The 115,343-nt window shown below is 63.4% G+C and carries 102 protein-coding genes (1 of these 102 cut by a window edge); 59 read left to right on the plus strand and 43 right to left on the minus strand.

Annotation, left to right across the window (positions count from 1 at the left end; genetic code table 11):
• Positions 1–74 precede the first annotated feature (74 nt).
• Genes exbB through JQ641_RS08915 form a run of 3 tightly spaced genes read left to right on the plus strand, consistent with a single transcriptional unit; the run spans position 75 to position 1,986 of the window.
• Complete coding sequence (exbB, locus tag JQ641_RS08905; protein ID WP_312014794.1) at positions 75–797, plus strand: tonB-system energizer ExbB; 723 nt, start codon at positions 75–77, stop codon at positions 795–797.
• 5 nt (positions 798–802) lie between these two features.
• Complete coding sequence (gene exbD / locus JQ641_RS08910; RefSeq protein ID WP_211995612.1) at positions 803–1,228, plus strand: TonB system transport protein ExbD; 426 nt, start codon at positions 803–805, stop codon at positions 1,226–1,228.
• Entirely contained in the window at positions 1,225–1,986 is a 762-nt protein-coding gene (locus JQ641_RS08915) for an energy transducer TonB (protein ID WP_211995613.1), read from the plus strand. The genes exbD and JQ641_RS08915 overlap by 4 nt, the downstream gene beginning before the upstream one ends.
• A gap of 310 nt (positions 1,987–2,296) precedes the next feature.
• Here JQ641_RS08915 and JQ641_RS08920 read toward each other — a convergent pair whose 3' ends face one another.
• A complete protein-coding gene (locus JQ641_RS08920; protein WP_211995614.1) occupies positions 2,297–5,602 on the minus strand; it encodes a TonB-dependent receptor domain-containing protein in 3,306 nt (1,101 codons plus the stop codon).
• Between the two features lie 129 nt (positions 5,603–5,731).
• Between JQ641_RS08920 and mntR the strand changes: the two genes are divergently transcribed.
• On the plus strand, positions 5,732–6,208 hold the full coding sequence (gene mntR / locus JQ641_RS08925) for a manganese-binding transcriptional regulator MntR (protein WP_312010846.1): 477 nt from the start codon (positions 5,732–5,734) through the stop codon (positions 6,206–6,208).
• Positions 6,209–6,230: 22 nt separating this feature from the next.
• Here the strand turns inward: mntR and JQ641_RS08930 are convergent, their stop codons facing one another.
• From JQ641_RS08930 to JQ641_RS08950, 5 genes are all read right to left on the minus strand, one after another.
• Positions 6,231–7,652: a hypothetical protein gene (locus tag JQ641_RS08930; RefSeq protein WP_211995616.1), complete on the minus strand. Its 1,422-nt coding sequence runs from the start codon at positions 7,650–7,652 to the stop codon at positions 6,231–6,233.
• A 149-nt stretch (positions 7,653–7,801) separates the two neighbouring features.
• Positions 7,802–9,178, minus strand: a complete 1,377-nt coding sequence (locus tag JQ641_RS08935; protein WP_211995617.1) for an ATP-binding protein — start codon at positions 9,176–9,178, stop codon at positions 7,802–7,804.
• A 105-nt stretch (positions 9,179–9,283) separates the two neighbouring features.
• A complete protein-coding gene (locus JQ641_RS08940; RefSeq protein ID WP_192734300.1) occupies positions 9,284–9,955 on the minus strand; it encodes a response regulator transcription factor in 672 nt (223 codons plus the stop codon).
• Between the two features lie 231 nt (positions 9,956–10,186).
• Positions 10,187–10,855: a metallophosphoesterase gene (locus JQ641_RS08945; protein WP_211995618.1), complete on the minus strand. Its 669-nt coding sequence runs from the start codon at positions 10,853–10,855 to the stop codon at positions 10,187–10,189.
• Between the two features lie 111 nt (positions 10,856–10,966).
• Positions 10,967–11,119, minus strand: coding sequence for a hypothetical protein (locus JQ641_RS08950; RefSeq protein WP_192734298.1), 153 nt, complete (start codon positions 11,117–11,119; stop codon positions 10,967–10,969).
• A 268-nt stretch (positions 11,120–11,387) separates the two neighbouring features.
• On the opposite strand from JQ641_RS08950, the gene ku reads away from it, so the two are divergent.
• Entirely contained in the window at positions 11,388–12,389 is a 1,002-nt protein-coding gene (gene ku, locus JQ641_RS08955; RefSeq protein ID WP_211995619.1) for a non-homologous end joining protein Ku, read from the plus strand.
• Positions 12,390–12,418: 29 nt separating this feature from the next.
• Positions 12,419–12,655, plus strand: a complete 237-nt coding sequence (locus tag JQ641_RS08960) for a hypothetical protein (protein ID WP_211995620.1) — start codon at positions 12,419–12,421, stop codon at positions 12,653–12,655.
• 14 nt (positions 12,656–12,669) lie between these two features.
• On the opposite strand, the gene JQ641_RS08965 is transcribed toward JQ641_RS08960, so the two are convergent.
• Positions 12,670–12,882: a hypothetical protein gene (locus JQ641_RS08965; protein WP_211995621.1), complete on the minus strand. Its 213-nt coding sequence runs from the start codon at positions 12,880–12,882 to the stop codon at positions 12,670–12,672.
• Between the two features lie 21 nt (positions 12,883–12,903).
• Positions 12,904–13,068, minus strand: a complete 165-nt coding sequence (locus JQ641_RS08970) for a Flp family type IVb pilin (protein ID WP_192734294.1) — start codon at positions 13,066–13,068, stop codon at positions 12,904–12,906.
• Positions 13,069–13,286: 218 nt separating this feature from the next.
• Between JQ641_RS08970 and JQ641_RS08975 the strand changes: the two genes are divergently transcribed.
• The 4 genes from JQ641_RS08975 to JQ641_RS08990 all read left to right on the plus strand — a co-directional run bounded on the left by JQ641_RS08975 (position 13,287) and on the right by JQ641_RS08990 (position 22,220).
• A complete protein-coding gene (locus tag JQ641_RS08975; RefSeq protein WP_211995622.1) occupies positions 13,287–13,457 on the plus strand; it encodes a hypothetical protein in 171 nt (56 codons plus the stop codon).
• A 267-nt stretch (positions 13,458–13,724) separates the two neighbouring features.
• Positions 13,725–15,359, plus strand: coding sequence for a thiamine pyrophosphate-requiring protein (locus JQ641_RS08980; protein ID WP_211995623.1), 1,635 nt, complete (start codon positions 13,725–13,727; stop codon positions 15,357–15,359).
• 199 nt (positions 15,360–15,558) lie between these two features.
• The gene (locus JQ641_RS08985; protein WP_211995624.1) at positions 15,559–21,834 is read left to right on the plus strand and encodes a GAF domain-containing protein; all 6,276 of its coding nucleotides are present in this window, start codon (positions 15,559–15,561) and stop codon (positions 21,832–21,834) included.
• Positions 21,831–22,220: a response regulator gene (locus JQ641_RS08990; RefSeq protein ID WP_192734291.1), complete on the plus strand. Its 390-nt coding sequence runs from the start codon at positions 21,831–21,833 to the stop codon at positions 22,218–22,220. The genes JQ641_RS08985 and JQ641_RS08990 overlap by 4 nt, the downstream gene beginning before the upstream one ends.
• A 90-nt stretch (positions 22,221–22,310) precedes the next feature.
• On the opposite strand, the gene JQ641_RS08995 is transcribed toward JQ641_RS08990, so the two are convergent.
• Positions 22,311–23,894 (minus strand): MDR family MFS transporter, encoded by a 1,584-nt coding sequence (locus JQ641_RS08995; protein ID WP_211995625.1) that lies wholly within the window; start codon positions 23,892–23,894, stop codon positions 22,311–22,313.
• Between the two features lie 263 nt (positions 23,895–24,157).
• A complete protein-coding gene (locus JQ641_RS09000; RefSeq protein ID WP_211995626.1) occupies positions 24,158–24,670 on the minus strand; it encodes a YcgN family cysteine cluster protein in 513 nt (170 codons plus the stop codon).
• A 306-nt stretch (positions 24,671–24,976) separates the two neighbouring features.
• Here JQ641_RS09000 and JQ641_RS09005 point away from each other — a divergent pair, with 306 nt between their 5' ends.
• Genes JQ641_RS09005 through JQ641_RS09015 form a run of 3 tightly spaced genes read left to right on the plus strand, consistent with a single transcriptional unit; the run spans position 24,977 to position 28,485 of the window.
• Positions 24,977–27,262, plus strand: coding sequence for a transglycosylase domain-containing protein (locus tag JQ641_RS09005; RefSeq protein ID WP_211995627.1), 2,286 nt, complete (start codon positions 24,977–24,979; stop codon positions 27,260–27,262).
• Between the two features lie 27 nt (positions 27,263–27,289).
• The gene (locus tag JQ641_RS09010) at positions 27,290–27,868 is read left to right on the plus strand and encodes a DUF1214 domain-containing protein (RefSeq protein WP_192734287.1); all 579 of its coding nucleotides are present in this window, start codon (positions 27,290–27,292) and stop codon (positions 27,866–27,868) included.
• The gene (locus JQ641_RS09015) at positions 27,865–28,485 is read left to right on the plus strand and encodes a DUF1254 domain-containing protein (protein ID WP_211995628.1); all 621 of its coding nucleotides are present in this window, start codon (positions 27,865–27,867) and stop codon (positions 28,483–28,485) included. Before JQ641_RS09010 ends, JQ641_RS09015 begins: the two co-directional genes overlap by 4 nt.
• Positions 28,486–28,507: 22 nt before the next feature.
• On the opposite strand, the gene JQ641_RS09020 is transcribed toward JQ641_RS09015, so the two are convergent.
• Positions 28,508–29,335, minus strand: coding sequence for an MBL fold metallo-hydrolase (locus JQ641_RS09020; RefSeq protein WP_211995629.1), 828 nt, complete (start codon positions 29,333–29,335; stop codon positions 28,508–28,510).
• A 94-nt stretch (positions 29,336–29,429) separates the two neighbouring features.
• On the opposite strand from JQ641_RS09020, the gene JQ641_RS09025 reads away from it, so the two are divergent.
• Positions 29,430–30,287 (plus strand): LysR family transcriptional regulator, encoded by an 858-nt coding sequence (locus JQ641_RS09025; RefSeq protein ID WP_211995630.1) that lies wholly within the window; start codon positions 29,430–29,432, stop codon positions 30,285–30,287.
• Between the two features lie 4 nt (positions 30,288–30,291).
• Here JQ641_RS09025 and JQ641_RS09030 read toward each other — a convergent pair whose 3' ends face one another.
• Both JQ641_RS09030 and JQ641_RS37775 read right to left on the minus strand, forming a co-directional pair.
• A complete protein-coding gene (locus JQ641_RS09030; RefSeq protein WP_211995631.1) occupies positions 30,292–31,065 on the minus strand; it encodes a hypothetical protein in 774 nt (257 codons plus the stop codon).
• Positions 31,066–31,080: 15 nt separating this feature from the next.
• Positions 31,081–31,272 carry a hypothetical protein gene (locus tag JQ641_RS37775; RefSeq protein WP_249150290.1) on the minus strand — a complete coding sequence of 64 codons (192 nt, stop codon included), beginning with the start codon at positions 31,270–31,272 and terminating at the stop codon, positions 31,081–31,083.
• A 241-nt stretch (positions 31,273–31,513) separates the two neighbouring features.
• Between JQ641_RS37775 and JQ641_RS09035 the strand changes: the two genes are divergently transcribed.
• Positions 31,514–32,485 (plus strand): DUF2336 domain-containing protein, encoded by a 972-nt coding sequence (locus JQ641_RS09035; protein WP_211995632.1) that lies wholly within the window; start codon positions 31,514–31,516, stop codon positions 32,483–32,485.
• Positions 32,486–32,560: 75 nt separating this feature from the next.
• Here the strand turns inward: JQ641_RS09035 and JQ641_RS09040 are convergent, their stop codons facing one another.
• A complete protein-coding gene (locus JQ641_RS09040) occupies positions 32,561–32,905 on the minus strand; it encodes a DUF1491 family protein (protein WP_192737438.1) in 345 nt (114 codons plus the stop codon).
• Between the two features lie 280 nt (positions 32,906–33,185).
• Here JQ641_RS09040 and JQ641_RS09045 point away from each other — a divergent pair, with 280 nt between their 5' ends.
• The 4 genes from JQ641_RS09045 (at position 33,186) to JQ641_RS09060 (ending at position 38,933) form a co-directional block, all read left to right on the plus strand.
• Positions 33,186–33,809 carry a TetR/AcrR family transcriptional regulator gene (locus JQ641_RS09045; protein WP_210337360.1) on the plus strand — a complete coding sequence of 208 codons (624 nt, stop codon included), beginning with the start codon at positions 33,186–33,188 and terminating at the stop codon, positions 33,807–33,809.
• Positions 33,810–33,818: 9 nt separating this feature from the next.
• Positions 33,819–35,930 (plus strand): alpha/beta hydrolase, encoded by a 2,112-nt coding sequence (locus JQ641_RS09050; protein WP_211995633.1) that lies wholly within the window; start codon positions 33,819–33,821, stop codon positions 35,928–35,930.
• Positions 35,931–35,958: 28 nt separating this feature from the next.
• Positions 35,959–37,041 (plus strand): class I SAM-dependent methyltransferase, encoded by a 1,083-nt coding sequence (locus JQ641_RS09055; RefSeq protein WP_211995634.1) that lies wholly within the window; start codon positions 35,959–35,961, stop codon positions 37,039–37,041.
• Between the two features lie 236 nt (positions 37,042–37,277).
• Positions 37,278–38,933: an ankyrin repeat domain-containing protein gene (locus JQ641_RS09060; protein ID WP_211995635.1), complete on the plus strand. Its 1,656-nt coding sequence runs from the start codon at positions 37,278–37,280 to the stop codon at positions 38,931–38,933.
• Here the strand turns inward: JQ641_RS09060 and JQ641_RS09065 are convergent.
• Together JQ641_RS09065 and JQ641_RS09070 are read right to left on the minus strand one after the other, a co-directional pair.
• Entirely contained in the window at positions 38,923–39,657 is a 735-nt protein-coding gene (locus JQ641_RS09065; protein WP_211995636.1) for a peptidoglycan-binding domain-containing protein, read from the minus strand. The genes JQ641_RS09060 and JQ641_RS09065 overlap by 11 nt on opposite strands.
• Entirely contained in the window at positions 39,650–41,479 is a 1,830-nt protein-coding gene (locus tag JQ641_RS09070; RefSeq protein WP_211995637.1) for a PAS domain-containing sensor histidine kinase, read from the minus strand. Before JQ641_RS09070 ends, JQ641_RS09065 begins: the two co-directional genes overlap by 8 nt.
• 434 nt (positions 41,480–41,913) lie before the next feature.
• On the opposite strand from JQ641_RS09070, the gene JQ641_RS09075 reads away from it, so the two are divergent.
• Together JQ641_RS09075 and JQ641_RS09080 are read left to right on the plus strand one after the other, a co-directional pair.
• Positions 41,914–42,333, plus strand: coding sequence for a DUF5330 domain-containing protein (locus JQ641_RS09075; protein WP_192737432.1), 420 nt, complete (start codon positions 41,914–41,916; stop codon positions 42,331–42,333).
• 195 nt (positions 42,334–42,528) lie between these two features.
• Positions 42,529–42,957, plus strand: coding sequence for a SufE family protein (locus JQ641_RS09080; RefSeq protein WP_192737431.1), 429 nt, complete (start codon positions 42,529–42,531; stop codon positions 42,955–42,957).
• A gap of 21 nt (positions 42,958–42,978) precedes the next feature.
• On the opposite strand, the gene JQ641_RS09085 is transcribed toward JQ641_RS09080, so the two are convergent.
• Positions 42,979–43,392 (minus strand): Ros/MucR family transcriptional regulator, encoded by a 414-nt coding sequence (locus JQ641_RS09085; RefSeq protein WP_211995638.1) that lies wholly within the window; start codon positions 43,390–43,392, stop codon positions 42,979–42,981.
• 200 nt (positions 43,393–43,592) lie between these two features.
• Positions 43,593–44,486, minus strand: a complete 894-nt coding sequence (locus JQ641_RS09090) for a DUF308 domain-containing protein (RefSeq protein WP_211995639.1) — start codon at positions 44,484–44,486, stop codon at positions 43,593–43,595.
• A 376-nt stretch (positions 44,487–44,862) separates the two neighbouring features.
• Here JQ641_RS09090 and JQ641_RS09095 point away from each other — a divergent pair, with 376 nt between their 5' ends.
• From JQ641_RS09095 to JQ641_RS09105, 3 genes are all read left to right on the plus strand, one after another.
• A complete protein-coding gene (locus tag JQ641_RS09095; RefSeq protein WP_211995640.1) occupies positions 44,863–46,512 on the plus strand; it encodes a glycosyltransferase family 39 protein in 1,650 nt (549 codons plus the stop codon).
• A gap of 114 nt (positions 46,513–46,626) precedes the next feature.
• A complete protein-coding gene (locus tag JQ641_RS09100) occupies positions 46,627–47,406 on the plus strand; it encodes a class II aldolase/adducin family protein (protein WP_192737427.1) in 780 nt (259 codons plus the stop codon).
• A 39-nt stretch (positions 47,407–47,445) separates the two neighbouring features.
• Positions 47,446–48,429 (plus strand): NAD-dependent epimerase/dehydratase family protein, encoded by a 984-nt coding sequence (locus JQ641_RS09105; RefSeq protein WP_211995641.1) that lies wholly within the window; start codon positions 47,446–47,448, stop codon positions 48,427–48,429.
• Positions 48,430–48,663: 234 nt separating this feature from the next.
• Here the strand turns inward: JQ641_RS09105 and JQ641_RS09110 are convergent, their stop codons facing one another.
• From JQ641_RS09110 to JQ641_RS09125, 4 genes are all read right to left on the minus strand, one after another.
• Entirely contained in the window at positions 48,664–50,067 is a 1,404-nt protein-coding gene (locus JQ641_RS09110) for a M20/M25/M40 family metallo-hydrolase (RefSeq protein WP_211995642.1), read from the minus strand.
• Positions 50,067–51,431 (minus strand): glycosyltransferase family 87 protein, encoded by a 1,365-nt coding sequence (locus JQ641_RS09115; RefSeq protein WP_502754943.1) that lies wholly within the window; start codon positions 51,429–51,431, stop codon positions 50,067–50,069. The genes JQ641_RS09110 and JQ641_RS09115 overlap by 1 nt, the downstream gene beginning before the upstream one ends.
• 106 nt (positions 51,432–51,537) lie before the next feature.
• Entirely contained in the window at positions 51,538–53,031 is a 1,494-nt protein-coding gene (locus JQ641_RS09120) for an ArnT family glycosyltransferase (protein ID WP_211995643.1), read from the minus strand.
• Positions 53,032–53,124: 93 nt separating this feature from the next.
• Entirely contained in the window at positions 53,125–54,750 is a 1,626-nt protein-coding gene (locus tag JQ641_RS09125) for a helicase HerA-like domain-containing protein (RefSeq protein WP_211995644.1), read from the minus strand.
• Positions 54,751–55,090: 340 nt separating this feature from the next.
• Here JQ641_RS09125 and JQ641_RS09130 point away from each other — a divergent pair, with 340 nt between their 5' ends.
• The 10 genes from JQ641_RS09130 (at position 55,091) to JQ641_RS09175 (ending at position 63,596) form a co-directional block, all read left to right on the plus strand.
• A complete protein-coding gene (locus tag JQ641_RS09130) occupies positions 55,091–55,456 on the plus strand; it encodes a DUF2267 domain-containing protein (protein WP_211995645.1) in 366 nt (121 codons plus the stop codon).
• Positions 55,457–55,498: 42 nt separating this feature from the next.
• Positions 55,499–55,906: a DUF4332 domain-containing protein gene (locus JQ641_RS09135; protein WP_211995646.1), complete on the plus strand. Its 408-nt coding sequence runs from the start codon at positions 55,499–55,501 to the stop codon at positions 55,904–55,906.
• A 74-nt stretch (positions 55,907–55,980) separates the two neighbouring features.
• Positions 55,981–56,841 carry a dihydropteroate synthase gene (folP, locus tag JQ641_RS09140; protein WP_211995647.1) on the plus strand — a complete coding sequence of 287 codons (861 nt, stop codon included), beginning with the start codon at positions 55,981–55,983 and terminating at the stop codon, positions 56,839–56,841.
• Positions 56,838–57,209 (plus strand): dihydroneopterin aldolase, encoded by a 372-nt coding sequence (gene folB / locus JQ641_RS09145; RefSeq protein ID WP_192737419.1) that lies wholly within the window; start codon positions 56,838–56,840, stop codon positions 57,207–57,209. The genes folP and folB overlap by 4 nt, the downstream gene beginning before the upstream one ends.
• 1 nt (position 57,210) lies before the next feature.
• On the plus strand, positions 57,211–57,708 hold the full coding sequence (gene folK, locus JQ641_RS09150) for a 2-amino-4-hydroxy-6-hydroxymethyldihydropteridine diphosphokinase (RefSeq protein ID WP_211995648.1): 498 nt from the start codon (positions 57,211–57,213) through the stop codon (positions 57,706–57,708).
• A gap of 97 nt (positions 57,709–57,805) precedes the next feature.
• Positions 57,806–59,671, plus strand: a complete 1,866-nt coding sequence (locus tag JQ641_RS09155; protein WP_211995649.1) for a methylmalonyl-CoA mutase family protein — start codon at positions 57,806–57,808, stop codon at positions 59,669–59,671.
• 2 nt (positions 59,672–59,673) lie between these two features.
• Complete coding sequence (locus JQ641_RS09160) at positions 59,674–60,138, plus strand: GFA family protein (RefSeq protein ID WP_211995823.1); 465 nt, start codon at positions 59,674–59,676, stop codon at positions 60,136–60,138.
• A gap of 19 nt (positions 60,139–60,157) precedes the next feature.
• On the plus strand, positions 60,158–60,613 hold the full coding sequence (locus JQ641_RS09165; protein WP_211995650.1) for a hypothetical protein: 456 nt from the start codon (positions 60,158–60,160) through the stop codon (positions 60,611–60,613).
• On the plus strand, positions 60,610–62,766 hold the full coding sequence (gene scpA, locus JQ641_RS09170; protein WP_211995651.1) for a methylmalonyl-CoA mutase: 2,157 nt from the start codon (positions 60,610–60,612) through the stop codon (positions 62,764–62,766). The genes JQ641_RS09165 and scpA overlap by 4 nt, the downstream gene beginning before the upstream one ends.
• 44 nt (positions 62,767–62,810) lie before the next feature.
• Positions 62,811–63,596, plus strand: coding sequence for a DUF3298 and DUF4163 domain-containing protein (locus JQ641_RS09175; protein ID WP_211995824.1), 786 nt, complete (start codon positions 62,811–62,813; stop codon positions 63,594–63,596).
• A 12-nt stretch (positions 63,597–63,608) separates the two neighbouring features.
• On the opposite strand, the gene JQ641_RS09180 is transcribed toward JQ641_RS09175, so the two are convergent.
• Positions 63,609–64,079 (minus strand): SRPBCC family protein, encoded by a 471-nt coding sequence (locus JQ641_RS09180; RefSeq protein ID WP_211995652.1) that lies wholly within the window; start codon positions 64,077–64,079, stop codon positions 63,609–63,611.
• Between the two features lie 220 nt (positions 64,080–64,299).
• Between JQ641_RS09180 and JQ641_RS09185 the strand changes: the two genes are divergently transcribed.
• From JQ641_RS09185 to JQ641_RS09210, 6 genes are all read left to right on the plus strand, one after another.
• Positions 64,300–65,292 (plus strand): tripartite tricarboxylate transporter substrate binding protein, encoded by a 993-nt coding sequence (locus JQ641_RS09185; protein ID WP_211995653.1) that lies wholly within the window; start codon positions 64,300–64,302, stop codon positions 65,290–65,292.
• A 46-nt stretch (positions 65,293–65,338) separates the two neighbouring features.
• Positions 65,339–65,824 (plus strand): tripartite tricarboxylate transporter TctB family protein, encoded by a 486-nt coding sequence (locus JQ641_RS09190; protein ID WP_211995654.1) that lies wholly within the window; start codon positions 65,339–65,341, stop codon positions 65,822–65,824.
• Positions 65,825–65,827: 3 nt separating this feature from the next.
• A complete protein-coding gene (locus JQ641_RS09195; RefSeq protein WP_211995655.1) occupies positions 65,828–67,336 on the plus strand; it encodes a tripartite tricarboxylate transporter permease in 1,509 nt (502 codons plus the stop codon).
• Positions 67,337–67,387: 51 nt separating this feature from the next.
• Complete coding sequence (gene meaB / locus JQ641_RS09200; protein ID WP_211995656.1) at positions 67,388–68,377, plus strand: methylmalonyl Co-A mutase-associated GTPase MeaB; 990 nt, start codon at positions 67,388–67,390, stop codon at positions 68,375–68,377.
• The gene (locus tag JQ641_RS09205; RefSeq protein ID WP_211995657.1) at positions 68,374–69,027 is read left to right on the plus strand and encodes a pyroglutamyl-peptidase I; all 654 of its coding nucleotides are present in this window, start codon (positions 68,374–68,376) and stop codon (positions 69,025–69,027) included. Before meaB ends, JQ641_RS09205 begins: the two co-directional genes overlap by 4 nt.
• A gap of 223 nt (positions 69,028–69,250) precedes the next feature.
• On the plus strand, positions 69,251–70,621 hold the full coding sequence (locus JQ641_RS09210; RefSeq protein WP_211995658.1) for a TIGR03808 family TAT-translocated repetitive protein: 1,371 nt from the start codon (positions 69,251–69,253) through the stop codon (positions 70,619–70,621).
• Positions 70,622–70,635: 14 nt separating this feature from the next.
• Here JQ641_RS09210 and JQ641_RS09215 read toward each other — a convergent pair whose 3' ends face one another.
• Together JQ641_RS09215 and JQ641_RS09220 are read right to left on the minus strand one after the other, a co-directional pair.
• A complete protein-coding gene (locus tag JQ641_RS09215) occupies positions 70,636–71,268 on the minus strand; it encodes a hypothetical protein (RefSeq protein ID WP_211995659.1) in 633 nt (210 codons plus the stop codon).
• Between the two features lie 165 nt (positions 71,269–71,433).
• Positions 71,434–71,943, minus strand: a complete 510-nt coding sequence (locus tag JQ641_RS09220) for a TIGR03809 family protein (protein ID WP_192737405.1) — start codon at positions 71,941–71,943, stop codon at positions 71,434–71,436.
• Between the two features lie 140 nt (positions 71,944–72,083).
• Here JQ641_RS09220 and JQ641_RS38445 point away from each other — a divergent pair, with 140 nt between their 5' ends.
• Entirely contained in the window at positions 72,084–72,209 is a 126-nt protein-coding gene (locus JQ641_RS38445) for a hypothetical protein (RefSeq protein WP_283815177.1), read from the plus strand.
• Positions 72,210–72,470: 261 nt separating this feature from the next.
• Here the strand turns inward: JQ641_RS38445 and JQ641_RS09225 are convergent, their stop codons facing one another.
• Genes JQ641_RS09225 through JQ641_RS09235 form a run of 3 tightly spaced genes read right to left on the minus strand, consistent with a single transcriptional unit; the run spans position 72,471 to position 75,659 of the window.
• On the minus strand, positions 72,471–74,354 hold the full coding sequence (locus JQ641_RS09225) for a S8 family serine peptidase (RefSeq protein ID WP_502754941.1): 1,884 nt from the start codon (positions 74,352–74,354) through the stop codon (positions 72,471–72,473).
• A 31-nt stretch (positions 74,355–74,385) separates the two neighbouring features.
• Positions 74,386–75,093, minus strand: a complete 708-nt coding sequence (locus tag JQ641_RS09230) for a hypothetical protein (RefSeq protein WP_211995660.1) — start codon at positions 75,091–75,093, stop codon at positions 74,386–74,388.
• Complete coding sequence (locus JQ641_RS09235; protein WP_192737403.1) at positions 75,090–75,659, minus strand: sigma-70 family RNA polymerase sigma factor; 570 nt, start codon at positions 75,657–75,659, stop codon at positions 75,090–75,092. Before JQ641_RS09235 ends, JQ641_RS09230 begins: the two co-directional genes overlap by 4 nt.
• 417 nt (positions 75,660–76,076) lie before the next feature.
• Between JQ641_RS09235 and JQ641_RS09240 the strand changes: the two genes are divergently transcribed.
• Both JQ641_RS09240 and JQ641_RS09245 read left to right on the plus strand, forming a co-directional pair.
• Positions 76,077–77,219, plus strand: coding sequence for a GGDEF domain-containing protein (locus tag JQ641_RS09240; protein ID WP_211995661.1), 1,143 nt, complete (start codon positions 76,077–76,079; stop codon positions 77,217–77,219).
• A gap of 67 nt (positions 77,220–77,286) precedes the next feature.
• Positions 77,287–78,393: a DUF2336 domain-containing protein gene (locus JQ641_RS09245; protein ID WP_211995662.1), complete on the plus strand. Its 1,107-nt coding sequence runs from the start codon at positions 77,287–77,289 to the stop codon at positions 78,391–78,393.
• 161 nt (positions 78,394–78,554) lie between these two features.
• Here JQ641_RS09245 and JQ641_RS09250 read toward each other — a convergent pair whose 3' ends face one another.
• Entirely contained in the window at positions 78,555–79,193 is a 639-nt protein-coding gene (locus JQ641_RS09250) for an NrsF family protein (RefSeq protein ID WP_211995663.1), read from the minus strand.
• 2 nt (positions 79,194–79,195) lie between these two features.
• Positions 79,196–79,741: a sigma-70 family RNA polymerase sigma factor gene (locus JQ641_RS09255; protein ID WP_211995664.1), complete on the minus strand. Its 546-nt coding sequence runs from the start codon at positions 79,739–79,741 to the stop codon at positions 79,196–79,198.
• A 307-nt stretch (positions 79,742–80,048) separates the two neighbouring features.
• Between JQ641_RS09255 and JQ641_RS09260 the strand changes: the two genes are divergently transcribed.
• Both JQ641_RS09260 and JQ641_RS09265 read left to right on the plus strand, forming a co-directional pair.
• Entirely contained in the window at positions 80,049–80,687 is a 639-nt protein-coding gene (locus tag JQ641_RS09260) for a hypothetical protein (RefSeq protein ID WP_249150293.1), read from the plus strand.
• Positions 80,688–80,862: 175 nt separating this feature from the next.
• The gene (locus JQ641_RS09265) at positions 80,863–81,642 is read left to right on the plus strand and encodes an enoyl-CoA hydratase (RefSeq protein ID WP_211995665.1); all 780 of its coding nucleotides are present in this window, start codon (positions 80,863–80,865) and stop codon (positions 81,640–81,642) included.
• A 147-nt stretch (positions 81,643–81,789) separates the two neighbouring features.
• Here JQ641_RS09265 and JQ641_RS09270 read toward each other — a convergent pair whose 3' ends face one another.
• Positions 81,790–83,646 carry an acetyl-CoA hydrolase/transferase C-terminal domain-containing protein gene (locus tag JQ641_RS09270; protein ID WP_211995666.1) on the minus strand — a complete coding sequence of 619 codons (1,857 nt, stop codon included), beginning with the start codon at positions 83,644–83,646 and terminating at the stop codon, positions 81,790–81,792.
• Positions 83,647–83,884: 238 nt separating this feature from the next.
• Here JQ641_RS09270 and JQ641_RS09275 point away from each other — a divergent pair, with 238 nt between their 5' ends.
• The 5 genes from JQ641_RS09275 (at position 83,885) to JQ641_RS09295 (ending at position 88,295) form a co-directional block, all read left to right on the plus strand.
• A complete protein-coding gene (locus JQ641_RS09275) occupies positions 83,885–85,303 on the plus strand; it encodes a TolC family outer membrane protein (RefSeq protein WP_211995667.1) in 1,419 nt (472 codons plus the stop codon).
• 136 nt (positions 85,304–85,439) lie between these two features.
• Positions 85,440–86,411: an alpha/beta fold hydrolase gene (locus JQ641_RS09280; protein ID WP_211995668.1), complete on the plus strand. Its 972-nt coding sequence runs from the start codon at positions 85,440–85,442 to the stop codon at positions 86,409–86,411.
• Between the two features lie 34 nt (positions 86,412–86,445).
• Complete coding sequence (locus JQ641_RS09285; protein ID WP_192737394.1) at positions 86,446–86,868, plus strand: hypothetical protein; 423 nt, start codon at positions 86,446–86,448, stop codon at positions 86,866–86,868.
• Positions 86,861–87,961, plus strand: coding sequence for a hypothetical protein (locus JQ641_RS09290; protein WP_211995669.1), 1,101 nt, complete (start codon positions 86,861–86,863; stop codon positions 87,959–87,961). Before JQ641_RS09285 ends, JQ641_RS09290 begins: the two co-directional genes overlap by 8 nt.
• Positions 87,951–88,295 carry a hypothetical protein gene (locus JQ641_RS09295; RefSeq protein WP_211995670.1) on the plus strand — a complete coding sequence of 115 codons (345 nt, stop codon included), beginning with the start codon at positions 87,951–87,953 and terminating at the stop codon, positions 88,293–88,295. Before JQ641_RS09290 ends, JQ641_RS09295 begins: the two co-directional genes overlap by 11 nt.
• Positions 88,296–88,437: 142 nt before the next feature.
• On the opposite strand, the gene JQ641_RS09300 is transcribed toward JQ641_RS09295, so the two are convergent.
• Entirely contained in the window at positions 88,438–90,036 is a 1,599-nt protein-coding gene (locus JQ641_RS09300; RefSeq protein WP_211995671.1) for an FAD-binding oxidoreductase, read from the minus strand.
• Positions 90,037–90,151: 115 nt separating this feature from the next.
• On the opposite strand from JQ641_RS09300, the gene JQ641_RS09305 reads away from it, so the two are divergent.
• On the plus strand, positions 90,152–90,712 hold the full coding sequence (locus JQ641_RS09305) for an ATP-binding protein (RefSeq protein ID WP_211995672.1): 561 nt from the start codon (positions 90,152–90,154) through the stop codon (positions 90,710–90,712).
• 165 nt (positions 90,713–90,877) lie between these two features.
• The gene (locus JQ641_RS09310; RefSeq protein ID WP_211995673.1) at positions 90,878–91,843 is read left to right on the plus strand and encodes an amidohydrolase family protein; all 966 of its coding nucleotides are present in this window, start codon (positions 90,878–90,880) and stop codon (positions 91,841–91,843) included.
• Here JQ641_RS09310 and JQ641_RS09315 read toward each other — a convergent pair.
• From JQ641_RS09315 to JQ641_RS09325, 3 genes are all read right to left on the minus strand, one after another.
• A complete protein-coding gene (locus tag JQ641_RS09315) occupies positions 91,840–94,962 on the minus strand; it encodes an efflux RND transporter permease subunit (protein ID WP_211995674.1) in 3,123 nt (1,040 codons plus the stop codon). The genes JQ641_RS09310 and JQ641_RS09315 overlap by 4 nt on opposite strands.
• A 34-nt stretch (positions 94,963–94,996) precedes the next feature.
• Entirely contained in the window at positions 94,997–96,244 is a 1,248-nt protein-coding gene (locus JQ641_RS09320; RefSeq protein ID WP_211995675.1) for an efflux RND transporter periplasmic adaptor subunit, read from the minus strand.
• Positions 96,245–96,380: 136 nt separating this feature from the next.
• Positions 96,381–97,778 (minus strand): CoA transferase, encoded by a 1,398-nt coding sequence (locus JQ641_RS09325; RefSeq protein WP_211995828.1) that lies wholly within the window; start codon positions 97,776–97,778, stop codon positions 96,381–96,383.
• A 152-nt stretch (positions 97,779–97,930) separates the two neighbouring features.
• Between JQ641_RS09325 and JQ641_RS09330 the strand changes: the two genes are divergently transcribed.
• Both JQ641_RS09330 and JQ641_RS09335 read left to right on the plus strand, forming a co-directional pair.
• A complete protein-coding gene (locus tag JQ641_RS09330; protein ID WP_211995676.1) occupies positions 97,931–98,218 on the plus strand; it encodes a hypothetical protein in 288 nt (95 codons plus the stop codon).
• Positions 98,219–99,063: 845 nt separating this feature from the next.
• On the plus strand, positions 99,064–99,723 hold the full coding sequence (locus tag JQ641_RS09335) for a hypothetical protein (protein WP_211995677.1): 660 nt from the start codon (positions 99,064–99,066) through the stop codon (positions 99,721–99,723).
• A 192-nt stretch (positions 99,724–99,915) separates the two neighbouring features.
• Here the strand turns inward: JQ641_RS09335 and JQ641_RS09340 are convergent, their stop codons facing one another.
• Together JQ641_RS09340 and msrA are read right to left on the minus strand one after the other, a co-directional pair.
• On the minus strand, positions 99,916–101,556 hold the full coding sequence (locus tag JQ641_RS09340; protein ID WP_211995678.1) for an acetolactate synthase large subunit: 1,641 nt from the start codon (positions 101,554–101,556) through the stop codon (positions 99,916–99,918).
• Entirely contained in the window at positions 101,553–102,092 is a 540-nt protein-coding gene (msrA, locus tag JQ641_RS09345) for a peptide-methionine (S)-S-oxide reductase MsrA (protein WP_211995679.1), read from the minus strand. The genes JQ641_RS09340 and msrA overlap by 4 nt, the downstream gene beginning before the upstream one ends.
• A 283-nt stretch (positions 102,093–102,375) precedes the next feature.
• On the opposite strand from msrA, the gene JQ641_RS09350 reads away from it, so the two are divergent.
• Both JQ641_RS09350 and JQ641_RS09355 read left to right on the plus strand, forming a co-directional pair.
• Positions 102,376–104,691, plus strand: coding sequence for a tetratricopeptide repeat protein (locus tag JQ641_RS09350; protein WP_211995680.1), 2,316 nt, complete (start codon positions 102,376–102,378; stop codon positions 104,689–104,691).
• 224 nt (positions 104,692–104,915) lie between these two features.
• Complete coding sequence (locus JQ641_RS09355) at positions 104,916–105,260, plus strand: hypothetical protein (RefSeq protein WP_192734795.1); 345 nt, start codon at positions 104,916–104,918, stop codon at positions 105,258–105,260.
• Between the two features lie 25 nt (positions 105,261–105,285).
• On the opposite strand, the gene JQ641_RS09360 is transcribed toward JQ641_RS09355, so the two are convergent.
• The gene (locus JQ641_RS09360) at positions 105,286–105,564 is read right to left on the minus strand and encodes a hypothetical protein (protein ID WP_211995681.1); all 279 of its coding nucleotides are present in this window, start codon (positions 105,562–105,564) and stop codon (positions 105,286–105,288) included.
• 299 nt (positions 105,565–105,863) lie between these two features.
• On the opposite strand from JQ641_RS09360, the gene JQ641_RS09365 reads away from it, so the two are divergent.
• Positions 105,864–106,817 (plus strand): cyclase family protein, encoded by a 954-nt coding sequence (locus JQ641_RS09365; RefSeq protein ID WP_211995682.1) that lies wholly within the window; start codon positions 105,864–105,866, stop codon positions 106,815–106,817.
• A gap of 74 nt (positions 106,818–106,891) precedes the next feature.
• Here JQ641_RS09365 and JQ641_RS09370 read toward each other — a convergent pair whose 3' ends face one another.
• The 3 genes from JQ641_RS09370 to JQ641_RS09380 are packed head-to-tail and all read right to left on the minus strand — an operon-like array spanning position 106,892 to position 110,489.
• Positions 106,892–107,731: a GNAT family N-acetyltransferase gene (locus JQ641_RS09370; protein ID WP_211995683.1), complete on the minus strand. Its 840-nt coding sequence runs from the start codon at positions 107,729–107,731 to the stop codon at positions 106,892–106,894.
• 35 nt (positions 107,732–107,766) lie between these two features.
• Positions 107,767–108,426 carry an endonuclease/exonuclease/phosphatase family protein gene (locus JQ641_RS09375; protein WP_349628523.1) on the minus strand — a complete coding sequence of 220 codons (660 nt, stop codon included), beginning with the start codon at positions 108,424–108,426 and terminating at the stop codon, positions 107,767–107,769.
• A gap of 29 nt (positions 108,427–108,455) precedes the next feature.
• A complete protein-coding gene (locus tag JQ641_RS09380) occupies positions 108,456–110,489 on the minus strand; it encodes a VTT domain-containing protein (RefSeq protein ID WP_211995685.1) in 2,034 nt (677 codons plus the stop codon).
• Between the two features lie 207 nt (positions 110,490–110,696).
• Here JQ641_RS09380 and JQ641_RS09385 point away from each other — a divergent pair, with 207 nt between their 5' ends.
• Together JQ641_RS09385 and JQ641_RS09390 are read left to right on the plus strand one after the other, a co-directional pair.
• Positions 110,697–112,760 carry an ATP-dependent helicase gene (locus tag JQ641_RS09385; protein ID WP_211995686.1) on the plus strand — a complete coding sequence of 688 codons (2,064 nt, stop codon included), beginning with the start codon at positions 110,697–110,699 and terminating at the stop codon, positions 112,758–112,760.
• A 192-nt stretch (positions 112,761–112,952) separates the two neighbouring features.
• Positions 112,953–113,168 carry a hypothetical protein gene (locus tag JQ641_RS09390; protein WP_211995687.1) on the plus strand — a complete coding sequence of 72 codons (216 nt, stop codon included), beginning with the start codon at positions 112,953–112,955 and terminating at the stop codon, positions 113,166–113,168.
• Positions 113,169–113,281: 113 nt separating this feature from the next.
• Here the strand turns inward: JQ641_RS09390 and JQ641_RS09395 are convergent, their stop codons facing one another.
• Together JQ641_RS09395 and JQ641_RS09400 are read right to left on the minus strand one after the other, a co-directional pair.
• Positions 113,282–114,454, minus strand: coding sequence for a fumarylacetoacetate hydrolase family protein (locus JQ641_RS09395; RefSeq protein WP_211995688.1), 1,173 nt, complete (start codon positions 114,452–114,454; stop codon positions 113,282–113,284).
• 59 nt (positions 114,455–114,513) lie between these two features.
• On the minus strand, positions 114,514–115,343 hold the 3' portion of the coding sequence (locus tag JQ641_RS09400; RefSeq protein ID WP_211995689.1) for a hypothetical protein. The gene runs 682 nt beyond the window's last position; only the last 830 of its 1,512 coding nucleotides appear in the window; its start codon lies beyond the right edge, outside the window; it ends in the stop codon at positions 114,514–114,516.

Raw genomic sequence — 115,343 nt, forward strand, 5'->3', positions numbered from 1 at the left:
AGGTTCGCCGCGGCGCCGCGTTGCTTGCGCTGCCGTTCTTGTTTTCAGCGCTTCCGGCGTCGGCACAGGATGGAGTGGACAGAACCGCGATCGCGGCCGCGCTGCTGCCCCGCGATCTCAGTCCCTGGGGCATGTTCATGCAGGCCGACATTGTCGTCAAAGCCGTGATGATCGGTCTGGCTTTTGCGACCCTGGTGACCTGGACGGTATGGCTCTCCAAGACGATCGAGCTGATCAAGGCGCGCCGCAATGCGAAGAACGCCTTGCGCGAACTCGCGAGCGCCAGGAACGTTGAAGACGCCGTGCGGCAGGTGCCCGAGGGGGCGGTTGCGCAATTGCTCGAGGGCGCGATGGCGGAACTGAAACTGAGCACCGATCGAATGGACAAGGAAGGGATCAAGACCCGGGTTGCGTCCCGGCTTCAGCAGATCGAGGCGGCGGCCAGCAGGCGCATCGGGTTCGGCACCGGCGTGCTGGCAACCATCGGATCGACCGGCCCCTTTGTCGGACTGTTCGGGACGGTGTGGGGAATCATGAACAGCTTCATCGGAATCTCGAAGTCGCAAACCACCAATCTCGCGGTGGTCGCGCCGGGGATCGCCGAGGCACTGCTGGCGACGGCGCTCGGGCTGGTGGCGGCGATACCCGCCGTGATGATCTACAATCTGTTCGCGCGCCAGATCAGCTCGTACCGCGCGCTGCTCGGCGACGGGTCGTCGGAGATCACCCGCCTCGTCGGCCGTGACCTCGACGGCGGCGCCATACTCGTCCGGCGACATCTCGCAGCGGCGGAGTAGCGGCGATGGCTGTCAGTGTTAACCAGAGCAACAGCGATCTTGCTGAGGTCCATGAGATCAACGTGACACCGTTCATCGATGTCATTCTCGTGCTGCTCATCATCTTCATGGTCGCCGCGCCGCTCGCAACCGTCGATATCGCGGTCGATCTTCCGGCCTCGAATGCGGAGCCGCAGCCTCGGCCCGACAAGCCGGTCTACCTGACGGTCAAACCGGATCTCTCTTTGTCCGTCGGCAACGAGACCGTGGGGCGCGCCGCGCTGCCCGGCGTGCTCGATGCGAGCACCAACGGCCATAAGGACAGCCGAATTTTCCTGCGCGCCGACAAGCTCGTCCCGTATGGCGAGGTAATGCAGGTGATGAACATGCTGCGCGCCGCCGGCTATCTGAAAGTCGCCCTGGTCGGACTGGAACAAGCCGCGTCGCCATGATGCAGCTCGCGGCCGAAGATCGTTCCGACCTGCAACGCTGGATGTTGAGCGGCCTTGCGGTCGTGTGCGTCTATGCCGGCGTGACGGCCACGCTCGCGACCTGGCGCTATCCGGACGACATCGCGGCCACCGAGCCATCCGGTGCAATCGTGGTCGACCTCGCACCGTTGCCGGCAGCGCCCTCGACGACCCCCTCCGATGTCGCGCCGGGCCCGGAACAGGTGATGTCGGAAGCGCAGCCCGAGGCGAAGCCTGAGGTGACGCCACCCGATGAAACGCCCGAGCTGCCCTCCGCACCCAATCCGGATGCGGCCGTGGCGCTGCAGAGTAAGCCGCAGCCCGAGGTGACGCCGCAGCAGCAGGCGGCCGCCGCCACCACGTCGGCACCGGCAGCGATCACCGAGCGCATTGCGCCGGTAGCCGTAGCACCCACCCAGGGCGTGCCGAATGCGATGGACTCTCCAGCTGTGGTGACATGGCGAACCAAAGTCATCGCCTTGATCGAAAAGAACAAGCGCTATCCGGAAGCCGCACGGCCGCGGCGCGAGCAAGGAACTGCACAGGTGTCGTTTGCGCTCGATCGCAAGGGACTGGTGACCAACGCGCGCGTAATTCAAAGCTCCGGCTCAAGCGCCCTCGACCAGGAAGCCGTCGCGCTGCTCAAGCGCGCGGAGCCATTTCCCGCGCCGCCCGCAGCTTTCCCGGGCGATTCCGTCGTCGTGAAGCGGGTGCCGATCGCCTTCACCATAAAAAAATAGCGCGGTCGGTTAGCGGCGCGTAAGCCAAGCGGCCTCGTCTCGGGTCCGGCTTTCATGCGCGCATCATTTTCTGGCGACTAAACAGCGGCGTCAGGAACCAGGTCGCGGTGAAGCCGAGTGGGCCGCCTGCCTTGCTCTAAAATTCAGGCGGCCCCGCCGACCATATCAATTGTCCTGCCCCACGGCAGAGGCCATAGCCAGCCAAGCCAAATATGAGCAGACGGATTTGAAAGTCTTATGACAGAGGCCGCTAACCAAGCCGCCTCTTTCCATCGCCATTTCCTGCGCGGCTTTGCGCTACAAAACCGGATCAATCCGCAATGATCGCCCCGCCGGCGCCGAACTTGTAGTTCACGCCGACCCTGACGCCGTCGCTTGTCACCCTGGTGTTGGAGTCGAATGCGACCGCTGTGTTGGCGGCGGTGGCCGGCGTGGAACGTACCGAACCGAAATCCATGTGGAGATATTCGAGCTTGCCAGTCCAGTTGCCCGCGAGGCGGGTTTCCAGACCGCCGCCTACCGCCCAACCGAAACGGTAGTTGTCGGTATTCAAAGCTGCCGTCGTCGCGGCACCCGCATTATCGAAACCTGTGACAGACGTCGACGTCGTTATCTTGCCGAACGGAACGCCCGCCGTGACATAGGCAAGCAGACCGGGCGAAACGAGCGCACCGACGCGCCCGCGAACCGAGGCGACCCATCCCAGTTGGTAATCCAGGCTTGCCGTCACGGGTGCGTCGAGCGGAGCCAGCGCCACGTTGCAGACATTGCCGAGACAAGTGATGGCATTGCGTCCGCGCTGATTGCGGTATTCGAAATCGCCTTCGATGCCTGCGACCAGCCGGCCCGATATCCAGTTGTATCCAGCCTGCCCGCCAAAGCTGGCGGTGCCGCGCGTCGAGAACAGGCGGCCGCCGTCAAACGGCAGACCGGTTGCATCCTCGCTGAACACCGCGCTGGTAACAGCCCTGCCGCCGACATACCCGACATTGCCGCCGGCATAGATGCCCGCCCAGTTCCAGGCCGCTTCAAGCATCCGCGCTGATTTGTAATACATGTTGCCGCCCGGCCCCCGCGCCATCGCGAAGGACGAACCGGGCGTCCCGCTCGGCCGGTCGACGCCGTATTTGACGTTGAGGAAGAGTTTGACGCCGCGCCCGGGCTGCAGGATCTCGTCCTTGTGGAATTGAACGGCATTGCGAATGTTGGCGTTGAGCAGATTGTCGCCAACCAGTCCGGTCACGACTTCGACCGCGCCCCACGGCGAATCCTTCCAGAACTGCCGGTTCTCCAGCTGCACCTTGAGCAGATCGTATCCGCCGGTCGTCGTATCGAACTGCGAAACGTCGTTCTGCGCGAAGGCATGCAGCAGGCCGATACGGGCGAACCAGCTGTCGTTCCGCCAATAGGCACCGCCGCCGAGCCGCATCGGCGGGATGCGCGGCACATTGCTGCCGTCGGTGAACGTCGCGCGCACGACATCGAACTGTCCGTCAACACCGAACGTACCGCTCGCGAGCGGTGCGACGTCCCATTGCCAGGCCAACTCGCCGCCGCGAAACGTCGCGTCGCGCTGATCGTAGTTGACCTGGATGTAATCGGTGCCGGCGCCGCAGGTGGCAAACGTTTCCTGGCACAGGATACCGGTGGCGCGCGAGAAGATGAACTTGTCGTACGACGTGTAATAGGCATTGGCGGCGAACCTGAAGTCGCCGGCGATGCGCTTCAGGCCGATTTCCGCCGTCTGCGCGGTCTCGATTCCCAGGTTCGGATTGCCGATCTTGAAGGTCTTCTCCGAACCGTCAGGACCTTGCGCGAACAATTCAAGCGCGCGCGGCGCGCGTTCGATTCGCTGCAGCGTCAGGCTCGCGACCAGGTAGGACGGAAGATCCTTGATGATGCCGAAACTGGCGCTCTTCGGCATGAAGTCGAGCTTAGCTGCAGCCCTGCCCGGTTCATTGGGCGGCGGCAGAAAATTCGACGGGAAGGTGAACGCCGTGCCGGCGATGTCGACGCCCTCGATGCGCCCCGCCAATTGCGTGCGCAGCGTGTCCGTGTGTCTTACTTCATTGAGGAAATACGCCGCCGCGGTTGTGGTCTTGGCAGGAAGGAGGATCGCCTGGCCTGCCGTATCCAGTTGCTGGTAGGCGCCCTGCGCGCCGATAATGCTGGTCAGCGCCCCGATCGGCGTGGCGAACGCTGCAGATTCAAGCTCGATCTTGCCCTCGGTCTGCGTGTTCTTGAAGGTGGCGGTGATCCCCTCGTAACCGGGGCCGGCGAGCACCGTCTCGTCATGCCGGTACTCCGAATATCCGGTCCAGTACCTGACGGCGGCAAGCGCGGCCGCATCCGGGCGATACTCGCCCTTGCTGGTAATCTTGGTCTGCTCGAGATCGTTGTGCTGGCGGGCATCCGCGGTCGCTATACCCGGAACGAAATAGTCGCTGGTGAACCGCGAGACGGCGATGCCGGCATAGCCGCCGTCGAACAAATAAGAACCGCCGACCGCCGCTCCCGCGCTTTGCGAGGCTGAATTCGGTTGCCTGCCGTTGCCGACCGGCGCGGGGTTTGGCGGAACGAGATAGGGATAACTCGGGATGCTGTAATCGCTGGAGGATCGCCCGTAGATGTCGGCGTGAACGGCAGCATTGCGACCGCCGGCGTCCAGCAACAGACCGCTTTCCCATCCTTTGTTGACGCTCGTCACGGCCGATCTCAGTTCCGCGGCCACCCCACCTACTGGAGCGGCGGTCGGAATCCGGTTGTTGTTGACGTCGACGACGCCGCCGACGGCCTGTGAGCCGAACCGGAGCGCGCCCGGTCCGCGAATGACGTCGACCTTCTGGATCGCGAGAGGATCGATCGGTACCGCGTGGTCCTGCGCGATGTCAGACACGTCGACCGCACCGACGCCGTTCTCCTGGATGCGGACCTTGGCATCCGACAAGCCACGCAGAACGGGGCGGGACGATTCCGTGGCCAGGCCTGCGGAAGTCGCGCCGGGCATGTTGGAGAACAGGCTGCCGAACCCGCCATTGCTGCTGCCGGTCTGGATTTGATTGCTGCCGATCGTCGACAATGGCGCAAACGGCGGATTGAAGGGCGAGGCAGGCGCGGCCGCCGGGGCGGGACCCGGCAGCGGTGCCGCGACGGTCCGTGAAGGCCGGCCGGGCTCGGCGCGCCCTGCCCGCCGCGCCGGCTTGGGCTGGCGCCCCTCCACGGTCACTTGCGGCAGGTCGATTTCCGCCGGCGCGGGCTTGTCCTGCGGTCCGGCAGCGGTTGCCGGTTGCGGCGGTGCCGTCTGCGATTGAGCGGGAGCCGCCGGGGCTTGTCCCGTTGCCGGGGCTGTCGGCGCGGATGGTTCGGCAGGCGCCTGAGGCGCGGCCGGCGACGCCGATGGCGCAGGAGACGCCGATAGCGGAGGCATGGCCGTCTGCGAGAGCGCCGCAGCCTGGCTCAAACATACCATTGCAAATGCAGACGTGCCCAACAGGGCCATTCGTGTCGCGCGCATCTCGTCCCCAACCTTCATCGCGCTACAGGAACCGGTCCGGATAAGCTGCGACCTTAAAACGTAGGTAAGGCTACATGTTAATGTTGCCCCGTTAACTGTCAAGACGCCGCGGCCGGTCGTCGCAAGCGCGCGCCGGCCTGTTGCGGAATCGCGACACGTCGCCAACTTGCAATGTGGTCGGCAGCACGCCATGGTCTGCCTCCTCTCGATGGATTCGCCTGGAAAGGTGCCGTGTTGCGCAAGCCCTCGACAGACCGGGCCAAATCGATGCAGCCGCTCCCCACGGAGCAAACGCAGGCGCGCCGCTTTGGAAAAGCGCGGTCGGCGCGGTCGACCGCGGTTCTGGAAGATTATGTCGAACTGATCTCCGATCTGCTCGGCACGACCGGCGAGGCGCGCCCGACCGACATCGCGCGCCGCCTCGGCGTGTCGCACCCGACGGCGATCGACACCATCGCGCGGTTGAAGCGGGAAGATCTTGTGACCGCGCGGCCCTATCGCGGGGTGTTCCTGACCGAGAAGGGCGAGACCCTCGCCAAGCGTGTCCGCGCACGCCACCGGCTTGTGGTGGATGTCCTGCTGGCGCTGGGCGTCCCGCAGGAAGCGGCAGAGGGCGATGCCGAGGGCATCGAGCATCACGTGTCGGATGTGACGCTGAAGGCGTTCGCCGAATTCCTGCGCGCCAACAAGGATCGCCGCAAGGTGTGAGGGCGCGACGGCCCCGGCCGTCCTACCCGTTGCGGCTGGACTTGCGCTCGGCGGATTTACGCTCACCGGTGACGGCGTTTTCCGCCGCCCTGCTCATCAGCGACGCGTAATCATGGCCGAACAGGACTTCGCAGAAGCGGATCGCCGCCTTGGCCTGCATCTGCCGGTAGGCGCGCGCCTTGGTGTCGCCACCGCGCAGCGCCTGCACCAGCGCCTCGGTCGAGTGCTCGACATAATGCTGCAGGTCGGAATAGGTCCGCAACGTGACCTCGTTGATCGCAAGTTCGCTGGCATAGGTGCGGCAAACCGCGACGAAATCGATCAGGGCCGCGGTTTCCTCGACGTCCGTGGCGTCGATCTTGGGAGCCGACGAAATGTCCTTGTCGGCGCGCTGGCGCAGGATGCGCCGGACCCGGCCGGGCACGCTGTCGATTTCCGACTGCAGCGAATTGGAAATGTCGGCGCGGATCGAGGTCAGCTGCTTGCCCCACGTGGAATCGTTGCGCAGGTCGAGTTCGGTGCGCAGGCCGCGTACGCCGTCATGCAGCGTCTTCAGCTGTTCGCTGACATTGTCGAACTGGCCGCGCCTGATGTCGGTGCGCAGGCAGGCCGCGAGAAAGGACAGATCGTGCAGCGCGAGCGTGACGGCGATGCCGTATGGCGTCGCGGCGACACGAATTTCATCGTCGGAAGCCGCCATCTTGATCGCGAGGCGGATGATCTGCCACGGCGCCGCCAGCCGCTGCATGATCAGCGACAGCGCGAACGGCAGCAATTGCGGCGTCTGCAGCGAGGGAACATTGAGCGCCGAGGTCACCGACGCGACCTGGGATTCCGACAACCCCCGCAACTGGCTGGCAAGCCGGCTGCCCAGCGTGTCCATCGCCTCACGGGCGCGCAAAACCGACCCGATCGACAGGAAGTCCTCGACGACGTTGGGCGGGCCGATACGCGCGAGCGAACGCTGCCTGTCGTCGCCCTGCACCGGCGCCGCGACCTTGGCGATCGCATCCGCGGCGGCAAGCTGAAATTTGCGCGTCTCGGATTCCAGTCCCGCGGTCGAACCGCTCTGCCTGATCTCGGCCAGTGCGGCTTCGAAGGCCCGCGCCTGCTCCGGCGCGCCGTCCCGGGCCAGCCATTGCCAGACCGGCAGCAGCGAGGTGCGGCGGATCTGGCCCTGCCGCATCGGAAAATTGCTTTCGACCAGAAACGGCTCGATGGGGCGAAACAGCAGCCGCGCCGGATCGTCGGTCCGCGGCCGCACTTCTTCGTCTTCCTCGGTGCCGCGCACCACCTTGCGCAGTTGCTCGAGCACGAGGGTGGCGACCGCGACTTCCTCACCGCGCTCGATCGCGCGCTCGAACGAGCGCATCAGCAGCGCCTGCGCCTGAGGCGGGAGCTGGGCGAGATAGTCCCTCAGCCGCTCGGTCGATGTCTGGCTCATGCGCCCGGTGTGGATATGCGTGTGTCGTCCGGACGGCAAAGCGCGTCCAACCGCCATCATAAAAGTGTGCGCGTTAAGAAGTCGTTTAGGAATGATGAAATCCAGGGCGGCACGCCGCTCCCCCGACCGGATTCAATCGCTTTTCGCGCTCAAACCCCCGGCAGCACCAGCTCGGCCCGCAACCCGCCGATCGGGGCATCGCCGAGCGCAAGGCTGCCGCCATAGAGGGCGGCCAGATCGACCACGATCGAGAGCCCGAGGCCGGAGCCCGGCTTGGATTCGTCCAGCCGCTGTCCGCGCCGCGAGACCTGCGCGCGCTCGTCGGCCGACAGTCCGCGGCCGTCATCATCGACGATGATCCGCAGCCGCGGCCCGGCGCTGGGCTCCTTCGCCGGCTCCACCAGCACCTCGATCAGGACCTGGGTGGCGGCCCATTTGCAGGCGTTGTCGACCAAATTGCCCGCCATCTCCTCGAGGTCCTGGCGTTCGCCGCGAAACTTCGCGTTGGAATCGGCCTTCAGCTCGATCGCGATGGCGCGATCGCGGTGGATCTTTTCCATGGTCCGCCGCAACGCCTCGATCGCGGGCGCGACCTCGGTAACGGTGCCGACCACGGTAACGCGCGCGGCGATGCGTGCGCGCTCCAGATGATGCGCCACCTGATCGCGCATCACGTCGGCCTGCTCCAGCACCTTGCTGGCAAAGGCATCGACAGGGTGCGCGGCGGCCTCGTTGACGATCACGGAGAGCGGCGTCTTGATGGCGTGGGCGAGATTGCCGACATGGGTGCGGGCGCGCTCGACGATTTCCCGGTTGGCGTCGATCAGCGCATTGGTCTCGCGCGCCAGCGGCGCGATCTCGACCGGAAACTCGCCCTCCAGCCGTTCGGCACGGCCGGAGCGGATATCGGCGATCGATTCGGAAATGCGCTTGAGCGGCGCAAGCCCGAAGCGGACCTGGAAGATCGTGGTCAGCAGCAGCACGATGCCGAGCGCCGCGAAGGTGCCGCCGAGGTAATAGTCGAAGCTGCGCGTCTCGTCGAAGATCTCGCCGGCATCGCCGGCGACGCCGATCAGGAACTTGCCGTCCGCGCCGAGGTCGACCGGCCGCTCCACCATCCGCAGAGTCTGTCCCTCGGGGCCGTCGACATAGCCGAGACGGATGCCGGCCGCGGTCAGTTCGGCGCCGTGCTCCTCGAGTTTCGGCAGCTTCTTGTCCCACAGCGAACGCGACACCCGCGCTTCGGGCTTGTCACCGTCGGTGCGCACGACTTGCCAGTACCAGCCCGACAGCGGCAGCTCGAACAACGGCTCGCCAAGCGACTGGAACGGGTGGTCGGGCGGCTCGTCCGGGGTTGCGACCTCGGCGATCAGGGTGCGCAGATAAAGATTGAGGCGGCGGTCGAAAGCGCGCTCGGTGGCATCGCGATAGACCGACGACAGCACGAACCCGGTGATGACAAGGATCACCACCACCCACGCGGTCGCCGACAGGAACAACCGTGTGGCGAGCGAGGAGCCGCGCATCAGGACGCGATCCGGAAAAGTGGCGGCCGGTTTTCAGACAAAAACATGCTCAAACAAAGAAGTAAGCGTGTTGCTTCGTCAACGCCTTTAATCAGGGGCCGGCAGTCACGCGCCCGGGGCCGGCGGCGTCAGGAGATAGCCGAGCCCGCGCACGGTCTGGATGATATCGACGTCGAGCTTCTTGCGGATACGGCCGACGAACACTTCGATGGTGTTGGAATCGCGGTCAAAATCCTGGTCATAGAGATGTTCGACCAGTTCGGTGCGCGACACCACGCGCCCGGTATGATGCATGAGATAGGCGAGCAAGCGGTATTCATGCGACGTCATCTTGATCGGATTGCCGGATACGCTGACCCGGCCGGTGCGGGTGTCCAGCGAAACCGGGCCGCAGGTCAGTTCCGACTGGGCGTGACCGGTCGAACGGCGCAGCAGCGCGCGGATCCGCGCTAGGACTTCTTCGAGGTGAAAGGGCTTTGCGACATAGTCGTCGGCGCCGGCGTCGAAGCCCTGCACCTTGTCGCTCCAGCGGTCGCGGGCGGTGAGGATCAACACCGGCATCGCCCGTCCGTTGCGGCGCCAGGACTCCAGCACCGAGATGCCGTCCATCTTCGGCAGGCCGATGTCGAGAACGACGGCGTCATAGGGTTCGCTGTCACCGAGGTAATGCCCCTCCTCGCCGTCGAACGCGCGATCGACCACATATCCGGCATCCGTCAGCGCCGTCGTCAGCTGACGGTTGAGATCGGGGTCATCCTCGACGACAAGCAGGCGCACGCTGGCCTCCAATGGTGTGCTTCACAAAACCTGCCACAAGATGAGGCTCACCGGCGTGAACGGCCAATGAACGGGGCACTTGGCGCCAGGTTACTTTTTTGTCATGGGGGCCCGCTACGGCGCGGCGGTCCGTCGCAGGCGCACGCGTTCGCTTCACGCGCACCGGTGTCCACTTCGCTTGAAAACGCTCTAGCATGCCGAATCGGCCGCCCAAAGCGCCCAAAAGCGCGGCTAACGACCATCTGCCCCGCGGACCACGATCAAATCGACCGGGCCGCCCGGCCGGCCATCGTCGAACACGCCAACCGTCAGCCGCCCGGTTTTCCAGGCGGCGGTGTCGAGATTGGTGCGGCCCTCGAATAACAGTGGGCCTTCTGGATCATTGTCGTGGCCGTGCACGACGTGGAGCTCGCCGAACCCGCTCGGATCGTCCTTCGGGTAGCGTTTCCATAACAGGGTTTTTTCGCTCTGTTCCTCCAGCGGCGTCCCTGCCTCGACGCCCGCGTGCACATAGAGGCGGTGCGCATCGACATACACCAGCCGCAATTGATCGAGCCACGCGATATGGGCCTGCGGTACCGCGGCGGGATCGCCGCCATAGGACGCCAGCGCCGTGTCGCCGCCCCGCTCCAGCCAAAAAGCCCGCTTCGCCGGATCGCGCAGCCCTTCGACCATCATCGCGTCGTGATTGCCCTTCAGCGCAACAAAACGCCAGCCGCCGCCAAAGCCTGGCAGCAGCCGCTCGATCACCTGCCTCGTCTGCGGGCCCTTGTTGACGTAGTCGCCGATGGTGACAATGACGCCGGTTTTGCCGGACGCATGTGCGTCGATCTCCAGGAGCGCGCGGCTCAGCAGATCATCACGGCCGTGAATATCCGGAATGACGTAGGTGAAGCTCATCCGCGTGCGCATTCCGGCTAGGGACGCCACGGTGCTATTGCAACCGCACGCCACCGGCAACCGGCGTGCATTGTCCGACCGGGCTGCCGGCGACTGTCATTTGTACCGTCCCTACGTCCGGAAAAACACGAACCAGACCACGCCCAGGATCAGGATCGCCAGTCCAGTCGAGACGGTCAGGAGCGCCAGCACCGACGGGCCGGGTTCGGCCTGACGCGCCTCGGTCGGGGTTTCGATAATCTGGCCATGTCGACGCGTTGCCATGGGGGACCTCATTTGCGTAAGTGCCTGTAATGCCAGCTATTGCTTCGACACCACCTGTCAAAAGCAACGCATGATGACAAATGATGTTCCGGGGTCCTGCACCCGGCATTTCTGCGGGCAGGTCGTCCAAAAGGTCGCAGCCGAACGCCGGAACATATCGCTCGGTCTCGGTTAACGCCGTTGGCAGATTCCCTTCCCCGCCGTGTTTGAAACCGGGTCTGCCGATGGTATTCTTGACGGTCGTCTGTTGCGTCCTCGGAGTTTTCCCATGGCCCCCCGCGCCAACTGGAAAGGCTTTTTGCGCCTTTCGCTCGTGACCTGCCCGGTCGCCCTGTATCCGGCGACCTCGGATACCGAGAAGGTCTCGTTCAACCAGATCAACCGCAAGACCGGCCATCGCATCAAATATGCCAAGGTCGATGCCGACACCGGCGAGGAAGTCGCCAACGAAGACATCATGAAGGGCTACAAGGTCGACACCGACACCTACATCGAGGTGACGAAGGACGAGCTTGACGATCTCGCGCTGGAATCGACCCGCACCATCGAGATCGACGAGTTCGTGCCGCGAGCGGATATCGACAGCCGCTACGTGATCCGTCCCTATTATCTCGTGCCGGACGGCAAGGTCGGTCACGACGCGTTTGCGGTGATCCGCGAAACCATCCGCAGCATGGACAAGGTCGCGATCGGCCGCGTGGTGCTGACCAACCGTGAACACATCATCGCACTGGAGCCGCTCGACAACGGCCTGATGGGAACCCTGCTGCGCTACCCCTATGAGGTCCGCAGCGAGAAGGAATATTTCGACGACATCCAGGACGTGAAGATCACCAAGGACATGCTGGATCTGGCCAAGCATATCGTGGAGCAGAAATCCGGCTCGTTCGAACCCGAGCAGTTCGAGGATCGCTACGAAACTGCGCTGATCGACCTGATCAATCAGAAGCGCAATGGCGTGAAGACCACGGCGAAGGCGCCTGCGAAATCCGGCGGCAACGTCATCAACCTGATGGACGCGCTGAAACGCAGCCTCGCCAACGAGAAGCAAGCCGCCCCCGCCGCCGGCAAGGAAGCAGCCAAGGAAACGGCCAAGGAAACGGCCAAGGCCAAGGGCAAGAAGCCGCGCAAGGCAGCCGCCGGCCAGCGCGAAATGCTGCTGCCGATCTCAGGCAGCGGCAAGCGCGCAGCCAAGGAGGCGGTCAAGGAAGCGCCGAAGAAAGCCGAGAAGCCGGCGCGCACCTCCGCGCGCACCAGGAAGGCCGGCTGATCGCGCAGACATTCGGCCGATAGCGCGCGATGCCATGGTCGACGCCGTTCGATGAGCCGATCGCCCTGCGCAGCGGCAGCAAGCTCACGACGCTGCAGCACGCCGCCGACTACGTCATGAAACTGCCAAAGGCCGAACAAGACGAAGTGCGCTGGCAAACCGCGGTCGAGAATTTGATCAGGGCTGCGGAGACCGGCGGCGGCTGGCTGATGTTCGCGCGGATCGCAATGATGCAGGCGCTATATACGGATGAAAACAACCGGTAACGCGGTCTGTGGCGTTAGTCCCCGCCGCCGTCACCATCTCCTCCGCCAAAATCAAATCCGTCGATGCCGTCGCCGGCTGGTCGATTGCGGAACATCAGATCCGTGAGCAGGGCTAGAACCAGCATGGCGGCGAATACGCGCCATGGGTGTTGCAGGCTGTAGGCGATGACCTGCCGGCCGAAGCTGGCGATCGGTGGACCCCAGGTCCCGAACAGCAGCTCTTGCATAGCGCCCGCTGCCGGTCGGTCCTATTTGAGCGATGTGCTGACGGTGCCAAACTTGGTGCTGAGTGCACCGCCGACGCCGTTGACGGCACCGACGATCACGATGCTGATTCCCATCGCAATGAGGCAATACTCGATCGCGGTCGCGCCGGACTGATCCTGGAAAAAACTCTTCAACAATCGACGCATGAAAAACTCCTGTCGACGCCGCCGGAATTCTTCCCGCGCCACGGTCCCAAATGGAACCCTAGATTGGAATGATTGACGGCGTTTTGACGAACAGGATGAACGACTTATTAAGCCGGAGCCACGACTACACCGGTATTCCTACGGTACCAAAAATTTACTCTGAATTGTCCAACGCCCAACCATGGTCGGCGGATCGGCGTATCCCGGAGCGAGCGCACATGTCCACGCAGAAGCGTGAACCAGGAAAAAACTACATCGGCCTCTTGAACGATGAGTTGGAAGAGCAGCGCACCGCCGAGGTGCGATCCGGCAACGATCGCCGTCTGACGGCGTATGTCCTCGGCCTGATGGCGGCGATGTTCAACCATCGCCGCAACGAGGCGAGATAGTTGCCCTCCGCTAGCCCGTAGGGCGCGGCCGGCTTCGAGGCCGCCGCGGCGAACATCGCCCGATACGTTTCTGATCGAGTGGGAACCGCTGGACTTCGAACTCATCGGTTTGACGCGGTATTGGTCCGCAGCAACCGCTCCGGCGGCAAACGCATATCAGCACTTCCCGGAGCAGGCGCCGCCCGCGCTTTACGGTGAGGAAAATTCCTGTTCCAACTGTGAGAAATCGGCCGAACGAACCGGCCTGCACACAAGGGGAAAACCGTCATGAAGCTCGGCGCCGCGATTGCAGAAATCATGAAGCGCGAGGGGATCGAGATCCTCTGCGGCTATCCCGTCAATCATCTGATCGAATATGCCGCCAATGCCGATATCCGTCCCGTGATGGTGCGCCAGGAACGCATCGGCGTCCACATGGCGGATGCGATCTCCCGCGTCACCTCGGGCCATTCGATCGGTGCGTTTTGCATGCAGCACGGCCCCGGCGCCGAAAACGCCATGGGCGGCGTGGCGCAATGCTACGGCGAATCCGTCCCGGTGCTAGTGCTGCCGATGGGCTACGCGCGGCGGCTCGCCAATATCGACCCGAACTTCAACTCCAGCCAGGCGATGCGGGCGTTCTCAAAATCCTCCGAGCCGATCAATATCGCGGCTGAAGTCTGCAACATCTTTCGGCGGGCGTTCACAAAACTGAAGAACGGCCGCGGTGGGCCGGTCATCGTCGAAATCCCGGCCGACATGTGGAACGAAGACGTGCCGGAGCCGCTGAACTACACGCCGGTGCTGCGCACCCGCTACGGCGCCGATCCCGTCCACATCAAGGAAGCGGCCGCGCTATTGGTGGGCGCCAAGCGGCCGGTGATCTACGCCGGCCAGGGCGTGCACTACGCCAGGGCCTGGCCGCAACTGAAGCGGCTGGCCGAGCGTCTCGCCATCCCCGTCACCACGAGCCTTGGCGGCAAATCGTCGTTTCCGGAGACGCATCCGCTTTCGCTGGGTTCGGGCGGCCTTGCCGTGCCCCGCGCGGTACCAAAATTCCTCGGCGAGGCCGACGTGATCTTTGGCATCGGCTGCTCCTTCACCGAAACCTCGTTCGGCATCGCGATGCCGAAGGGCAAGACCATCATTCATTCGACGCTGGACCCCAACCATCTCAACAAGGATGTCGAGGCCAGGATCGGCCTGGTCGGCGATGCGGGCCTGGTGCTCGATGCGCTGCTGGAAGAGATCGGCAGAAGCGTCACCAGTGATCGTGACGCATCGTCTGTCGCCGCAGAGATCGCCGCCTCGCACAAGGAATGGCTGGCGAAGTGGATGCCGAAACTCACCCACAACGACGCCCCGCTCAATCCCTATCGCGTATTGTGGGACCTGCAGCACACGGTCGACATCAAGAACACCATCATCACCCATGATGCCGGCAGTCCGCGCGACCAGCTCTCGCCGTTCTGGAAATCGGTCGAGCCGTTGTCCTATATCGGCTGGGGCAAGACCACCCAGCTCGGCTACGGGCTTGGGCTCGCCATGGGCGCCAAGCTGGCAAAACCCGACAAGCTCTGCATCAACGTATGGGGCGATGCCGCGATCGGCTTCACCGGCATGGATTTCGAGACCGCAGTGCGCGAGCGAATTCCGATCATGTCGATCCTCTTGAACAATTTTTCCATGGCGATCGAGCTGAAGGTGATGCCGATCTCGACCGAGAAATACCGCTCGACCGACATTTCCGGCGACTACGCCGCGATGGCGCGCGCCTTCGGCGGCTATGGCGAACGGGTGACCAAGCCGGAAGACATCATTCCCGCGATCCAGCGCGGCATCGCCAAGACCAAGGAAGGCATTCCGGTGCTGCTGGAATTCATCACCAGCAAGGAGACCGAGGTCTCCCGGCCCGGAACCTGATCACCGACCCGGCCGATAACCGCTTAATCCTGCTTCACATTTTGACGCCCCGGCCTTAAGAAAAGGCCGGGATGGCGCTGGCTTGGCCACGCCTGGAATGAAATTATCTGCCACATTGGTGCGAGCGCTGATGGCTTTGACGCCATCATCCTGCAAAACCTTGCTGTGAAATGGCTTGCCGTGAAATGGATTTGAGTGAATGACCGCGCTCCCCCCGGACGCCGTGGCCGATCTCTACAAGCTCGTTGCCGAGCTCGAGCAGAGACTCGAATCCAGCTTCGCCGCCCACGACGCTGATATCGCCCGTCATGCCGCGACGGACGCGGAAAACGGCCGGCTCATTCGTGAACTGAGCATCGCCCGGGAGCGCCAGAACGCCAGCGCCGATATCCTGCGAACCATTGCCAGCGTATCGGGCGATGCTGATCGTGCGCTGCACCAGATCGCCGAAACCAGCGCCCGACTGTTCGATGCGTCCAGCGCCACCATCCATATTGCCGAGGGCGACGGCTGGGCCAAGACCATCCGTTTCGGGGAAAGCTCGAAGCGCGTCGGCGCCGGCGTTCCGGAAACGCAGCTCAAGATCGGCGGCCGTAATATGCCCGGAACCATCGTGGGCGAGAATCGCCAGGTTCACGTGCCCGATGTCGACAATGTCGATTCCGAAATCGCCGATTGGCCGGGATTGCCGTATGTTCGCGAGGCCGGTACGCGCTCGATGTCCGGGTCACCGCTGCGGTGCGAAGGCAAAGCGATCGGCGCGCTGATCGTTTACCGCGATCAGCTTGCGCCGTTCACCGAGGATGAACTCGCGCTTCAACAAAGTTTTGCCGACCAGGCCGCCATCGCCATCGAGAATTCGCGGTTGTTCAACGAACGGCGCCAGCGCACCAACGATCTCAGCGAATCCCTTCGTCAGCAGACCGCGACCGCCGACGTGCTCAGGGTGATCGCATCCTCGCCGGCCGATGTCGAACCGGCGCTCAAGGCAATTGTCGAAAGCGCCTGCGCACTTTGTGACGCCTATGATGCCAACGTCCTGCTCAGGATTGGCGACCATCTGCATTTCAGCGCCCATCACGGGCCGATACCGACAGGTCAACACAGCCGTCCGATCAACAGGGAGTGGGTCACGGGTCGCTCGGTTGTCGACAAGGTGCCTGTGCAAGTGTCTGACTTCTGGGCCCCCGAGGCTGCCGATTTTCCCGAGGGGCAACGGCAATCGCGCGAACAGGGACACCGCTGCACCCTCAGCATACCTCTCCTGCGGGAGGGAGAAGCCATTGGTGCGATCGTCCTCCGTCGCCTTGAACCGGTGGCCTTCACAGCCAGACAGACAGCGCTGCTGCAGACCTTTGCGGACCAGGCGGTGATCGCCATCGAAAACACGCGGCTGTTTCGCGAGACAAGGGACGCGCTGGAGCGACAGACCGCCACCGCCGAAATCCTGAAGGTCATTGCCGCCTCTCCGTCCGACGCGCAGCCGGTGTTCGAAGCCATCGCTGCCAGCGCCAAGCGACTGCTCGGCGGGTTCTCCGCCACCGTGCTCCGCTTCCTCGGCGACGAGCTCCACCTGGTGGCATTCACGCCGACCAGCCCCGCCGCCGACGAGGGCTTGCAGGCTTCGTTTCCGAGATCGATCTCGGAATTCCCGACCTTCGCGCTGGTGCGCAATGGCGAGACCGTTCAGTTTCCCGACAGCGAAGCCGAGCACGTCCCGAAGTTGAACAAGGAACTGGCGCGGCTGCGCGGCTTCCGCAGTGTATTGTTCACACCCCTGATGAACCAGGGCGTGCCGGTCGGCATGATCAGCGTCACCCGCGCGGAGCCGGGCGCCTTTGCCGCCGACCACGTGCAATTGCTGCAGACATTCGCCGACCAGGCGGTGATCGCGATCGAGAACGCGCGCCTGTTCAACGAAACCATGCAGGCCCTGGAGCGACAGACCGCGACGGCTGATGTCCTCAAGGTGATCGCCGGCTCGCCGTCGGACGTGCAGCCGGTGTTCGAGGCCATCGTGGCCAGCGCGAACCGGCTGATCGGCGGATTTTCCACCGCGATATTTCGCTACGCTGGCGACCAGATCCATCTGTCCGCGTTCACGCCGACGGACCCCGCGGGCGATGCGGTGCTGCAATCCTCGTTCCCGATGCCGCTTGACCGGTTTCCGCCCTACCAGTTGGTCCGCGACGGCGCGCCGGCGGAACTCGTCGATACCGAGCTCGAGCCGGCCGCACGCGACATCGCGCGTGCACGGGGATATCGCAGCATGCTGTTCGCGCCGCTCATGAACGAGGGCAAGGCTGTCGGCATCATCACGGTCACGCGCCGGGCAGCCGGTTCGTTCGACGAGCCGCACGTCCGGCTGCTGCAGATGTTCGCCGCGCAGTCGGTGATCGCGATGGAAAATGTGCGGCTGTTCAACGAGACGAAGGAGGCGCTGGAACAGCAAAAGGCGTCGGCGGACATCCTCCGGGTCGTCAGCAGCTCGGTCGCCGATGCCCAGCCCGTATTCGACGCGATCCTGCGCAGCATCGAGCATCTGTTTGGCGGCGATGACCGGTTCATCTACCTGGCAGGCGAAGATGGATTGCTCCACATCGGAGCGGCGCACGGCGCCAACGCCGAGCGCGTGCGCGCGCTGTATCCGGTGCCGCTGGAGGGAACCGCAAGCGAGGTGGCCTTCCGCGAGCGCCGCCTGATCCATTACGCCGACGTATTCAACGATCCCGACGTGCCTTCGCCGCTGCGAGAGATCGCCCGCCGTATCGGCAAGAACTATTCGATGGCGCTCGCGCCAATGCTGTGGGAGGACCGTGCCATCGGCTCGATCTTCGTCGGCCGCACCTCGATGAAGCCGTTCAGCGAAAAGGAGTGCAGCCTGCTGCGCACCTTCGCCGACCAGGCTGTCATCGCGATCCAGAACGCGCGGCTGTTCAACGAGACGCGGGAAGCGCTGGAGCGGCAAACCGCGACGGCGGATATCCTGAAGGTGATCGCCAGTTCGCCATCGGACGTGCAACCGGTGTTCAAGGCCATCGCCACAAGCTCCAACAGGCTGCTCGGCGGCTTTTCGACCGCTGTGTTTCGCTTCCTTGACGACACTGCCTACCTCGCGGCCTTCACACCGACCACCCCGGCCGCAGACGAAGTGCTGCAGGCGGCGTTTCCGATGCCGCTCGCCAATTTCGACCAGTTCGAACTGGCCAAGAGCGGTCAGCCGGTCCAGACCGCCGACATCGAACAGATGGCAAACAGTCAGATCAGGGATATCGCGCGGCTGCGCGGGTTCCGCAGCATGCTGTTCACGCCGCTGATGAACGGAGGGGTCCCGATCGGCATGATTAGCGTTACCCGGAAGGATCCCGGTTCGTTTGTCTCACACCATGTGCAGTTGCTGCAGACCTTCGCCGATCAGGCCGTGATCGCCGTCGAGAATGTCCGCCTGTTCAACGAAGTCCAGCAGCGCACCGACGACCTGAGTGAATCCCTGCAGCAGCAGACCGCGGTTGGCGACGTTCTCAAGACCATCAGTCGGTCGACCTTCGACCTGCAACCAGTGCTCGATACGCTGGTGAACACTGCTGCTCTGCTTTGCGACGCCGAGATGGCCTTTATCATGCGGCGCGAAGGCGATGAGTATCGGGCCGGCGCCGCCGTCGGTTACAGCCGTGAGTACATCGAATTCCTCGAAACCCACCCCCTCAAGGCCGACAGAGGCACCATCACCGGGCGCGCCGTACTCGAAAGGCGCACGATTCAAATTCTCGATGTCGCTACCGATCCCGAATACACCTTGCGCGAAGCTACCACGATCGGCGGTCAGCACACCAGTTTATGCGTGCCGTTGCTGCGCGAGAATGAGCCGATCGGAACCATCGTGCTGGCGCGACAACGGGTGGCCGCGTTCACGCAGAAGCAGATCGACCTCGTTACCACTTTTGCCGACCAGGCTGTCATTGCGATCGAAAACGTCCGCCTGTTCGATGAAGTTCGCCAGCGCACGGAAGATTTGAGCGAATCCCTGCAGCAGCAGACTGCGACCGCCGACGTGCTCAAGGTTATCAGCCGTTCCGCGTTCGATCTGCAGAAGGTCCTCGACACGCTTTCGGAGTCGGCAGCTAGCCTGTGCGAGGCGGATTTTGTCGTCATCCATCGCAGGGTCGGCGAGGGATTTCGAGGCGCAGCGAGTTTTGGCTTGCACGAAGAGCATCACCGCACGGTCATGGAGATCGACCACAAGCCTGGACGCGGCTCGCTTGGCGCGCGCGTCCTGCTCGAAAATGCACCGGTACTCATCGAGGACGCCGAAAACGACCCGGAATACGACTTCGCCTTGCAGCAACGGGTCGGCATACGAAGCATGATGGGCGTTCCGTTGCTGCGCGAGGGCGTCGCGATCGGCCTGCTGCTCTTGTTCCGCAAGAAGGTGCACCCTTTCACCGAGCGACATGTCGATCTTGCCATGACCTTCGCCGACCAGGCCGTGATCGCGATCGAGAATGTTCGCTTGTTCGACGAGGTTCAGGCTCGCACGCGCGATCTTACCGAAGCGCTGACCTACCAGACCGGAAGCGCGAATATCCTGAAGGTCATCGCCTCCTCGCCGACCGACATCAACCCAGTGCTCCAGGCGATCGTCGAAAGCGCCTGCGAGGTTTGCGATGCGTATGACGCCATAGTGCGCCTCAAACAAGGCGACAACCTTCGCTTCAGTGCGCACCATGGCCCGCTATCGGTCACCTTGAACGACCGGCCCATCAGCCGGAACTGGACGGCCGGCCGAGCTGTTATTGAGGGAAAGCCGGTTCAGGTAAAAGACCTCCTGTCTCCCGAGGGCGACGAATTTCCCGAAGCCAAGAAGTTGGGACAGAAAAATGGCCAGCGCACCGTTCTGAGCGTGCCGCTGCTCCGCGACGGCAAAAGCCTTGGCGTGATCACGCTCCGCCGCCTCGAAGTAAACCCCTTCGAAGAGAAGCAGATTGCCTTGCTGCAGACCTTCGCGGACCAGGCCGTGATCGCGATCGGCAATGTCCGTCTGTTCGAGGAAGTGCAACAGCGCACCCGCGAGCTTTCGGAATCACTGGAGCAGCAGACCGCGACGTCGGAAGTGCTGAGCGTGATCAGCCGGTCCGCCGGTGATCTGGAGCCGGTGTTCAAGAGCATGCTCGAGAACGCCACGCGCATTTGCGGCGCGCAGTTCGGCCTCATGAACCTGTACGACGGCGACAGCTTTCATACCGTCGGCTTTCACAACGTGCCTTCGGCATTCGAGGCCGCCAGGCAGCGGAGTTTTCGGGCGCATCCCGACGGCGACCTCGGACAAATGGTCCTGACAAAAAAGGTTGCACACATTCATGACCTCCGCACGCGGCCGCTTTACATCCAGGGCGACCCGGCGACCGTACAGCTTGCCGAGCTGGCGGGCGCGCGCACGATCCTCATTGTTCCGATGATCAAGGACGACGAGTTCGTCGGCACCATTGGAATTTACCGTCTCGAAGTCTCGCCGTTCAACGAAAAGCAGATTGCGCTGTTGAGCAGCTTTGCCAGCCAGGCCGTTATCGCGATCGAGAACACGCGGCTGCTCAAGGAGCTTCGGGAGCGTACCCACGATCTCACGCGGTCGCTCGACGATCTCCGTACCGCGCAGGACCGGCTGGTGCAGACCGAGAAGCTCGCTTCGCTCGGCCAGCTCACCGCGGGCATCGCGCATGAGATCAAGAATCCGCTCAACTTCGTCAATAATTTCGCCGCCCTTTCGGCGGAACTGACCGATGAACTGAACGACGTGCTCAAGCCTGCCGAGATCAGCGAGAAGATCCGCGAAGAGGTTGACGAACTGACCGGTCTGCTCAAGGACAATTTGCAAAGGGTGGTCCAGCACGGCCAGCGCGCCGATTCCATCGTCAAGAACATGCTGTTGCACTCGCGCGAGGGAGGCGGCGATCACCGGCCCGCCGACATCAACGCCCTCATCGACGAGAGCCTCAACCTCGCCTATCACGGCGCCCGCGCCGAACGAGCCGACTTCAACGTCACCCTGCAGCGCGACTTCGACGCCAATGCCGGCATGGTCGAGGTATTTCCGCAGGAAATCAGCCGCGTGTTCCTGAACCTGATCTCGAACGGCTTCTATGCCGTGAACCGGCGCAGGGTCGAGGCCGGCCAGCCCGGCTTCGATCCCGTGCTGATCGCCGCCACCCGCGACCTCGGCGACGCCGTCGAGATTCGTATCCGCGACAACGGTACCGGCATCCCGTCCGAGGTGAAGGACAAGATGTTCAACCCGTTCTTCACCACAAAACCCGCGGGCGAAGGCACCGGCCTCGGTCTGTCGATGAGCCACGACATCATCGTGAAACAGCATGGTGGCACCATCGACGTCGATACCGAGCACGGTCAGTTCACCGAGTTTCGCATTGTTCTGCCGAGGACCAGCAATCCTCTCAACAAGACCCGGGGTTCCACATGAGTGTTCTGGTGCTTGTGGTTGATGACGAGCCCGACGTCGAGGCGCTGTTTCGCCAGCAATTCCGCAAGGATCTGCGCGCGCAACGCTTTGTGATGGATTTCGCCGGCTCGGCGGCCGATGCGCTCGCCCGCATCGGCTCCACCATCGAGCATTCGCTGATCCTGATCCTGTCTGACATCAACATGCCCGGGATGACCGGGATCGAGATGCTGCCCAGGGTCAAGGAGATCCGGCCCGACGTTCCCGTCATCATGATCACCGCCTATGGCGATGCGGAGACCAGGCGCAAGGCGATCGCCGGCGGCGCGATAGGACTGCTCACCAAGCCGATCGACTTCGCCCTGCTCCGGGACGAAATCGATACGCGGCTGGCACAGGCGAGCTAGAGCGTTTTCCAGCGAAGTGGATACCGCGTCGCGTCCAGAAATCCAGAGCCCGGCTCCGATTCAATCGGAACGGAAAAAGGCTCTAGCGCCCTACTCCGCCATCTCGACGGGCGGCGGCGTCCCCGGTCCGGCCAGCGGGCGCTCTTCCATCAGGATCATGCAGAGCGTGGCGCCGGCCATCAGCGCGGCCGCGGCGCCGAATACGTAGCGGAATGCCGTGATCATGTCGGCGACGGGGATCGAATTCAGCGGACCATGGTGTTCGCCGACCAGCGAAATGTCCGACCCCAGCACCATCAGCAGGATCGCGGTAAAGGCTGCGACCGTAAACGACGACATCAGCGCGCGGAAGAAGTTCATTGCGCCGGTGACGGTGCCGATCTGCGGGCGCGCCACCGAATTCTGCAGCGAGACCACGCTGACCGGAAAAGTCGTACCGAGCCCGAGCGCGAACACCGACAACAGCACCAGCAATCCCCACAGCGGCAGCGTGGTGAGCGCCAGCGCGCATCCGGAGATCGCGGCGATCGACGTTCCGATAATCGCGACGCGCTTGTAGTGTTTGGCGCGCGCCATGGTGCGTCCGGCGATCGCGGCGCCACAGGTCGAGATCGCGGCGAGCGGAATCAGCGCGAGGCCCGCCTCGCTGGCGGTGAGGTGATAGACCACCTCGTAATAGAGCGGCAGATTGACCGTCAGTCCGGTGATGGCACCGAGCGCACAGCCGCCGGCGGCCATCGCATAGGGCACCACCGTTCCGCCCATCAGCGGCAGCGGCAGGAACGGCTCGTCGGCCTTGCGCGCGTGCCAGACGAAGCTGAACGCCAGCGCAGCCGACGCGCCGATCATCGCGATGATGGTTGGCGACAGCCACAGATAACGGTTGCCGCCCCAGGTCAGCACCAGCATGAACACCACGGCTGCCGCCATCAGCAAGACGCCGCCGAGCCAGTCGACCTTGCGCCGGCGGTGGAACACCGGGATCTTGCCCATCTTCGGCAGCAGTAGCGCCAGCGCGCCGAGCGCGAGCGGCACGTTGATCCAGAAGATCATCGACCAGTGCAGATGTTCGGCGAACACCCCGCCGACGACCGGCCCGCCGATTCCGGCTGCGACCCACACGCCGCTGAAATAGGCCTGGTACTGGCCGCGTTCGCGTGGGCTCACCACGTCGGAAATCACGGTCTGCACGACAGGCATGATGCCGCCGCCGCCGAGGCCCTGCAGGCCGCGCGCGAGGATCAGGATCGGCATGTTCGGCGCCAATGCGCACAGGATCGAGCCCGCGATGAACAGGCTGAGGGCGACAATGATCATGACGCGGCGGCCGTAGATGTCGCTCAGCGTGCCGAACACCGGCGCCACCGCGGTCGATGCCAGGAGGTAGGCCGTGATCACCCAGGAGAGATTGGAAACGTCGCCGAACTGGCGGCCAATGGTCGGCAGCGCGGTTGCGACGATGGTCTGGTCGAGCGCGGCCAGAAACATCGTCAGCATCAGGCTGATCAGGATGGTGCGGACCTCGTCCTGGGTCAGCGGCGCGCGCGGCGCAATCGGCGGCGCATCGCTGACATCGATGACCTCGGTCATGATGTGCGAGATTTCAGCCGAAATTTCGTCGGTTAACGTATCATGGTCGGCAGGTTGACCGCGCTGCCGTTCGAACTTGTTCATTTGAGGCGTAATATTTTTCTTCGCAGCTCAAAGCCGCCGAGATGGAATCGCTATATCGGCTGCACTCTAGAGCGCAAACTTCCCTAGCGGCAGGCACCTGCGCGCATGGGAGCATCCCGCGAGCGCAGCGTCGCAATCACGTGATCGATAGCTTGCGCAAACGCCACGATTTCGGCCGCTTTTTGAACCCGCACGCCTCATGCAGCGCAGCTTCGCAAAGGGCGCTGGGGTTTTCGCGATTTGCTCTGGGCCGCGCTGCGCGTTCACACCGGCCGCTTTTTGAGCCGCGCCCGCTTCGGCAACAGCGCCGGCCATTGCACGATGTGATCTTCGAGATCCTCGTCGGCAATCTCGTTCTCCGTTCCCTGCACCCGCCCGCGCACGGAAACGCCGGCCTCATGCACGGTATTGGGATCACCTGACAGCAGCGGGTGCCACCAGTAGAGGTCACGGCCCTCGGCGACCAGCTTGTAGCCGCAGCTCGGCGGCAGCCAGTTCAGGGTGCGGACGTTTTCCGGGGTCAGCCGGACGCAGTCGGGAACCTTGGCGGAGCGGTTCGGGTAGTCCTTGCAGGCGCAGGAGCCCGAATCGAGCAGCTTGCAGGAGACGTGGGTGAAATAGATCTTGCCGGTATCCTCGTCTTCGAGCTTTTCCAGGCAGCAGCGCGCGCAGCCGTCGCACAGGCTTTCCCATTCGGCGCTGGACATCTCTTCCAACGTCTTGGTTTTCCAGAAGAATCCCTCCTGGCCGGAAGCTCGCTTGGGCGGTGCGGTCATGAATTCAGGGTTTTCCGGATCCGATCGGGCCTGCGCCCTTCTAGGAGGTGCGGTGGCAGCCTTGCAAGCGAGACCGCTCCGGCCGGTAGAAAAAGCCGGGGGCAGCGTTAGTCCTGACCATCAAAATGGTGAGCCAGACCATTGGTTTATGGCCCCCGCTCGGATAGAACAACCGCGAGTCCCCAACGTGCTTTGAGGTCGCCTGGCGAGCCGTAAAAGCGCCTTGGGTTTGCCGCAACATCGAAGCAAGACGTCTCGATAGCGCCAAGCGTGCGCAGAGCGCCTACGAACCGACCAAGGGCCCCGGTGCGCCAGTTCATTCCAGCGCGATGGAAGACAAAGATCCAGCACGTGATGCTGGACATCGACGCGCGCATCGACTCGACGCTGTTCTCATCCGGCAAGGGCGCGCGCGAACTCTATGAGCGCTTCTCGACCTTCATGGACCGCTTCTATGTCGGCGGCTGGAAGCGCTGGGTGTTCATCGAGCCGGCTTCGGAAGCCGCCACCATCGGTCTCGGCGGCCTGATCCTGATGCTGGCGCTCGCGGTGCCCGCGTTTCGCGAAACCGCCGACGACGACTGGCTGAAAAAATCCGACCTCGCGGTGTCGTTCCTCGACCGCTACGGCAATCCGATCGGCAACCGCGGTATCAAGCACAACGACTCGATCCCGCTGGAGGACTTCCCGGACAATCTGATCAAGGCGACGCTCGCCACCGAGGACCGCCGCTTCTACGACCATTTCGGCATCGACATCGCCGGCACCGCGCGCGCCCTCGTCACCAACGCGCAGGCCGGCGGCGTGCGCCAGGGCGGTTCGTCGATCTCCCAGCAGCTGGCGAAGAACCTGTTCCTGAACAACGAGCGCACCATCGAACGCAAGGTGAAGGAAGCCTTCCTTGCGATATGGCTGGAGACGCGGCTCACCAAGAACGAGATCCTGAAACTCTATCTCGACCGCGCCTATATGGGCGGCGGCACCTTCGGCGTCGACGGTGCGGCTCATTTCTATTTCAACAAGTCGGCGCGCGACGTCACGCTTGCCGAATCCGCGATGCTGGCCGGCCTGTTCAAGGCGCCGACCAAATACGCGCCGCACATCAACCTGCCGGCCGCGCGCGCCCGCGCCAACGTCGTGCTGGACAACCTCGTCGATGCCGGCTTCATGACTGAAGGCCAGGTGTTCGGTGCGCGCCGCAACCCGGCCGTCGCCGTCGACCGCCGCGACGAGAATTCGCCGAACTATTACCTCGACTGGGCGTTCGACGAGATGCGCAAGCTGGTCGATACGTTCCCGAAATCCTACACCGAGCGCGTCTTCGTGGTCCGCACCGCCATCGACATGACCGTGCAGCGCGCCGCGGAAGCAACCGTCGAGAACCAGCTTCGGCAGTTCGGCCGCGATTATCATGCGACCCAGGCAGCCCTTGCCGTCGCCGATCTCGATGGCGGCGTGCGCGCCATGGTCGGCGGACGCGACTATGGCGCCAGCCAGTTCAATCGCGCGACCGACGCGATGCGCCAACCCGGTTCGTCGTTCAAGCCCTATGTCTACGCCACCGCGCTGATGAACGGCTACAAGCCGTCCTCGATCGTGGTCGACGGCCCGGTCTGCATCGGCAACTGGTGTCCGCAGAACTACAGCCACTCCTATTCGGGACCGATGACGCTGACGCAGGCGATCACACGTTCGATCAACGTCATTCCGGTGAAGCTCTCGATTGCGCTCGGCGGCAAGTCGCCGAACCCGGCCAAGGCCGGCCGCGTCAAGATTACCGAAGTGGCGCGCAGGTTCGGCATCAAGGCGCCGCTGCCCGATACGCCGTCGATGCCGATCGGCTCCGATGAAGTCAACGTGCTCGAACATGCGGTGGCCTATGCGACCTTCCCGAACAAGGGCAAGGCGCCGATCCCGCACGCGGTGCTGGAAGTGCGCACCGGCGCCGGCGATCTGGTCTGGCGATTCGATCGCGACGGCAAGAAGCAGATCCAGGCCATTCCCGTCAACGTCGCCGCCGAGATGTCGGAAATGATGAGCCACGTCGTGAGCGAAGGCACCGCACGGCGCGCGATCATCGACGGCATTCCGACCGCCGGCAAGACCGGCACCACCAACGCGTATCGCGACGCCTGGTTCGTCGGCTTCACCGGAAACTTCACCTGCGCGGTCTGGTACGGCAATGACGACTATTCCCCGACCAACCGCATGACCGGCGGTTCGCTGCCGGCGCAGACCTGGCGCGAGGTCATGGTGGTCGCTCACCAGGGCGTCGAGATCAAGGAAGTGCCTGGTATCGGCATGGGCACGAAACTGCCTCAGGCCGCCCAGCCCGCCAACGTCGCCGCCAATGGCGCGCCGAAGATCCTCGACACCAAGCCGGGCCCGCCGCCGGTGCTCACCAAGCGCGGCGCCGACATTCTGGTGCGCGTCGAGAAGCTGCTCGACGAGGCCGGCAAGACCGCGGGCAAGACGTCGGCCAGCGAACCGGCCAAGCCGGGCAAGTCGACATCGTCGAGCGCGCTGGCCTTCCCCGACAATTACGTCGCAGCCGCCGGCGACCAGGCTCCGCCGGCGCAGCGGAAGAACTAGTGCGGTGATTTTGCGGAGCACTGGCCTGTGCGGCTGATCTTCATCACGTTGCTCGCGTTGGCGCTCGCCACCGTCGTCGGTCTGGGCTCGACCTATATGACCGCGACGCGCGGCACCGATCTCGGCACGCTCACGATCGGTTCGTGGACGGCGCGGCCCAAGAGCGGCACCGCCGAAGTCGATCCCTATTCGCGCGCCTCGATCGCACGCAGCGGCGAATTGCCGATCGGCACCGGCGACGGCATCGCCTTCTCGGCCACCACAGACGACAAGAAGAAGCCGCTCGACGGACGCTGCGACGTGGTGGTCAGCGGCGTGACGCCGGCGGCGCGGTTCTGGACGCTGACGCTGTTCGACCGCAAGGGACATCTGGTGGCGAATTCATTGCAGCGCTACGGCTTCACCAGCCAGGAAATCATCCGCGGCTCCGACGGCGCGTTCGAGATCCGCATCGCCTCGCGCTCGCGCGCCGGAAACTGGCTGCCGACCGGCGGGATCGAGCGTTACGCGCTGATGCTGCGGTTGTACGATACGCCGGTCGGGGTCGCGACGCGGACGCAGCGCGATGCGCCGATGCCCTCCATCACCACGGTGGGCTGCCCATGATCCGGCTCTTGTTCACGATCATCGCGGGCGTGCTGCTCGGCGGCGTGGTGCATCTCGTCAGCGTGCTGGCGCTGCCGCGCATCGCAACCCAGGACGCCTATTCGCGGCTGACGCCGATGACCAGGACCAACGCCGTGACGCCGCTCGCGCTCGCCGATCCCAACAACGCGCCGATGCCGTTCATGGACCCGGCATTCGCGGTCGCGATCTGCCGCTACGATTTGTCGACTGGCCCGCTCAAGCTCACGGTGCCGGTCAGCCAAGCCTATACGTCGGTGTCGTTCTACACCCGCAACGAGGTTGCTTACTACGCCATCAATGACCGCTCCGCCGGCCGCAAGGTGATCGAACTCGACCTGATGACCGAGGAGCAACACGGCCAGTTGCCGGAGGACGAGGAAGTCACCGCCGCCGACCGGCTAATCATCGACTCCCCGACCATCACCGGATTGATCGTGCTGAAGGCGTTGGCGCCGGAGCCCGGCCTGATGCCGCAGGCCCAGGCTTCGCTGGCGGCATCGCGCTGCACGCTGCAAACCGAAATCCCGCCGCCCAAGCAGCCCGAACCGCCGCCACCCGCACCGGCGCCCGCGCCGGCGCCGAAGAGCAAGCGATAGCCGCCGCGCACCATTCGAGCAGTTAGTGCTGCCCGCAGCGGCAGTGCTCGTAGTCAACGGGATCGTGGCTGTTGAAGATCGTCACGGCATCACTGTGTGCAGCCTTCAGCGTCCGCAAGCGCTCCTGATTTTCGATGCGCAGCGCGCGGTCCATGTCGGTGCGGCGCTGAAACATGCTGAGCACCAGCGGCATTTTCGGTTTTGCCTGGATCTGGCCGTGGAAGAAATAGGCATCGCCGGCGTGCAGCAGCCATTTGTCCTTGGTGCGCACGGCGATGCCGCAATGGCCGAGGGTATGGCCGGGCAACGGGATCATCAGGATGTCAGGCTCGCGATCGCCAAGCGCGCGCACGCCCTTGAAGCCGAACCAGTCCTCGCCGCCCTCGCCATACAGCACCCATTCCGGACCGTGCTTCCATTGATCCCTGACGTAGCGGCCCTTCGGTGCCGGGATGCGATGGAGCACCGCCATGTCGAGTTCGCGGCGATGGACATGCACCCTGGCGTTCGGGAAGTCCGGGATGCCTCCGGCGTGATCGCGATCGAGATGCGTCAGCAGCAGGTGCCGTACGTCATCGGGCGAATAGCCGAGCGCCTTGACCTGCCGCACGGCGGTTTCGGCCGGATCGAGCCTCGGCGTCGTCTGCCGCACCCATTTGCGCCCGAGCCGCGGCGGGCTCGCAATGTCATCGAGACCGATGCCGGTATCGACCAGTGCAAGCCCGTCATGGGTCTCGACCAGCAGGCAGTGACAGACCATCCGCGCCCGCCGGAACATGCTGCCGGTGCCATTCACGAACCGCTGGCCGATCGGGCACATAGTGCCGGTGTTGATGTGGTGGACGCGCATCGCAAGCTCCTTCGCTGACGTAAGGCGCCTTGGTTGCCATTTCTCCATTCATAGGTAAAATATTGATATCTGATAATATCAATAGGATAGAACTATGGATATCCGCGAGCTGCGCTATTTCACCGCCGTGTTCAGCGAACGCAACCTGACGGCGGCGGCGAAGCGTTGCTTCATCTCGCAACCCTCGATCTCGGCGGCGATCACCAACCTGGAAGCGGAGCTCGGCACCACGCTGTTCATCCGGCACAAGAAGGGCGTCGCGCCGACCGCGTCGGCCGAACAATTCCACGCCGTCGCCCGCCGCATCATCGACGACGCGGACGCCGCGAAGAACCTGTTCCGCAAGCCGTCGACGCGGCGGCAATTGACGCTCGGCCTGATGCGCACGCTCGACATGCCCAGAACGATCGCGCTGTTGAAGCCGCTGACCGGAAACGCCGACGTCGCGCTCCGCCTCGTCGGCATCAAGGACGCCGCGGACGCGCGGATCATTTCGAAAAACATCATCGATGCCGACGAGCACTTCATTCCGCTGTGGGTCGAACGCTACGTCGCCGCCCTGCCGCCGTCGCATCCGCTCACGCTGAAGGAGCGGCTTCGCACGTCGGACCTTGCCGGCGTCGCCATGATCGATCGCTGCCATTGCGAGCAGAGTGAGTTCTTTGGCCGGGCAGCCTCATCGTCGCGCCAGCCCGCGGCGATCGCGGAATCCGAAGATTGGACGATGGCGCTGGTCGCGGCCGGCGTCGGTATCGCCATCGTTCCCGAGGGCGTGGCGCGCGCCAATCCCGATGTCGCGATGCGCGAGATCGATGTCGACGTGAAGCGTCAGGTTGGCCTTGCCTATAGCGCAGCGCGGCCGCCGTCAGAGGTGCTGCAGAATTTTATTGCGAGGTTGCAGAGCGCGCGCCCGAAAGCCGGCCGCGCCAAATCGGCCGGCAAGGCGCGCTGAGGCATCAGCCCTTCACGACGACCGCGCGCCCGATCACGGGGTTGCCGGCGACCGGCGGATTGGCGGTTTGGGCGGCGAGTTCGCCGATCAGGCGGTCGGCATCGGCGGCGATGCCATCGGGCGCATGGATTACCAGCCGCTCCAGCGCCCAGCGATAGGACGAGATCCGCCGCTCCAGGCACTGTTGCACCCACTGCACGATCAGCGTGTTCTCTTCCATGCGGGCGACCGCGTCGGCCCGTTCAGCCGGCGACAGCTCCGACACCATTTTCAGGCTGGCACTGCGCTTGCGGTCTAGCTCGATCACGCGGATGGCGGAGGCAAAGAACGGCTCGAACCGCGTGATGTCATTGCGCACGTCCTCGATCAATTGCTGATAGCGCGAGGTATGCGAGCGGTGCGGCTCGTCGATCAGCGACCGTCCATAGGTGGTGCGGTCGAACACGACCTTCTGCCGCCATGGCGATGGCAGCGGCTGGTAATCGCCGAACACGCTCTTCCAGGCCGGCCGGGACAGCGGCGGCTCGATAAAGGGATAGGCGAGATCGCGGAGCTGGCGCTCGTTTTCGGTGAGCTGGAAATGCGACGGCTTGAGCCCGACGCTGCCGGTCGCCTCCGCGCCCAGCCAGCGGTGCATATCGTCGTTGCGGAAATCGGCGCGGGTGCGGCCGAAATCGCCGCCGCTGCAGCCGCCGAGGGCCGAGCCAATCAGGATGAGTATAAGAGCCGGGAGTGACCGAAGCCCGGCGGTCCGGATCGGATGGCGCAGCTCCGGCATTTCAAATGTCCGTTGTCAGGGGCGCCGACGGCGACGGCGGCCGGGAGCTGTACCTTCTTCCGGTCCGCGTCCGCCGCTCTCGTCGGTTGGACGTTCGATCCGGACAACCGGAAGGATCAGTACGGTCCCCATGCCCTCGCGTGAAGCGCCATCCGGGGCGGGCCGCCGCGAAGCTGCATCCGCCGGAAATTCAATGATGGTGCCCATGTTCCGTTCTCTCTCATTGCCGCGCGGACATGATTTGGCCGGCGACATGCGATCATTCAGAACAGAACGTGGTTAACGGCATCTTAATCACCGCTTGGGGGCCCGCCGACGGGCCGGCCGCTGTGGTTAATGCAACACCCGCAAAAGTCCGGCATTTTTTCAGGGGTTATTTTCCTTAACCAACTCTTAAAGCGCCCCGCGTAGGCTCGACCAAGGGATTTCCAAGTCGCGTTTACCTCACATGACCGCAGCACCATTATTTCCGGGCTTCGACGGGCTGATGTCGCTCTCGCGCCGCGAGGGCGTCGACATCCGCCCCACCTTGCTGCGCGTGCTGACTGACCTTTATGTCCAGGCCAGCGCGCATTCCGCCGACGAGGAACGGCAGTTTGTCGAACTCACTTCACGGCTGATCGACCAGGTCGACGATGCCACCCGCGCGGCGGTGCGGGCCCGGCTCGCCATCTACCCGGCAACCCCGCTCGAGATCATGAACAAGCTCGGATTGCGGCGCGCCCATCCCGGCCAGACGGTGCCGCTCGCGCCTTCGATTGCGCCCACCCCGCCCGAAGCGGCCCCCCGGGTGCCGACCGAGGCGGAACTGCGGATGGCCTCAAGCCTAGCGATGCGGCCCAATGATGCCGCCGAAATCAGCGACATGTTCTTTGCGGCCAATGCCAGTGAACGCGCGCAGATCCTGCACAATCTCAACGAGACGCCGCTGAAGGCCTCGGCGCGGATTCCGGCGGCGCGCGCCAAGCGTGCGATCGAGACGCTGGAAATGGCCGCGTTTGCCGTGGACGCCGACAGTTTCGCGCTGGAGATCGGCGAGGCGCTGATCCTGCCGGCGCGGATCGCGACGCAAGTGGTGAATGACCCCGGCGGCGAGCCGCTGGCCTGTGCGGCCCGTGCGCTCGACATGCCGAGCGCGGCATTCCAGCGGATATTGATGTTCCTCAATCCCGAATCCGGCATCTCCGTGCACCATGTCTACCGGCTGTCGCGGCTCTACGACCGGCTCACCGAACGATCCGCGCTGGTGATGCTGGCGGCGTGGCGCGGTTCGACCATGGCGGTCACGCGTGCCAAATATCGCGCCGCGCTCTACGACGACGAGCGCAACCGCGCCCGCTCCGCCCCATCCCAGACACGGCCGGCCGTACAACCCGGAAGCGCGCCGGTTCGCACCGGCACCGACGGGACGAAGCGCTAGACGACGGCGTAGCGATCCCGTGCCGGGATACAAAATCCCGAAAACAACCCCATGCAATGATAGAATAGGCCGGCCTCAGGCCTTCGCCAGCTCGAGAAAATGCCGCCCTGCCCGATCCTCGGTCTCAACGATCCATGTGTCGGGATCGAACTTGATTTCCTTGGCAAGGCGCTCTTCCACCGACTGCTCAGGCACCGGCTGCGGCGACGCCGGCACGAACAGGCGCTCGGTCGGCCGGCTCTCGTCATAGACGGTTTGCGGCGCCGGCCCGTACAGCATGGCGTTGCCGTCGAGGTGAGCCACCTTGACGAACACAGCACCGGCTTCTTCCGCGCCGCGCCGGCGCACGGCGCCGAAGACGCCTTCGGTTTGGCAACGGCGCAGATAGGCGGCCACCCAGATACTTGATTTCAATCGCATGGGCCGGACGATAGGCCAGCGTCCAGGCTGGCGCCAGAGGCCATGGCCAAGGCGCGTTCCCGTGCGCATGCAGTCGGCAGAGTTATCCGCAACGGGATCGCGAAAAGCTCTTGTCGGATGCCGGTTTCCAAAGACGCGATTCCCGACAGTCATGATCCACGCCATCCCGGCCTGTGCAGTTAAGTAAGCTCGCACAAGATCGTGAGCCGCTGCGCAAGAATATTGACTCGGTCGGTCGACCGAATTATGATGATTTGCGATCGCACCAAGGAGATTCATCGTGGCGCGCGCAACGGCCAAAAAAATTGAGAAAAAGGCAGAGACCAGCACCACGCTGCTCGAAGCCGCCAAGAAAGTGCTGCGCCAAAACGGCTATGCGGGCTTGTCGACCCGCGACGTCGCAGCGGCTGCCGGCGTTCCGCTCAGCCAGATCCATTATCATTTCGGATCCAAGCAAGGGATGGTGCTGGCGCTGTTCGAGCACTTGAACGCGCAGCTATTGGATCGCCAGAACGCTATGTTCGGCGACGCCAGTCTCAAACTGTCGGAGCAGTGGGACCGGGCCTGCGATTATCTCGATGACGACATCGCCTCCGGTTATGTGCGCGTGCTGCAGGAACTGATCGCTGCGAGCTGGTCCGACCCCGCAGTCGCGCAGGTCGTTCGCACCGCGATCATGGGATGGGTCGATCTCATCGTCGGCGCGGCACGCAAGGCTGAACGTGAACTCGGCGGCCTCGGCCCGCTTACGCCCGAGGAGGTCGGAGCCTTCGCTGCCAATGCGTTCATCGGCGCAGAAAGCCTCTATCTGCTTGGTTTCGAGAAGAAAGGCTCGCCGATACGCCAGTCCTTGCGGCGGGTCGGTGATCTCGTTCGCAGCGTCGAAGGTGCAGCCAATCGATGAGGTGACGCGATGCGTGCGAAGTTGCCCGACGAAACCGGTTTTATCGATCGCGACGGCGTCAGGATCTACTACGAGATCTACGGCACTGGCCCGGAAACCATGCTGTTCGTGCCGCCCTGGTGCATCGTCCATTCGCGTATCTACAAGGCGCAATTGCCGTATTTCAGCGAACGCTTCCGCTGCATCACCTATGACGGCCGCGGCAACGGCAAGTCCGACCGTCCTGAGGATGTGAAGAGCTACTCACTGGACAATTACGTGGCGGATCTGCTTGCCGTCATGGACGCTACCGGCGCGGGAAACGCAATCCTGGTTGGCCTGTCGTTTGGCGGCATGCTCGCCAGCGTGCTGGCCGCACATCACCCTGATCGCGTGAAGGCCGCAATCCTGGTCGGGACGGTAGCGAGCATCGGACCCGCCAACTATCCCCATCTGGCAAACCAGCATTTCGATGCCAAACAGGAACGATTCGACGGCTGGAATAAGTTCAACCGCGCGCACTGGCTGGCGGATTACCCTGATTTCGCCGAACACTTCATTCGCAACATACATACCGAGCCGCACTCGACCAAGCAGATCGAGGACGGCATCGGCTGGGCCAGTGACACCACCGGCCCGGTGCTGGTCAACACCGTCGACGCACGGCTGATCCCGCCGCGCTTCGATGTCAGCGAAGCGATGTACCGCAAGATCCGCTGTCCCGTGCTGCTCATTCACGGCGACAACGACCAGATCCAGCGCCATGCGCGCGCGAAATCGCTGGCCGAGGTCATGAATGCGGAGCTGGTGACCATTCCGGGCGGCGGTCACAACCCGCTCGGCCGCATTCCCGCAAAGACCAACAGCCTGATTGTCGATTTCCTCGCGCGCAGGTTCGCCATCGCCTCCCCTGCGAGCCGATCGAACCGCACGACAAGGAAGGCCAAACGCGCACTCTATCTCTCCTCGCCGATCGGCCTCGGGCACGGGCGGCGCGATATCGCGATCGCCCGCGAGCTACGCAAGCTGCACCCGGATCTGGAGGTCGATTGGCTGGCACAGGACCCCGTGACTCGCCTGCTGGAAGCGAACGGCGAACACGTTCATCCGCTGAGTGGGCGGCTAGCCAGCGAGTCCATGCATATCGAGATGGAGTCGGGCGAGCACGACCTGCATTGTTTCCAGGCCATCCGCAACATGGATGAGGTGCTGATCGCGAACTTCATGACCTTCCAGGATGCCGTCGACGAAGGAGGCTACGATCTCGTCATCGCCGACGAAGCCTGGGACATCGACCATTACTGGCACGAGCACCCCGAGTTGAAGAAAGCCGCACTCGCCTGGTTCACCGACTTCGTCGGCTATGTGCCGATGCCATCGGGCGGCGAGCATGAGGCGTTTCTGACCACCGACTACAACGCCGAGATGATCGAACACATCGAGCGGCATCCCGGCGTGCGCGACCGCGCCATTTTCGTCGGAAGCCTGGAGGACATCGTTCCGTTATCGTTCGGCAAGGACCTGCCGGCGATGCGCGACTGGGTGCCGCGGCATTTCGATTTCGCCGGCTACGTCATCGGCGAACATCCGCATCTTTTCGGCAGCCGCACGGAGCTGCGCGAGCGCCTCGGCTACCGGCCGGACGAGCGCGTCTGCATCGTCACGGTCGGGGGATCCGCCGTCGGAACCCACCTGATCAAACGCATCCTGCAGAGCTATCCGATGGCACGGGCCAGGCTGCCCGAGTTGCGCATGATCGTGGTGGCGGGCCCGCGGATCGATCCCGCCTCGCTCGGCGCGCCTGATGGCGTCGAGATGCGCGCCTTCGTCCCCGACCTCGACCGTCATCTCGCCGCGTGCGATCTCGCCCTCGTGCAGGGCGGCCTGACCACCTGCATGGAGTTGACCGCGGCCGGAACACCGTTCCTCTATTTCCCGCTCCAGAACCACTTCGAGCAGAATTTCCACGTCGCCCATCGTCTCGATCGCCATGGCGCCGGCACGCGCATGGCATTCGCGACGTCGACGCCGGACACGATCGCTGAAGCGATGGTTGGTGCATTGCGCGCGCCGGCCAAGTTCAAATCCGTCGAAGCCGGCGGTGCGGTCCGTGCCGCCCGTATGCTGGCGGACCTGTTCTAACCGAAATCAATTGTCAGTGGAGGTAGCTATGTCGAGCGTTAATCAAGCGACCCGGATTGATGAGGGCAAACTCAACGCATTCGTCGGCCAGATGCTGGGCGACCTCGGGGGCGCGTCCAGCGTCGCCATGGTCCGGATGGGCGATGCGCTTGGATTGTACAAGGCGCTACACACCAATGGGCCGATGACCTCAGCCGAACTCGCCAGCACCGCGAAGGTCGATCCGCGATACCTTCGCGAGTGGCTGTCCAATCAGGCGAGTTCCAACTATCTGTCCTACGATCCCGCCTCGGCGAAATTCGCGCTGCCGCCCGAGCAGGCGATGGTGTTCGCCATTCCCGACAGCCCGGTCTATCTGATGGGCGGCTTCGATCTGATGGCGGCGATGCTCGAGAACCAGCCGAAGGTTCAGGCCGCGTTCAAGTCCGGCGGCGGTGTCGCCTGGGGCGATCAGGCCGGCTGCATGTTCTGCGCGGTGGCCCGCTTCTTCCGGCCCGGCTATCACAACAACATCGTATCGACGTGGCTTCCTGCTCTCGGAGGTGACGTGATGAAGAAGCTGGAGGCTGGCGCCAATGTCGCGGACGTCGGCTGCGGCCACGGCTGGTCGACGGTCCTGATGGCCAAGGCTTTCCCCAAATCCCGGTTCGTCGGCTTCGACTTCCATCCCGGTTCGATTGCGGATGCAAAGGCGCATGCCGAAACCCACGGCGCTTCCGCCAACACGCGCTTCGAGGTCGGCCTCGCCAAGGACTATCCCGGCAAGGACTTTGATCTCGTGACCTGTTTCGACTGCTTGCATGACATGGGCGACCCGGCGGGAGCCGCCGCCCACATCCGTCAATCCCTGAAGGACGATGGGACATGGATGATCTGCGAGCCGATCGCCGGCGATCGTCTCGAGCAGAATCTCAACCCGGTCGGACGCTTGTACTATGCCGCATCGACCATGATCTGCGTGCCGACCTCGCTCTCGCAGGAAGTCGGCACGGCGCTGGGCGCGCAGGCCGGCGAAGCACGGCTCCGCGAAGTCATTTTGAAGGGTGGCTTCAAGAGCGTGCGTCGCGCCACCGAGACGCCGTTCAACATGATCCTCGAGGCAAGGCCTTAGTATCCGGCGTGGCGGCTGCAAGCCTGGCAAAGTTGACCGGCCGCAAGAATCCTTGCGGCCGACATCCGGCGGGTTGACCGTCGCGCGGACCAACCATATTCTCAAAGCTGCGGTGCAAGCCGCGCCCGGGTCCGCGGGAAGGGTCGAACCCACTTGCAGCTTCCGAGCAGCACCTAGAGCCTTTGTGCAGCAGCCGGTATTGCGGACCATCGGCGATCCATGCACGGAGGTTTCCAATGGAACGATCGCCTGATCGACTGAATCTCGACCACTTCAAGAAGCAAGCCAAGGATCTGATCCGTCTGTACCGGCAGCGTGATGGCGACGCTTTTGTCCGCTTTCGCCGCGCCCTTCCGGCAGCCGCGGGGCAGAGCGACGACCAGATCGCTTCCTTGAATCTCCGGCTCCATGACGCTCAATCTTGTGTCGCACGCGACTACGGCTTCGCTTCCTGGCAGGACCTGAGGCGTTACCTGGAAGCGCAATCGGCCAACGGCAGCGAGCGCGAGGAACGTGTCCTGCGCTGGCTCCAACTGGTTTATGCCGGCGACATCAATGGCACGGCCAATCGCGCCAATCCGCGCATCGCCATCAGGATGCTGGCCGAAAACCCCGACCTCGTCTCGGGCAACCCCTATCTGGCATGTGCGATCGGCGCCGAAGACGCGTTGCGACAGGCCACGCAGCAGGATGCAGCATGGGTCAATCGCCCGGGTGGACCACTGAAACTGCCTCCACTTGTCGCCGTCACGCATTCCAGCCTGTTGTCCGTTCCGGAATTCCGCGCGCGTCTGCATCGCTGCGCCCGTTTGCTGCTGGGCGCAGGCGCCGATCCCAATCAGCGGATTGGCAATCGTTGGCCGCCGGCATCGGTCAGCGAACCTGACGACGGCAATCCGCTGTCGGCGCTTTACGGCGCGGCCGGAACGAACCATGACACCGAGCTCACGAAACTGCTGCTCGACGCCGGCGCCGATCCCAACGACGGCGAGTCCCTCTATCACTCGCTGGAGACGTTTGCCTGTACCCGCCTGCTGCTCGAGCATGGCGCGCGTGTCGCAGGCAGCAACGCGATCTACCACGCGCTCGACTTCGACAATGTCGCCGCACTTGAACTGCTGCTCCAGCACGGCGGCGATCCAAATGAGCCCGCGCGCAATTTACCCTTGACCGACTGGGGCTCGCCACTGCTGTGGGCGATCCGTCGGCGGCGATCGCGCCGGTGTATCGAGACGCTGCTGGACGCAGGCGCAAACCCGTTGGCAACGACGCCTGATGGCGTCAGCGCCTACCGGCTCGCCTTGCAGTTTGGCCTTCGCGAGGTCGCTGATCTCTTGCGCGCGAGCGCTGCATACGAGCCCATTCCGGATGAGGAAGCGTTCATTGCGGCCTGCGCCTGCGGCGACGAGGCCGAGGCCCGGCGCATCCGCGCCGGGCGGCCCGACCTCCCCGAAACGCTTCCGGCCTCGCAGTTGCGGTTGCTGCCCGATCTCGCCGCCGAGGGCAACGATGTAGGGGTAAGGCTGATGGTCAGGCTCGGCTGGCCGATCGCGGTGCGCGGCGGCGACTGGAATGCGTCGGCGCTCAATCTTGCGGTGTTTCGCGGCGATGCCGGATTGACGAGATTCCTGCTCGAACATGGCGCAGACTGGACCGAGCAGCATGGCTTTGGCGACAATGCCTGCGGCTCGCTTTCCTGGGCCTCTTGCAACGAGCCGGTCGAAGGCGGCGACTGGTCAGGCTGCGCGCGCGCCCTGCTCGACCATGGCATGCCGCGCGCGAAGCCGGATCAGAATGACCCGGAATGGATTTTGATCGACGGGCGGAGAAAACAATTTTCCGACGAGGTCACCGAGATCCTGTTGGATAGTAAGGTTCAGCTTACTCGATAGGACGGCCGGTCATCGCGGTGAGTTCTTTCACCAGGCGGTCGGACATCTGTCCGGTCACCGGCAGCTTGCGGTCGCGCTCGAATTTCGTGATCGCCGCCTGCGTGTCCGAACCGACGGCGCCGGTCGGCTTCAACTGGCCGTAGCCGTATTCGGTCAGCGCGCGCTGCACCGAAGCGACACGGCGCGCGCCCGCGGATTGCGTGGAAGCCGGAATCGACGCCGGCGGCCTCACGACATGGGGCGCCGCTGATGGCGCGGACCCGTTCGGTTTGGCCGCAGGAGTAGCCGTGCTGGAAGCAGCGGCGGGAGCCGAACCGGTCGATCTGACCACCAGGTTGGTCATGGGGTCAGTGGTCTTGGGGTCGGTGGATTTGGGATCGGCGTTTCTGCTCTCGGCGGGCTTTGGTTCCGGCGTCTCAGCGGAACGCACCAGTTCAACCGGGCGCGGACGGGGCAGCGGGTTCGCAGCCGCCGGCGTGGGCGCCGGCAATTTCACGACCGAACCGAACATCGGCGACGGATGACGACCGGCCTGCAGAAACAAAGCGTTGGTGAGGATGGCGCCGATGGCGGCAACGGCCAGCGCGCCGGCCAGCATGTCCTTCGGACTGTGCAAGAGCATGCGCATCACAAATCCACGCTCTTCTTCCGCTTCGACTGCAACCGCTTTCGCGCCGCGGCGGCGGCGCGGCATCTCGTCGTCATCGATCGTTCGCTTAGGCACTTTTCTTCACCTGATGGGCTTGGTCTTGTAATCCTGATCGCAGCGCCGGCTTCAGCGTCGCGACATTGCTCGAAGGGCTCGAAGGCGAATTCAATTCCACCGCCGACGGCGCGAAGGCAAGCGGCAGGACTACGGTTACCGTGGTTCCCTCATCGACCTTGCTCTGCACGCTGACCTCGCCATGGTGCAATCCGACCAGGCCCTTCACGATCGACAGCCCAAGGCCGGTGCCTTCGTGCTTGCGCTGATAGGTCTTGCCGGCCTGGAAGAACGGATCGCCGATCCGCTTGAGATCGTCGGGCGCGATGCCAACCCCGGTGTCGGTAACGCGAAGCATCAGGCGCGAGCCCTCGACCGCAGCCGAGACCGTGACATTGCCGCCGCGCTCGGTGAACTTGACGGCGTTGGCGACCAGATTCAGCACGATCTGTTTGAAGGCGCGTGGATCGCCCGTCATCATGGGCAGATCTTCCGGCGCACGGGTGACGAGATCGACGCCGTTTTCGCGCGCTTTCAGGGCCAGCAGGTTGCAGCAATGCAGCAAAGCGGCGCGCGGCGCGAATGGCTCCGGCGAAATCTCGAAGTTGCCGGACTCCATCTTCGACATGTCGAGAATGCCGTTGACGACCGACAGCAGATGTTGCCCGGAATCGTTGATCAGCTGCGCGTATTCCTTGCGCCGCGCCGCGTCGATCATCAGCAGATCTTCCTGAACGATCATCTCGGAGAACCCGATGATGGCGTTGAGCGGCGTGCGCAGTTCATGGCTCATGGTGGCGAGGAAACGCGTCTTGGACGCATCCGCCCGTTCGGCGGCGGTACGCGCCAACTCCAGCGCCTGCTCCTGCACCTTGCGGTCGGTGACGTCGCGCATCACGGCGACGACTTCGGCCTCGGGCGAGGCATTCTCGAGCGGCCGGCAGCGCATCTCGACCCAGATGAAATCGGAGTTGCTCTGGCCGCGGACGACATCGCGCCGCAGCCGGAACTCGACGCTGCGCGCCTCGCCGCCACGCGCGGCGTCCGACAATGCGGTCAGATAGGCAGGACGATCGGCCACATGGACGCGGTCGAACAGGCCGTGACCTGCAAGCCGCGTGACTGAAGCGCCCAGCAAGGTTTCCGCGGCGGGCGAAATGAACTGCACCGCGCCGTTGCGGCTGTGGCGTGAAATCACGTCGCTCATGTTAAGCGCCAGCAAGCGGTAGCGGTCTTCCTCGACACTGAGCAGCGCGACGCTGGTACGCGCCAGCGATTCCGAGCCAAAGGCGAGACCGACGGCATAGAGCGTCGCCGCTGCGATTCCGACCGCCATCAGGAGGCTATGCAACGCCGCGTTCGGCTCCACCACCGGCAACAGGTCGAAATGCCCGAGGGCGATCAATAGCGCGGCGCAGGACAACGCCAGCGCCGAGGCAAACGCAACGACGCGGCGCGAGGCCGAGAGCGCGGCCTCAAGCGGCACCACGACCAGCCCGACCGCGGCAAAGGACTCAATGCCTCCGGTCGTCGCGGCGACCATCAGGACGAGACCGGCCAGCGCCAGCGACGACAGAATATGCGCGCCGTCGTAACGACCGGTGCGCGACAGGAACCATGACAGCAGGATGGGTGCGATCAGCCACGCGAAAGCCGCAACCTCGATCGCCGTGGGCGCACCGCGCATCGCCAGGTAGACCGGGAATGCCGCAAAGGCGGCGAGACTGCCGAGCAGCCGCGGCGCCATAAAGGCGCGGTGGCGCGCGCGCGTCAGCGCATCATATCGTGCGGACGGATGCAGCAGCGCATCAAGGCAATCGCGGATGATACTCAAAACACTCACGGCTTTTGCGCTTCGGCTTGTTCGTCTGGCAAGTTGGCTTTGCAGACGCGCCGGAACGCCCCCTTATCTTTGGCCCACCGTGTCAGAGCGAACTTAAGCGAACGCTAAGGCACGGCGACCGAGCGGCAAACACCGTGCATTCGCGGAGCTTTAACCGGTTACGGAACGCTCATTCGACGCGGATGGTGAACGACAGGTTTCCGGCGCAATCAATCTATGGTTTCGAAATGGTGGACGGCCCCGGCACGCCCACTTTTTTGTGTTCGCGAATATCAATCGAAAATTTACGTCGAATCAAATCATTGGAAATTTCAGCGAATTTTCGGCGAATTTACTTCAATGCAAACACTTGCGATTTATCGACGGCTGATAGTCAGGAGCAAAGCTGCGGACATAACCGCAACAGGACCAAAAGAAACGACCGGGGTCGCGAGATGTTCTTTCTACTTCGCATGGTGTTCTGGCTCGGACTGGTGCTCGTGCTGCTGCCCAGAGAAAAGACGCCTGAATCGGACAAGCTGCCGCAGATCGGCGCCTCCGAAGCCGTATCGGCTGCGACCGCGGCCGTCTCCGACATGGGGCAGTTCTGCAAGCGCCAGCCGGCGGCCTGTGAAGTCGGCGGCCAGGCCGCGACCGTGATCGGCCAGCGTGCGCAGGACGGCGCGCGCAAGCTGTATCAGATCATCACCGACAAGCCCGATAAGTCCGACAAGCCCGACAAGAAAGCCCCCGACCACACCGGCTCGATCGATGGCCCGGGCGGCGACGAAGCCACATTGGCGGCCACCGCGCGGGGCGACACGCTCACGCAAGACGATCTCGCAACCGAGTGGCGCGGCACGTCTGTGCATTGACGGGATAATGGCTGGAAAATAGGCCCGGAACCGGTTCCATTTTCGTCGCTTTCGCTCCACCCGCATCCTATATAGACGGTGGAGCCGGGTCTGATTGTATCAGACCCGGGCTCCAGCTTTTCTTGACGCGTTTTCTTGACGCGAACCGGTACCCACTTCGCTCGAAAACGCTATGCGTATGGAACACGGGCCACGATGACGATCGACGAGATCAGGGAAAATTTTGAGCTGTTGGACGAGTGGGACGACCGCTACCGGTACGTCATCGAACTCGGCCGCACGCTGGCACCGATGCCGGAAGCCGAGCATTCAGCGGCCAACAAGGTCAACGGCTGCGCCAGCCAGGTCTGGCTCGCCAAGCAGCTCGACCGCAGCGGCAACAGCGAACCGCGCCTGAATTACCTCGGCGACAGCGACGCCCATATCGTGCGCGGCCTGATCGCGATCCTGCTGACGCTCTATTCCGGGCATACGCCGCAGCAGATCCTGTCGATGGATGCGATTGCCCTGTTCGACGAACTCGGATTTCGCGAGCATCTGACGCCGCAGCGCTCCAACGGCCTGCGCTCGATGGTCGAGCGCATCCGCTCCGACGCGCGCGAGGCACTTGCCACCGCTTCGTAGCTTCGCTCGCAACGACGGGGGCTATTTCCGCTTCCGCGCCTGCTGGCCGAGGCCCATCTTCTTGGCGAGCTGCGAACGGGCCACCGCATAATTCGGCGCGACCATCGGATAGTCGGGCGGAAGGCCCCATTTGTCGCGATATTGCTCCGGCGTCATGTTGTATTGCGTGCGCAGATGGCGCTTCAGCGACTTGAAGCGCTTGCCGTCCTCGAGACAGATCAGATATTCCGGGGTCATCGATTTCTTGACGGACACGGCAGGCTTTGCCGGTTCGAGCGGCGTCTCGGTCCGGCCGGTCGATACCCGCAGCAGCGCGGCATGAACCTGGCTGATCAGGCTCGGGATTTCAGAAGCCTGCGTCGGATTGTTGCTGAGATAGGCCGATACGATATTGGCGGTCAGTTCGACGGGCGTCTTGCCGGCGGAATCGGTCATGGCTCAACCTTCCTGGGAATCGCAAACGCGATCCTGGGATCGCGAACGCGCGAGCGCGTAGGGTGCTGAAAGTATCCGGCCGCGCCTATACGCAAAGGGAATTTATTACGACTTGGCGAATATGAACGAATTACAGGGAATCTGACAAGAACTACGGCGTTTTATTTTCACGCCGGATGGCTGGCCAAGTATTGCGCCCTTCAGGGCCGTTGATCGAGGTGCGTGCGCAGCTCGTCGATGGACGCAAAGCGCATCATGCCCTCGGGCATCTGGGCCTCGATCGATCCGTCCGAATAGAGCGAATAGGCCATGCCGTCGACGACGCCCGATTTCAGCACCGTTACGGCCGGCTGTTGGTCATTACGCGGCGGGGCGCCATTTGGTTCGTCGAATGCCGGGGGTGTCCGGCCCGCGCGACGCGGCGGCGGGGTCTCGCCAGGCCGCGATCGCTCCGGCTTCGGCCAGGCATCGTCGAACGATGGCGGTTGCGCTTCGGCGGGGACTGGCGGCGGCGGCGCGGCCGGCGGATTAGGGCGAAGGTCCGGCGACAAAAGATCCGGCGGCAGCGGCTCGCTGGTCCTTGCCTGTGCGCGCTCGCGCTCCTTTCGCGACGTCGAGGAAAACAACAGATTGCGCTTTGGCTTGGGCGCAGCCTCGGCCGGCTCGGATTCCGGCGGCAGATCGCCACGCGGGCGCTCGCGTGTGGCGGCCTCACCCTGCCATGGCGGCGGAGACGGCGACGCGGCGGCAGGTGCGGCGGGTTCGCCGCCGGCACTCTCGGCAGTCTCCAGCTTGAATGGAACAAGGCCGTCGCCTGAACCGGCCTCCGGTGAAATACCCGGCGGAAGCACCGGCCGTACCTTGACCTCGCCGCGCCCCTGGAATGCGCCGGCGCCGAGCTGCCGCGCGATGTTCCTCAGTTCGCGCACCGCCACCCAGAGCCCGAGCATGATCGCGCCCGTGCAAAACCCGGTCACGCCGGAGAGGATCAGCGTGTTGCCGGTGCTGAATTCGTTGATCGTGATTCCGTAGCCAATCGCCAGCAGGCCCGCCAAAACAAGGCCGGTACCCGCGACCAACATCCCAACCATCATCGAATTAACCCCCCGGCTGCGCCCGAAATGCTCGCAGACCGCCTATGCCACGATACCGTCATAATGTGCGCACCGCCAACCAGCAATTCTGCACAGAGTTCCTCAAAAAACGGTTCCTCAAAAATCCCCTGGGTCCCTTGGCAGCGGAAGCCTTCCCTCTGCAAAATTCAGGCGCCGATCGGGCATTCAGCTGCCATTCAGACGCCTCCCGTATATCTACGGCCTACTAATTACCGCCGATTTGTTGCATTGCATCAGGGAATTAGACCACAATTCCCGATTACTTGAAAATGGAACTGCGCTATATGGATGCCGGGGAAAGAGGCTCAAAAGCGCAAACGCTGGGCCAAAGGGGACACCGGGTTAGCCAATAGCCATGTCAGCCATCACGACATCTGCCGTCGATACGCCCGAGCGGCGCTCGATGGAGCGGACTTGGGACGACCTTGCCATGGTCGTGCTGGCCGCTGTCACCCTGGTCGCAGGTTTGACCTTCCGTGATTACGGACTGGGCTGGGACGATTACACCCACGCCGAATACGCCGAGCTGTTGCTCCGTATGTACGGTTCCGGGTTCAAGGATGTCGGTGCGCTGTCGTTCGCCAATCTCTACATGTATGGCGGCGGCTTCGACATGGCGGCGGCACTGCTGCACAAGGTCATCCCCCTCGAACTGTTCGAAACGCGCCGCCTGCTCGGCGCCGTCGTCGGCGTCATCGGACTTGCCGTGACGTGGCGGCTGGCGCGTCGCGTCGGCGGTCCGCTGGCCGGGCTCGCGACGCTGCTGCTGCTGGCGCTGTGCCCGACCTTCTACGGTCACATGTTCATGAACCCAAAGGACGCGCCATTCGCGGTCTCGATGGTGATCCTGATCCTGGGTCTGGTCCGCCTCGCCGAGGAATATCCACAGCCCTCGCCGCGAACCATCCTGATCGTCGGATTTGGTGCCGGCCTCGCCATCGGCTGCCGCATTCTCGGCGGGCTGGCGCTGGTCTACGCCATGGTCGGTTTCGTGCCGTTGCTGATCGAGGAATACCGTACGCAAGGCGCCCGCGAGGCCGCGCATCGCTTCGGTCATGTGGTTTACGTGCTGCTGCCGGGCCTCGTGTTCGGCTACCTGCTGATGGGCCTGGTATGGCCATGGGCGATCATGGAGCCGGACCATCCGTTCAAGGCGCTGACCTATTTCTCGCATTTCTTCGAAAAGCCCTGGAAGGAAATGTTCGACGGCGCCCTGGTGTCGGTGCCGGACATGCCGTGGTCGTATCTGCCGACGCTGTTCGCGCTGCAGCTCCCCGAAGTGCTGCTGGCGCTGTTGTTCGCCGGCATCATCGGCACCTTCATGTCGCTGTCGCGCACCGACGTGCCGGCCCGCCGCAAGACCATTATGTTGATGCTCACGATGGCGGCGACGCTGCCGCTGGTGATCGCGATGGTGAAGCGGCCCGCGCTCTACAACGGCATCCGGCATTTCGTGTTCGTGATCCCGCCAATGGCGGTGCTGGCCGGCGTCGCCTTCGGCCGGGGCATGACCTGGCTGAAGGAAAACCGCCGCAGCTGGCAACCCGCAGCCCTTGCGGCGTTCGCGTTCGGTCTGTTGCTGCCGCTCAGCGAAATGATCCGCCTGCATCCTTACGAATACACCCACTTCAACCACATCGCCGGCACAGTCCGCTCCGCCGACAATTTCTTCATGCTGGACTATTGGGGCCTGGCGCTGAAGCAGGCTTCCGACGGCCTGCGCGAGGAACTGGTCGAGCGGCAGGAAGTCGCGCCGAGCGGGCGCAAGTGGAAGGTCGCGGTGTGCGGCCCGCAACGTCCGGCGCAAGTCGCGCTCGGTCCGGATTTCACCATCGGCTGGGACAGCAACGCCGCCGACTTCGCGATGACGCTGGGCGAATTCTATTGCAAGGGCCTCACCGCGCCGGTGATGGTGGAGATCAAGCGCGACGACGTCGTGTTCGCGCGCGTCTACGATATCCGCGGCCGCGCCATTTCCTCCCTGCTGGCCATTCCGGCGCCGTAGCCCCTATCAAGAGCACAAAGGCATAACAGCCAGCTCCTGGCCGCGCCTTGCTGTGGTGCGGGCGCAGGGCTAGGCTTGCCTGCGAAAACCAGCATTGCACGGGAGAAACCGGTCATGTCGCCAGCCGAAGCTCGCCTCAAGGAAGTACCGTCCGGCATGACCGATGCCGAGTGGAACCAGCGCGTCGATCTCGCCGCCGCCTATCGGCTGGTCGCGCTCTATGGCTGGGACGATCTCGTCGACACCCACATTTCCGCGCGGGTACCCGGACCGGAGCATCACTTCCTGATCAATCCTTACGGCCTGATGTTCGACGAGATCACAGCTTCCAGCCTGGTCAAGGTCGACCTCAACGGTAACCAGCTCACCCAGAGCGATTACAGCATCAACCCGGCCGGCTTCACCATTCATTCGGCGATCCACGAGGTCCGCGAGGACGCCGGCTGCGTGCTTCATCTGCACACGCCCGACGGCACGGCGGTGGCGAGCTGCATGGAAGGCCTGCTGCCGATGAACCAGACCGCGCAACTGGTCACCCATGACCTCGCCTATCACGACTATGAAGGCATCGCGCTGGATCATGACGAGCGCCCGCGGCTGCAGAAGGACCTCGGCAACAGGAACCACATGCTGCTGCGCAATCACGGCACGCTCACCGTCGGCCGCTCGGTCGCCTCCGCCTTCGAGCGCATGTACCATCTGGAGCGGGCCTGCACGATGCAGGTGCGCACCCGTATGCTCGGGCCGACCGCCTACCCGGTCGAGCAGGCCGTCGTCGACAAGAACGCGGCACTGTTCAGCAATCCCGACCGTGCGGAAATGCGCTCGACCAACCTGGTGTGGCCGCCGCTGCTGCGCAAGCTCGATCGCATCGACCCGAGCTACCGGACCTGACGCCCGCACGCGGGTGAACAGTGCGAAAGGTTCAGCGAAGTGACCATTCTGGTGACCGGCAGTTCCGGCCATCTCGGCGAGGCACTGGTCCGTACCCTGCAGGCTGAGCGGCGTGAGACCATCAGCATCGACGTTCGTCCCGGCGCGTTCACGCAGCGTGTGGGCTCGATCACCGACCGCGGCTTTGTGCGACAATGCATGAAGGGCGTCACGGCGGTGCTGCACACGGCGACGCTGCACAAGCCGCATGTGGCGACCCACAGCCGTCAGGACTTTGTCGACGTCAACGTCACGGGCACGCTCAATCTGCTCGAGGAAGCCACTGCTGCCGGCGTCACGGCGTTCGTCTATACCAGCACCACGAGCGTGTTCGGCGACGCGCTGGTGCCGCCGCCGGGCGAGCCCGCCGCCTGGGTGACGGAAGACGTCGTCCCGGTGCCGAAAAACATCTACGGCGTCACCAAGGCGGCCGCCGAGGATCTGTGCCAGCTATTTGCGCGCAACCATTCCCTTCGCGCGGTCGTCTTGCTCACCTCGCGCTTTTTTCCCGAGGACGACGATAATCGAGCCACCCGCGACGGCTTTGCCGACGCCAACACCAAGGCCAACGAGTTTCTCCATCGCCGCGTCGATCTCGAGGACGTGGTCAGCGCGCATCTACTCGCCATCAGCCACGCGCCATCGGCAGGTTTCGCGAAATACATTATCAGCGCCACGACGCCGTTCTCGCGTGATGACGCCGCGGAATTGCGCAGCGATTTGCAGCGCGTGCTGCGCCGTTACGTGCCCGGCTATGAGGCGGCATATGCACGGCGCGGCTGGACGATGGTTTCCGGCATCGATCGGGTTTACGTCAACGCCAGGGCGCGCGCTGAACTTGGCTGGCAACCGCGCCATGATTTCCGCACCCTGCTGGCGCGGCTGCAAACCGGTGACGACATCCGCAGCCCGCTCGCGCGTGAGGTCGGCCGCAAGGGCTATCACGACCGCGTCTTCCGCGACGGGCCCTACCCGCTGGAGTAAAGGCCCGCGCCTGCCCTGACTATCGGAATTGAAAATCTCGCGAATTGCGTGTAAGTTGTTTCCTAACGACCTCTGCACTACCGAATCAAAACGCCGCCCAATTCCGGGCGGCGTTTTCATTTGGGGCTGAACGTAGGGTGGGCAAAGCGAAGCGTGCCCACCACTTAAGCCAGTCGTACGGATAGATGGTGGGCACGGCGCGATGCGCCTTTGCCCACCCTACGGGCTACAAAGCTATTTCGGCGTTTCCGCGAACGCTGCCAAAATCCGGGCCCAGGAGCGGATGCCCTTGTGGAAACTCTTGAGGTCGTACTTCTCGTTCGGCGAGTGGATGTTGTCGTCGTCGAGGCCGAAGCCGACCAGCACGGTATCGAGGCCGAGCGTGCGCTTGAAGTCCGCGACGATCGGGATCGAGGCGCCGGAACCGATCAGCAGCGCTTCCTTGCCCCACTCGTCGGTCAGCGCGCGCTTGGCGGCCGCCAGCGGCTTCATGTTCCAGTCGAGCGCGATCGCGGGTGCGTTGGAGTGATCGATGAATTCGGCCGTGCAATCGCCCGGCAGTCGCGCCGTCACATAATCGCGGAAGGCTTTGCGGATCTTGTCCGGGTTCTGTCCCTCCACCAGGCGGAACGAAATTTTTGCGGAGGCCTCGGCCGCGATCACCGTCTTGGAGCCCTCGCCGGTGTAACCGCCGACGATGCCGTTGATGTCGCAGGTCGGGCGCGAGGACACCTGTTCGATCAGGAGGCGGTCCTTTTCGCCGGCCGGGATCGAAAGGCCGATCGGCTTCAGGAATGATTCCGCCGTCAGGTTGAGATTTTTCCATTGCGCCAGGATGTCCGGCGGCAGGTCCTTCACGCCGTCATAGAAGCCGGGAATGGTGATGCGGCCATTGTCGTCGAACAGGCCGCCGAGAATATTGGTCAGCACCCGGATCGGATTCTGCGCACCGCCACCGAAAATGCCGGAATGCAGATCGCGGTTGGCGGCCTTGATCTTGACCTCGTCATAAACGAGCCCGCGCAATGACGTCGTGATCGCAGGCGTGTTCTGGTCCCACATGCCGGTGTCACAGACCAGCGCGAAGTCCGCTTTCAGATCAGCCTTGTTCTGCTCGAGGAACGGCACGAAGTTTTTCGAGCCGACCTCTTCCTCGCCCTCGATGACGATGGTGACGTCCACCGGCAACGATCCGGTCACCGATTTCCAGGCGCGGCAGGCTTCGACGAAGGTCATCAGCTGTCCCTTGTCGTCCTCCGCCCCGCGCGCAACGATGATCTTGCGGCCGTCGGCATGGTCGGTCACGACAGGCTCGAACGGCGGGCGGTGCCACAGGTTCAAGGGGTCGACCGGCTGCACATCATAATGCCCGTAGAACAGCACGTGCGGCCGCCCGCCCTTGCTGCCATTCATCTTGGCGACGATCGCAGGATGCCCAGCCGTCGGCCGCACCTCCGCCGCAAAACCGAGCGTCGCGATGTCCTTGGCCAAGTGATCGGCGGCCGCCTTGCAATCGCCGGCAAAGGCGGGATCGGCCGAGATCGACTTGATCCGCAGCAGCGCAAACAGCCGTTCGAGGCTGTTGTCGAAATCGGCATCGATGCGGTCAAGGACCGGCTGAAGCTGTGCGTTGGCCATCACTGATATCCCTTGGCTGTGGGCATTGTTGTTGCGTCGATTTGTAGCCCGCTTGTGGCCTGGGGCAAAGTGGCGGCGGCGTCCGCATCGGGGGGATGCAGGATGTGCCAGACCAGCCCAGCTACCAGCAGCGCGGTCGAGGCCAGATTGTTCCCGTAAGCCTGAAAATCGTTCGGAAAGATCGGCAGCGATAAGCACAAGAGCAAGCCAGCGACGGCCAGAAGCGCCCAGGTGCCGGCTTTCACCGCAGGTCGCGCGTCATAAGCGGCGCGATGGATCAGCACCGTCATCGGGAAGAACAGCCACATGAAATAGTACTGACGGGCGAGTGGTGAAGCGACCGTCATCAGGCAGAACAGGATACCGAGTTCCTCGGCGTCGGACCGTTCCGTCCGGCGCGACGCCGGCGGCATCACCGCGATGTAACCGATCCCGATCGCCAGCGAGACCGCCAGCACGATCCAGTTCGCCGTCTTGAAGTCGAGGTTGGCGACATTCATGGTCCGCACCGGCTTGGCCGGATCTTCCTGATTGTAGTTCACCGGCCGCGTCAGGCGGTGCGTCACCGCGATGATGGACTGATTGACCCACGACCAGTTCTGCTCGTCGCGCTGGCCAAACCCCTTTTCCGAGGTCGATCCTACCATGCCCTGATACCAGGTCTTCAATTCGGCGGCGTTGTGCTGGAAGCCGCGGAACGGCGCCGGCAGCACGAACAGAAACACGATCAGGAAGACCAGCATGCTCGCGGCAGCGGCCCACTGCCTGCGCCAGACCAGATAGGGGAACACCGCCACCGGGAATACCTTGATCGCGGTGGCGAGCGCAAACATGCTTCCCGCCATCCATCCGCGCTGATCGCGCAGCAGCCAGAATCCGTACAGCATCAATGCCAGCAGCACGAGGTTGGGCTGTCCGAGGTCGAACATGTCGAACACGAAGGTGACCGTGACGATGCCCGGCAGCGCTTCCAGCCAAGGATTGATTTTCTCGCCGGGCTTTTGACCCGACCCCGCCATCGCGTGCGAATACTGCGCCGTCATCCACCACGCGACGATGTTGAGGAACGACAGGCACAGATAAAGCGGGATCTTGCCGAAATAGCTCGGAAGCGCCAGCAGCACCGCCGACAGCGGCGGATAGATGAAGTCGAGGGTCCCTCGCGTCACCCGCGCGTAAAGATCGCCACCGTGAAGCACTTGCTGGCCGGCCCAATACCAGAGCGCGTAATCCTTCGTTTTGCCGTTGCCCCAGATTTCGGGAACCAGAACGTCTGCGGTCAAGGCGATGCAGACAACGATAAAGAGGACATCCAGCGGACGTCGCAAAGATGGCCATCTAAGCACGGGATTACTCACTTTCACGGTGGGCGACGGTGCACGGCGGCTGGATTCAGTAGCGACCAGGTTCACGTGCGGACCAGTCGATGCGAGGCTTACTTGCACAATCTGGGACGTCAGTTCGGGATAATCATGGCTCTGGCTTACCCCTGATCTCGAAAATCCTGGTAAGCAGACCCTTGTTCAGTGTGGCATGGGCAATGGCCGCAAAATCGGGCTTTTGGGCGACGATCTCAGCGACCTCCGAACCCCTCAGAATCGCAAAGGCGGGCGGCTTCAGGTTGGCGATATCCGTGAGCCCTACCATGCGAATAGGTGCGGCAACATACGCCAGCGTGTTCAAATCGGCACTGGTGGTGACATAGAGCGTGCCCTGCCTCGCCTCCCTGACCGCGGCTATCGTCTGCGCCGACGTCTTCGACTGACTAAACGCGATCGGAGCGGCCGGGATAACAATCCAGCCGAGAACGATCAAGGCAGTCGATATCCCGGTTACAACCGTGTTGCTGACGGCAATGAGCCAGGGTCGTGTGGACCACCACCGGTCGAACAGGATCCCTCCCATCACGGCGAGCGCCAAATTGGCAGGCATCGCATAGCGCGTCGCGACACCCCCGGGCCAGATCAGCAGCAGCATGGACGCGACCGTCGCATAGAGCACGGCAGCTAGCATGAGATCGCGCTCTCGACCGAAGGCGTTCCGTGCAAGAGCTGCGATTGCCGGAAACAGCAACACCGAGCCCGGCAACCATTCCACCAAAAAAAGGCTGAGGACAAAATCCAGGTGATCCCTCACCCATTGCATCAGCGTCATTCCCTCGGACAAACGCGAATGGAGGATCCAGCCCTTTACGTCGCCTGGGATCATGACCATCCAATACCAGGCTGCAACGATCAGCCCGGCCATTGCGTTGGCGAGAACAAAACCCGGAAGATCGTTCCAACGCCGCTTCACCAGCAGATACGCACCGACGCCCAGCGCAAAATAGGCGATGGGCTGGGGACCTTTGGCGAGGCCCGCCGCCGCCAGAAGAAGACCGATTGCGAGCCACCGGAGAATTGACGTGTATCCGCTGGAGACGCCCTTCCACCACAAGAAGAAGCCTCCGAACAGCAGCACCGACAAGGTCACGTCAGGCTCGGCGGTGACAAACTTCTGACTGACCATCGGACACGCAAACCAGCAGAGCGCGCCGAACACCGCAGGCGCCTTTCGGGTGTGCGGCAACACCAGATGGAAGACCATCAACCCGCCGGCGAGCAGAAACAGCAAATGCGGTATGCGGGCCGACCAAACCGAAACGCCACCCGAGAGCTTTCCGATTGCTGCGGCAATCCACGACAGCAGAACGGGACGCTCGACATACCGAAAGCCATACAGATGCGGAGAAAGCCACTGCCCGTCCTCAACAGCGCCGCGCGCCAGTCCGATGACTGTTCCCTCTTCGAAATGGGTGCCCCGTAGCGAGACCGCAGGAAAGGCCATCAGCGCCCAAAGCAACACGACCCAAACCCAGCCAGGAATATCGGCGCCGCGGACACGCGCGACCTGACGCAAGAACCACGTCCACACGTATTCCGTGACGGCCGTCGAGCCGTCAGCCTGGTCTGCCTTTCGCTCCATCCAGTCCCCTAACCGGCAATCAATCGCGTCGCCGAATCCTTCAAACGCGGCGACCGTGCAAAATTGCGTTTCGGCGTCCCGTGAGCCCCAGACTTATCGGCGCAGCAATCCGCCAAGTGCGCCGCGCACGATTGAGCGGCCGATCGAACTGCCGAGAGAGCCGCCGACCGATTTGCCGAGATCGGCGACAACACCGCCGATCACCTTGTTGGTGACGGAACGCGTAACGTCGCGCGCGATGACCTGGCCGGTCGACAGCCGGCCGCGCTTGTTGTTGGTGCCGAAGATGGTGCCGACGATCCCACCGATCTGCCCGAGGATGCCGCCGCCACCATCGCCGCCATCCGATCCATCCGCCGGCGCGGCCGTTCCCGCCACGCGCTTCAGCAGCATCTCATAGGCGGAGTCCGCATCGACCGCGGTGTCGTATTTACCCTTCACCGGGCTCTTGTTCATGAGCGCCTTGCGTTCCTCCGGCGTGATCGGCCCGATCCGTCCCGTCGGCGGCCGGATCATCACCCGCTCGACCATCGTCGGCGTGCCGCCGCCTTCGAGGAACGACACCAGCGCCTCACCCTTGGCGAGTTCCATGATCACCCGTGCGGTGTCGAGCTTCGGATTGGGCCGGAACGTCTGGGCCGCCGCCGCCACCGCCTTCTGGTCGCGCGGCGTGAACGCGCGCAACGCGTGCTGCACACGGTTGCCCAATTGCGCGAGCACCTTGTCCGGCACGTCGATCGGATTTTGCGTAACGAAATAAACACCGACGCCTTTGGAACGGATCAGCCGCACCACCTGTTCGATCTTGTCCAACAGCGCCTTCGGCGCATCGGTGAACAACAGATGCGCCTCGTCGAAGAAGAACACCAGTTTCGGCTTCGGCAGGTCGCCGGCCTCAGGCAATTCCTCGAACAGCTCCGACAGCATCCACAACAGGAACGTCGAGTAGAGTCGCGGGCTCTGCATCAGCTTGTCGGCGACGAGGATATTGACCATGCCGCGGCCGTCGCTGTCGGTCTTCATGAAATCCTTCAGCGTCAGTGCCGGTTCGCCGAAGAATTTCGCTGCGCCCTGGTTCTCCAGCACCAGCAGCTGGCGCTGAATCGTGCCAACCGTCGCCTTTGAGACGTTGCCGAAGCCCTGCGCCGCCTTGCGGATCGGCGCCAGCGGGTCTTCTTCCGCGTCGGGACCCTTCTTGCCGCCAACCGGTACGATGGCATCGAGCAGCGCGCGGAGATCCTTCATATCGATCAGCGTCAGTCCGTTCTCATCCGCGACACGGAACGCAACATTGAGGACGCCCTCCTGGACGTCGTTCAAATCGAGCATCCGGGACAGCAGCAACGGTCCCATTTCCGTGACGGTGGCCCGGACCGGATGGCCCTGCTCGCCAAACACGTCCCAGAATACGGTCGAGAACTGATCGGGCTGAAAGTTGAGCCCCATCTCACCCGCGCGCTTGAGGATAAAGTCCTTGGCTTCACCGACTTCGGAGATGCCGGACAGGTCGCCCTTGATATCGGCTGCGAAAACCGGAACACCGGCGCGGGCAAACCCTTCCGCCATCACCTGCAGCGACACGGTCTTGCCGGTTCCGGTCGCGCCGGTGACGAGGCCGTGCCGATTGGCGAGCGCGAGCGTCAGCCATGCTGTTTGCTCGCCCTTGCCGATGAAAATCTTCTCATTGGTATCGGCTGTCTTGTTGTCGGGGGTCGCCATCACATCGCCTCTTCGCGCGCATCGGGAAAGTTTGGTCGCCAAGCAATGCCATCATATCGCATCCTGCCGGTCGATTGAAACTGTCCACGGACAAGGACATCGCCCGGGCTATGCACATCCTGCCTCATACTTTTCTCTAACTCCGGTAGAAATACGAGGGCCGCAGTGCGGTAACATGGCGTGAATCCCGCATTCACTCTTGCATTGCTGCAACACTCGACGAGCGATCTAGGACGAAATCGCCCTCGCGCGCGCGGATCGCTTGTATTTCAGATCGCAGACGCTCAAGATAAATTCACAAGGTACGACCCGGTAACAAACCGGCTGAGGGCGGGGCAATATGGACGAATTGATTGGACAGCTGGCCGTCAAGGCCGGCATCGATAGCGTTGTCGCTGAAAAAACCATCGGCATTGTTCTGGGTTTCCTCCGTAACGAGGGGCCTTCCGACAAGGTTCAGGCTCTGATCGACCAAATTCCAGGCGCCGAGGCTGCAATCGCGGCCTCGAACAGCAACAGTGGCCTCTCCAGGTTGATGGGCGGCGGACTGATGGCGCTCGGCACCAAGCTGATGGCGCTTGGTCTGGGCATGAACGAGATTCAGAACGTGGCGCGTGAACTTTTCAGGTTCGGCCGCGACAAAATCGGAGCGGACAAGATGGGCGAGATCATTTCGGGGACGCCGGGGCTAAGCCAGTTCGCTTGAAACACCCGCTTCGGCCGCGCACATTCTATTGCATCGAGTATCATGACATATCCCCTCTCCGAGATCGAAGGCTTGACCGCCTACTCTGCCTCGAAACTCAAATCGAATGGCATTCGCACGACCGAAGCGCTGCTTGAAGCCGCCCGTACCGTCAAGGGACGCAAGGCGCTCGCCGCGAAGACCGGGATCAGTGAACAGCAACTGCTCGAATGGGCCAATTTCTCCGACTACATGCGGATTCCCGGGATGGGCAAGGCGAAGGTCGGGCTGGTGCGCGCCGCCGGCGTGCCGACGGTTCGCGAACTCGCGCTGCGTAATCCGGCGCGGCTCGCCCAGAACATGAAAGACGTGAATACCAGGCGTAAGCTGGTCCGCGTCATGCCCTCGGAGAAGTCGGTCGAGCAACTGATCGCTCAGGCGCGCAAGCTTCAGCCGAAAATCAGCTACTAAAAGTCGGCCAGCCGACATACGCTGGCGGGGTCTCGCGTCTTGACTCACCGGCGCGGACCGCGCAAAGCGACCGCATGATCGCAACCATGTCCAGACCCGCCACCGCGGCCGGCCCGGCCGGTCATTTTGACCTGACGGCGCTGTTGTCACGGCCCTGCCCGGCCGTGATGGGTGTGCTGAACGTAACCCCTGACTCATTTTCCGATGGCGGACAGTTTGCTGCCCCCGAAAGCGCGCTTGCGCAGGCCCGCCGAATGGTCGGCGAGGGTGCTGACATCATCGACATCGGTGCGGAATCGACGCGGCCCTACGGATCACAACCGATCTCGGTAGAAGAAGAGTTGAAGCGGTTGCAACCGATGCTACCGGAGGTTGTTTCACTTGGAGTTCCCGTCTCGATCGACAGCATGAAGTCGGCCGTCGTCGCTTGGGCGCTCGACCATGGCGCCGTCATCGCCAACGATGTCTGGGGGCTGCAGCGCGATGCCGGCATGGCCGGCCTGATCGCGGCACGCCAAGTGCCTGTCATCATCATGCACAACCGCGACAGCGCCGATCCTGCCATCGACATCATGAAGGATATCACCTCCTTCTTCGCACGATCCCTCGACATCGCCGCAAAGGCCGGTATTTCGCCCGGCAAGATCGTGCTCGACCCCGGCATCGGCTTTGGCAAGACGCCGGAACAAAGCATGACGGCGCTGGCGCGGCTGCATGAGCTGCAATCCTTCGGCCTGCCGCTGCTGGTCGGGGCCTCGCGCAAGCGCTTCATCAGCGTGGTGACGCCGTCGGAACCACATCAGCGCCTTGGCGGCTCGATTGCCGCCCATCTGATTGCGGCGAAGGGCGGCGCGCGCATCATCCGCGCCCATGACGTTGCGGAAACCGTTCAAGCGCTGCGCGTCGCAGCCGCCATTGGGGAACTGCAGAGATGACCGATACAATCTTCATCACCGGCGTCGTCATCCATGCCCGCCATGGCGTGATGGAACACGAGACCGAAGTCGGCCAGCGCTTCGTGATCGATCTCGAGCTCTCCGTCGACCTGTCGGAATCCTCGCGCACCGACCGCCTGTCCGACACCGTGTCCTACTCCAACGTGGTCGCAACCGCGACGGCGGCTTTCAAGAACACCAATTACAAACTGCTGGAACGTGCGGCCGGCGCCGTGGCCGATGCCATCCTGGCCGCGTTTCCGCGCATCGCGGCGGTCGAGGTCACCGTCCACAAGCCGCACGCGCCGATCGCCGCGATCTTCGACGATGTCGGCGTGGTCTTGATGCGCACACGACAGTCGCCCTGACATGGCTGATGTGCTGATCGCGCTCGGCGGCAATGTCGGCGACGTACGCGCGACGTTCCGCAAAGCCATCTCCAACATCTGCGGCATGACGCAGGCGGCATTGCTGGCGCGGTCGTCGGATTACACCACGCCGCCCTGGGGCAATGAAGCGCAGGCGCCCTTCATCAACGCCTGCATCGAAATAGACACCAGCCTCGATCCGCATGCACTGCTGTTCACGCTGCACAAGATCGAGAAGAAGTTCGGCCGCGACCGCGCCGCCGAGCAGCATTGGGGCCCGCGCACCCTCGACCTCGACCTGCTCGCCTATGACGACGTCAGGATCGACAAGCCGGAACTGACGCTGCCGCATCCGCGCCTATTCGAGCGCGCCTTCGTGCTGGTGCCGCTCGCTGAGATCGTGCCCGACCGTATCATTGCCGGACGCAGCGTCAGGGACGCGCTGGCGGCGCTTTCGACCGACGGTATTTTGCGACTACCCGACCTCGACCAGCCCTGACCAGGCCCCGGGTAGCCTAAAACAATGGTTTGGCTTGGCGGCCGCCCCGTGGCAATTTCCGGCCAAATCAAGAGGCGACCAAGGAACGACTGTCCGGATGACGACCACCACCAATGAGTTGCGATTAGCCGCGGATTTTGCCCCCGCGAACTACGAGGACTGGCGCAAGCTGGTCGACGGGGTGCTGAAGGGCGCGCCGTTCGAAAAACTGGTCGGCAAGACGTCCGATGGATTGAAGATCGACCCGATCTACCCGCGCGCGCAAGGCGCTGCCCCGATCGCAGGCCGTCCAGCGGCTGCGCCCTGGCAGATCATGCAGCGGGCCGATCATCCCGACGCCAAGGCGGCCAACGCGCAGGCGCTGCACGACCTCGAAAATGGCGCGACCGGGCTCACCCTCGTGTTCGCCGGCGCCAATGGCGCCTACGGCTTCGGGCTGGATCCCTCGCCGGAAGCGGTGGCGCAGATCCTCGACGGCATCTATCTCGATGCCGGCATCGGCATCGAACTTCAGATCGGCCCGCAATCGCGGATGGCGGCGATCCATGTCGCGGAATACATCCAGCGCAAGGGGCTAGACCCCGCAGCCTGCGATATCCGCTTCGGGCTCGACCCGCTCGGGGCCGGCGCGGTGTGGGGATCCAGCCCCTATAGCTGGTCCGAGATCGTGCCCGCGGTCACCAGCGCCATCAAAGGCCTTGCCGCGCTCGGCTTCAAAAGTTCGCTCGCGGCCGCCGACGGGCGCGTGATCCACGATGCCGGCGGATCGGAAGTTCAGGAGTTGGCGTTTGTGCTCGCCGCAGGCGTCGCCTATCTGCGCGCGATCGAAACGGCCGGCGTCTCGCTCGAAGACGCGCAGGGCATGGTCCATGCGCGGCTTTCCGCCGACGCCGACCAGTTCCTGACGCTGGCGAAATTCCGCGCGCTGCGCCTGTTGTGGGCGCGGGTCGAACAGGCCTGCGGGCTGACTCCCAAACCGCTGTTCGTCGCGGCCGATACCGCCTGGCGCATGCTGACGCAGCGCGACCCCTACGTGAACATGCTGCGCGCGACGATGGCGACCTTCTCCGCCGGCCTCGGCGGCGCCAACGCCATCACCGTGCTGCCGCATACGCTGGCGCTGGGACTGCCCGATCCGTTCGCCCGCCGCGCCGCGCGCAACACGCAACTCGTGCTGCTGGAAGAATCCAACCTCGCCAAAGTGTCCGATCCCGCGGCCGGCTCCGGCGGCATCGAAACGCTCACAGGACAGCTTTGCGAAGCCGCGTGGTCGCTGTTTCAGGAGATCGAAAAGGCCGGCGGCCTGTTCGCCGCGCTCGAGCAGAACCTGATCCAGCGCAAGGTCGCTGCAACACGCGCCGTGCGCGAGACCAACATCGCCAAGCGCCGCGACGTACTGACCGGCGCCAGCGAATTTCCGAACCTGCACGAGGCCGAGATCGCGGTGCTGGACGCAAAACCGATTGCGCTGGCGCCCTATGGCGAAGCCAGGTTCAAGTTCGACGCGCTGCCGCCGATGCGGCTGGCCGCGCCGTTCGAAGCGTTGCGCGACAAATCGGACGCCCTGCTCAAGAGCGCAGGCGCACGGCCAAAAATCTTCCTCGCCAATCTCGGCACGCCGGCCGATTTCACCGCGCGCGCCACCTTCGCCAAAAGTTTCTTCGAGACCGGCGGCATCGAGGCCATCGATACCCAGGGCTTTGCCGATCCGGCGGCGCTTGCCGCCGCATTCAAGGCCTCCGGCGCCGACGTGGCGTGCCTTTGTTCCTCCGACAAGGTTTATGCCGGCCATGCGACAGCGGCCGGGCAGGCCCTTCAAGCCGCTGATGCAAAGCATATCTATCTGGCAGGCCGGCCCGGCGAGCAGGAAGCAGCACTACGGGCTGCCGGCGTCGGTGACTTCATTTTTGCCGGCGGCGATGCGCTCGCAATGTTGCAGGCTGCATGGAAGCGGATGGAGTGAGCATGACATCGGAGAGAAAGGCTGTTCTGACCGGCGGCTGCCAGTGTGGCGCCGTGCGTTTCGCGGCTTATGCGGGCCCGGTGAAAATAGGCTTGTGCCACTGCCGCATGTGTCAGAAGGCGGTGGGCGGCCCTTTCATTTCGCTCGCCGAAGTCAAGCACGAGGATTTTGCGTGGACCCGCGGCAAACCGGCGACCTTTCGCTCGTCGACGATCGCCGAGCGCGACTTCTGCGCCGCGTGTGGGACGCCGCTCAGCTATCGCGTGATCGACGGCAACATCATCGAGCTTACCACCGGCAGTTTCGACCGGCCGGACCTCGTGGTTCCGACCTACGCCACGGGAACCGAATCCCATTTGGCCTGGGTCGGCAGGATCGGCGATCTGCCTGGCAGGAGCACGCTTGAGGGTACGGGTAGCGAAAAGCTTAGCCGTATCGTCAGCCACCAGCATCCGGACCGGGATTGAGGACAGGGCAGCGACCCGAATGGCACAGACACCTTCAGCAGGAGATATGGCTGGCGAGGATGAGCTGTCCCAACTCGAAGCCGAGCGCGGTCGACTGCTCTCCATGATCGCTTATCATAACGGACCATTCTATCCGATGCGGTCGCGGTCGCTGCGGCCGGCATCGCCGGAGGACCAGGCGCCGGCATGGTTTACGGCAGCCGGAATTGCCATCGTGTGCGGCATCGGAATTTTGATGGTGGCAGGGTTTTTCGCCGGCCAGGTTCCGGCTTCCTACGTCCTTTTCGTGGTGGTGGGTTTACCGCTATTGGCGTACATTTTTTCGCGAAGAATAACGATGTTCGGTATGACGTTTCGAGCAGGAGAAGTGCTTGCGCTCAGTTCAGAGCAGATCGCCGGGGAGCCTGAGACTCTGAAGCGTCTAGCGGACTGCGAGGCACGGATTGCGAAATTGAAGGAAGGCCGCTCCTCATGAGCAGAATACCCGATTTCACCGCTGTGAAGTTCGAGCCGGTCGAGGCGCCGCCACCGACTGCCGGCGCCGAACCGTGGCTGACGCCCGAAGGCATCCTGGTGAAACCCGCCTACAGCGAGGCTGACCTCGAAGGCATCGACTTCCTCGAGACCTGGCCCGGCATTGCGCCCTATCTGCGCGGCCCCTACCCGACCATGTATGTCAACCAGCCTTGGACGATCAGGCAATATGCCGGGTTCTCAACGGCGGAAGATTCCAACGCGTTCTACCGCCGCAACCTCGCGGCCGGACAAAAGGGCCTTTCGGTCGCGTTCGATCTGGCGACGCACCGCGGCTATGACTCGGATCATCCGCGCGTCTCCGGCGACGTCGGCATGGCCGGGGTGGCGATCGATTCCATCTATGACATGCGCACGCTGTTTGCCGGCATCCCGCTCGACCAGATGAGCGTGTCGATGACCATGAACGGCGCGGTGCTGCCGATCCTCGCGCTGTTCGTTGCCGCCGCCGAGGAACAGGGCGTGCCGCCGGAGAAACTGTCGGGCACCATTCAGAACGATATTCTGAAAGAGTTCATGGTGCGCAACACCTACATCTATCCGCCTACTCCCTCGATGCGGATCATCTCCGACATCTTTGCCTACACCTCGCAGAAGATGCCGAAGTACAACTCCATTTCGATCTCCGGCTATCACATGCAGGAAGCCGGCGCGACGCAGGACCTCGAGCTTGCCTATACGCTGGCCGACGGCGTCGAATATCTCCGCGCCGGGCTGGCCGCTGGCCTCGACGTCGACCGCTTTGCGCCGCGGCTGTCGTTCTTCTGGGCCATCGGCATGAATTTTTTCATGGAAGTGGCAAAGATGCGCGCGGCGCGGCTGCTGTGGGCCAAGCTGCTGACGCAGTTCAATCCTAAGGATCCGCGTTCGCTGTCGCTGCGCACCCATTGCCAGACCTCGGGCTGGTCGCTGACCGCGCAGGACGTCTTCAACAATGTGATGCGCACCACCATCGAGGCGATGGCGGCGACGCAAGGCCACACGCAATCGCTGCACACCAACGCGCTCGACGAAGCCTTGGCGCTGCCGACCGATTTCTCGGCGCGCATCGCCCGCAACACGCAATTGTTCCTGCAACAGGAAAGCGGCACCAACCGCATCATCGATCCCTGGGGCGGCTCCTACTATGTTGAACGGCTGACCCGCGATCTCGCCGCCAAAGCCTGGGGCCATATCCAGGAAGTCGAGGCGCTCGGCGGCATGGCGAAGGCGATCGAGGCCGGCGTGCCGAAGCTAAGAATCGAGGAGGCCTCGGCCAAGACGCAGGCTCGGATCGACGCCGGACGGCAGGCCGTCATCGGTGTCAACAAGTTCAAGCCGGTCAACGAGGCGGCCATCGACGTACTGAAGGTGGAGAATTCCACCGTGCGTCGGCTGCAGATCGACAAGCTGTCGCGGCTGCGCTCCGAGCGTGACCAGAAGGAAGTCGATGCAGCGCTCGCAGCGTTGACGCGCTCGGCCGGCGAAGGCAACGGCAACCTCTTGGCGCTCGCGATCGATGCGGCGCGCGCGAAAGCCACCGTCGGCGAAATCTCGGACGCGATGGAGAAGGTGTTCGGACGGCATCGCGCGGAAATCAAATCCATCACCGGCGTCTACAAGCGGGAGGCGTCCACCATGTCCAACCGGGTCGAAAAAGTGCAGGCGCTGATCGATGCGTTCGAGGATGCCGAGGGCCGACGCCCCCGTATTCTGGTCGCCAAGATCGGCCAGGACGGCCACGACCGCGGGCAGAAGGTGATCGCGTCAGCCTTTGCCGACGTCGGCTTCGACGTCGATATCGGACCGCTGTTCGCCACCGCCGACGAAGCCGCGCGGCAGGCGGTCGAGAACGACGTGCATATCCTCGGCGTCTCCTCGCTGGCAGCCGCCCACCTCACCGCGGTGCCGGAACTGAAGGCCGCGCTGAAGAAGCAAGGCCGCGAGGATATCATGATCATCATCGGCGGCGTGGTGCCGCCGCAGGACTACGAGGCGCTCTACAAGGCCGGCGCCGAAGCGATCTTCCCGCCGGGCACAGTGATTGCCGATGCCGCCGAAGAGCTGATCCACAAGCTCAATGCAAGGCTGGGGCACAGCGAGGCGGCGGAGTAGCTGCCGCCGCGCCCGCGATTTCCAGGGGATCGTCCTTGCGCAGCATCGGATTCGTCACGTTCGCCCGGGCATTGGCTTTCACGGGCGCCATCGCCTGCACTGTGGCGCCTAGCGCCGCGCTCGCCGCTGAGCCCAAACCCGACTTTTCCATCAAGACCAAATGGGTCGAAGCCACGGTCATCCTCGACGCAAAGATCAAGTCCGACCCTGCGCTGGCGGCGAACTGTCTGGCCGAAGGCAAGGCATGGGCGGCCAAAAACCGCGCCGATGCCGACAAGGAGCGCAAGCAGGACCCTCAATTGTTCCGCAATGCGTGGTCGTATGAGCGGAAGTACCAGACGCGCTCGGTGGTCGACGGCCGCTACGTCAGCATCGTCAGGGCCGACTACGAATATACTGGCGGTGCGCACCCCAACAGTTCGTCCGACACGATCCTGTGGGACAGGTCAGCAGGCAAGCGCATCAGCATCCGTCCGTTCTTCACCGAAACGGCCGACAACGGCCCGGCGCTGAAAGCGATGCGGCGCGGTGTCATTGCATCGCTCGAGGCCGAGAAAAAGAAGCGCGGCGCGGAGGGCACGGATGCCAGCGCCATCGAAGCCATCGAGCCAAAGCTGCTCAAGATCGGGCCGGTCTCGCTGGCGCCGTCGACCGAAGAGGGCAAGAGCTCCGGCCTGACTTTTCACTACGCGCCTTACGCGGTCGGCTCCTATGCCGAAGGCGAGTACATCGCCTTCGTGCCCTGGGAAAGCCTGAAGCCCTATCTGACGCCGGAAGGCTTCAGGATATTCGGCGGCGCGCGGCCGAAGGGCGATGACGACCAGCAATGACCGGCGCTCCCCTCACCCGGCGCGGCGCTCCAATGCCCGCTCCAGCGAATGGGTCCAGTCCGGTATCCAGCACTGGAACAGCGTCAGCCAGCGATCGGCATCGTCAGGGGCGGTGTCGAGCGCGACATCCCATTCGATGAAGGTCCGGTCGCCCTCGACGATTCGCATCAGGTGCATGGTGCCCTCGTAGCGCGTCGGGCCTGGTGCTTCCGGCAGAATACCTGGTGGAAACGGGAATGGTTCGATCCCGGCATAGGTCAGGGTGTGCTGCGCGTCGGAATGACGAGCCAGGCGCTGCCGGATCCAGGTGCCGAGATAGCAGAAGCGCCTGATGGCACCGACCTCGTCGCCGCCCTTGTCGTCCTCGATGACGCTTTCGCTCACGCCATCGATATAGGCCGGATAATTGTTGAAATCGCGGATCAGCGACCACACGGTAGCAAGCGGATAATCCAGCACGGTGCTGTAGTAGGCTGTCGTCATGTTACCTCCGCAGTCGATCGCGGCTGTCCAGTGACGCCGCGCATGGATACCTATCCGTGCTCCCCTGATCGCCGCCACCCGATTTCCGGATGTGTCGTGATGCCCCACCGGCGATCATCCCGCATCATCGCGTAACGCCTTGCGAGCGCAGCGCAAAGCCGCCTAGAATGCCGCATCACAAAGAGCGCCCGCTGTCAGGGACGCCGCAGGGAGGATTACGATGACCAAAATTACGCGCCGCGCATTTGCGGCTTCAACCGCCGCCGCAGCGGCCGTCGCGGGTTTTGGATTCAAGCCGGCTTTGGCGCAGGCCTATCCGGCACGGCCGGTAACCGTGATCGTGCCATGGGGCGCCGGCGGCGGCACCGATGCGACCGCGCGCATCGTCGCGGCGCTCCTGGAGAAGGACCTCGGCCAGCCGTTCAACGTGGTCAATCGCACCGGCGGCTCCGGCGTGGTCGGCCATTCCGCGATCGCAACCGCACCGCCCGACGGCTACACCATCGGCATGCTGACGGTGGAAATCTCGATGATGCACTGGCAGGGACTGACCGAACTGGCGCCCAAGAGCTACACGCCGCTGGCCCTGATGAACGAGGACCCGCCCGGCATCCAGGTCCCTTCAGCGTCGCCCTACAAGACCGTGAAGGAGCTCGCCGACGCCATCAAGGCAGCGCCTGTCGGCAAGTTCAAAGCCTCGGGCACCGGCCAGGGCGGCATTTGGCATCTGGCGCTGGTCGGCTGGATGCAGGCGCTCGGACTTCCTGCAAATCAGGTGGCCTGGGTACCGTCGAACGGTGCCGCGCCCGCGATGCAGGATCTCGCGGCTGGTGGTCTCGACCTGACCACCTGCTCGGTGCCGGAAGCGCGCGCGATCATCGAAGCCGGCAAGGCGCGCAGCCTTGCCATCATGGCGCCCAAGCGCAACCCGTCATTCCCTGACGTGCCGACGCTGAAGGAGTCGATGGGGATCGACTATGCGACGGGAGCGTGGCGCGGCATTGCGGGTCCGAAGGGCCTGCCTGCGGACGTCGCAACCAAGCTCACGGCCTCGCTGAAGAAGGTCTACGACTCGAAGGACTTCAAGGACTTCATGAGCAATCGCGGTTTCGGAACGGTGTGGGGCGACGCGACGGAATTCGCGGCATTCATGGACAAGGGCGACGCCCAAATGGGCGAGGCGATGAAGGCTGCCGGCCTCTCCAAGGCCTGATCGGTCCCACCGGTTCGCTTGCTCGGAAATACGTGGGGCTCGTTCTATGCGTCTTCCCGATCAAGTCACGGGATTGTTTCTTGTTGGGCTCGGAGCGGCGGCTGCCTATGGCGGCTGGCTGCTGCCGCCCGTGCCCGGTCAGCCGGTGGGCCCCAATATCTTTCCGCTGGTGATCGGATCGGGTCTCGCGCTTTGCGGGCTTGCGATTGCCCTCGGCATCGGCCGCACCTTCGAAGAGGAAGAAGAGATTATTCCGCTCGAGGCCGGTCAAGCGGGGCCGCCCACCGGCAAGCTTTACGGCCTGCGCGCACTGTTACCGCCGGCACTGCTGTTGTTCTACGTGGCGGTCGCAGACCGATTGGGTTTCATCATCACGGCCGCGCTGATCGTGTTCGTGACGTCGAGCGCGCTCGGCGCGCGCTGGAAGCTTTCGCTGCCGCTCGCGGTGATGGCACCGATCGTCATCCATCTGATTTTTAGCAAGCTACTGCGCGTGCCGCTCCCGGCCGGGCTGTTGCCGATGCCGTGGTGACCCATGCTGAACACCCTGATTCAAGCGTTCGCGCTCATTTCCACCTGGGAAGTCATCATCGCGATGCTGGCGGCATCGGTCTATGGCCTCGTTATCGGCTCGCTGCCCGGCCTGTCCGCGACGATGGCGACCGCCCTGCTGGTCCCGGTTACGTTCTATTTGTCACCGATCGCCGCGATTGCGACCATCGTGGCGGCGTCCACGATGGCGATCTTTTCCGGCGACATCCCTGGCGCGTTGCTTCGCATTCCGGGCACTCCCGCCTCGGCAGCTTACGCGGACGAAGCCTATGCCATGACCCGCAAGGGAGAGGCCGAACTGGCGCTTGGCGCCGGCGTATGGTTCTCCGCTGTTGGCGGCATCGCGGGCACGCTCTCGCTGATGATTCTCGCGCCCCCGCTTGCCGAGATCGCGCTGTCGTTCTCGACCTTCGAATATTTCTGGCTCGCGTTCCTGGGCCTGATGTGCGCGACGCTGGTCGCGCGCTCTTCGCCCGTGAAGGCCATCGCGAGCATGTTCATTGGCCTGCTGGTCGCCTGCGTCGGGATCGAAAATCCCGGCGGCGTGCCTCGCTTCACGTTTGGAATGACCAATCTGTTCGGCGGCATCGAACCGATCCCGGCGCTGGTTGGCGTATTTGCCGTGGCGCAAGTCATGCGTGCAATGCTGACGCCGGAGCCGCCGCCAATCCCAAAGCGCAAGTTCGGAAGCATCATGGCGGGCCAGTGGAGGCTCACCAAGAAGTATCGCTGGCAGATGACGCGCGGGAACATCATCGGCATCATCATCGGGGTGCTGCCGGGCGCCGGTGCGGACATGGCCGCGTGGGTCAGCTACGCGATGTCCAAGCGCTTCTCGAAAGAACCCGAGAAGTTCGGTACCGGCCACGTTGAGGGCCTGGTCGAAGCCGGCGCCAGCAACAACGCCAGCATCGCGTCGGGCTGGGTGCCGTCGCTGCTGTTCGGCATTCCCGGCGACACCATCGCGGCCATCGCCATCGGCGTGCTCTACATGAAGGGATTGAACCCCGGCCCGACGCTGTTCACCGAGAAGGCGTCGAGCATGTATGCGATTTATCTCATGTTCATCATCGCCAACATCATCATGATTCCGCTGGGCATCGTCATGATCCGTCTGGCGAGTTATGTGTTGCGCGCGCCCCGCTCCTCCGTGATGCCCTTCATCATGCTGTGCTGCGCGGTCGGTTCGTTCGCCATCGGCAACAACATGTTCGGCGTCGTGACCGTCGCGGCTTTCGGAATCATTGGTTATGTCATGGAAGCCAACGGTTATCCGGTCGCCGCCATGGTGCTCGGTATCGTGATGGGCACCATGATCGAGCAGAGTTTCGTGACTTCGCTGATCAAGTCCGATGGCAGCGTGTTGCCGTTCTTCGAGCGACCGATTTCCGCGATCCTCGCCGCCATGGCGATCGGCGCGTTGATTTGGCCGGTGCTGATCTGGGGGTGGCGACGGCTCAAGGCGGCTTCGCCCGCCGCCGCGCCCCGCTGACACTGCACACGATCCCCTCGCCTGCACCGCGCAGCCGTTGTAAACCAAGACATGAACCGGCCGATTGCTCCCCCCGATATCGACAAGCTCGCCAAGGATCTGCGTTTGGGTCACCGCGCTGCGCTGGCGCGCGCGATCACCTTGATCGAAAGCCGCCGCTCCGACCACCAGGCCGCGGCGCGCGATCTGGTGCAGGCGCTGCTGCCCGACACCGGCAAGGCCGTGCGTGTCGGCATCACCGGTTCCCCTGGGGTCGGCAAGTCCACCACCATCGATGCGCTCGGCATGTTCCTGATCGAGGGCGGCCACAAGGTCGCGGTGCTGGCGGTCGATCCCTCCTCGGCCCGCACCGGCGGCTCCATCCTCGGCGACAAGACGCGGATGGCGCGACTGTCAGCCTCCGACGACGCCTTCATCCGGCCCTCGCCTGCATCAGGCACGCTCGGCGGGGTCGCCGCCAAAACCCGCGAGGCGATGTTGTTGTGCGAGGCGGCCGGCTTCGACGTGGTGCTGGTGGAGACGGTCGGCATCGGCCAGTCCGAGACCGCGGTCTGCGACATGACCGACTTCTTCCTGGCTCTGATGCTGCCCGGCGCCGGCGACGAATTGCAGGGCATCAAGAAGGGCCTGGTCGAACTCGCCGACATGATCGCGGTCAACAAGGCCGATGGCGACAATATCAAGCGCGCCAATCTCGCGGCCGCAGAATATCGCGGCGCGCTGCATATTCTAACGCCCCGTTCGGAGCATTGGCATCCGCCGGTGCTGACCTACTCCGCGCTGACCGGCACCGGCATGGACACGCTGTGGCAGAAGATCCTCGATCACCGCACCGCCATGAATGCGTCGGGCGAATTCGCAGGCCGGCGGCGCGAGCAGCAGGTGAAATGGATGTGGTCGATGCTGGAGCAGCGGATGATGGCGCGGCTGCGCGCCGACCCCGCGATCCGCGCCCGGGTGAAAAAGACCGAGGCCGAGGTCGCCGACGGGCGCATCACGCCGGCGGTTGCGGCCGAGCAGATCGCGGAGATGCTGCGGTGAGCGACAGGCTTCGCATTCTCCTCACCGGCTTCGGGCCGTTTCCGGGCGCGCCGTATAATCCGACGCAAGCGCTGGTCGAGCGGCTGTTGCGGCTGCGCCGTCCGGCCTTCGCTGACGTGGAAATATCGAGTCACATCTTTCCCGTGACCTACAAGGCAGTCGACCTCGAATTGCCGCAAGCGCTCGCAGAACACCGGCCGCAGGCAATACTGATGTTCGGGCTGGCGGGCCGCACCGCGCATCTCAGGATCGAGACCCGTGCGCGCAACGCCGTCACGCTGCTGTGGCCCGATGCGGCGCAAACCCGCGTCCGCAAGGGATCGATCGGGGCCGGCCCGGACGCGATGCGGTTTGGCCCGCATACGCTGCGGCTGCTGCGCGCTGCGCTGGCGACCGGCATCGACGCGCGGCCGTCGCGCGATGCCGGAAGTTATCTTTGCAATTATCTCAGCTGGCGCGCGATCGAGGCCTCCGCCACCGACGATCATCTCCGTCTGGCGTCGTTCGTGCACATCCCGCCGCTCGCACGCGGCGGCGCATTGCGGCGCAAGGGCAACGCGCGCATCACGCTCGATGAACTGGTCGATGCCGGCGAGGCGATGCTGCTCGAGATGGTGAAACTGGCGAGGCAGGTAGTACTGCCTTCGTAGGCTGGGCAAAGCGCAAGCGTGCCCACCATTCATTTCGCGCAAGAAATGGTGGGCACGGCGCTGACGCGCCTTTGCCCACCCTACGGCCGGCGTCAGTCCGGGGTTAACCCTACCCCCAACAATCGCCCTGTTCCGCCCCCACGTTCACCATGCGCCGGTGCATTTTCGCGCTAGCTTTGGCCCTGCGAATGCCATGGCCTGCATAGCGCGAGGATATCGAATCATGGACGCAAAACGCCGCCAGTTCATGGGCGTTTCCGCCGCCGGCATTGCCGGCGCGTTGACGATGTCGCCGGACGCTGCGCGCGCGGCGCCGCCGGCCTCGACGTTCGGGCGCGACGCCACGCAATATGGCGTGCGCCCCGGCAGTCCCGACGATCAAACCAAGGCGTTGCAGCGCGCGATCGATGAAGCGGCGCGGGCGCAGGTGCCGCTATCGCTGCCGCCGGGCGTATACCGCACCGGCCTGCTCCGTCTGCAAAACGGCTCGCAACTGGTCGGCGTGCGCGGCGCGACCAAATTCGTCTTCAGTGGCGGCGCATCGATGCTGCAGAGCGAGGGGGCCGGCGGCATCGGGCTATCAGGCATCACGTTCGACGGCGGCGCCATTCCGCTGCCGACGCGGCGCGGTCTGGTTCATTGCGCGGGCGGGCGTGACGTCCGCATCACCGACTGCGAAATCACCGCCAGCGGCGGCAACGGCATTTGGCTCGAACAGGTCTCCGGCGACATCAGCGGCAACATCTTCACAAAGATCGCGACCACGGCGGTGGTGTCGTTCGATGCAAAGGGCCTGATCGTCTCGCGCAACACCATCATCGACACCAACGACAACGGCATCGAGATCCTGCGCACGGCGATCGGCGACGACGGCACGCTGGTCGTGGACAACCGCATCGAGGACATCAAGGCCGGTCCTGGCGGCTCCGGCCAGTACGGCAACGCCATCAACGCCTTCCGCGCCGGCAACGTGATCGTGCGCGGCAACCGCATCCGCAATTGCGACTATTCGGCGGTGCGCGGCAATTCGGCGTCCAACATCCAGATATCAGGCAACAGCGTCAGCGACGTCCGCGAAGTCGCGCTGTATTCGGAGTTCTCGTTCGAAGGTGCCGTGATCGCCAACAACACCGTCGACGGCGCCGCCGTCGGCGTCTCCGTCTGCAATTTCAACGAGGGCGGCCGCATTGCGGTCGTGCAGGGCAACATCATCCGCAATCTGTTGCCCAAGCGGCCGGTCGGCACCATTCCGGACGATGACGCGGGCGTCGGCATTTATGTCGAGGCGGACAGTTCCGTGACCGGCAATGTGATCGAGAACGCCCCCTCCTTCGGGATCGTAGCCGGCTGGGGCAAATATCTCCGCGATATCGCCATCACGGGCAATGTGATCCGCAAGGCCTTTGTTGGAGTGGGCGTCTCGGTGATGCCGGGCGCCGGCACGGCGCTGGTCAACAACAACATGATTTCGGAGACCCCGCGCGGCGCCGTGGTCGGCCTCGACCACGCCCGCGCCATCACGAGCGACCTGTCCGCCGAAGGCGCCCAGCGTTACGCCCAGGTGGTGATCGGGACCAACGCGGTGCGGCGGTAGCGCGCGCACGACTCTCAGCTTCGCTGCGGGTTCGTCAAATCCAGAACCCGATAGACGATGTTAAGCCCGAAAATGGCGATGATCATCGCCTGCATTGTTGCAAACGCATTCCCAACAAGAACGATTCGTATCAACTCGAAAAAGGAAATCGCCCGGGCGGGCATCCCTGCCTGAAAGAAACCGTACAGGATCGCCACGAATATCATCGAAAATGATACGGCGCCGACGGCCTGGAAGATATCGAACTTGCCGAACAGGCTGACGTCGCCAATCTGCCAGGCGCGATAGATCGTATAGCCGATGATGACGACCCATCCCGCCAGGCAGATCGGCAGTACTGCGGCTTGTCCAATCAAAGCGAACGGCAATTCGGCGACCGACACAATGGTGGCAATGCCAAATGCCGCTTTCCCATGGAGCCGAAAGCTATCCGCGAGCGACTGGACTTTTGCCGCGCCCCGATACTCCTCAAGCGTGGTGCCCAAGGCGAGGCCATGTCTTCGGAGCGACGCGATCGCGAGGGCGCATCCAAGGCCGGCCCCCACCAGTGGCGCGACCTTCACCGCCGACCACGAGTGCAGGCCGAACATGGCGAACGCCGTCGCGACAATAGCCCCAAGGGCGGCGACCAGAACGGGGTAAGGCACGGACAGGAGAACTCACGCTGGACGGAGGCGGACGAGACGCCATGTTTGCTCCAAACTATTAACAATTTTTAGTTGAGAACGGTGACGTTCTAGCAATACGGCGTTTGACCGCGCACCACCGTCTGGGCAAGCGAGGCAAGTTCGTCAGTCGGAGCGATTTACCGTCTACAACGCGTTGCGCAGCAGCGGGTAGCGGTCCCTGATCGCGTCAAGATCCAGCGCCGGTGGTGAGAGATCGTCCAGCGCCGGCGCATCGGGCACCGAGGGCGCCTCGGCACTATCGGCGAGTACGCTTTCCAGCGCGATCAGGACATCGCCCGGAACATCGCGTGGCAGCTCGGCGGCGACCGGGGCCAGGCTTAGGGCCAGACTTGGAGCCGACGGAGCGTACTCACGCAGCCGCGCGCTGATTGTCAGCGTCGATTCGCGACGTCCGAGCCAGGACAGATCGACAGCGGTGTTGTCGAGCGAGGCCTCGCGCGTCTCCAGCTTGCGCCAGAGTTCGACTGCTTCCTTGGCTTCCCGGATATTTTCGAGAAATGCGTCTTCGGTGTGAAATCGCCGCCAGCGCCCGGTCTCGAACAGTTCGGTGAGGTAATCCAGCCGCTGCTCCGCAAGATTGCACCAGCGCGCAACGATATCGCGGCCACGTGCCACGTCTGCATGATGTGTCATAAAACTGCCCGTAAGGAGAAGAACGGACGCAGACGCAACAGAGGCGAATCAACTGGACGTGGTGGGGGATATTCTGTGGAAAACTTCTTGCTTGTCCAGTACGTGCCATTACGGGACGCCTCCCGGTGCAAGAAACCCGCATGAATGCAGGGTTACTCGCGCTATCGACCGTCAAGCCGTTCAACGGCATGGCCGCGTTGCGTGGACCCGCGGTGATTTCACGGACGGCAACGCGGCTCGATCAGCAAACCCACGCCCGGTTGTGATCCCGATGGCAGAACGGCACTCGCCCCACATCAATGGGGGCTCTCGCTCAGAAACGGGGCGCTGAAAAGAAAAGACCCGTCCGGGGGGACAACCGGACGGGTCAAGCTATATGGGCGCTTGGGGTGGATGGGCGCTCGCGCCGAATACAGCCGATGGGGAGGGATAACCGCTCCCACATTCATTAGTCGCAGCAGCTTCGCGGGACGTTCAAAAGGCCGATCGATTTTTTTAACTTTTTATTCGGGCGAGCCGGCTCGAAATCACCGCGTAGCGGGGCGATTAACGGTGTTTGCAGCCGATTTCTCGGATGCCATCGACGGCGCCGAGTCGTTCATCGCTCTGCTCACGGAAGCGTTATCGGCGGGAGCCGGCGCCTTTTGAGAACCCGGAGTTCCCGAAACCGCGGCGAGCGGTACGGCGGGCGCGGCCGTCGAGGCGGTGACGGCTGCGAAAGCATCGACCTCGCCCGCCCCGAACATGTCGTCACGGCCGGGCGCGCCAAGGTCGCGGGCGGTCTTCGTCAGGATCGCGCGTAAATCGTTCGGCTTCAACGCAGGATTGCGCTCCAGCATCAGGGCGGCAACGCCGCTGACAAAGGCGGCGGAAAACGAGGTACCCGAGGTGATTTGGTATTTATCGTCCGGCGCCGGCAGGAAGATATCCGCGCCAGGCGCTGCGATGGCGATATGGACACCGCGGTTCGATGCCGCAAACAGCTTTGCCTGCGAGTCGGTTCCGCTCACCGCAATGACGTTCGGATTGGCTGCGGGATAGAGCGCCGGCGATTTGGCGCCGGCATTGCCGGCGGCGGCCACCATCAGGATCCCCTTGGCAGCGGTTGCGGCAACGCCCCGCTCGATCAAGGGATCCTTCGGTCCTGCAAAACTCATATTGATGATCTGCGCACCGTGCTCGGCCGCGTAGTCCAGCCCCTTCAGGATCACATAGGAGGTGCTCTCAGCACCATTTGCGCCGCTGCCGAACGCCCGGATCGCCAATAGCCGCGCCTCCGGCGCGCTTCCCATCAGCTTGCCATGCGCCACGATCGCGCCGGCAATACCGGTGCCGTGGACGTGCGGGCCTTCCTTGCTGCCGAGCGCATCGAAACTGTCGGCAACCGAATTGACGAGTTCGGGATGTTTGACGTCAACGCCTGAATCGATCACCGCGATGGTGACGTTCATGCCGCGGACCAGCTTGTGCGCCTGCGGCAGCCGAAGCTGGGCGACCGCGTATTGCGCGGCGTCGCCCTCGCTCATCGAGCGCTTCTGGTCTTTCTGGTCTTGCAGCATATAGCGGAAATTAAGCTGCACCGACTTCACGCCGCCGGCGCTGTCAGCGGCGAACTCACGGCGGACGACGTCCACTGGACGCTGATCGATGATCCGGAACAGGCCGATGGTGCCGCCGATCAGCGGAAATTCCTGCGAGGAGAGCCGCTCGAGGCCGTGACGCCGGGCCAGTTCGTCGGCTTGCGCCGGCGATAACGCGCTGTCGATCTCGGCCACCAGTTCGTTCGGGATCGCGCGCGTGTCGATCGCGGCCGCCTGCGGCGGCGCGTTGTTGCGCGGAGCGCTATTGCCCTTCTTGGTCGAGGTGCCGTTGCCGCCGCCATCGACCGAGAGGACCGGACGGTCGAAACATTCGCCGTCAGGGCCGCGATTGGCGTATTGGCAGACCGGGTAGAGGTTGGGCGAGAAACGCAGCGGAAGTGTCGGATCCACACCGACACGGGAGATCTCGGGACGCCCGTTCGGTATCCGCCCGACCAACGTCGTGTCGCCACCTCCGCCTCCGCCGTGCGTGGTCGGCGGAACGCGCGCGATGACCCCGGGACCGGGCCGGGTCGTGACGACAGGCCGGTTCGCAATGACAGGGCGGTTCGTGATTACGGGCCGGTTGGTGATGACGGGGCGGCTCGTGATGGCCGGATTGACCCGCGCCCCGACGGTGGGATTGATTCTGGACGTTGCGGACGGATTGATCGTCGGCACCCGGGAACCGACGTTCAGGCTCGGCGTGCGCATGATGGCTTGCGCGTCGGCGACCGAACCGCCGAACAGCACGAGCGGCAGCGCCATCGCCGACCATGCCCATGCCGCGCGCTGCGCCCTTTTCCGCCAATTCACGCCAACATCGACCATGGGACCTCGGCTTGGTCAGGCGACCGACGCGTTACGGCGTCGGCACCGCAAGACTGACGATCTTCTCACCTTGCAACTTGTTCATCAGGTTCGTGACTTCGTCCTTGCCCAGCGCACGGTTGCCAAACTGCAGCCGGAACATGCCGCCCTTGGCGCCATCGACGATCGAGGCCTGATAATTGTCCAAGAGCGCGTTGATGTCGGCGATGCGCGCGTCCGGGTTAAACCGCACCAGCGCGCGCGGCGGCACCGCGGCACCGAGTTCGCGGGTAAGCGGCGCCGACGTCTGATTGAGGCTCAGCGAAGCGGTCTGGAACGAGGCGGTCTGATTCTTCACCAGCACTGCGCCAATCACCCCGGCCTGCAGCAGCAGCGCGACCGCGCCGAGGCTCGCCGACCAGGCCAGCGTCCGGGGCGAAAGTTTGGTGAAGAATTCCGCGATCCGCGCCGAGAGATTGATCGACACCGACGGCTTGCGCTCGGGCTCGCCGTCGATCGCCGCGAACAGCTTCTGCATGGCGCGCGCGGACGGCGCACCCAGGCTTTCGTTGAGATGAATGGTCTCGGCATATTCTTCCTGGATCACGGCATATTGCCGGGCCAGGTCGGGATCGCCGGCGAGCGCCTCATCGACGCGGCGCGCATCGCGCGCGTTCAACGTGCCGGCCGCATGGAATGGCAGCAGCATCTCGATTTCGCCGGGCTCTTGATCCAGCATTTTCTTGCTCATCGCCATCATGGCCAACCTCGCTCAATGCCGGCTGCCTTGAGCAGTTCGGCCAATTTCTTGCGCGCATAAAACAGACGCGTCTTGACGGTGTTTTCGGGAATTCCGACGATTTCGGCCACCTCTTCCACGGACTTCTCGTGGTAGTAGACGAGATCGACGATCTCCCGATGCTCAGGCGAAAGTGATGTCAGGCACTTGCGCAACGCATCACTGGTATCTTTCTTCTGAACCACCACTTCCGGATCATCGGACGTATCCTCGATCGCGTTCGCGGTCTCATCGTCCAGTCCAACATCCTTCCGGCGCCTAAGTGCCGACAGGGCCTTGAACCGCGTAATCGCCAGCAGCCAGGTGGTAACGGCGGATCGGCCTTCGAACTTCCCAGCCTGGCGCCACACATCGAGAAACACCTCACTGATGAGGTCTTCCGCAACCTGTTCGTCCCTGACGAGCCGAAGCCCGAAACGGAACACCCTGACATGGTGCCTTCCGTAAAGCACCTGCATGGCGAGCCGGTCGCCTTGAGCGATCCGAGCGATCAGAATTTCGTCTGAGGCCGCCTGTGTCGCACTCAATTGCCGTCTCGCAAGGTTGGTCGGGGGGAGATGGCGGAGGGTTCGATGGCCGAGGCAAGATTCTTCACATTACGGCAATGAACCAATTGCATGTGTGATCTACCCCACATAGGCGCACCGGCCGCCAAAGGCGCCGGCGAGAACGAACAAAGCCCCAATTTCGGTATCATAATACGGCGTTACTTTCCTAGAGAGCGCGCGATCCGGTGCGACCATACCAAGGGTTAGTCTACAAGGCAGCATCTGCTTACAGCTTGGGCTGCCGCGCAACGGTTCCCGCAAGTTCAATCGGCCGAATTTCCGTTGCGAAACAGGATACTGGCAGGTGTTTTAACGGACCAGATTCGGTTCCAAAAGATACCAAACCTAAAGGCTTTCCCACTTAGATTTTTGCCGAGTTCCACCAACGGCGAGTCCATGGGCACCGCTGCCTCCTCATTCGTGAATCCGGCCGATCTGGACGGCGTCGGTCCCCAGCCGGCGGCGAAGGCGCTTGCCCGGCGCGCCAAGCAGCGCCGCCAGATCCTGATCATGATCGGGGTCAGCTACATCATCGACGCCGGGGTCCTGCTGCTTTATGCGCAGGCCGGCTCGATACCGCCCATGATCGCCCCGGCCTATGCCGCTTCCGGCCTGACGCTGGTGATTTTCAGCCTCATCCTTTCGGAATTCGGGTTCAACGAGCGCTTCAAGGATCATTATCTCGTCGCCCCGCAGGCGACCATCTGCATGCTGATTGCACTGGCGTTCACCTATATCGCGCCGGAAGTCGGCGGGATGTTCCTGTGCACCCTGTTCATCGTGTTCAGCTTCAGTTCGCTGCGCTCGATCCCAGCGCAGACCATGATGATCTGGACGGCGATGACGATCGGCCTGGCCGGGCTGTTCCTGTTGACCGACAGACCGATCTCGATGCCGCATGGCAGCCACCTCGAGCGCTTTGCCACCTTGCTGGTGTTCGTCCTGAGCATCGGACGCTGCATGTTCTTAGGGATATTCTCCAGCTCGCTGAAGCAATCGCTGTATCAGAGCGGGCTGAAACTCAAGGAAGCCTACAAGCGGATCGAGGAGCTCGCCGAACTCGACGAACTCACGGGATCGTATAACCGCCGCTGCATCATGCGGATGCTGGACGAAGAGATCGCCCGCGCCGGCCGCAATGACGCACCCTGCTCGATCGCATTGATCGATCTCGACTGGTTCAAGCGCATCAACGACGCCTTTGGTCATCCGACCGGCGACGAGGTACTGCGGACTTTCGCCATCACCATGTTCGCCAACATCCGCGGCATCGACCGCTTCGGCCGCTACGGCGGCGAGGAATTCCTGCTGGTGCTGCCCGGCATGAGCACCGAGCACGCCGTGCGTGCGCTCGACCGGCTGCGCGGGATCATTGCAGAGCTCGACTGGAGCGCATTCTCGCCCGACATGAGCGTGACCATTTCCGGAGGCGTCGCGACGCTGAAGGCGGAAGAAACCCCGGACATACTCCTCGCCCGCGCCGATAGCGCGCTTTACGCAGCCAAGGCACAGGGACGCAACCGCATCGCCAGCGCCTGAACCGACCATTTCAGTTGTTCCGGCGACGGAGAAGCCGTCGCCGGCTTTTGCTCCAGGATAGAGTCATATGAGTTCGAAGTCCGCTATCGCCCCCATGAACCTGCTCGACGAACTGCAGACCACGCTCGCGCACGGGACGGTCGCCCGCCGGGTCGAGACCTTGCGCCGGGTGACCGACCTCTTCATCAACGGCGCGGTGGATTATTCGGATGAACAGGTCGGCCTGTTCGATGATGTCTTCCAATGCCTGATCGTGCACATCGAAACGTCAGCCAAGACATTGCTGGCCAACCGTCTCGCGCCGATCGACACCGCACCGCCGCTGACGATCCGGGCACTGGCATTCGACGACGTGATCGAGGTCGCGGGGCCCGTGCTGTCGCAATCGGCACGGCTCGACGACAAGACCCTGATCGAGAATGCGCGCAGCAAGAGCCAGGCCCATTTGATGGCGATCTCGACGCGCAAAGTACTGAGCGGCGCGGTCACCGACGTGCTGGTCCAGCGCGGCAACGATGAGGTGATCCAGAGCACCGTCAACAATCCGGGCGCCGAATTCACCGAGCGCGGCTTCACGCGGCTGGTCAACCGCGCCGAAGGCGACGACAACCTCACGACCTGCCTCGGCCTGCGTCCGACCATTCCACGGCATCTGTATTTGAAGCTGCTGGCCAAGGCGTCCGACACGGTGCGGCAGCGGCTGGAGGCGGGCAACCCGCAAATGGCGGCGCAGGTGCCGAACGCGGTCAAGGAGGCGACGCGGCGCGCGCGCTCCGCACCGTCGGCGATCACCAGAAACACCGAAATTGCCCACGCGCTGGTCAAATCGCTTCATGAGGACGGCCGGCTCGACGAATTCCAGGTGGCGTCGTTTGCCGAGGCCGGCAAATTCGACGAGGCCAACGCTTCCATCGCGGCGCTGGCCAATGTGCCGGTGGCAATCGCCGAGAACATGATGATCGAGAGCCGCGCCGAAGGCGTGATGATCCTGGCAAAAGTGGCCGGCCTGTCATGGTCTACTGTCCGGGCGATCATCAACATGCGCGACGAGTTGACGGGCGGGGAGCCGACCGACATATCGGCGTGCAAGGATACCTATGAGCGGCTGCGGCCATCGACCGCCCAGCAGGTGCTGCGCTTCCATCGCATGCAGCAAAACGCGCCCGCGAAGTGAGCCACTTGTTTGTGTCGTCCCGGCGAACGCCGGGGCCGATACGCCGCGGCTCCTCGATTTAGCAAGCTGTTCGACCACTTTCGCTCACCACAAGCGATTGTGGTTATGGGTCCCCGATGCGCAATTGCGCATCTGAGCTCAAGGCCGGGACGACGAAAAAGTCAGAACCTGAGCAGTTTCGATCCGGCGAGCGCGCCGATCGCCGTGACCAACGCGGTCGAGAGCGTGTACCAGGTCGCCACGAACAGCGGTGAATCATCGGTGCAATGCGACGCGTAGAGCGTCGCCGCCAAACCCGCCGACAACATTCCGGCGATGGCGCCGGCCAGAGCGGGCCGCGCCGGCGCGCCGTGACGCAGGCCAAGCAGCGCGCCTGCCAGGATCGGCAATGACAGCAGCGGGATCGCCGTCATGCACATCCGCGAATTGTTGCCCATCAGCCGCGTCATCATTGGCAGCCGCTGTGGCATCATCATCTCGCCGCCGATGCCTGCGGTCAGAAGCCCGGCCGGGATCAACAGCAGCCAGCCGAAGCCGCGCAGTGACGCTTCCGGCCGCGACAGATGCAGGCTGACGGCAATGGCCGCGATCGCCAGTGCCAGCGTCACGGCGAATTTCAGATCGAAGAACGGATTGCGCATCGCGGTCATTACGTCGGGCCGGATGCCAAGCTCGGTGAAGAACATCAAGAGCGAGACGGGAGCCGCCGCCATCAGCGCCAGCATCAGCGCAAAGCCGACCGGCCGGGCGCGGTGCGTGTTGTCGGCAGCCAGGGTTTTGATGAGCTGATCGGTATCCATTCTCATTGTTCCCGTAACTTCGCCGTCAGGCTGGTCAAGCCCCGATGCAGCGCGACCCGCACCGCGCCCTCGCTCATCGCCAGTTTGGCCGCGGTATCCTTGATCGAAGCACTCTCGACGGCGATCGACTGCAGGACGTCGCGCTGGCGCGCCGGCAGCGACGCCAGTTGGGCAGCGACCTCGCCCGCCGACGCCGTCTCAACCGGTGCCTCGCCCGGGAGCACCTCGGCGAAATCGTCGATATTGACGAACACCCGCCGGCCCCGGCGCCGCAGCGCGTCGATCAGCTTGTTGCGGGCGATCGCAAACAGCCATGGGGCAAACGGGGCGCTGACGTCCCAGGTGTGCCGCTTCAAATGCACCGCCAGCAAAATGTCCTGCACGATGTCCTCGGACTGATCGACCGGTTGCCCTGCACGCGCGAGCCCGCGGCGCGCCGCGGCCCGGAGCACCGGCGTGACGGCCTTGAGCAGGCGATGATACGCCGTACTGTCGCCTGAAATGGCCGACCGCATCAGGCCGGTCCATTCGTCCTCACGTTCGCGCACGCGCGCTCCCACCTTGCAATTCGGTCGCTTTATCAATTTGTTACGTCATGGGGCTGAGATCACGAAGTCGTGATCGACGTGCCCCAGCGTATTTCTTCGCGCATCCTCATTCGGGAATCGGGCAGCCGGTTCCTTGCCGGCTGGCTCATACCATCGATCGCTCTGGCTCGCACCCGCGCCGGCTGCTGCAACGTTGTTGCCCTGCTTTTGCCGTTCTTGCCCGAAGATTCCCTTTTTTTGCCCCGCTGTGGACACGGGGCGGGGTCTCATTTCGCTTTCGGGGGCGGGCAAATGGGGAGATTGCCACATGATTGTCAAAGCCAGCGGGCGCTCGGCCTTGATATTAGCAACAGGGCTCTTCGTATGTTTCGCGGCGCCATCGCCGGCGACGGCAGCCAGCACGGACCGCGCGGCCGCCACGTCGAAGTCGGAAAGCGCGACGCCCGGAAAGTCCGCCCGGCAGAGCACCAAGCACTGGAAGCGCTACACGCGTCGATCGGGCAAAGTCGCGTCGAAACCTGCCGAGACCAGGAAAGCGGTCGAGGTGGCCGACGCCTCGACCAGCGGCGCGCTCACGATTCCGGCGTCGATCGCCAACGCCAATGCGCAACTGGCATCCGCCGATACCGCCCCTGGCAGCGCCCAGGCGATGACGGCAAAGGCCAATATCCTGCTGGCGTCAGCCGACAAGCCGGGGGAAGCGTCGTCCACCACCGAAGCCGTGGTCTCATCTGATCAGCTCAACGATGTCGATCGGGCCCTGCAACAAAACCCGGCCACGCAGACCGTCGCGATGGCTACGACCAAACCCGCCCCCGCGGCGCCGGTCCTGGCTTCCAGCCCTGACAGTTCGACCTGGGATCAGACCTCGTTGATCGGAAAAATCTTCATCGCCTTTGGCGCGTTGCTGACGATGGCCTCGGCGGCGCGCATGTTCATGGCGTGAGGTATCGGGTACCGAACGCAGCGACATGCGTCCGGGCCGCCTCTTCAGCCCACTTGAAGCCGAGCCCACTTGAGGTCCTGCCTACTTGAAGCCCAGCCTACTTGAAGCCAAGCCCACTTGAAGCCCTTGCCGCCAGCGGGCACATTGCCCGCCAAATCAGGCACCGGGGTGAACCATGGCTACGTTCGAACACATCATTGTCGAAAGCAAAGGCGCGGTTGGCATCATCACGCTGAACCGCCCGAAAATGCTCAACGCGCTGTCGTTCGGCGTGTTTCGCGAGATCGCCGCCGCCGTCGAAGACCTCGAAGCCGACGACGCGATCGGATGCATCCTGGTCACCGGCAGCGAAAAAGCCTTTGCGGCCGGCGCCGACATCAAGGAGATGCAACCAAAAACCTTCATCGACATGTTCTCCAGCGATTTCGCCGCCATCGGCGGCGACCGCATCGCCACCTGCCGCAAGCCGACGATCGCGGCCGTCAGCGGCTATGCGCTCGGCGGCGGCTGCGAACTTGCGATGATGTGCGACATCATCATTGCCTCCGACACCGCCAAATTCGGCCAGCCGGAAATCACGCTCGGAACCATCCCCGGCATCGGCGGGACCCAGCGGCTGACGCGCGCGATTGGCAAATCCAAGGCGATGGATCTCTGTCTCACGGGACGGATGATGGACGCCGCGGAAGCCGAGCGTTCGGGCCTGGTCAGCCGCGTCGTGCCGGCTTCCAGCCTGATGGACGAAGCGCTGGCGGCGGCGGAAAAGATCGCCTCGATGTCGCGCCCCGCGGCCGCGATGGCCAAGGAAGCCATCAACCGGGCGTTCGAGACACCGCTGTCGGAAGGCATGAATGTCGAGCGCAATCTGTTCCACTCGACGTTTGCGCTGGAAGACCGCTCCGAGGGCATGGCGGCCTTCATCGAGAAGCGCAAGCCGGTGAACAAGAACCGGTAAGAGCGCACACGCTCTATGTCGTCCCGGCGAACGCCGGGACCCATAGCCACCGGCAGCTGTTATTATGCACGCTGGTCGTTATCTTCCTTTTCCAGCAAAGCTAGCCGCGGCGTATGGGTCCCGGCGTTCGCCGGGACGACGATGGAGTTATTTCGTCGCCCCGCTCCGCGCCAGCGCCGCATTCACCAGCGCACGATAGGCCCGCTCGACAAATGTCGTCGGGCGGTCGAGGCCCAGCCGAGCCAGGCATTCGAGACGCGCGGCGTTCGGCGGCTGCGTCATTCCCTGCCATAGCAGACCGGGTAACCGAAGCGGCGTGCGCTGGGCGTCCCGCAACAATTGCAAGGCCGGGATCAGCCGCTGTTCGGTCTCCGTAAAATCGCTGCCGAACGGGAACGACGGCAGCAGGCCCGCCTCGCGCGCGGGCTTCAACGCTGCCGCGATCGCTTCCGGAAAATTCCGGCGATGCGCGCGCGGAATTTCAAAATCCTTCGGCAGCTTGCCGGCATCCTTGGCCACCTTTGCGAGTTCGCCCTGGAAGCGGGAGTCTGAAATCGAAAGCATCGCCGCGATGGTCTCGGCGTCGGATTTTCCCCTGACGTCGGCGACGCCATATTCGGTGACGAAAACATCGCGCAGATGCCGCGGAATGGTCTGATGGCCGTAGTTCCAGAGGATGTTGGATTGCGCCTTCGCGCCGGTCTGCCGGGTCGATTCCAAAGCCAGAACGGATCGCGCGCCCTGCAATGCGAACGCCTGCGCCACGAAATTATACTGACCACCAACACCGCTCACGACCTGGCCGTTCTCGAGGCCGTCGGAGATCGCAGCGCCCATCAAGGTCGCCATCATCGCATTGTTGACGAAGCGGGCATCGACGCGCGCGCGACGTTTGATGTCCTCGTCGCCATAAAGCTGGTTGGTGAACGACACCGGCATCATCTGGATGCGCGCGATCTGTTCCGCCGGCATTTCGCGCAGCGTGCGATAAAACGCTTTCGGCCCGAGGAAGAACGCGCCGTGCAGCGTCACGCCGTCGACTTCCCGCTTGAGAACGCCGGCGTCGATCAGGCCGAGAAACGCCTCGAACAGCATTTCGCTGACGCCGTACAGTCCCTTCTCGAACGGTCCGGCCTGCGGCACCACTTGTTCGGGCGCGAGCCGCTTCATGACCGACTGGAATTGCGCATTGTCGCGGTGACGAACGATCAGGCCCTGCGCCAGCGCATCGCCGACCTGCCCGATGCCGATCTGTAGCGTGCCGCCATCGGGCACGAGACCCGCGGCATGCAGGCCGATGGCGTATTTGGTGTCGCTGATCGGCTCGGCCGGCGGCGCGAACAGCGGAAAGTCCGTCTCGGGGCTGTCGAGTACCGCGCTGAATTCGTCGCCCGCCAGATCACCGGCGCCGGGCATGAACGGCAGTTCGGAATTGACCTGGCCCACCAGCCTGAACGACGCCCGGCCCTCGGCGCGGGCGCGCAAAATGTCGAGCGTGGTGTCGGTGTTGCAGCTCAGGCTGTAGCGCGCGACGCCACCCTCCACGCGCTTGGCCACCAACTGGGTGACGACATTGAGCCCGCGCGCCAGCAGATAGGACGCGGCATGCGTGTAGTTTGCAGAAATGTAATGCTGCTGCGGATACGGCACGTGCAGCCACTTTCCGGCGAGGAAGAAAAATTCAATCACCTGGATGTTGGGCGGCAGCGCGCCGGCATGCAGCGCGGCGGCGTAGGTCAAATCGGGATAGCCGCCGAACAGCCGGTCGATGACAGGACCGATGAAGCGCTTTTCAAGCAGGCTGCCCGGCTTCGGTTTTTCCAGGGTCAACGCGGAAAACAAGGTCAGGTTGATCGAGCGATCGGCCGCGGCACGCGCATAGAGCGCATTGATGATGTGGTTGGCCTTGCCGAGCCCAAGCGGCAATCCCACCACGAGGTTGGTTCCGACATCGCGGATGATGTCTTCCGCGATCGCTTCGGGGTCGGAAAACAGTTTCGGCATCAAAATGCGGACCCGGCGTCATGCAACGCCGACCGCCCTGGAATAAGACGCCGGCTGCTCCGAGCTATAACGCATTTGTTACCGAACTTCGTCTGTGACGAACCTGCAACAGCCAAGCGCCGAATTCCTGTGAGGATGTCGCGCGACCGTTTGCCAGTGGCGGCACCGCCCCCTAAACAGGTAGATGTGACGAGGCCGTCGGCGGGGGCGGACGGGCCTTGGGTAGTTGCGGGATCAAATGGTTGGGCGTGCCGCTAGAGTTGGCCACGTTGCAAGGCGCGTGCTTCGAACAGGCATTTGCCTTGGCGTCGTGATGTGCGTGGCGTTTGCCGCGGCAGGCGCCCAGGCCGAGAACCTCCCGGACGCGCTGGCCAAGGCCTATCAGACCAATCCGCAGCTCAACGCCGAACGCGCGCGCCAGCGTGCCACCGACGAAGGCGTGCCGCAGGCGCTGGCGGGGTACCGGCCGCAGATCGTCGCCAGCCTCACCGCCGGCCTGCAGGCGGTCCGCAACCTCCTGCCCGACAACACTGTGCAGTCGGCGAACCTGAAACCCTGGACCATCGGGGTGACGGTGACCCAGACCCTGTTCAACGGCTTCAAGACCGCCAACAGCGTCCGCGTCGCGGAACTGCAGGTTTCGTCCGGCCGCGAAGCGCTGCGCAATGTCGGCCAGGGCGTGCTGCTCGATGCCGTCACCGTCTACACCAACGTGCTGGCGAATCAGTCGCTGGTGTCAGCGCAGCGTTCCAACGTCGCGTTCCTGCGGGAAACGCTGGGCATCACCCAGAAGCGCCTCAATGCCGGTGACGTGACGCCGACCGACACGGCCCAGGCCGAAGCCCGCCTCAACCGTGGCCTTGCCGACCTCAATGCCGCCGAGGTTGCCTTGGCCATCAGCCAGGCCACCTATACCCAGGTGATCGGCAATGCGCCGACGCAGTTGAACCTCGCCGAAACCGTAGACCGCTATCTGCCGCGCAGCCGCGATGACGCCACCGGTCTCGCCTTCCAGCAGCATCCGGCGGTCTTGGCGGCCGCCTTTGACGTCGACGTCGCCTCGACCAGCATTCGGGTCGCCGAAAGCAGCCTGATGCCGACCATCACGATGCAAGGCAGCGTCAGCCGCAGCAAGCAGTCGGATCCCACACTCGGCACCTTCGGGACCGACCAGGCTTCGATCGCCGGCCAGCTCAACCAGCCGATCTACGACGGCGGCATGGCCGCCTCGCAGACCCGGCAGGCCAAGGAGATCTCGGCCCAGAGCCGGCTGGTGCTCGACCAGGTCCGCAACCAGGCGCGCACCGCGGCGGTCGGCGCCTGGGTTGCCAATGAAGGCGCCAAGGTCGCGGTGTCCGCTTCCGAATCCGAAGTGCGCGCTGCAACGGTCGCCTTGCAGGGCGTGCAGCGTGAGGCCGCGGGTGGCCAGCGCACCACGGTCGACGTGCTGAACTCGCAGCAGGATCTGATCCTGGCGAAGGCGCGCTTGATCGGCGCACAACGCGACCGCGTGATCGCCTCCTACACCCTGCTCAGCGCCATCGGCCGGCTCGACGTCAAGACGCTGGGGCTCAACACGCCGGATTACCTGCCGGAAGTGCATTACCATCAGGTGCGCGACGCCTGGCACGGCCTGCGCACGCCGTCGGGGCAGTAATTCGCAACTTTGTCGCCGGTGTTAACTGCCCGCTGTTCATGTCCGCGATTTTTCATCGCCGGGAATCTGCACTAGCTTAAAATTCGATCTGATTTGACTGCACCCGATTTTGATCGATCCATTTCTGCGAGGCCTCGTGATCTCAAACATACTGCGCTGGTCGGGCAAGACGCTGCTGGCGCTCCTGATCTTGATCGTGATCGCGATAACAGCGTTCCGGATGGCAGCATCGATCCGCGAAACCCACACCCGCGCCGAGCTGGCGCCGCCGTCGGGTCGTCTGGTGCCGACCAGCTCCGGTGGCGTGTTCGTGCAGGAAAAAGGCCCGGCGGATGGAATTCCCGTCGTGCTGTTTCACGGCACCGCGGCGTGGAGCGAACTCTGGCGGCACACGACCGGCGTGCTCGCCGCCGCCGGCTTTCGCGTCATCGCCCTCGACCTGCCTCCGTTTGGATTTTCCGATCGTCCGGGCAGCTACACAAGGAAAGATCAGGCTGCACGCATCAACGATGTTCTCGTCAATCTGAAAGCCAGGCCTGCGATTATCGTCGGCCATTCCTTTGGCGCCGGTGCAGCGACCGAACTGGTGATGCGCTATCCAGACCGGGCGCGAGGCCTCGTACTGGTCGATGCGGCGCTGGGACTGACGGTAGCTACTGCCGAGGCGCCATGGATCATTCAGCCAAAATGGATTCGCGAAATACTGGTATCGCTGACCATCACCAATCCGGTGGCGACGAAGACGCTGCTCGAATCCCTGATCGAGAAAAAGGAACGCGCGCTGCCTGAATTCGTCGCGATCCTGCAACGGCCGACGACGCAGCGCGACACCACCCCCGACATCGCCGACTGGCTATATTACTTCCTCGGCGCCGACCGCAACGCCGTGAGTGCCGATCGCACCGCATATGCACGGGTGAAACTCCCCGTCGCCATCCTGTGGGGTGACAAGGACAACACTACTCCGGTTGAGCAGGCGCTTGATCTGCGAACGCTGTTGCCGCCGGACACCACCCTCACCTTGCTGCCGGGCCTTGGCCATATTCCGCAAATCGAGGACCCCGCTTTGTTCAACGACGCCCTGCTCAAGGCGCTCGGAAAGCTCTAGACTTAAGGACAGATTCGAAAAGGCCGGAGGCATCATGGATATCATCAGATTGTGCGCCTGGGGCTACGCCGCCCTGCTCGGCTTCGTGATCCTGACCGGATACATCCCGGCCTTCATCGACCAGAACGACATGATCTTCGGCCTGTTCCGCCGCACCTGGTATGCCGACGGGCTGCATCTGGTTTCCGCGCTGTGGGCACTCGCGGCAGCGCTGACCTCTCGCCGCGCCTCGGAACTGTTCTTCCAATTGTTCGGCGCGTTCTACTTTGCCGACGGCTTGCTCGGCCTCTTCACTGGCTCGGGCTATCTCGACTTCGGCATCCTGATCAACGGTATCCGCGACTTGCCGCTGATGACGCGGGTGTTCACCAATGCGCCGCATCTCGCCCTCGGCGGTGTCGCGATCCTGATCGGCTACCTGCTGGCGCCGCGCACGCGGACCGCCGTTCATGCTTAAATGGCTGCGGCGCATTCTTGTCGTCATCGCGATCCTGATCGCGGTATCGGTGCTTGGGCCGCTCGCCTATATCGAGGGCACGTGCCGCCCCTCTTCGTCGGCTTCGGCGTCACCTGCGCCGTCAGTAACGCTGCCTGCGATCAACGAGCCGCGTTACCAGCGCAAGCAGAACAATACCTTCTTCACCTTTCCCGAATGGTACATCGTTTATTCGTTCGAGGATTTCGGCCGCTTCCTCGATCGGTCCAGCGAAAGCCATTTCAATTATCTCGGACACATTTTCGGATTCTGGCGCAGCTTCTGCACCATCAATCAGGCGGTGCCGCCGACCGGTGAATCGCTCACCGAAGTCAAAACCATGATCTATGTCATCGGCGTCAGCTACTCGATCGAATACGCCATCAAGGGATTTTATGAGAACACCATCGGCCGTGTGTTCGAATGGATCCGGGGCGAGGAACGGACCCCGCAAGACCTGTACGCGCGCAAGGTACTGCAGGACTATGCGGCGTTTCTTTACACCGTTCCCTGGTTCAAATTTCCGTTCCGCGAGAAGCTCGATGGCTTGATGGCGATCTCGGCGCGGACCGATAGCCCGCTGCGAACATGGGAACGGTATTTTGCGCTCGGCACCGAGTACTATCTCAAGGTCGGTTATGCCGCGCTGATCCAGAAAGCGCTCGATGCCGGTGGCGACGACGAGCCGCGCGATATCATGTTCGCGGTCGCGACGTTGCCGCCGGCGGTGCTGGCGAAGGAGCCGCGCATCAAACCGATCCGCACGCTGACGCCGCAATGGCAGCTGGTGCAGACGCCACGCTACAAGGATTTCACCGAAATCCTGCAGAGCCTGCTGGACCAGGGTTTTGGCCTCGCCGAGATCGCCGGCAACCGTGAAATCCTGATCACCGTGATCGCGCCGGATGCCGCCAAGCTCGACGTCAAGGGGACGACGGAGCTGTTTTCACTGGAGCTTGATGGCAAACCCGGCTTCCGCAGGGCCGGCCTGAAGGCTAGGATCGACCGTCTCGTCGATATCAACCGCGACCTCAAGGCCAGGGGCGTGAGCATCGAGCATTTCTATGACTACTGAAGCGCCACATCATGGCAGGCTGCGGCCACTACGCCGGATCTCGGGCGCTTTCGCGCTCGTGGTGTGCGGCTGGCTTGCGGTTGTGGTCGCTTTGACGTTCGGATCGGCGCCGGGCAAGTCGATGGCCATCGTCGGCCCGCCGGCGCACGCGCTGGCAATCATCGCCAAGGCCAACGGCCGCGTGCTTGCAGCGAGCAACTATGTCACTTTTGCCCGCTCCGACGATGCCGGCTTCGTCGCCCGCCTCTATGCAGCGGGTGCACTCCTGGTGCTGGACGCGGAGCAAGCCGGCGGCTGCAGCGGGCTTCCACCCAAACGCATCGCGCAGCTGTGATCTTCCGAAAGTCGGGAAGTTCGATTCATCTCTCGTCATGGCCGGGCTTGACCCGGCCATCCACGTCTTTCTTTGCTTAGTGCAGCAAAGACGTGGATGCCCGGCACAAGGCCGGGCATGACGGAGATGAGAGCTCGCCGCGCTACGACGCGTATTTCTGATACATCGTATTCGTGAACAATTCCGCCGGATCATACTTGCGCTTCGCCGCAAAGAAGTCGTTGATCTGCGGATACGACCGCTGCAACTGATCCTTCGAATAATAGAGCTGGTAGGGCAGGAAAAACCGGCCCTTGTGCGCGATCGTGAGATCGATCAGCTCTTCGGTCGCCTTCTTCATCCGCTTGTTGCCTTCATCATCCGTGGTCTGGTTGATGTAGAGCACCAGCGAGAATGCCGGCTCCGGCGAATAGGTCAGGAAGTTGTCCTCCTGATGCACGATGCGCACCGAGGCATTCAGCAAATTGGTCTTGTTGTCGGTCAGCACCTTGCGCATGCCGTCGACAAAGGAGACGAACTGGCTGCGCGGGATGAAATATTCATGCAGGATGTCGGTGTCGTTGGGCAGCGCGTTGCGCAAATACGGCACGGAATCGTGCATCGGGTCGTTGCGGTTGACGAGACAGGCCTCCGCCGAGCCGATCGCCTGCGCCCGCGTCACGGTGCAGGTTTCCATCCGGTGCTCGATGTGCTTCTCGGACAGCCACTTCATTTCCTGGAACAGCGGTCCCTGCTTGGACAGGTTGATCGTAAGCCGCCGCAGCTTGGTGCCCGAGACCTCGCCAAGCGGTTCGCGCTTGAAATCTGATCCGTCGACCTTGGTGTAGGTGTAGAGCAGCAACTCCCTGAGAAAACTGCTCGGCGCGGTTGAGAGGTGGCCGTACATCAGGCCGATATTGGCATCCTTCTCGATCTCCTTGGCGAAGACGTCAGGAAATTGCTTGTAATCCATCATGCGGCGTCCGGTCTGGTAGACCAGATTGTCGGCGATATCGAGCTCGGCCTCGACGATCACGCCGAACAGGCCGTAGCCGCCGACCACGAGGTTGAACAATTCCTTGTTCTCGGTTTCCGACACCGTGCGCAGTGACCCGTCCGCCAGCATCACGCGCATCGACTTGATCGATTTGCGGAGCGCGCCGGCCTGATGGTCCATGCCGTGGGCGTTGACCGAAATCGAACCGCCGACGCTGAAAATATCGGTCGATTGCATCGCCCGCACCGCAAAGCGCGGGTGCAGCAGGTTCTGGATGTCGTGCCAGGTCGCGCCGGGCTGCACGGTGATGGATCGCCGGCTCTCGTTGAGCACGACCTTGTTGAAGCCGCGCATGTCGAGCACGATGCCGCCCTTGCGGAACGCCTGCCCGCCCATGCTGTGCCGTACGCCGGCGGTCGTGACCGAAAGTTTGTTGTCGCGCGCAAACGTCAGCGTTTTGCTGATGTCGTCGACGCTGCGCACCTCGACCACGCCGTAGATTTCGGTCTTGTTGAGACAGCTGGCATCATTGATGCTGCCGCCGAGCTGCGACCATTTTACGTCTTTCAGCGGCGCAATCGCCTTGATCCGCTCCAGATCGATCTTGGCCTGCCCGCCACCCCCCACCGCCGGTCCGCAATCCTTTTCGCCGCTGGGATCGGCGGCAAGCGCCTGCAGTTTGCGGTAGCCGTAGACGCCAAACAGCACCACGACAACAGCGGCGACGGACGCCCCGGTTTTGAACCTTTGTGAAAATTTTCGCATGCATTGATTCCAGATGATGACGGATAGTCCGGGCGAGCCGATAATTAGTCAAATTGGCGCGGCGATGGTTCGATGGATTGCCGGGCTTACTGAAACGCTAGGCCTTGATATTGCGATGAAAAGCTGCCGCATTCACATCATGGGAGCATCGGGTTCGGGCGTCACCAGCCTCGGCCGCGCGCTGGCCGATTCGCTGGCGATACCGCATCACGACACCGACGATTATTTCTGGCGACCGACCATCCCGCCCTTCAGGGAAATGCGTGAGGCCGCCGAGCGCCTGAAGCTGATGGGCGAGATGTTCTTGCCGCGGGCGGGTTGGGTGCTGAGCGGATCGCTCAATGGCTGGGGCGATACGTTAGTTCCCGATTTCGATCTGGTGGTCTTCCTCGTCACGCCGCGCGAGATCCGCTTGCAGCGCCTGCGCGCCCGCGAGGCCACGCTTTTCGGCACCGATGCCTTGGCTCCGGGCGGATGGCGGCATCAGCAGACCGAAGAGTTCATCGAATGGGCCTCCGGCTACGAGGAGGGCAACGCGGGCCGCAATTTGGCGAAGCATCAGGCGTGGCTTGCCGCACTGCCCTGCCCGGTTCTGCGTCTGGATGGATCGCGGCCGCTGCCGGAACTGGTCGCGGAAGTGCACCGCGCGATTGGCGGCCAAGCCAATCCCACATAGCTACCGCCCTTTCCGCAACGCGTGCAGCTCGATAGTCTCTCGCACACGACCGCGGCTGATAACGCCGGCGCAAGAATGGGGAAGCGCTTCCGCAGAGATCGACCGGCCACGCGCCCGGTCGAGATGCGAACAATCAACAACATCAAACGCACAGGGAGAACGCCAATGCTGACGCGACGCAGTATGATGCTTGCCTCGATCGCCGCCGGAGTGACCATGAACAGCCGAACCGTTGTTGCCAAGGCAGCCCAACCGGCAACGCCGGTGAGCTTCGACATTCCTGCCGGCGCCTGCGATTGCCACACCCACATCCATCCGGACCCCGCGAAATTCCCGTTCTTCGCCGGCCGCGTCTACACGCCGGAACTGGCCTCGCCCGAAGAGATGACCGCCTTGCACAAGGCGATCAGGATGGAGCGCGTGGTGATCGTGACACCGAGCATTTACGGGCCCGATAACTCCGCCACCCTGTTCGGCATGGCCGCGCGCGGCGCGACCGCGCGCGGCGTCGCCGTGATCGACGACAAGACGTCGGAAGCCGATCTCGACGCCATGGGCAAAGCTGGCATCCGCGGCATCCGGCTCAACCTCGCCACCGGCGGCGTCAATGATCCCACCGTCGGCCGGCCGCGGTTCTCCGCCGCCGTCGAGCGCATCAAGGCGCGCGGCTGGCATGTGCAGCTGTTCACGAGTCTTGCCATGATTACCGCGATCAAGGATCTGATCGCGACATCGCCGGTGCCGGTCGTCTTCGACCATTTCGGCGGCGCGCAGGCCGAGCTTGGCGTCGGCCAGCCCGGCTTTGCCGATCTGGTGGAGCTGGTGAAGTCGGGCAAGGCGCATGTGAAGATCTCCGGCGCCTACCGCGCCTCGAAGCTTGGCCCTGATTACGCCGACTGCACCCCGCTCGCACAGGCGCTGATCGCAGCCAATGCCGACCGCATCGTCTGGGGCACCGACTGGCCGCATCCGGATTCGGTGACCCCTGCCGGCAAGCAGATCAGCGACGTGACGCCGCTGTTCCAGATCGACGATGGACGGCTGCTCAACCAGCTCGCGGTGTGGACGCCGGACGCTGCCGTGCGCAAGAAGATTCTCGTCGACAATCCGGCGCGGCTGTACGGGTTCTAGCGCGCCCGGCGCGAGAATACCGAGATCAGCACCGGCAGCGTGATCAGGATGACGATTGGCGCCAGCATCATGCCGGTGACGACCACCACCGCCAGCGGCTTTTGCACTTGCGAGCCGATCCCCGCCGACAGCGCCGCCGGCAGCAGCCCGACGCCGGCGACGACGCAGGTCATCAGCACCGGCCGCAATTGCAATTCGCCGGTGCGGATCACGGCCCTCACCCGCTCATAACCTTCGTCGATCAATTGATTATACTGCGACAGGATGATGATGCCGTCCATCACGGCGATGCCGAACAGCGCGATGAAGCCGATCGCCGCCGATACGCTGAACGGAATCCCCGAGATCAACAGCCCGAGCACGCCGCCGAAAATCGCCATCGGGATCACGCTCATCGCCAATAACGTGTCGACCATCGAACCGAAATTGAAGAACAGCAGCACCGCGATCAGCGCCAGGCTGATCGGCACCACGATCGACAGCCGCTTGATGGCGTCCTGCAGATTGCCGAACTCGCCGACCCACTCGACCCGCGATCCCGGCGGCAGCTGGACCCGGCTTGCGACCTTGTCCTGCGCTTCCTGGATCGCGCTGCCGAGATCGCGCTCGCGGACCGAGAACTTGATCGGCAGATAGCGCTCCTGCCCTTCGCGGTAGATGTAGGCGGCGCCCGAGATCAAGTTGATCGAGGCGACCTCGCTGAGCGGAATCTGCGTGATCGCACCGCCTGGGCCGGCGACGCCGATCCGCAAATTGTGGATCGCCTCGGCACTCTTGCGATATTCCGGCGCCAGGCGAACGATGATCGGGAAATGCCGGTCGCTGCCGGGTTCATAGATGTCGCCGGCGCTGTCGCCGCCGACCGCGACCTTGATGGTGGCGTTGATATCGCCGGGCGACAGGCCGTACCGCGCCGCCCGCGCGCGATCGACATCGATCTGGACGGTGGGCTGGCCGAGCGAGGTGAATACCGCAAGATCCGTCACGCCCTGCACGGTGGCGAGGACGGACTTGATCTTGTTGGCGGTGTCGGTCAGCGACTGCAGATCGTTGCCGTATAGTTTGATCGAGTTCTCGCCCTTGACGCCCGACACCGCCTCCGAGACGTTGTCCTGCAGATATTGCGAGAAGTTGAATTCGACGCCGGGGAATTTTTCCTGCAACTGCGCCAGCAGCTCCGCCGTCAGTACGTCCTTGTCATGGGTGCCCGGCCACTCGCTGGCCGGCTTCAATGGCGCGAAGAATTCGGCATTGAACAGGCCGGCGGCGTCGGTGCCGTCGTCGGGGCGGCCGTGCTGCGACACCACCGATTCCACTTCGGGGCGGCTACGGATCAGCTTCCGCATCTCGTTGACGTAGGTATTTCCTTCCTGCAGCGAGATGGTCGGCGGCAGCGTGGCTCTGATCCACAGATTGCCCTCTTCCAGCTTGGGCAGGAATTCCAGCCCGAGGAGCCGCGCGAACACGATGGTCGTGATCACGAGGACCGCAGCACCGGCCATCACGATCCTGCGGTTGGCGACCGCCCAATTCAGCACCGGCAGATAAAGCCGGTCGAGCTGCCGCATGATCCAGGTTTCGGTGTGCTCCATATGCGAGGGCAGGATGATGGCGCTCAGCGCCGGCGTGACGGTGAAGGTCGCCAGCAAGCCGCCGGCCAGCGCGTAGGCATAGGTCCGCGCCATCGGCCCGAAGATGTTGCCTTCGACGCCACTCAGCGTGAACAGCGGCAGGAAGGCGGCGATGATGATGGCGGCGGCGAAGAAGATCGAGCGCGACACGTCGGCGGAAGCGGACAGGATGGCGTGGCTCTTCATGCCCATCGTGGTGTCGAAGGAGATCTGGCTGCGCTCGGCCTCCGACAACGCCGCGGTCTGCGACAGCCGGCGGAAGATCGCCTCCACCATGATCACGGTGGCGTCGACGATCAGTCCGAAGTCGATCGCGCCGACCGAGAGCAGATTGGCGGATTCGCCGCGCAGCACCAGGATGATGACGGCGAAGAACAGCGCGAACGGAATTGTCGCGCCGACGATCAGCGCGCTTCGGAGGTCGCCGAGGAACAGCCATTGCAGCAGCACGATCAGGATGATCCCGACCACCATGTTGTGCAGCACGGTGTGGGTGGTGATGTCGATCAGGTCCTTGCGGTCGTAGATCCGCTCGATCTTCACGCCGGGCGGCAGAATGGTGGAATTGTTGATGGAAGCGACCAGCTGCTCGACGCGGGTGATGGTCGGCGCACTCTGCTCGCCGCGCCGCATCAGCACGATGCCCTGCACGATGTCGTCGTCCTGATCGAGGCCGGCAATGCCGAGCCGCGGCTTCTCCCCGATGGTGACATGCGCAATGTCGCTGACCAGCACCGGATTGCCGCCCGATTGCGACACCATGGTGTTGTTGAGGTCGTCGACCGAGCGGATCAGTCCGACGCCGCGCACCACGGCGGATTGCGCGCCGATATTGACGGTGTTGCCGCCGACATTGATGTTGGCGTTGCTGACGGCCTGCAGCACTTGCGGCAGCGTCAGCCCGTTGGCGACCAGCTTGTTGAAATCGACCTGCAGCTCATAGGTCTTGGTCTTGCCGCCCCAGCCGGTGACGTCGATCACGCCGGGCACGGCGCGGAAGCGGCGCTGCAACACCCAATCCTGCAGCGTCTTCAGGTCGAGCACACTGTAGTTCGGCGGGCCCTTCAGCCGGTAGCGGTAGATTTCGCCGATCGGGCTGAGCGGCGAGATGCCCGGCTGCACATTGCCCGGCAACGGCGCGAGCTGCGACAGTCGGTTCAATACCTGCTGCTGCGCCTCGTCATAGGTGTAGTCGAACGAGAACTGCAGTTTGACGTCGGACAGGCCGTACAGCGAGATGGTGCGGATGGTGCGCAGGTTCTTGATGCCGGCGACCTGGGTCTCGATCGGGATCGTGATGTAGCGCTCGATCTCCTCCGACGACAGGCCCGGACTTTGCGTCACGATGTCGACCATCGGCGGGGTCGGGTCGGGATAGGCCTCGATGTTGAGCTGCCTGAACGCGATCAGGCCGCCGACCATCACCACGACGAACATGCCGACCATCAAATAGCGGCGGCTGACGGCAAGGGCGACGAGGCGATCCATCCAGATCGAAGCTTTCAGTGAGTAGAGCGGGAGATCAGCTGCCGGACGCGGCCCGGTCGATGAACAGCGCGCCCTTTGTCACGATCAGCTCGCCGGGCTTCAGATTGCCGACCACCTCGACGAGATCGCCATTGGCGAGGCCCGCCTTGATCTGGCGGAGTTCAATCGAGTGGTCGTCATGCACGACCCAGATCCGGACCTGGTCACCCTCGTAGATCAGCGCCGTTTTCGGCACCCCGACCGCCGGGTGATCGCCCGCCGAATAGATCGTCACATTGGCGAACATTTCCGGCTTGAGCGCGCCGTTGGCGTTGTCGACGGTGGCCCGGACCAGCAGCCGGCGCGTCGCCGGATCGATCGCGGTGGACACGTAATTGACGCGCGCCGACAGCGCCTGGTTCGGCAACGCCAGCACGTTGAACGTGACGTCCTGCCCGACGGCTACATTGGCGGCGTCGGTCTCGCGCACGAAGGCGACCATCCACACGGTGGAGAGATCGCCGATGACATAGACCGGATCGCTGGCGCCGGAATTCACATACTGGCCGGGGCCGATCTTGCGCTGGACCACGGTGCCGGCGATCGGCGCGAAGATGGTGGTTTCCGGATTGATGCGGCCCTTTTCCTGGAAGGTCGCGATGTCCTCGTCGGTGAGGCCGAGAATGCGCAGCTTGTTGCGCGCCGCTTCCATCGCCGTCTGCGAGGAACGCATGTCGTTCTGCGCCTGGATCAGCGTCGCCTGGCTCTGCTGATAATCCTTGAGCGGAACGGCCTTGCCTTCGAACAGATCCTTGGCGCGCTGGCCCTGCAGCTGCGCCAGATCGAGCGCGGACTTTGCCTTGTTCATGGCGGTCATGGCGCCGATGAAATCGTTCTGCGCCTGCACGTTGTCGGCAGCCTCGATCACGAACAGCGGCTGACCCTTGACGACATTATCGCCGGGCCGGACCAGAAGCCGGGTGACCCGGCCGGCATAGGGCGAGAACACCGGTGTCGAGCGATCCTCGTCGATCGCGATCTTGCCTTCGGTGACGTGCTCGGCCCGGAAGCCCCGCGTGGCAACGGGCTGGATGGTCAGGCTGGCCCATTCGGCCGGCGACAGCTTGTAGCGCTGCTGTCCTCCCTTGCGGGACTGGCTGGACACTTCGGAATGCTTGGGCTGGGTTGCGCTGAACTGCACAAATCCATAGACGCCCGCGCCGGCGAGCGCGAGCAAGGCTATCACCAGCGCCGGTCTCCGGCGGCTAAGCATCTGTAATTGCTTAATCAATTTGCTACGCATGCGGTCTGTTCAACTCAGCAATGGCGACAATTTGCCTCACCCGCTAATAGTGCCTAATCGGAGTTCCAAACAAGCTAAAAAACGAGCACGGCCGTTAATTTTTGGAGAGGTCAGCCTGAACGCCCGCTGAAAATACCTATTCGCGCGCCGGCCATTGCGGCGGGTGGCTGCCAAGCGGCATCGCCGGGCGGGCCCAGAAAGCCGAGGTTTTCGACAACAGCGCCGAGTGCCGGACCGACCGCAGTGCACCAAAGCCGGAAGCCACCTCCTCGATAAAAGGCATCACGGTTTCCCCATTCAAATCCCCGGTCTTGAAGCCATCGGCGACGCGACCGAGATTCCACAGCCACCGGCCGGTCTGCGCCAGCGACACCCGCACGTGCCAGCTGCCGCCTTCGCGCGACTGCCGCGCCTTGGCCATCATGGCGCCGAACGCCATGAGGTAACCGGTGGCGTGGTCCAGCATCTGCGCCGGCAGCTCTTTCGGCCCGTCGACGCCCGCCGCCTGCCCTTCGGCATGGTTGAAGCCGGTGGACGTCTGCACCAGCGAGTCGAAACCGCGGCGCTCCGCCCAAGGACCGGCATGACCATAGGCCGACAGCGTCACATAGACGATCCCCGGACTAATACGGGCCGCCTCTTCCGGTGCGAAGCCGAGGCCGGCGATCGCAAGCGGCCGATAGCCCTGCGAAATAATATCGGCCTGCGCCAATAGATCGCGAAACACCGCGCGGCCTTGTTCGCTTTTGAGTTCGACAAAGCTCGTCAGCTTGCCGCGCCCGGTATCGATCGTAAGCCAGGGAATCGCCGGCAGACTTGGACCTGAAATCAACAGCACGTCGGCGCCGTGGGCGGCGAGCGTGCGGCCCGCGACGGGACCTGCGATCACGCGCGACAGATCGAGCACGCGAACGCCGGCGAGCGGCCGATCGCCCTTCGGCCACGGTTTTGGTGCGGCCTCGCCGATTTTTTCGATTGTGATCAGCGGCAATTCGGCAAGCGCCCTGGCGTGCGGCGTCGCCGACCATTCTTCGTATGAACGCATCATCGACACCACGCAACCGCCGGCATAGGCCGCGGTCTCGAACGCCTCGCCATCCCATTGCATCAGCGCGGCTTGAACATCGTCGCGCTCCGGCTTGCAGTTCAACACCTTGCAGACGGCATCGCGGTGATGCGGGAAATTGGTATGCAGCCGCACGAAGCGGGCGTCGCGCGTTTTATAAACGCCTGCGATCGCGTCCCAGGCCGGCGGCGGCGGCTTGTCGTCAACGCGCAGGTAACGCTCGGAGCGGCATTCGACCACGGCGTGACGCATGTCGACGGTAACGTCCTGCGCTTGCCCGCTGCGCAATTTCCATATCCCGGCAGCGGCGAGCCCCGTCGCGGCGACGCTGGCCTGCGCCGCGGCGGCGACGCGAAACGACGACGGCAGCTGCGGCTCTTCTCCGGTCAGCTTGATGGCGTCGAGCGCGGAAGCTTCGCCGCCGGCCGACGTCCAGATATCACTGAGAATTTCACGCGGGCTTTGCATCGGCATGTCTCTTCCCTAGTCTTTCCCAGGCATCGCAACGTAGCCCGGATGGAGCGTAGCGCAATCCGGGTAGAGCGATCCGCTTGGCGAAATCCTGCCGGATTTCGCTACGCTCCATCCGGGCTACGCCTTAACTGCACGAAGGAGTTGCAATGGCCGCCGTCGAACCCCTGACCGCCGGTGCGGTCTTGCTCGCAACCGCCGCCACCGATGCGGTCTATGTCATGTTCACCTCGGCCGTGGTGGCGCGCAAGCGCGTGCCGGCGGCGACCTGGAGCAGCGTCTGGTATGTGCTCTCGTCCTATGCGGTCATCAGCTACACCGAGAACTGGGTCTATGTGGTGTTTGCGGCGGTCGGCTCCTGGGTCGGCGCCTATGCGACGATCACGTTCCTGCACCGGCCGCCTGGCGGACCGCCGGTGGGCGCGGCGCCGGAGTAGAAATTTTACGTCTACGCATTCCGTTGTCATCCCCGCGCAGGCGGGGATCCAGTACGCCGCGGCTTCTCGGTTCTATCATTGGCGTCTCTGGAATACTGGGTCGCCCGGTCAAGCCGGGCGATGACAGCGGAATATGAATTAGCATTCTCGCGACGCATTGCGCCCGAGCTTTGCCAGAAACTTCCCGCCCTCTTATCGAGAGGGCGCAGGGAAGACCGGGTGCGCGCTGCACCCGCGGTCTCGTGTGCGGTTTGCACTAAGTAGGCTGCACACGAGCATACAGGGCAGCGGTGAACACCCGGCCTTCCCTGCGCAATGGCTTTACGGCTTATGCCGTGATCTCCCCGGAGACGAGTTCTTGGTTGACTCCGTCGCTGCCGGTTCAGCTCGCGCTTCTCCGACAGCTTGACGCCTGCAACGGGCGCCAGGACCACACGGTTTTGCCGTACGCTCGATCCACGCCATCGTCAGACGTAGACCAGCGTCCACCGCAACCCGTCCAACGTCCGTGACGACGGCCGACGCCCTCTGAGTGGGACGGGATGGGCAAATATATGCACCTGATTTGCCATTCTGTAAAAGCGAAATATTTTTTGTTTCTGGGCTTGACATGACTTCCGTAAATCAGAACTGATTTGCCCGTCGGGTTGTTTTGTCGCACTTGCGGGACTGCGGTTGCCAATTGCTGGTCGAACCGCTTAGCGACCAAAGCGGACTTCGACGGTCCGATGAATGCTATCGGTGGCCTAAATACTTTAGATAGCAGTACTTAAGGATATTTTATTGAAGTTGAGCTTGGGTTCCAGCGTGATTTCTCATCAATGGCGTAGGAGCGATGGCGCGACATGAACCGATTTGGCATCGCTGCGCTGACCATCGTTGGCCTGTTTGCGGTATACAAACTATCCTATCCGACTTACTCGTATCGATACCGCATGACCATCAACGTCGAGGTGGACGGCCAGTTGCACTCTGGTTCAAGCGTCATTGAAGTTCACGTTAGCAAGCAGGTGAGGATTTTGCATGACGTGAATCCCCTCAAATTTTCTGGAGAGGGGGAGGCAGTGTATTTAGATCTGGGAAGGCGCGGCAGGCTGGTCGCACTGTTGGCATCGGGCGAGTATGCCAATGACAAGGAATTTCCACTTTATTTGGTACATCGACTGCATTTCAAGCTTGATTTATTCGATGACCGAAAGCTGGCTTCTTTGCCGACCTTGCGGGGCAAATGGGAGTTACCCAACAACGAGCTGCCGACCCTTGTCTCTGTCACCGATGCAAACAATTCGGCGACGTTGAGTGTAGTTCGTCCCGATCAGCTTGATCAGACCTTTGGTCCCGGCGTTCGTTGGCGCGGTGTCACCATTGAGATGACAACCGACCCCGTAACTCACGGGCTTGAAGGGAAGTTACCGTTTCTCGTTTCGCAAAAAAATGTTCTGCGTAACGCGCACCAGCATCCAAAAAAGTACATTCCCGGATATCTCGCTTTTATCAGGACTTAGCCGCCGCAGTCGCGTACCCCTTCACCAACCATTTGTACAATTGTCGCTTGTCGGCACTTCATGGACATCATCGGTTTGCCGAATGTCCGCTTTGCGCCAAAGCGCCCCTTCAGCGAACGCCGGGAGCGCTGTCGTTTCCTATCCGAGGCAATCGGGAACAATTCTCTACAGGCGAGCCCGGCGCAGGCGCCTTCAGCCGGCCTGGGCCACCGAGTGCAGCTCCTCGACCAGCACGCGCATGTTCTCGCTGTAGTCGACGGGCACCACGACGAGATGCACGCCGCCTTCGCTGAAAGCTCCCTCCAGCATGGTCGAGAGCTCCGACACCTTGCCGACGCGCGCGCCCTTGGCGCCGTATGATTTGGCATAGGCGACGAAATCAGGGTTGCCAAACTCGAGGCCGAAGTCGGGAAATTCGTCGACTTCCTGCTTCCAGCGGATCATGCCATAGGCGCGATCCTCCAGGATCAGCACGACGAGGTTCAGCTTGAGCCGCACCGCCGTTTCCAGCTCCTGCGAATTCATCATGAAGCCGCCGTCGCCGCAGACCGCGAGCACGCGCCGCTTGGGGTAAAGCAACGCCGCGGCGATCGCCGAAGGCAGCCCCGCCCCCATGGTCGCCAGTGCATTGTCGAGCAGCAGCGTGTTGGCGACGCTGGTGCGATAGTTGCGGGCGAACCAGATCTTGTACATGCCGTTGTCGAGGGCCACGATGCCATCTGGCGGGATGACGGAGCGGACGTCGTGCACGATGCGCTGCGGCGTCAGCGGAAACCGGTCCTCGGTCGAGCGCTCGGCGAGATGGGCGAGAATGCCTTCGCGCAGGCCCAGCAATGCCTGACCGTTGGGGAGCTTGCCTTCGAGGCGATCGGCGAGCGCGGCAAGGCCCGCGCCGACGTCGCCGACGATCTCGGCCTGCGGGAAGTAGACCTGCTCCACCGTCGCCGGGGTGACGCCGACATGGATCACCTGCGGGCCGTCATGGCCCATCAGGAACGGCGGCTTCTCGACGGTGTCATGGCCGATCGAAATGATCAGGTCGGCCTGGTCGATGGCCTCGTGCACCCAATCCCGCTCCGACAACGCGGCCGTGCCCATGTAGAGACTGGAGCCGGCATTGACGGCCCCCTTGCCCATCTGGGTGTTGAAGAACGGAATCTTGCATCGCCGCACGAACGCCGACAGCGGCTCGGCCAGTTGCGGGCGGCTCGCCGCGGCGCCCAGCATCACGAGCGGCTTTTGGGCGGCCATGATCATGGCCGCGGCGCGATCGATCGCCGCTGACGGCGCCACCGGCAGCTCGACGGTGTGCGGCGGTATCATATCGGCGGTGGCTTCGTCCGCCGCGATGTCCTCGGGCAGTTCGAGATGCACCGGACCCGGCCGCTCCTGCTGCGCCACGCGGAAGGCATCGCGAACCAGGGTCGGAATACTCTGTGCTGACACGATCTGCGTCGCCATCTTGGCCAACGGCCGCATGGTCGCGACGATGTCGACGATCTGGAAGCGCGCCTGACGGCTGCTCCGGATCGCCTTTTGCCCTGTCAGCATCACCATCGGCATCGCGCCGAGATGCGCGTAGGCCGCTGATGTCGTCAGGTTGAGCGCGCCGGGACCGAGCGTCGTCAGGCAGACGCCCGCGCGTCCGGTGAGCCGCCCATAGGTGGCCGCCATGAAGCCGGCGGCCTGCTCGTGCCGCGTCAGCACGAGCTTGATCTTCGAACGCCGCAGCGAGTCCAGCACGTCGAGGTTCTCCTCGCCGGGAATGGCGAAGATGTATTCGACGCCCTCGTTCTCGAGGGCCGCCACCAGGAGATCGGAGGCCTTGGTCACGCGGCTCCCCTTACCCCCGATTCCGCTTTCTCCGCCCGGCGCGGCAGCGTCCAGTCCGGCCGGATGAAGTGGCAGGTGTACCCGTCAGGATATTTCTCCAGATAATCCTGATGCTCGGGCTCCGCCTCCCAGAACGGACCGACGGGCGCCACCTCGGTGACGACCTTGCCCGGCCACAAGCCGGAAGCATCGACATCGGCGATGGTGTCGTCCGCGACCCGCTTCTGCTCGTCATTGGTGTAGAAGATGGCGGACCGGTAGCTCGCGCCCAGATCGTTGCCCTGGCGGTTCATGGTCGAGGGATCGTGGATCTGGAAAAAGAACTCCAGCAGCTTGCGATAGCTGATGGTATTCGGATCGAAGATGATCTCGATGCCTTCGGCGTGGTTGCCGTGATTGCGATAGGTCGCATTCGGCACCTCGCCGCCGGTGTAGCCCACCCGCGTCGAAATCACGCCGGCGTAGCGGCGGATCAAATCCTGCATGCCCCAGAAGCAGCCACCGGCAAGGACTGCGCGTTCCGTCGAAACCGTCATGTCGGTCCTCCCTTCGGTTCACTGCGGGCGTCATTCCCCGCAAGCCATCAAGCGCGCATAATGCGGCCGAACGATGCCAAATTGCAAACAGCAACGAGCGGCTGCCTTGCGCCAGAAGCGGCCGTTCGAGCCCAGTCCGCTTTTGAACCGAAGGAGAGGTCGATCAGACTTACCAAGCGGGCTCATTCTCATCGCAGGCTATGCTGGGCATGCCCGGGGGCGATCCACGCCGTGACGACAAGATGCGCCGCCGACCCCCTGGGCGCTTTGGATGGAGTACGAGATGTTTCGGCGTTGCGGTTTCTTAACCCTATTCCTGGCTCTGGCGTTCCTGCCCCTGCTCGCGCCGCCGGCCCGCGCGGCGGACAAGGCGTGGGAGGATTGCGGTCAAATCGCCGACCAGGAACGCAAGATCGCCGGATGCACGCAGGTGTTGGCGCGCGGCGCGGCAGAGAGCGAGACGAGCCGGGCCAACGCCTATGTCAATCGCGGCTATGCCTACGGCACTGTCGATAACGACCGCGCCATCAAGGATTACGACGAGGCGATCCGCCTCGATCCGAAAGTTGAACGTGCCTATAACGCCCGCGGTCGAGCCTACTTCCTGAAAGGCGATTACGACCGCGCCATCAAGGATTACGATGAGGCGATCCGCCTCAATCCGAAATATGCGCTTGCTTACACCGGTCGCGGCAAGGCCTATCACGGCAAGGGCGACAACGACCGTGCCATCAGGGATCACGACGAGGCGATCCGCCTCGATCCGAAATTGGCGGACGCCTATAGCAATCGCGGCAATGCCTACTCCGGCAAGGGCGACAACGACCGCGCCATCAGGGATCACGACGAGGCGATCCGCCTCGATCCGAATTTTGCGGAAGCCTATTTCAATCGCGGGCTTGCCTACACCAGCAAGCGCGATCACGACCGCGCCATCAAGGATTACAGCGAGGCGATCCGCCTCAATCCGAAGGATGCGAGCGCCCATTTGCATCGTGGCGGCGCCTACTTCTTCAAGGGCGATTATATCAGCGCCATTAAGGAGTACGACGAGGCGATCCGCCTCGATCCGAAGTATGCGCTGGCCTATGAGATCCGCGGGCGGGCTTATGAAAACAAGGGAGACGCCGCCCGGGCTCGGAAGGATTACGACGAGGCGGCGCGGCTGCGGCCGAAAGCCGGGCAAACGGCGGCGACCCCAAAGAATGCCGACGATTATAACGATCGCGGACATGCCTATTCCGAAAAGGGCGATTACGACCGCGCCATCAAGGATTTCGACGAGGCCATCCGCCTCGATCCGAAAAATGCCACGTCCTACAGCAATCGGGGCGGCGCCTACTCCAACAAGGGCGACAACGGCCGTGCCATCAGGGATCTCAACGAGGCGATCCGCCTCGACCCGAAATTTGTGGTTGCCTATTTCAATCGCGGCAGCGTCTACAGGGACAAGGGCGATCATGACCTCGCCATCAAGGACTACAACGAGGCAATCCGCCTCGACGCGAAATATGCGGCTGCCTATTTCAATCGCGGGGCGGTTTACGCTACCAAGGGCGATTACGATCCCGCCATCAAGAACTTCGATGAGGCGATCGGCCTCGATCCGAAAGACGCGAAGGCCTATTACAATCGCGGCGTCGTCTACTCCAGCAAGCGCGATAACGATCGCGCCATCAAGGACTTCGACGAGGCCATCCGCCTCAATCCGAAATATGTGATTGCCTATTATAATCGCGGCAATATCCACAGGGAGACGGGCGACAACGACCGCGCCATCGCTGACTACAGCGAGGCGATCCGCTTCGACCCGAAATATGTGGCCGCCTATTTCAATCGCGCGGCTGTTTTCGTCGCCAAGGGTGATCCTGACCGTGCCATCAAGGAGTACGACGAGGCGATCCACCTCACGCCGAAAGATGCGGCGGCCTATTCCAATCGCGCCAGCGTCTACGCCAGCAAGAGCGACAACGACCGCGCCATCAAGGATTTCAGCGAGGCGATCCGCCTCGATCCGAAAAATCTGCGGGCCTATAGCGGTCGCGGCGATGCCTGGCGCCGCAAGAGCGATTTCGATCGCGCCATCAGGGATTACGGCAAGGTGATCGAACTGGCCGGCAAGCCGGAGAAGGCGCACTGGACTTACTGGCTTTACCGCGGCGTGAGTTTTGAGCGGCTCGGCAAATGGCCGCAGGCGGAAGCGGATTTTCTGAAAGCGATGGAGCTCGACCCCGATCAACCCGACGTGCTCAATCAACTCGGCTTTAACTGGGTCGATCGGAAGCTCAAGCTCAGGGAAGGCCTGGCGCTGCTCGAGAAGGCCGTAAAGCTCAGGCCGGACGACGGCTATATGCTCGACAGTCTCGGCTGGGCGCACTACCGCCTCGGCGATTACAAGGAGGCGATCAAGCTCCTGGAGCGCGCGGCCGCTCTTGAACCGGACAACAACGAAATAAGAGACCATCTCGGCGACGTGCACTGGCGGGCGGGACGCCAGGACGAAGCGCGCAAATCCTGGGAACAGGCGTTGTCGCTCAAGCCCGATCCAGCCGAAGCGAAGAAGATCAAGGACAAGATCGCCAAAGGACTGGAGAAATGAGGCGCCTGGCGGCGCAACCGGCGACACCACCGGCCGCGTCCGCGTCTTGCGCCTGCACTGCTTTGAAGCAAAGCCTTCTTTGAAGCAAAGCCCTTGGGAACATCTAAAAAGATACACAAAACGGAGCGAAATCCAAAACGGTTCGCAACCTATCTAAATTGAGTGTTCCTCAACTTCGCGGGCTGATGCTCGGTGCAACCGATGGGGTGCATCAGGAGCCGATCATGCCGACCAAAGCCCGAGCAACCGCAACCACCGGCCCCGCGCAAGCGCGCGAAGATATCATCAGCGCGCAAGCTCTCAGTACCCTGAGCGCGGGCGCGGTAAGTGCGATGAGCGCCGTTGGGGCCGCAGTCCTCAAAAGGCATAAGAATGCGATGGCCAAAAAGCCGGAATGGTTTTGGCACATCTTCGCGAAGTGCGAAGCAAAAGCCGCGCGCATCGCCGAGCAGGCCGCCCGCGCCCCTCAAGCGTGCGGCGATGCGGCATTCATCGAGTCCTATGCCAGGAGCCTGCCGAAGCTGATGGCTGCCGCGCTGAAAGCTCACGAGAAAGCCCTAACAGACTGAGCCTGAGGGCATCGCCTGGAGCAGCCTACGGAGACCGACCTCTCTTTGTGGGGTCGACCAACACGCTGCGAAGTTCGTCGATCCGTTGCGCAAGATCTATCGCATTTTCCTTCAACACGTTCATCGCATGACCGCGGTGACCTTCATCTTCCAGTTCTGCGATCCGGTCGTTGAAGGCATTCAGTTCTTCTTCCAGTTTCTGAATTCCATGTTGAACCGGAAATTGCCGGGCAGAATATTTCTCCACGGCTGATCGCTTCGCTGGACCCGTACCCTGCAAGCCCCGTCGGCGCTGTGTTGACATGGCTCCCCCGAATCGCGAGCACGTGGCGACTTCAATCTAGCGTGTTTTTCGTCGGAGGCACCATGTTGTTTGCTGCGGTGCAGGGTCTGCCTTGGCACCCAACCGACGTCGATAGTTGCGTCTGCTTCGCGCTATCTTAGCGTGCTTCTGCAATTCCGTTGCAGCACAATGTGGATTACCTCGCCCGGATGGCACATCGTCTCAGGCACGTCGTCATGCCTTGAACCGCCCGGACGGGACCCGCATACTCTATCCTGGGGTGCCGTTTTCCAGAGCACCCGCTCTTGGGAGGAACAGGGATGAAAGCATTCACTTTGGGTGCGGCGATCACGCTTGCGTTTTCCGCCGCCGCCTATGCGCAAGCGCCAAGCTGGACCGTTCCAGCGGAAAGCCAGCGCTGCCCTTCGAAATGGGGCGCGGCCGACGAGCGCGGTTCGGCCAATCACCAGAAACCCGCGGCCGTGATGAACGCCGCGAAGCTGATCAAGAGCGGCGAGGTGATCGAGCTCGCGCACGTGCTCGGTCCCAGCATGGCGTTCTTCGGGACGCGCCGCTTCGACGTGCACACCAAGCGCACCTTCATGAACCAGTTCTCCAACATGCGCGGCTCGAACGAGGAGATCGTCATCACCGAACTCGGCCAGGTCGGCACGCAGTTCGACGGCTTTGCGCACCAGACCCATCTCAACAGCTGGTACAACTGCCAGAAGGTCGATGAGAACGTCGATCGCACCGGCTTCAAGAAGTTCGGCATCCATAATGTCGGCACGCTGTTCACGCGCGGCGTCCTGATCGACGTCGCGGGATTCAAGGGCGTCGAGATGCTGGGTGACAATTACGAAATCACCGTGGAGGATCTCGAGGGCGCGCTGAAGAAGCAGAACCTGACGCTGCAGCCCGGCGACGCGGTGCTCATCCACACCGGCTGGGGCAAGCTCTACGGCAAGGACAACCCGCGCTACGTGAAATCCTGCCCCGGCATCGGCGTGCCGGCCGCGCTCTGGCTGGCTGCGAAAGACCCGATGCTGCTCGGCGCCGACAACTGGCCGGTCGAGGTCGCGCCCAACCCCGACAAGCAATTGTCGCTGCCGGTGCACCAGCTCGCGCTTGTCGTGAACGGCATCCACCTGCTGGAGAACCTCAAGCTTGACGAACTCGCGCAAAAGGGCGTCGGCGAATTCGCCTTCGTGATGCAGCCGCTCAAGATTCAGGGCGGCTCGGGCTCCACGGTGTCGCCGGTCGCGGTGAGGTAGCGGCGAGATCGTAAACCGCGATCACGCTTGGGCGCGTGCGATGTCTGCTCTGCCGAGCGGACGTCGCACGACCATTAGCCGAGCTCGAAGGTGGTGACGCCGAACACCCGTTCCAGCCGTAATGGCGGGATCGCGCCGGTATACATCCGCGCGGTCTCGAACACCGGCGTGAGCCCGAGGTCCTGCGCCAATGCGACGGCGTCGCGGTTGATCGAGGGAACGTCGAGGAAGATCTCGCCGCCGCCCACATCGGCCAGCAAAGCCGACAGAACCGTCTCGGCAGCGGCGCGGTCGTCGGCGACCAGCGGGCCGATCTTGTGGCCCTGCCGGCATGGACGGATCACGCCCCATCCGGCAAGCGCGCCATCACGCATGAGCGCGCGGCCGCGATGCCCGGGCGAGCCGATCCAGGCGCGCAGGAAGCCGTGGCGCGGCGCCGGAAACACCGTCGCGTCATAGGCCTCCACGGCAGCCAAGGGTATTTCGCTCAGCGCGACAACGCCAGTTGGCGCAGCCGGGGCCGCGACGATACCGCCGTAACGGATGTTGGCATAAGCCAGTTCGAACCCGGACCGCCGGTAGTTTTGCTGCTGCGCCACCACGCCGTCGAGCCCGATCACGCGCGATCCCGCATGCGCGATGGCCGCGTTCCATATCCGCAGACCGTAGCCGCGGCCGCGCAGATCCGCGCGCACGATATAGAAACCGAGGAAGGAGAAATGATCGCTGTAATTGACGCAGGAGACGGTCGCGGCCGGCGCGCCATCGAGCTCGCCGATGAAGAAGCCTTGGGGATCAACGGTTGAGAAGCAGGCGTCGTCGGCAAAGCCCGGGTTCCAGCCTTCGGCCGCCGCCCAATCGACGGCTATCGAGATTTCGTCCGGCCGCATCGGCCGGATGCGCAAGCTTTCCATGGCGGCGATCGCTCAGATGCAGTCATCAACCGATATCACAAATTATCATGGGAAAACGCGATGTCCGCAATAACCGGCAGATGGTCTGAACAACTTCTGGCCTCGCGATCGGTCCACGCCTTCACCATCGTCCCGCTCGGGGTGGCGTAGATGCGATCGAGACGCAGTATGGGAAGTCGCGACGGGAACGTCCGCAGGCGGGTTCGAACCGGACATCGCGCTGCCAGCGCCCTGCGCACGGACTTGAACCAGAACCAGTCGTTGAAGTCGCCGAGGACGACGGTCCGGGGCGCATTCACCAGCGCGGTGAGCGCCTGCGCCTGCGCGTAGCGCTCGTGCATGGAGAGGCCAAGATGGGTCGCCACCACATTCACCTCGCCGATCGGCGTGAGGATGCGCGCGGAAATCGCCCGGCGTGGTTCCCTCTCCTGATAGGAGACGTCGGTCACTGTGGGTTCGCAGGCGAAGGGCCATCGGCTCAGCAGGACCTGGCCATAATGGCCGTCCTGCGTGACGATGGAGTGGGCCTCCACGCGATGCTCGCCGACCGCATCCGCCAGCCGCCCGAACACATCGTCAGAACGCCCTCGCGAGTCGACCTCCTGCAGCGCGACAACGTCAGGCGACCATTTCTCAATGACCGAACAGACGCCTTCAAGGTCGAAATCGGGATTGAGATTGAACGTGCCGTGCACGTTCCATGTCATGACGCGCAACGTAGCCGTCACGTTCGCCGACCGCTCAGCCAGGTCACCAGGAACTGGACCGCGAGACAAACGGCGATCCACAGCACGATGGTCAGGCCAAGCGGCACGACGTTCGACCATGAGGCATTCCTGGCAAAGTCCGCGATCTGCGCGCCCAGCGCGGCCATCGTGATGATACCCGGCGCCATTCCAAGCAGGGTTCCGATCAGAAAGTCGCTCAGTCTGAGCTGGCTCGCGCCGGCCAGAAGGTTGACCAGCGTAAAGGGAGCGATCGGGACCATCCGGATCATCGCCACCGCGACAACACCCCGGCCGGCGATGCGGTTCTGAACGCGCAAGGCGCGGGCGCCGAGTACCGCCTGAAGGCGTTTGTGGCCCATGAGACGGCCAATCATGAACAGCAGGAGTGAGCTCAGGAGGACCCCGACCGTGGCGCTGAGGGCGCCGATCCAGGGCCCCAGCGCCGCCGCGGTCGCGGCAATCAGGACGATCACCGGAAATACCACCAGCCCGCCCAGCACGAACAGCGCAACCGCATAGAGCGGTGCGAATGCCGATTGCGCGTGCTGCGAAATCAGTGAGGCTAGGTATCCAAGATCGGTGTAGCTGCTCAGCGGCGTATAGCGCCAGGCCAGGGCCAGCCCCGCCAGCGCGACCGCGGTGCCGGCCGCCGCCATCACGGTACGCCCGTTCCACATCCGCCGCGCGGTGCGCTGAAGGTTGAGTGGATGCCTTGGGTCCGCGATCGGCTGGACGATGCCGATCAGCGCCGGCGCATGTTCGAAATCGATCGGCACCAGCGCCCAGCCCGCGCCACTCGCCGCATGGCGATCGATAAATCCGAACAAATCGTCCTCGTTATCAGCGATGACAGCTTCGTCCAGCCCGCAAAAATGCCCGATCAACCGCCGCCGCTGGCTGCGGATGAAATCGCGGTGACGTTCGGACGTCGCCTCGAACGCCAGGTCGCATTCGGTATCCGCCCCCATGGAGCGGTTGTTGATGTTGGCGGAGCCGACGCGGAGAAAGCCGTCGTCGACGATCATGACCTTGCTGTGCACCATGACCGCCGCGGATGATTTCTCATCGGCGACCGACGGATAGAGGATACGAAGACGATCGGTAACGCCGGCGGCAACGAACGGATCGAGGAAACCTCCCCGGCCGCCCTGCATCGCCTGGGATTCGAACCATGACGAATGCCCCTTCGGGGTCACGATGAGAACACGCAGGCCGGGAACGTCCACCATCCGCCGCGCCAGCGAACGCGCGATCTCGTTGGCGCTGGTGAACTGGTTCTCGATATAGATGAAGCGGTTCGCCGCGTTGATCGAGGCCTCGAACAACCGGGCGACCTCATCGATTTCCTCGCAGGTCTCGGTTTTCGGCTCGGTTCTCGCGATGCCGGCCGCAATCGCCCGCGCCTGCGCCGGCACCGATGCCGGCCAATGATCGCCTGCGACGGGCAGCAAAGGCTCGCTGGTGCAGCCAGCCGCCGTCCACCTCGCGATTGCGATTTCGCCGAGCGCGGCAGCCGCCGATCCCTCGACCATGCACTGGACATCGTGGAATGGCGGGTAAGGCTTGCCGTCGGGATCCCTGCGCAACGGATGATCGAGACGGTGCTCGCTGGTGTCCCACCTGCGGATCGTGAGATCGAGGCCGCCGACGAAGGCGATCGCATTGTCGACCACGACGATCTTCTGATGCTGGGCGGAGCCCAGCGGCAGACAGGCATCCAGGCAAAAGCGAAGCCGTCCGTCACATCCGGACGTGAATTTTTTGGCGGAATTCCATTCGCGCTCCGAGGCGTAGAGCGCGGCGAAATCCCAGGTCAGGATGTTGATGCGCAGCGCCGGCTTGCTCTGCAGCAAGGCCTTCAGGAAGGCGCCGAGCTTGACCGGCAATCCATCTTCGGCACGGCCTGACGGCCCCACCAGGTCGGTCTCGCTGTGAATATCCCAGCCGACGATATAGACCTGCCGCTCCGCACGGAGCAGCACGTCCCGCAGGGCCGCGAAGTATTCGGCCGCGTCGTTCAGCACCGCCACCCGGCTTGCTTCGCCCTTTTTCCAGATGGTCTGGCCAGGGACGAGAATCGATGCACGCTGAAGCAGTCGTCACCTCTGCGGAATGAGGACACATATCCCATTCAAACGCCCGGGAACTTGCTGAGTTCCTTCCTGGCAGTCGCGACGGATCATTGCGAACAAAGCGAGAATCAGTGACCGTGATTCGCACCTGGGGACGAACCATTCGTGTCAATTGCCGCTGCCTATCTCGACAATCTCAATCCGGAACAGCGCCGCGCGGTCGAGCATGGCGCGATCGGACCGGGCCCTGTTGCGCCGCTGCTGGTGATTGCCGGCGCCGGATCCGGCAAGACCAACACACTTGCGCATCGCGTGGCCCACCTGATCGTCAGCGGTGCCGACCCCCGGCGCATTCTTCTCATGACGTTTTCACGCCGCGCCGCATCCGAAATGACCAGGCGCGTCGAACGGATCGCGCGGAAGGTGATGGGCGACAATGCGGGCGTGATGACCGATGCCCTGGCCTGGGCGGGCACCTTCCATGGTATCGGCGCGCGTCTGCTTCGCGAATACTCCGATCAGATCGGCCTCAACCCCGCCTTCACGATCCACGACCGCGAGGACTCCGCCGACCTCATGAACCTGGTCCGGCATGATCTCGGCTTCTCCAAGACCGAAAACCGTTTCCCGACCAAGGGTACGTGTCTTGCGATCTACTCGCGATGCGTCAACGCCGAGGCGCCGATCGAGCAGGTTTTGGGGGCATCATTTCCCTGGTGCGCCGGATGGGCGACTGAGCTGAAAGAATTGTTCGCCTGTTATGTCGAGGCCAAGCAGCGCCAGAACGTGCTCGATTATGACGACCTCCTGCTCTACTGGGCGCAGACCATGAACGAGCCTGAAATCGCCGACGATATCGGCGGCCGCTTCGACCATGTCCTGGTCGACGAATACCAGGACACCAACCGGCTGCAGTCATCCATTCTGCTGGCACTCAAGCCCGGCGGCCACGGCCTCACGGTCGTCGGAGACGACGCGCAGGCGATCTATTCATTCCGCGCGGCGACCGTGCGCAACATCCTCGACTTCCCGACGCAATTCTCGCCACCAGCCAGCATCATCACGCTTGACCGCAACTATCGGTCGACACAGGCCATCCTGGCCGCGGCCAACGGCGTGATCGATCTGGCCCGCGAGCGCTTCACCAAGAATCTATGGACCGACCGGAATTCCGGGACAAAGCCTCAGCTTGTCACGGTGCGCGACGAAGCCGACCAGGCGCGCTGCATCGTGGAGCGCGTTTTGGAGAACCGGGAGTCCGGCGCGCGGTTGAAGGAGCAGGCCGTTCTGTTCCGGACATCCAGCCATAGCGGCCCGCTGGAAGTCGAGTTGACCCGGCGCAACATCCCCTTCGTCAAATTTGGCGGTTTGAAATTCCTCGATGCCGCCCACGTCAAGGACATGCTGGCATTGCTGCGCTTCGTCGAGAACCCGCGCGATCGCGTGGCCGGCTTTCGGCTGATGCACCTGATCCCGGGCGTCGGCCCTGCCTCGGCGCAGCGCGTGCTTGATCACATGGCCAATGATCCCGATCCGATTGCAGCCCTCGCCCGGGCGCCTATCCCGCCGCGCGCCGGCGAGGACTGGAAAACATTCACCGCCGTCCTTGCGGACCTGCGTCATTCAAACTGGCCGGCCGATCTCGAACGCGCCCGTTTGTGGTACGAACCGCATCTGGACCGCATCCACGAGGATGCCGAAACCCGCCGGGCTGATCTTGTCCAGCTTGAACAGATTGCGAGCGGATATGCTTCCCGAGAACGCTTCCTCACCGAACTGACGCTCGATCCGCCCGACGCGACCAGCGACCAGGCCGGCGTTCCCCTGCTCGACGAGGACTATTTGATCCTGTCGACGATTCACTCCGCCAAGGGCCAGGAATGGAAGTCGGTGTACGTGCTCAATGTGGTCGACGGCTGCATGCCCTCGGACCTCGGTACCGGGACGACGGCCGAGATCGAAGAAGAACGACGGCTGCTCTACGTCGCCATGACCAGGGCCAAGGACGATCTGCATCTTGTCGTCCCGCAGCGTTTCTTCACGCACGGGCAGCACGCGAAAGGCGACCGCCACGTCTATGCGTCGCGAACCCGTTTCATTCCCGCTTCTCTGCTCGCCTTGTTCGACAAGACGACCTGGCCAATTGCGGCGGCGGGAGCCGCTTCCCGGCCCGCAAGCAACGGTCCGCGCATTGACGTCGGTGCCCGCATGCGCGGGATGTGGCGATAGTCCGCTGGGCATCTGCCAATCAGATGAGCAGTTCGAGAGCTGCGCTGGTTCCAATTGTCTTATGTTTGCAACAGGTGCGGCGAAAATTTCCGGCGACACAATCGCGCCGCACGAAAATCCAAATTGAAAACGCAACTGGTCTCCGATCGACGCAAATCAGGGGACAACTGAATGCGACATGAACGAAATCGGATGAATGGCGATGGGGAACCGGGTGGCTACAGTTTCTTCTTCCAGATAGCGAATGACGGTGAACGTCGGGCCTGTTGCGTCAAGGTCGACGCGCCAAGCATGCAGGAGGCGTCGCTTCTGTTCCGCGAGAAGTGGCCTGTTATCGAATCGATGGCGCGCGACGGCATCAAGGACGGGGTCGTCGAGGACGGCGTGATTACGCTCGTGATGCCGTAATCACAGGCGACGATTGTAGGGTTGGCAAAGGCGCCCTTGCGCCGTGCCCACCATCACCTGCACGGTGTAAAATGGCGGGCACGCTTACGCTTTGCCCACCCCACCAAGCAACGCTACAGCACCTTCCGCTTCGCTAGGTTTCGCATCAATTCGCCGATGCCGAACGTCCAGGGCTCGCATTCGTCGCTGGTGCGCATGCGGTTGACGAGCTTGCCTAGCTGGGGCGCCGAGACCGTGACGATGTCGTCGCGCTTATGGGTAAAGCCCTCGCCCGGCGCATCGCGGTCTTTCACGGGCGCGAACATGGTGCCAAGGAACAGCGCAAAACCATCGGGATATTGATGCACCGGCCCGATGGTCTGGGCGACGAGGTCGGTGGGGTCGCGGCTGATCTTGCTGATCGAGGAATGGCCGTCGAGGACGAAGCCGTCCTGTCCCTTCACGGTCAGCCCGACATCCATTTTTCTGACGTCATCGAGCGAAAAGCCGTTGTCGAACAGCCGCAGCAGCGGGCCGACCGCGCAGGAGGCGTTGTTGTCCTTGGCTTTCGACAACAGCAGCGCCGAGCGCCCCTCGAAGTCGCGAAGATTGACGTCGTTGCCGAGCATCGCGCCTGTTATCGCGCCGCGGCTGGACACCACGAGCACGACTTCCGGCTCCGGATTGTTCCAGGTCGATTTCGGATGCAGGCCGGCATCCATGCCGGTGCCGACGGAAGACATCGTCGGCGCCTTGGTGAACACTTCGGCGTCCGGACCGATGCCGACTTCCAGGTACTGGCTCCAGGCGTTCTGCTCGATCAGCACCGACTTCAGCTTCATCGCTTCCGGTGAGCCGGGCTTGAGCTTTGAAAGATCGTCGCCGACCAGCCGCACCACTTCCTTGCGGATCGCGTCCGCCGAGGCCGGATTGCCGCGCGCCCGCTCTTCGATCACGCGCTCCAGCATCGAGATCGCAAAGGTGACGCCGGCGGCTTTGAGGACCTGAAGATCGACCGGCGCCAGCAGCCAGGGTTTTGCCCGGTCGCGGCGATCGGGCGGCGTGTTGGCGACAATGCTTTCGAGATCGCCGATCCGCGTCCCCGCGGTGCCGCGCAGCGCCTCTGCGGGGTTGGCCTCGTCGCACAGGGCACTGACGGTGGAGAACCGTGCGCTGACGTCGAAGACGCCGTCGTTGCGGACTGCGACCACGGCCGGGCCTGCGAGATCGGGCATCCACACCCGCCCCACCAGCGTGCCATCAGCGCCGTCTTCCGGCAGGACGTCTTTTGCGGTCAGCGTGATCATTTACTCGTCTCCCCTTGCGACTGATTTTTTATCACTCTACACGCCCGACGGCTTTGATGCTAACGCGCCGATCGAAGCGAGGTCAGCGTTGCCAGCATTTTCGCCCGGTCGGCCGAGTCCTGATATGCGCTGACCAGTGCGATAGCGTCATCCAGCTCGGCCCCGGCGTCGCAGCCATGCCGCGCCAGCCATATCAGATTTGGGAGCTGCTCGCTGGTCCCCAGCCGTTGCAGCAGTTCGGAATAGGGCCGCGGTTCGTCGGTCGGCGCCGGACGGTAGATTTTTGCAAACTGGGCGTGCAACTCGCTCAGCGCATTCATGCACAAAGGCTGCGTCGCCTCGAGGTCGAGCCTGACGAGGAAGCGCTGCAGTTTCCAGCGGCTTTCCTCGTCATATTTGTCGCGCAGGATTTCGACGGCGTCGGCGGTGCGGCTGCTCACCTGGCGGGCGCCGGCCAGCGCCTGCGCCTGCAGACCCGCCTCATCGACAAACCTGAGCCATCCGCGCAAATGCGACTGCGCGTTCAACATCGAGAAGCGCTCCGGCCGCTCTCGCGCAGTTCGTCCCAGTTGTTTGGGGTCACGAAGCTCGGCCAAGCGGTGAACGTCATGGCTGGGATCGGTGTATGCCTTCGCCATGGTTTCCCACGCCTTCGATTCCGCATCGCAGGAACAGCCATATCCGATCAGCCAACTCATGGCGGCAAGCGCGCCGGATACCTGGTCGGAGATCGCGGCATAGGGTTGGGGTTTGGCGCTATTAAGCCCAAGCGGCCCAACCTGCTTGCCGAGCAGCGCGCGGGCTTTCGCGCACAGCGCCGGCGTCGGATCGAGATCGAAGAAGGCGAGATAGCGAAGCGGAAAGTCACCACGGTCAAGCATCGCCTCGG

It is taken from the genome of Bradyrhizobium sp. JYMT SZCCT0180, assembly GCF_018130165.1.
Taxonomy (GTDB): domain Bacteria; phylum Pseudomonadota; class Alphaproteobacteria; order Rhizobiales; family Xanthobacteraceae; genus Bradyrhizobium.

Bases quoted from the DNA above. Each gene is read 5' to 3' on its own strand.
- JQ641_RS37775 (WP_249150290.1), bottom strand. From the start codon at position 31,272: ATGGGCACCATCATTGAATTTCCGGCGGATGCAGCTTCGCGGCGGCCC.
- JQ641_RS09120 (WP_211995643.1), bottom strand. From the start codon at position 53,031: ATGGAGCGAAAGGCAGACCAGGCTGACGGCTCGACGGCCGTCACGGAA.
- JQ641_RS09230 (WP_211995660.1), bottom strand. From the start codon at position 75,093: ATGATGGCGATGAGCAAGAAAATGCTGGATCAAGAGCCCGGCGAAATC.
- JQ641_RS09025 (WP_211995630.1), top strand. From the start codon at position 29,430: ATGGATATCCGCGAGCTGCGCTATTTCACCGCCGTGTTCAGCGAACGC.
- JQ641_RS09190 (WP_211995654.1), top strand. From the start codon at position 65,339: ATGCGTCTTCCCGATCAAGTCACGGGATTGTTTCTTGTTGGGCTCGGA.
- JQ641_RS09160 (WP_211995823.1), top strand. From the start codon at position 59,674: ATGACATCGGAGAGAAAGGCTGTTCTGACCGGCGGCTGCCAGTGTGGC.
- JQ641_RS09030 (WP_211995631.1), bottom strand. From the start codon at position 31,065: ATGCCGGAGCTGCGCCATCCGATCCGGACCGCCGGGCTTCGGTCACTC.
- JQ641_RS09300 (WP_211995671.1), bottom strand. From the start codon at position 90,036: ATGCGAAAATTTTCACAAAGGTTCAAAACCGGGGCGTCCGTCGCCGCT.
- JQ641_RS09015 (WP_211995628.1), top strand. From the start codon at position 27,865: ATGATCCGGCTCTTGTTCACGATCATCGCGGGCGTGCTGCTCGGCGGC.
- JQ641_RS09035 (WP_211995632.1), top strand. From the start codon at position 31,514: ATGACCGCAGCACCATTATTTCCGGGCTTCGACGGGCTGATGTCGCTC.
- JQ641_RS08945 (WP_211995618.1), bottom strand. From the start codon at position 10,855: ATGAGCTTCACCTACGTCATTCCGGATATTCACGGCCGTGATGATCTG.
- JQ641_RS09240 (WP_211995661.1), top strand. From the start codon at position 76,077: ATGGGCACCGCTGCCTCCTCATTCGTGAATCCGGCCGATCTGGACGGC.
- JQ641_RS08980 (WP_211995623.1), top strand. From the start codon at position 13,725: ATGAAGCTCGGCGCCGCGATTGCAGAAATCATGAAGCGCGAGGGGATC.
- JQ641_RS09290 (WP_211995669.1), top strand. From the start codon at position 86,861: ATGCTTAAATGGCTGCGGCGCATTCTTGTCGTCATCGCGATCCTGATC.
- folP (WP_211995647.1), top strand. From the start codon at position 55,981: ATGATCGCAACCATGTCCAGACCCGCCACCGCGGCCGGCCCGGCCGGT.
- JQ641_RS09270 (WP_211995666.1), bottom strand. From the start codon at position 83,646: ATGCCGAAACTGTTTTCCGACCCCGAAGCGATCGCGGAAGACATCATC.
- JQ641_RS09180 (WP_211995652.1), bottom strand. From the start codon at position 64,079: ATGACGACAGCCTACTACAGCACCGTGCTGGATTATCCGCTTGCTACC.
- JQ641_RS08990 (WP_192734291.1), top strand. From the start codon at position 21,831: ATGAGTGTTCTGGTGCTTGTGGTTGATGACGAGCCCGACGTCGAGGCG.
- JQ641_RS38445 (WP_283815177.1), top strand. From the start codon at position 72,084: ATGAATGCAGGGTTACTCGCGCTATCGACCGTCAAGCCGTTCAACGGC.
- JQ641_RS09330 (WP_211995676.1), top strand. From the start codon at position 97,931: ATGGCCGCCGTCGAACCCCTGACCGCCGGTGCGGTCTTGCTCGCAACC.
- JQ641_RS09360 (WP_211995681.1), bottom strand. From the start codon at position 105,564: ATGTCAACACAGCGCCGACGGGGCTTGCAGGGTACGGGTCCAGCGAAG.
- JQ641_RS09085 (WP_211995638.1), bottom strand. From the start codon at position 43,392: ATGACCGATTCCGCCGGCAAGACGCCCGTCGAACTGACCGCCAATATC.
- JQ641_RS09245 (WP_211995662.1), top strand. From the start codon at position 77,287: ATGAGTTCGAAGTCCGCTATCGCCCCCATGAACCTGCTCGACGAACTG.
- JQ641_RS09390 (WP_211995687.1), top strand. From the start codon at position 112,953: ATGAATGGCGATGGGGAACCGGGTGGCTACAGTTTCTTCTTCCAGATA.
- JQ641_RS08915 (WP_211995613.1), top strand. From the start codon at position 1,225: ATGATGCAGCTCGCGGCCGAAGATCGTTCCGACCTGCAACGCTGGATG.
- scpA (WP_211995651.1), top strand. From the start codon at position 60,610: ATGAGCAGAATACCCGATTTCACCGCTGTGAAGTTCGAGCCGGTCGAG.
- JQ641_RS09055 (WP_211995634.1), top strand. From the start codon at position 35,959: ATGTCGAGCGTTAATCAAGCGACCCGGATTGATGAGGGCAAACTCAAC.
- JQ641_RS09110 (WP_211995642.1), bottom strand. From the start codon at position 50,067: ATGGCCAACGCACAGCTTCAGCCGGTCCTTGACCGCATCGATGCCGAT.
- JQ641_RS09225 (WP_502754941.1), bottom strand. From the start codon at position 74,354: ATGGTCGATGTTGGCGTGAATTGGCGGAAAAGGGCGCAGCGCGCGGCA.
- JQ641_RS09090 (WP_211995639.1), bottom strand. From the start codon at position 44,486: ATGATGGTTGGGATGTTGGTCGCGGGTACCGGCCTTGTTTTGGCGGGC.
- JQ641_RS09395 (WP_211995688.1), bottom strand. From the start codon at position 114,454: ATGATCACGCTGACCGCAAAAGACGTCCTGCCGGAAGACGGCGCTGAT.
- JQ641_RS09125 (WP_211995644.1), bottom strand. From the start codon at position 54,750: ATGGCGACCCCCGACAACAAGACAGCCGATACCAATGAGAAGATTTTC.
- JQ641_RS08950 (WP_192734298.1), bottom strand. From the start codon at position 11,119: ATGGCAACGCGTCGACATGGCCAGATTATCGAAACCCCGACCGAGGCG.
- JQ641_RS08935 (WP_211995617.1), bottom strand. From the start codon at position 9,178: ATGCGCGGCTCCTCGCTCGCCACACGGTTGTTCCTGTCGGCGACCGCG.
- JQ641_RS09325 (WP_211995828.1), bottom strand. From the start codon at position 97,778: ATGCAAAGCCCGCGTGAAATTCTCAGTGATATCTGGACGTCGGCCGGC.
- JQ641_RS09220 (WP_192737405.1), bottom strand. From the start codon at position 71,943: ATGACACATCATGCAGACGTGGCACGTGGCCGCGATATCGTTGCGCGC.
- JQ641_RS09310 (WP_211995673.1), top strand. From the start codon at position 90,878: ATGCTGACGCGACGCAGTATGATGCTTGCCTCGATCGCCGCCGGAGTG.
- JQ641_RS09370 (WP_211995683.1), bottom strand. From the start codon at position 107,731: ATGGAAAGCTTGCGCATCCGGCCGATGCGGCCGGACGAAATCTCGATA.
- JQ641_RS09265 (WP_211995665.1), top strand. From the start codon at position 80,863: ATGGCTACGTTCGAACACATCATTGTCGAAAGCAAAGGCGCGGTTGGC.
- JQ641_RS09060 (WP_211995635.1), top strand. From the start codon at position 37,278: ATGGAACGATCGCCTGATCGACTGAATCTCGACCACTTCAAGAAGCAA.
- JQ641_RS09020 (WP_211995629.1), bottom strand. From the start codon at position 29,335: ATGCGCGTCCACCACATCAACACCGGCACTATGTGCCCGATCGGCCAG.
- JQ641_RS09315 (WP_211995674.1), bottom strand. From the start codon at position 94,962: ATGGATCGCCTCGTCGCCCTTGCCGTCAGCCGCCGCTATTTGATGGTC.
- JQ641_RS09000 (WP_211995626.1), bottom strand. From the start codon at position 24,670: ATGACCGCACCGCCCAAGCGAGCTTCCGGCCAGGAGGGATTCTTCTGG.
- JQ641_RS09050 (WP_211995633.1), top strand. From the start codon at position 33,819: ATGCGTGCGAAGTTGCCCGACGAAACCGGTTTTATCGATCGCGACGGC.
- JQ641_RS09365 (WP_211995682.1), top strand. From the start codon at position 105,864: ATGAAAGCATTCACTTTGGGTGCGGCGATCACGCTTGCGTTTTCCGCC.
- msrA (WP_211995679.1), bottom strand. From the start codon at position 102,092: ATGACGGTTTCGACGGAACGCGCAGTCCTTGCCGGTGGCTGCTTCTGG.
- JQ641_RS09305 (WP_211995672.1), top strand. From the start codon at position 90,152: ATGAAAAGCTGCCGCATTCACATCATGGGAGCATCGGGTTCGGGCGTC.
- JQ641_RS09210 (WP_211995658.1), top strand. From the start codon at position 69,251: ATGGACGCAAAACGCCGCCAGTTCATGGGCGTTTCCGCCGCCGGCATT.
- ku (WP_211995619.1), top strand. From the start codon at position 11,388: ATGGCCCCCCGCGCCAACTGGAAAGGCTTTTTGCGCCTTTCGCTCGTG.
- JQ641_RS09130 (WP_211995645.1), top strand. From the start codon at position 55,091: ATGGACGAATTGATTGGACAGCTGGCCGTCAAGGCCGGCATCGATAGC.
- JQ641_RS09165 (WP_211995650.1), top strand. From the start codon at position 60,158: ATGGCACAGACACCTTCAGCAGGAGATATGGCTGGCGAGGATGAGCTG.
- JQ641_RS08970 (WP_192734294.1), bottom strand. From the start codon at position 13,068: ATGCGTCGATTGTTGAAGAGTTTTTTCCAGGATCAGTCCGGCGCGACC.
- JQ641_RS09295 (WP_211995670.1), top strand. From the start codon at position 87,951: ATGACTACTGAAGCGCCACATCATGGCAGGCTGCGGCCACTACGCCGG.
- JQ641_RS09355 (WP_192734795.1), top strand. From the start codon at position 104,916: ATGCCGACCAAAGCCCGAGCAACCGCAACCACCGGCCCCGCGCAAGCG.
- JQ641_RS09080 (WP_192737431.1), top strand. From the start codon at position 42,529: ATGACGATCGACGAGATCAGGGAAAATTTTGAGCTGTTGGACGAGTGG.
- JQ641_RS09135 (WP_211995646.1), top strand. From the start codon at position 55,499: ATGACATATCCCCTCTCCGAGATCGAAGGCTTGACCGCCTACTCTGCC.
- JQ641_RS08985 (WP_211995624.1), top strand. From the start codon at position 15,559: ATGACCGCGCTCCCCCCGGACGCCGTGGCCGATCTCTACAAGCTCGTT.
- JQ641_RS09250 (WP_211995663.1), bottom strand. From the start codon at position 79,193: ATGGATACCGATCAGCTCATCAAAACCCTGGCTGCCGACAACACGCAC.
- JQ641_RS09185 (WP_211995653.1), top strand. From the start codon at position 64,300: ATGACCAAAATTACGCGCCGCGCATTTGCGGCTTCAACCGCCGCCGCA.
- JQ641_RS08960 (WP_211995620.1), top strand. From the start codon at position 12,419: ATGCCATGGTCGACGCCGTTCGATGAGCCGATCGCCCTGCGCAGCGGC.
- JQ641_RS09095 (WP_211995640.1), top strand. From the start codon at position 44,863: ATGTCAGCCATCACGACATCTGCCGTCGATACGCCCGAGCGGCGCTCG.
- exbD (WP_211995612.1), top strand. From the start codon at position 803: ATGGCTGTCAGTGTTAACCAGAGCAACAGCGATCTTGCTGAGGTCCAT.
- JQ641_RS09195 (WP_211995655.1), top strand. From the start codon at position 65,828: ATGCTGAACACCCTGATTCAAGCGTTCGCGCTCATTTCCACCTGGGAA.
- JQ641_RS09350 (WP_211995680.1), top strand. From the start codon at position 102,376: ATGTTTCGGCGTTGCGGTTTCTTAACCCTATTCCTGGCTCTGGCGTTC.
- JQ641_RS09100 (WP_192737427.1), top strand. From the start codon at position 46,627: ATGTCGCCAGCCGAAGCTCGCCTCAAGGAAGTACCGTCCGGCATGACC.
- JQ641_RS09275 (WP_211995667.1), top strand. From the start codon at position 83,885: ATGGTTGGGCGTGCCGCTAGAGTTGGCCACGTTGCAAGGCGCGTGCTT.
- JQ641_RS08975 (WP_211995622.1), top strand. From the start codon at position 13,287: ATGTCCACGCAGAAGCGTGAACCAGGAAAAAACTACATCGGCCTCTTG.
- JQ641_RS08995 (WP_211995625.1), bottom strand. From the start codon at position 23,894: ATGAACAAGTTCGAACGGCAGCGCGGTCAACCTGCCGACCATGATACG.
- folK (WP_211995648.1), top strand. From the start codon at position 57,211: ATGGCTGATGTGCTGATCGCGCTCGGCGGCAATGTCGGCGACGTACGC.
- folB (WP_192737419.1), top strand. From the start codon at position 56,838: ATGACCGATACAATCTTCATCACCGGCGTCGTCATCCATGCCCGCCAT.
- JQ641_RS08930 (WP_211995616.1), bottom strand. From the start codon at position 7,652: ATGAGCCAGACATCGACCGAGCGGCTGAGGGACTATCTCGCCCAGCTC.
- meaB (WP_211995656.1), top strand. From the start codon at position 67,388: ATGAACCGGCCGATTGCTCCCCCCGATATCGACAAGCTCGCCAAGGAT.
- JQ641_RS08965 (WP_211995621.1), bottom strand. From the start codon at position 12,882: ATGCAAGAGCTGCTGTTCGGGACCTGGGGTCCACCGATCGCCAGCTTC.
- JQ641_RS09285 (WP_192737394.1), top strand. From the start codon at position 86,446: ATGGATATCATCAGATTGTGCGCCTGGGGCTACGCCGCCCTGCTCGGC.
- JQ641_RS09260 (WP_249150293.1), top strand. From the start codon at position 80,049: ATGATTGTCAAAGCCAGCGGGCGCTCGGCCTTGATATTAGCAACAGGG.
- JQ641_RS09335 (WP_211995677.1), top strand. From the start codon at position 99,064: ATGAACCGATTTGGCATCGCTGCGCTGACCATCGTTGGCCTGTTTGCG.
- JQ641_RS09320 (WP_211995675.1), bottom strand. From the start codon at position 96,244: ATGCGTAGCAAATTGATTAAGCAATTACAGATGCTTAGCCGCCGGAGA.
- JQ641_RS09155 (WP_211995649.1), top strand. From the start codon at position 57,806: ATGACGACCACCACCAATGAGTTGCGATTAGCCGCGGATTTTGCCCCC.
- JQ641_RS09040 (WP_192737438.1), bottom strand. From the start codon at position 32,905: ATGCGATTGAAATCAAGTATCTGGGTGGCCGCCTATCTGCGCCGTTGC.
- JQ641_RS09075 (WP_192737432.1), top strand. From the start codon at position 41,914: ATGTTCTTTCTACTTCGCATGGTGTTCTGGCTCGGACTGGTGCTCGTG.